The organism is Enterobacter sp., from assembly GCF_977039595.1.
On the sequence record NZ_CDRQYH010000003.1, the window covers coordinates 1 to 115,343 of the forward strand.

Consider the following 115,343-nt stretch of genomic DNA (forward strand, 5'->3'; position numbering starts at 1 on the left):
AACTTCGAAGATGCGAAGGTGTTAGCAGAGCAGGCTCTTGCTCAACCGACAACGGACGAGTTAATGACGCTGGTTAACAAGTTCATTGAAGAAAAAACAATCTGCTAATCCACGAGATGCGGCCCAAATTACTGCTTAGGAGAAGATCATGGGTTTGTTCGATAAACTGAAATCTCTGGTTTCTGATGATAAGAAAGACTCCGGAACTATTGAGATTGTTGCTCCGCTCTCCGGCGAGATCGTCAACATCGAAGACGTGCCGGATGTAGTGTTTGCTGAGAAAATCGTTGGTGATGGCATTGCTATCAAACCAACTGGCAACAAAATGGTTGCTCCAGTTGACGGCACCATCGGTAAAATTTTTGAAACCAACCATGCGTTCTCTATCGAATCTGATAGCGGTATCGAACTGTTCGTTCACTTCGGTATCGACACCGTTGAACTGAAAGGCGAAGGCTTCAAACGTATCGCGGAAGAAGGCCAGCGTGTTAAAGTTGGCGACCCGGTGATTGAATTCGATCTGCCACTGCTGGAAGAAAAAGCCAAGTCTACCCTGACGCCGGTTGTTATCTCCAACATGGACGAAATCAAAGAACTGATCAAACTGTCTGGCAGCGTCACCGTGGGTGAAACCCCGGTTATCCGCATCAAGAAGTAATTCTTGCCCGCACAGAAAAATGGCGCCTTCGGGCGCCATTTTTGTTTATGCGGGGAGGATAAGCTCGTTGTAGCCTTTCGACTGGGTATAAAGCATGACGTCAGTCACCCGATCGCCGGCCATGCGAATGGCATCGGCAACGGTTTTTCCCTCAACAATGCCGCTCACCAGCTCTGAACAAAACAGGTCTCCCGTCCCTTTCAGATCGGTTTCTACCCGTGGATGCGCGCTGACGGTCACGCCCTCATTCGTCACCAGCACCACGTGGATATTCTGCGGATCATCGGCCACCGGCGCGCTGGTGATCGCCACCCATTTCAGGCTGTCTGAGAGCAGTCCCTGTGCCGCCGCGATGGCGCTTTCCGGCGTGCGGCACGGCTTGCCGCTTAACACTTCCAGCTCGTAGACGTTTGGCGTAATCCCCTGCGCCAGCGGCAGCAGGTGCTCCCGATACGCCTGCGGGATATCCGGCTTCACGTACATCCCGCTGTCGATATCGCCAATAACCGGGTCAACCAGCACCAGCAGATCAGGATGCTGTGCCTTGACCGCTTTCAGCCACTGCGCCAGCAGGACTATTTGGCTGGCACTGCCCATATAGCCTGTGGTAACCGCCTTAAGCTCGCGCAGAATCTCTCGCTCTTCCAGCGCATTCAGGTAGCCGCTGAACCACTCATCGGGGATCACGCCACCATAGAAGGTGTCATAGTGTGGCGTGTTGCTGAACAGTACCGTTGGCACGGCGGTGACGTTCAGCCTGTGGGTTCGAATATTCGGCACCGCAATGCTGTTACCCACGCTCCCGTACACCACCTGCGACTGTACCGCGACAATATCAGTTTGCTGCGCCCGGGTATTATCCCGGAATAGAATCATCTCCATGACGCTTAAATCCCCGCCCCCTGCGAATAACTCTCTTCACCAAAGACGCCGGTAGACAGATAGCGATCGCCTCGATCGCAAATAATCGCCACCACCACAGCGCCCGGGTTTGCCTGCGCTACCCGAATCGCGCCCGCTACCGCGCCGCCCGAGCTGACGCCGCAGAAGATACCTTCGCGCACGGCCAGCTCACGCATGGTATTTTCCGCCTCGCGCTGGTGAAGATCCAGCACCTGGTCCACAAGCTGCGCATTAAAGATGCCGGGCATATACTCCGCCGGCCAGCGGCGAATGCCCGGAATGCTGCTCCCCTCTTCCGGCTGCAGGCCCACAATGGTGACGGCTTTGTCCTGCTCGCGCAGAAAACGCGATACGCCGGTAATGGTGCCGGTGGTGCCCATGCTGGAGACAAAATGGGTGATTCGCCCGTCGGTTTGCTGCCAGATTTCCGGGCCGGTTGTGGTGTAGTGCGCGTACGGGTTGTCCGGGTTATTAAACTGATCGAGCAGTTTACCTTCGCCGCGCTCGGCCATTTCTAACGCCAGGTCGCGCGCGCCTTCCATCCCCTGCTCTTTGCTCACCAGAATCAGCTCGGCCCCGTAGGCACGCATCGCGGCGCGGCGCTCCTGGCTCATGTTGTCAGGCATCAGCAGCTTCATGCGGTAGCCTTTCAGCGCCGCAATCATCGCCAGGGCGATACCGGTGTTACCGCTGGTGGCTTCAATCAGCACGTCTCCCGGCTTAATTTCTCCGCGCTTTTCAGCCTGGACAATCATCGACAGCGCGGCACGATCTTTTACCGACCCCGCCGGGTTATTGCCTTCGAGTTTGACCCAGATTTCGCTGCCGTTAGCCGGCCCCATGCGCTGAAGTTTGACCAGAGGGGTGTTGCCGATGGTGTGTTCGAGTGTATTCACGTTTTTTACTCAATAAAAAAGCCGGGTGGCGTTTCGCTTACCCGGCCTACAAGACGCAGTGATAACTGTAGGCCCGGTAAGCGCAGCGCCACCGGGCGATAAACATCCTAATAACCTATCAGGCTGACTCCGCCAGAGCAATATCCTCGCGCGTCTCGATGCGCTCCTTCCCGTGATAAATCCGGGCATGCTGCAGCCCGACAAACAGGCGCTCCCCCCGGTGCGGCGGGACGTCGTCGCGCATGACCACGGTCAGGGGCTCGGTATACCAGCCCAGCGGCTGTACCACCAGTTGGGTGTAGTGACCTTTAGGGCTCGCTTCCAGCACCTGCACCGGCAGCGGTGAATCCAGGCTGGTTCGGCGGCTCACGTCCACTTCCCACGGACGCAGGAACAGATCGACCGGGCCCTGGTGCGCGGAGGTATAGCCCAGCGGCCAGCGGTGCGCGCCCACGTGGAACTGACCGCCGCGAATAGTGCCCTGCAGACGGTTCACCTCGCCCATAAACTCCAGCACGAAGCGGGTCGCCGGTTCACGCCAGAGCTGCTCCGGTTCGTCAACCTGCTCAATGTTGCCCTGGCTCATGACCACCACGCGATCCGCGACTTCCATCGCCTCTTCCTGATCGTGGGTCACGAAGACGCTGGTGAATTTCAGCTCTTCATGGAGCTGACGCAGCCAGCGGCGCAGCTCTTTACGCACCTGCGCATCCAGCGCGCCGAAGGGCTCATCCAGCAGCAGAATTTGCGGTTCAACGGCCAGCGCGCGAGCCAGCGCCACGCGCTGTTTCTGCCCGCCGGACAGCTGGGCCGGAAAACGATCCGCCAGGTGAGCCAGCTGCACCATCTCCAGCAGTTTGGTCACCTTCGCCTTAATGGTTGCCGCATCCGGGCGCTCGCGACGCGGCAGCACGGTAAGCCCAAACGCGATGTTGTCAAACACGGTCATGTGGCGGAACAGCGCGTAATGCTGGAACACAAAACCCACTTTACGATCGCGGGCGTGCAGGCGGCTCACGTCGGTACCGTGGAAGCGGATGTGCCCGCTGGTCTGATGCTCAAGCCCGGCGATAATGCGCAGCAGCGTGGTTTTGCCCGAGCCGGACGGCCCCAGCAGCGCCACCATTTGTCCGGAAGGGATATCCAGCGAGATATCATTCAGCACCTGGGTGCGACCAAAAGACTTCTTAATATTGGCAATCTCAATGCTCATGATTTCCCTCCTGATGCTGACGTTTTTCCTGATTTTCTAAACGCCACTGCACCACACTCTTCAAAAACAGGGTCAAAATGGCCATCAGCGTCAGCAACGCTGCGGCAGTAAACGAGCCGATGGTGTTGTAGTCCTGCTGCAGCAGTTCAATCTGCAGCGGCAGCGACAGGGTTTCACCGCGAATGGAGCCGGAAACAACGGAAACGGCACCGAACTCGCCAATCGCGCGGGCGTTGGTCAGCACCACGCCGTAAAGCAACGCCCAGCGGATGTTCGGCAGCGTCACGCGGCGGAACATTTGCCAGCCCGAAGCCCCCAGCAGCACCGCCGCTTCGTCTTCGTTGCTCCCCTGGCTTAACATCACCGGCACCAGCTCGCGCACCACAAACGGGCAGGTCACGAAGATGGTGACCAGCACCATGCCCGGCCAGGCGAACATGATCTGCAGGTTATGCGCATCCAGCCAGCCGCCCAGTGGGCCGTTGGAGCCGTAAAAGAGCAGGTACACCAGGCCCGCCACCACCGGCGACACGGCAAACGGAATATCCAGCAGGGTCAGCAGCAGCTGACGTCCGGGGAAGTTAAAGCGCGTCACCAGCCACGCCAGCAGGGTCCCGAACACCAGGTTCACCGGGACGGTGATCAGGGCAATCAGCACGGTGAGCCAGATGGCATGGAGCATATCCGGGTTCGCCAGGTTTTCCAGCGCGGGCATCAGACCTCTGCTGAACGCCTGAACGAAAATATAAATCGTCGGCACGACGAGAATGAGGGCGGAAACCAGCACGCCCGCCCCAATCAGAAACCATTTACCCCAGTTGATGCGGGGCGCATCGTATTGCTTCAATTGCGTAACTTCCGCCATCAGTGACCTACCACACGTCGACCAAAGCGACTTTGCAGAGTGTTAATCGAGTACAGCAGCAGCAGCGAGGCGGCGAGGATCACCGAAGCAATCGCGCTCGCCGCCGGATAATCAAACTCCTGCAGGCGGATGAAAATCATCAGCGAGGTCACTTCCGTTTTCCAGGCGATGTTCCCGGCGATAAAAATCACCGCGCCGAACTCACCGAGGCTGCGGGTAAACGACAGCGCAACACCTGCCATCAGCGCTGGAGAGAGCTCCGGCAGCACCACCTTGCGGAAGCTCTGCCAGCGCGTGGCGCCCAGTGTTTCCGCCGCTTCTTCGTATTCCGGACCCAACTCTTCCAGCACCGGCTGCACGGTACGTACCACAAACGGGATGCTGGTGAAGGCCATCGCCACCGCGATACCGAGCCAGGTGTAGGTTACTTTGATATCAAATTTCGCCAGCCACTCGCCGTACAGCCCGTTTACAGAGAAGAGCGACGCGAGGGTCAAACCCGCCACCGCCGTCGGCAGCGCAAACGGCAGATCCATCAGGGCGTCAAGCAGCGTGCGGCCCGGGAAGCGATAGCGGGTCAGGATCCACGCCATCAGCAGGCCAAACACGCCGTTAAAAATGGAGGCGACAAACGCCGACAGCAGCGTCACCTTATAGGCCGCCACCACCTGCGGGTTGGTGACCACGTCCCAGTACTGCGCCCAGCTCATCTGAGCAAGCTGCATCACCAGCGCGCTGAGCGGCAACAGCAGGATCAGGCAGACGAACAGCAGGCTGGTCCCGAGGCTTAAGGTAAAGCCCGGCAGGACGCGTTTTGTCGAAACTGCAAACATTACTTATGCCCCGCCGCCAGCAGTTTGTCTAACTCACCGCCGCTGGCAAAATGCGTTTTCATCACATCAGGCCAGGAGCCGAAATGATCTTCGACGCGGAACAAATCGGTCTGCGGGAACTTATCTTTCAGCTTGTTCATTACGTCCGGGTTGTTTACGCGGTAGTAGTAATCGGTAATGATGGTCTGCGCCTGAGGGCTGTACAGGTAATTGAGATAGGCTTTTGCCGCTTTCTCGGTACCGTTTGCCTGCACGTTTTTATCCACCCATGCGACCGGGAACTCGGCCAGAATGTTGGTTTTCGGGATAACCACCTCAAAGCCCTGCGCTTCATACTGCTTACGGATGTTGTTCACTTCCGACTCAAAGCTTATCAGCACATCGCCCAGACCGCGTTCTGCGAAGGTCGTGGTCGCTCCGCGGCCGCCGGTATCAAACACTTCGACGTTTTTCAGGAACTGGGTCATGAACTGCTCGGTTTTGGCTTTATCGTTACCGTCAGCCTTATCCGCCGCGCCCCACGCCGCTAAATAGGTATAACGCGCGTTACCGGAGGTTTTTGGGTTCGGGAAAATCAGCTTCACGTCGGAACGCACCAGGTCGCTCCAGTCGTGGATATTCTTCGGGTTGCCCTTACGCACCAGGAAGCCCATGGTGGAGTAGAACGGCGAGCTGTTGTTCGGCAGACGGCTCTGCCAGTCCGCCGGGATGAGGTTGCCTTTGTCGTGCAGGATCTGCACGTCAGTCACCTGGTTGTAGGTCACCACATCCGCTTTCAGGCCCTGCAAAATCGCCAGCGCCTGCTTGGACGAGCCGGCGTGGGACTGCTTGATGGTCAGCTTGTCGCCGTTATTGTCTTTCGCCCACTGCTGTTCAAACGGTGGATTAAGGGCGGCAAACAGCTCGCGGGAGACGTCATACGAACTGTTCAACAGTTCAGTCGCCTGCGCCTGTGCCACCAGCAGTAAACCTGCCAGCGCCAGAGTTCCTTTTTTCAGTACAGTAACGGCCATTGCGCACCCTTATAAATGTGATGACTATCTTATAGTCATAATATTTATAACGGGGATGAAAGGAGTAACGGTTTTATATACCGTTTGGTGATTTAGAAGCAGAAAAGGGAATAAGGGTGAGGCCTGGTGCCCTCACTCCGGCCCTCTCCCGCAGGGAGAGGGAGAAATGCCATTACAGCGCTAGCAAACGCTCAACGGACGGCGCAAAGTAGTAGCCGCCGGTCACCGGTTTGGTGAAGCGCAGCATGGCGTCGCGCTTGCCGTCGGTATCGCCGAACATGCTCAGCAGCTGCTGCTCGATGTTATACAGGCGCGCGCAGTAGGCGCAGAAGTAAAGTCCGTGCGTTCCGCTTGCCGTACCGTACGGCAGGCTCTGGCGGACAATCTTCAGCCCTTTGCCGTCTTCTTTGAGGTCAACGCGGGTCAGGTGCGAGGTAACGGGACGGTCGTCGCCGTCGATCTCTTCGTTAGCCTCTTTCGTACGGCCAATCATCATCTCCTGGTCGTGCACGCTCATGCGGTTAAGCTGCTTGAGGTTGTGCTCCCAGCGCTGCACGAACACGTAGCTGCCGCCCGCATCCACGCCGTCTTTAATCACCGCCACTTCACGACGCGTCTCTTCGCCCGCCGGGTTTTCGGTACCGTCGACGAAGCCGCTCAGATCGCGCTCTTCGACCCAGCGGAAGCCGTGAACCTCTTCCTGCACATCAATGCTGTCGCCAAAAGCCGCTACCGCCGCCTGGGCAACGGAAAAGTTCACATCGTGGCGCAGGGAGAGAATGTGGATCAGCACGTCGTATTGGGTTGCCGGAGCCAGACCTTTGCCGTATGGGATGAAGTCTTTCAGCTCTTCCGCCCCTTCGCCACCGCTCAGCTGACGCCAGACGTTATTGCCAAAGGCGACAACGGCGCCGAGGTGTGCTTCCGGGAATTTGGCCTGGAAGGTCGCCAGTTTATCAATAAACGCTTTGCTGACCGCACGCAGGGCATCAACATCCCCTTTAACATTGGCTTCAATCCAAATCGCCGCGCGGCAATGTTCTGGCAAAATGCCACTCTGAACCTGAGACATCGCTCCTCCTGAAATAAAGATGCCACGTCAGCGTGGCATTGATAGCGGGTATTATACCCGGATTTCAGCGAGGCGGTTTGCTCAGGCGCAAATTACTGCTTCCAGAGTATTTTGCTCACTTTCCAGCTCTTAAGCGTGTCGTCAGACGGCATCAGTCCTTCCGGGCCGCTCCAGGTGCCGGTGAAGACATAGCTGATGTGCTGGCTGCCTTCAGCCTTACATTCCACCGCAACCTTGTCGTCAGACGGCACGCTGGCGCAGTTGCCAAAGGCCTGCTTATAAAGATCGCTAAACGGGGTCCCCACCTTCACACCGCTCGCCGTCGGAATATCTTCATCCATCACCGCAATTCGGTTGACCGTGCCTTTGTCACCGTTGATCACCAGCGCCAGCTTGTCGCCCTTCAGCGCCTCGTAGTAGCGAACAATATTGCCATTCTCCGTTTTCATGCCGCTGCGCAGGCGGTAATCACTGCTGAGCGCATCCTGGATAGCATTCTGATCCAGCGCCGTCGCGGCGGTAATTTTCCCCACGCCCTGCTCGGTTACTTCCGTTGATGAGCCAAACCAGTTCCACGGATACGCAGCGGACCAGTTAATGGAGGAGAGCGTCGAACAGCCGGTCAATGCCAGCGGGAGAGCGCATAAGAGTAAACGCAGCGATTTCATTAAAACGTCCTTACTTGTTAAATCAACGCTTGTTGGAGTGCGACATCGGCAAAAAGTGCCGGATTAATCATCCTGAGGCGCAAAACAGGCACGAAGACGCGGGTTGGTCATCAGCCACAGCAGCGCCACAATATCGGCAACCACCAGCGCAACGCCGGTGCCCGTCAGCGGTTCACCGTACCACCAGAGAACCGGCTGCCATAAGAGCAGCGCAGTCTGGGCAAGGATTAGCAGCCAGCGAAGCGTGCGCCAAAAACGAGGGATCAGGTGCCGTCGTCCGCTGCACAAAAAAGCCACAACCGCCGGTACGCCCGGCAGTAAGCCGAGCCAGAAAGCATCGTGATCGGGATAAAAAAGATTCAGCAGCGTATCGCCCTGCCCCCGCGACGCGGCGGCCATCACAAACAGAACCCAGGTTCTGGCCTGAAGCAGCAGAACGCACCAGAATAAAAAGGGCAGCCTGACGCGGCCCTGCGCGTCATAGTCTGCCGGATGGATCTCAGTACTCTTCATCTTCGATCAGACGCTTTCCCAGATTCAGCACGTCAGAATGCTCGTAGCCCAGACGCTCATACATGCCCAGCACCACATCGTTATCTTCCCGCACCATAATCTGGATTTTCGGGCAGCCGCGGGCGATCAGCTTCTTCTCGAGCCGGTTAAGCAGCGCATTGGCAATGCCGCGACCACGGTATTCCGGGTGGACGCCCAGATAATAGGCCGAGCCGCGGTGGCCGTCGTAACCGCCCATTACCGTCCCCACAACCTCACCGTTGACTTCCGCGACCAGGAACAGACTGACGTCGTGATTCACCTTACGTTCGATATCCATTTCCGGATCGTTCCACGGACGCAGCAGATCGCAGCGCTCCCAAAGGGTAATCACCTCTTCGAAATCTTCCTGGCGAAAAACGCGTATCTCCATGGTATTAACCGCCTTTTCGGGTTTAAAAACAGTGATTATGGCGCGAAGCTCGCCTTTAGCCAATAACCGGGGAAAATCTCGCCAAAATTTGGCATAATGTCACTTTGTCACGTATTGAAATGAAAAGTAAAACAATTCTCAACATGGACTGTCGTAACGGGAAACACGATACGATATAACACCAGGACCCCATTTTTTAGTATTCAGGCCGCATGAGCACATTCAAACCATTAAAAGCACTCACATCGCGTCGTCAGGTTCTCAAAGCGGGGCTGGCGGCCTTAACGTTAACGGGTATCGCAAAGCAGGCTCAGGCGAAAGACGAGAGCACGCTCAAAACCAGTAACGGACACAGCAAACCGAAAACGAAAAAGCCGGGCGCGAAGCGTCTGGTGATGCTCGACCCGGGCCACGGCGGTATTGATACCGGCGCCATCGGCAAAAACGGGTCAAAAGAAAAACACGTCGTGCTGGCGATTGCAAAAAATGTGCGGGCGATTTTACGCAGTAACGGCATTGACGCCCGTCTGACGCGCTCTGGCGATACCTTTATTCCGCTGTATGACCGCGTAGAGATCGCCCACCAGCACGGTGCGGATCTGTTTATGTCGATTCACGCGGACGGCTTTACCAACCCTTCTGCGGCAGGTGCCTCGGTGTTTGCGCTTTCCAACCGCGGCGCCAGTAGCGCCATGGCGAAATACCTCTCCGACCGCGAAAACCGGGCGGATGAAGTCGCCGGGAAAAAAGCCACCGACAAAGACCACCTGCTACAGCAGGTGCTGTTCGACCTCGTGCAGACGGATACGATCAAAAACAGCCTGACGCTTGGCTCGCACATCCTGAAGAAGATTAAGCCGGTGCATCGCCTGCACAGCAAAGGCACCGAGCAGGCGGCGTTCGTGGTCCTGAAATCACCGTCCATCCCTTCTGTGCTGGTGGAAACCTCCTTCATCACCAACCCGGAAGAGGAGCGACTCCTTGGCACCACGGCATTTCGTCAGAAGATCGCCAACGCTATCGCCTCCGGCATTATCAGTTATTTCAACTGGTTCGATAACCAAAAAGCGCACTCCAGGAAACGTTGATGAAACCCGATGCACAACTGGTCAAAACTTTCCTGCTGCAGCTGCAGGATGAGATTTGCCAGAAACTGGCCGCCGCAGACGGCGGAGAATTTCAGGAAGATACCTGGCAGCGCGAGGCCGGCGGCGGTGGGCGCAGCCGCGTGCTGCGTAACGGCGGTATCTTCGAACAGGCCGGCGTGAATTTTTCCCACGTTCACGGCGACGCCATGCCCGCGTCTGCGACGGCACATCGTCCTGAGCTGGCGGGCCGCAGCTTCGAAGCGATGGGCGTCTCGCTGGTGGTGCACCCGCACAACCCGTTCGTGCCAACCAGCCACGCCAACGTGCGCTTTTTCATTGCGGAAAAGCCGGGGGCCGATCCGGTCTGGTGGTTTGGCGGCGGTTTCGACATGACGCCCTACTACGGCTTCGAAGAGGATGCCGTGCACTGGCACACCACCGCGCGGGACCTTTGCCTGCCGTTTGGCGAAGACATTTACCCGAAATATAAAAAGTGGTGCGACGACTACTTTTACCTGAAGCATCGCGACGAGCAGCGCGGCATCGGCGGACTGTTCTTTGACGATCTCAACACGCCTGATTTTGATACCGCGTTCAGCTTTATGCGCGCGGTGGGTGAAGGCTATACCGACGCCTATCTGCCCATCGTCGAACGCCGTAAAAACACCGACTACGGCGTGCGCGAGCGCGAGTTCCAGCTCTACCGCCGCGGGCGCTACGTGGAGTTCAACCTGGTGTGGGATCGCGGGACGCTGTTCGGCCTGCAGACCGGCGGGCGCACGGAGTCGATTCTGATGTCGATGCCGCCGCTGGTGCGCTGGGAGTACTGCTACGAGCCAAAAGAAGGCAGCCCGGAGGCTGCCTTAAAAGAGTTTATTCAGGTTCGGGACTGGGTGTAACCCTCCCCTCACCCCGGCCCTCTCCCAAAGGGAGAGGGTTAGGGTGAGGGTAAAAATTACAGCGGCTGCGTCTGCGCCTCAACTACCGCCAGCGCGACCATATTCACGATACGACGCACGGAGGCAATCGGCGTTAACACGTGCACCGGTTTCGCCACGCCCATCAGCACCGGTCCTACGGTCACCCCTTCAGAGCTGGAGACGCGCAGAAGGTTATAGCTGATACGCGCCGCTTCCACGTTCGGCATAATCAGGATATTTGCCGATCCTTTCAGCGGGCTGTCCGGCATACGTTCATTACGGATGCTCTCCACCAGCGCGGCATCGCCGTGCATTTCTCCGTCAATCATCAGCTCCGGCGCGCGCTCGCGCACCAGCGCCAGCGTCTCACGCATTTTGCACGCCGCCGCAGATTTGGAAGATCCGAAGTTTGAGTGCGACAGCAGCGCCACCTTCGGCTCGATACCAAAGCGACGCACGGTCTCGGCGGCCATCATGGTGATCTCTGCCAGCTCGTCCGGGCTCGGATCGTCGTTAACGTAGGTGTCAGCGATAAAGGTGTTGCCGCTCGGCAGCAGCAGGGCGTTCATCGCACCGGCGGTATGCACGCCGTCGCGATAGCCGAAGATCTCCTGCACCACGCTAAAGTGCTCGTGGTAATCGCCGATGGTGCCGCAGATCAGCGCATCCGCCTCGCCGCGATGGACCATGATCGCGCCGATCACCGTCGTGTTGCTGATGACGGCTTTCTGCGCCTGCTCCTGGGTGATCCCCCGACGCTTCATGATCGCGTAGTATTCGCTCCAGTACTCTTTGAAGCGCGGATCGGATTCGTTGTTTACGATCTCGAAGTCGACGCCCGGCTTAATCTGCAGGCCCAGCTTCTGGATACGCATTTCAATCACGCTCGGACGACCAATCAGGATCGGCTTCGCCAGACCTAAGGTGATCAGCTCCTGGGTGGCGTGCAGCACGCGCGCCTCTTCCCCTTCCGCCAGCACCACGCGCTTCGCGTCGGCGCGCGCCTGAGAGAAGATCGGCTTCATGAACAGGTTGGTTTTATAGACAAACTCGGTGAGCTTATCGACGTAAGCGTCGAAGTCTTCAATCGGACGCGTCGCCACGCCGGAGTCCATTGCCGCTTTGGCCACCGCAGGGGCAATTTTGACAATCAGACGCGGGTCGAACGGTTTTGGAATGATGTAGTCCGGGCCGAAGCTCAGATCCTGATCGCCATAGGCTGAGGCAACCACTTCGCTCTGCTCGGCGTGGGCCAGCTCCGCGATGGCGTGAACGGCTGCAAGCTTCATCTCTTCGTTGATCGCCGTTGCGCCGACGTCCAGCGCGCCGCGGAAGATGAACGGGAAGCAGAGCACGTTGTTGACCTGGTTCGGGTAGTCCGAACGGCCGGTACAGATGATGGCGTCTTCACGCACCGCTTTCGCCAGCGGCGGCAGAATTTCCGGTTCCGGGTTGGCCAGGGCCAGGATCATTGGCGCACGCGCCATCTTCTTCACCATCTCCTGGGTCAGCACCTTCGGACCCGAGCAGCCGAGGAAGATATCCGCGCCGTCAATGACGTCCTCAAGCGTGCGCTTGCCGTCGTCTTCTACCGCATACGCCGCTTTGGTTTCCGCCATGTTCGGCTCGCGGTCTTTATAAATAACGCCCTTGGAGTCGCAGACCACAATGTTGTGTTTCTGCATACCCAGCGCCACCAGCAGGTTCATACAGGCGATGGCCGCGGCGCCGGCGCCGGAGACCACCATGCGCACGTCTGAGAGGTTTTTCTCTACCACGCGCAGGCCGTTCAGAATCGCAGCGGTGCTGATAATGGCCGTACCGTGCTGGTCATCATGGAACACGGGAATATTCATACGCTCGCGCAGCTTCTGCTCGATATAGAAACATTCCGGCGCTTTGATGTCTTCCAGGTTGATCCCGCCGAAGGTAGGCTCCAGCGCGGCCACTACGTTGATGAACTTGTCAGGATCGAGTTCATCCACCTCGATATCGAACACGTCGATACCGGCGAATTTCTTGAACAGCACCCCCTTGCCTTCCATCACCGGCTTACCGGCCAGCGCGCCGATGTTGCCCAGCCCCAGCACCGCCGTGCCGTTAGAGATCACGGCGACAAGATTGCCGCGCGCGGTGTATTTGTAGGCCGCCAGCGGGTCTTTTTCGATTTCCAGACACGGGGCAGCTACGCCCGGGGAATAGGCCAGTGCCAGATCGCGCTGAGTTGCCAGCGGCTTGGTTGGGGAGACCTGGATTTTGCCCGGGACAGGGAACTCGTGAAAATCGAGGGCACTCTGTTTCAACTGCTCATCCATCTTATTTTTCCTTTCACGTATCGGTCAAAAGGGTGACGTAAGCGATCCTGATGCACACCCTGGTGTGCCGCCTAGTATCGCCTCAGGCCGCCTCCTAAACTTTGAAGGCAGCCAAACTCTCACCATCACACATTAAAAATTGTTATCAATTTATAACAGCCATGTTACCCGTCTCAAAAGCAATGCCTCCCCCGTCTGCTATGCTTTTTTGTTAAGTCCATCATGATTTTTTCAGAAGTGTGAACTAACGCACTCATCTAACTCTTTTATTTCCAAGGAGTAATCATTTATGAACCAGCTAGACGGCATCAAACAATTCACCACGGTGGTGGCAGACAGCGGCGATATTGAGTCGATTCGCCACTATCAGCCGGAGGACGCGACCACCAACCCTTCGCTACTGCTCAAGGCAGCCGGGCTTACCCATTTTAGTCATCTGATTGATGACGCCATTGCCTACGGTAAACAGCGCGGGAAGACGCAGGAGCAGCAGGTCGCCGAAGCCAGCGACAAGCTGGCAGTTAATTTTGGTGCGGAAATTCTTAAAAGCATCCCGGGCCGCGTCTCGACCGAAGTCGACGCCCGCCTCTCTTTCGATAAAGAAAAGAGCATCAATAAGGCGCGTCGCCTCGTGGAACTGTACGAGGAACAGGGGATCGATAAATCACGCATTCTGATCAAGCTCGCCTCCACTTGGGAAGGCATCCGCGCGGCAGAGGTACTGGAAAAAGAGGGCATCCACTGCAACCTGACGCTGCTGTTCTCGTTTGCCCAGGCGCGCGCCTGTGCCGAAGCGGGCGTGTTCCTGGTGTCACCGTTTGTCGGGCGCATCTACGACTGGTACCAGGCGAAACAGCCGATGGATCTGTACGTGGTGGATGAGGATCCGGGCGTGAAATCGGTCCGTAATATCTACGACTACTACAAGCAGCACCGCTACGAAACCATCGTGATGGGTGCCAGCTTCCGCCGTACCGAGCAGATCCTCGCCCTGGCAGGCTGCGACCGCCTGACAATTTCACCCAATCTGCTCCAGGAGCTACAGGACAAAGAAGAAACGGTGATCCGCAAGCTGGTGCCGACCTCCACCGTTCTGCCAAAACCGAAAGCCATGACCGAAGCGGAGTTCCGCTGGGAGCACAACCAGGACGCCATGGCCGTGGAAAAACTGGCGGACGGTATCCGCCAGTTCGCCGTCGACCAGCGCAAACTAGAAGATCTTCTCGCCGCCAAACTTTAACCTTGCCACGGAGTGAACTATGTCCCGTAAAGAGCTAGCCAATGCCATCCGCGCCCTCAGCATGGATGCCGTGCAGAAAGCCAATTCCGGCCACCCCGGCGCGCCGATGGGCATGGCTGATATTGCCGAAGTACTGTGGAACGACTTTCTGAAGCACAACCCCAATGACCCCACCTGGTACGATCGCGACCGCTTTATTCTCTCCAACGGTCACGCCTCAATGCTGCTCTACAGCCTGTTGCACCTTTCCGGCTACGATCTGCCGCTTGAGGAGCTGAAAAACTTCCGCCAGCTGCACTCCAAAACCCCGGGGCACCCGGAGATCGGCTATACGCCAGGCGTGGAGACCACCACCGGGCCGCTCGGCCAGGGGCTGGCAAATGCGGTCGGGCTGGCGATTGCCGAACGCACGCTGGCGGCACAGTTCAATCAACCGGACCACGAGATTGTCGATCACTACACCTACGTGTTTATGGGTGACGGCTGTCTGATGGAGGGGATCTCCCATGAGGTCTGCTCCCTGGCGGGCACCCTGGGGCTCGGCAAGCTGATCGGGTTCTACGATCACAACGGCATCTCCATCGACGGGGAAACCGAAGGCTGGTTTACCGACGACACGGCAAAACGCTTCGAAGCCTACCACTGGCACGTGGTGCATGAGATCGATGGCCACGACCCGGAGGCGGTGAAAAAAGCGATTCAGGAAGCGCAAAGCGTGAAGGACAAACCGTCCCTGATTATCTGCCGCACCACGATCGGCTTCGGCTCGCCGAACAAGGCGGGTAAAGAAGAGGCGCACGGCGCGGCGCTGGGCGAGGAGGAAGTGGCGCTGACCCGGCAGAAGCTGGGCTGGAAACATCCGCCGTTTGAGATCCCGAAAGAGATCTACCGGGCATGGGATGCACGCGAAGAGGGTGAGAAAGCGCAGCACGCATGGAACGATAAATTTGCCGCCTACAAAAAAGCGCATCCTGAACTTGCGGCCGAGTTTTCCCGCCGCATGAGCGGCGGTCTGCCGGAAGACTGGGACGATAAAACCCAGGCGCTGATTGAAAATCTGCAGTCCAACCCGGCGAAAATCGCCACCCGTAAGGCGTCGCAAAATACCCTGAATGCAATCGGCCCTCTTCTGCCCGAACTGCTCGGCGGATCGGCGGATCTGGCGCCGAGTAACCTGACTATCTGGTCGGGTTCGAAATCGCTGAAAGAGGATATCGCCGGGAACTATATCCACTACGGCGTGCGCGAGTTCGGGATGACCGCGATTGCCAACGGCATCGCCCATCACGGCGGCTTCGTGCCCTACACCGCCACCTTCCTGATGTTCGTCGAGTACGCCCGTAACGCGGCGCGCATGGCAGCGCTGATGAAGGCGCGGCAGATTATGGTCTATACCCACGACTCCATCGGTCTGGGAGAAGACGGCCCCACCCACCAGGCGGTTGAACAGCTGGCGAGCCTGCGCCTGACGCCGAACTTCAGCACGTGGCGTCCCTGCGATCAGGTCGAAGCTGCGGTGGGCTGGAAGCTGGCGGTAGAACGCCACAATGGCCCAACGGCACTGATTCTGTCACGACAGAACCTGGCGCAGATCGAGCGTACTCCGGAGCAGGTGAAAAACATCGCCCGCGGCGGCTACATCCTCAAGGACAGCGGCGGCAAGCCGGACGTGATCCTGATTGCCACCGGCTCCGAGGTGGAAATCACGGTGAAAGCGGCGGAGAAACTGACCGCCGAAGGCCACGCGGTGCGCGTGGTGTCCCTGCCTTCTACGGATATTTTCGATGCCCAGGATGAGGCGTACCGCGAATCGGTACTGCCCTCAAACGTCGCAGCGCGCGTGGCGGTGGAAGCCGGTATTGCCGACTACTGGTACAAATATGTGGGTCTGAAAGGGGCGATTGTCGGCATGAGGGGCTACGGTGAGTCCGCCCCTGCCGACAAGCTGTTCCCGTACTTCGGCTTTACCGTTGAGAACGTGGTTGAGAAGGCGTTAAGCGTGCTGTAGCGCGGTCTGCGTGCCCGGTGGCGCTACGCTTACCGGGCAAAACTAGCGCGTGATCCAGAGCGTGGGCCAGGCATCTGGCCCGTTCCAGTTATCACAGCTGGGCTCCTCGGCGTAGCGCACCAGGCGGAATCGCTGTCCGTCAAAACGCCAGCGCGTCTGGACTCCGCAATCGCCCAAACCGCGCCCCAGCGCCAGCGTTGTCAGCTCGCGCGTCTTTTCATCGAAGCTGGCATTCATCAACTCCATTCCGCTCCCGTCGCCTGACGGCGTAAACGGCAGACGAAGCCTGACGCTGCGTGCGGTGAACGGTTTTTTACGTGATACCAGCCACGCCAGATCGACCGTGTTATAGGCCCCCGCCTCGCAGCTGACGATCAGCAGCGCTTTCTCATCGGTTAACGCGGTGACGCGCACTTCCCGGCGGTTAGGATCCAGCGAGCACTGGCTGCTGTTCATCCGTCCGGTACCATAGTCCAGCAGGTCGTTCAGTTCGGCGTGGGAGAGTGGCGTCGGGGTCGGATTGACGACCGCCACCTTTTTTAAGGCGGGTGCAGGCGGAACGCTTAACGGCGGATCGTCACCTTTCTTGATCCACGCGGTTTCGCTGCCGACGCGCTTTTGCTGCGCATCAATGAACAGTAGTGCGGCCTTAAGCCCGGTCAGTGAAATGACCTGCTTACCGCCGCGCAGAGTCAGGGCCTTCCCTTCCTGGATATTTTTCAGAAAGGCGGTGATGGTGGCCGCATCGTCCGTTTTCAGATGCCATGGCGTGAGCTGCCAGCGCTGTTTGTCCAGCTTCAGAGGAACGCTATCCAGCAGCAGCCGGGGGGCAATCTCTGGCTCTTTGATCGAGGGAGTATCAAGACCGCCAAGATCGATACGCAGAGTGGCATCCGTTTTCGCCCCGGCGCTACGGGTGAGCGTCATGACCAGACCACGGTGTTCACCCGTGTTGCGTGCAAGGCAAAAATTCTGGTTATTGCAGGTTACCTGCCAGTCAGAGAAGGCTTGCTGCGCAGGTGCAGCCCGCACCTGCGGCGCGAGGAGCACACAAAACAGGTAAAACAAAAAGACGCTGTAGCGCATGAATGACACAATCCCGGAACGAAAACGCTTAACTGGGCAGTATCTTCGTGTTCCCGGCGGGGTTGCTCAATCGGATTTATCAGATATACCCGAAAAATGCACTACATCCGCTCGAAAGCAGCGTTCATCAACCCGGTCGTCTGTAAATACTGCAGTAATATCACTGCCTTACCATCCCTGATTTCGCCTGAACGCATCATCTCCAGCGCCCGGGTAAAAGGAAGCTCCAGCACTTCAATATCTTCATCCTCTACGCCACCGCCCCGGTGCGTGCGCTGGGCGTCGCTGTATTCGGCAATGAAGAAATGCACAATTTCCGTTACGCCGCCCGGAGACATAAACAGCTCGAAGACCTTTTTGACCTCACCCACTTCGAAGCCGGTTTCTTCCACGGCCTCTTTGCGGATACAAACTTCCGGCTCATCGTCATCGAGCAGGCCCGCGCAGGTTTCAATCAAACGTCCATCAGGGTTGCCATTAACCCATGTCGCCACCCTGAACTGACGGATTAGCACTACGCTCTGCTTGTCACGGTTATAGAGCAGAATGGTCGCTCCGTTGCCGCGGTCGTAGACCTCGCGTTTGTGGCGGATAACCTCACCGTTGCTACGTGTAAGATCATAGGTGATGTTACGCAGGACAAAGTAGTTTTCAGAAAGAATTTTGTCTTTGATAACGTCAATTTTCAGGGTCATACGGGCTCCACAACACAATGAGTCGTCCTATACTACGCCGTGAATCCTGCTTTGTCGCCCGCCGGTTTAATGATGTTTTGGCGCGTTAACCCCAAACCAGTCGAGGATCCCTTGCGCGGCATGGCGTCCTTCCGCCATTGCGGTCACCACCAGATCCGCGCCGCGTACCGCATCGCCCCCGGCGAAGATCTGCGGGTTGGTCGTCTGGTAACGGTAACGGCTCTCGACCGAGGCCACGATCCGCCCCCTGTCATCCGTTTCGACACCCTGCGCCTGCAGCCACGGCATCGCGTGCGGGTTAAAACCAAACGCCATGATGACCGCATCCGCGGCCATCACAAACTCGCTGCCCGCCACCGGAACCGGTCGCCGCCGTCCCTGCGCATCCGACTCTCCGAGCTCGGTACGCAGCATCCGGATACCGTTGACCTTTCCGTTCGGATCCAGCGTTAGCTCAACCGGCTGGACGTTAAATTCAAACGCCGCCCCCTCTTCTCTGGCGTTCTTCACCTCTTTCTTCGAGCCCGGCATGTTGGCCTCATCCCGACGATAGGCGCAGGTCACCTTCGCCGCACCGTGGCGTAACGCGGTTCGGACGCAGTCCATCGCGGTATCGCCCCCACCAAGCACCACCACGTTTAAACCATGGGTGTCGATGTATGGTTCGCTGGCCGTTGCCTCCAGCCCCATAACATGGCGCGTGTTGCCCACCAGGAAAGGCAGCGCGTCGTAGACCCCTGGCGCGTTTTCATGTGGGATACCTGCCTTCATCGAGCGATAGGTTCCCACGCCAATAAACAGGGCGTCGTAATCGTGCTTTAACTGCGACATCGACACGTCCTGGCCCACCTCGCAGTTAAGCTCGAAGCGGATCCCCATCGCGGTAAATATCTCTCTGCGCCGCGCGAGCAGCGATTTGTCCAGCTTGAACGCCGGGATGCCGAAGGTCAGCAATCCGCCAATTTCCGGGTGCCGGTCATAGATCGTCACGCTCACGCCGCGGCGCGCCAGCACGTCAGCGCACGCCAGCCCGGCAGGCCCCGCGCCGACGATCGCGACTCGTTTACCTGACGGCGTGACGGCGGACATATCCGGCCGCCAGCCCATCGCCAGCGCCCGATCGGAGATATAGCGCTCGATGTTGCCGATGGTCACGGATCCTGCCTCTTCACGTATTGTGCAGGCACCCTCGCATAATCGATCCTGCGGGCAGACGCGGCCGGTAATTTCAGGTAAACAGTTGGTCTGATGAGAAAGCTCGGCCGCGCCGGCGATATCTCCCGCGTTGAGGCGCTCGATCCACTGCGGAATGTGGTTGTGCAGCGGGCAGGTCCACTCGCAAAGGCTGTGCTCTCCGCATTTCAGGCAGCGCGACGCCTCGCGAACGGCCTGTTCGGCCCGAAACGGCAGGTAAATTTCGTTAAAATGGCCCACGCGTTCTGCGGCAGCTAGCTTGTCGGGCTCGCCGCGTGGCGCCGTCGCCTGCATCTGCTGCAGTTTGGTACGCGGCGCGTCCACGCCGACGGCCTCCGAATCATGCCAGGGCTGCGCCTCCAGGCAGGCCGTGCGCTGTCGGCGTGATTTCACCAGCTTATCCAGCACGGCAGGCGTCGCCAGGGTGAGGACATCCGCCGGGCAATTTTCGATACAGGCCGGGCCGTGTGGACGCGTCAGACAAAGATCGCATTTATTCGCCGAAGCCTTCACGCTGCCGTTGTCTAGCGGGGTGACGATAATCTCCATCGTGCCAAACGGGCAGGCCACCACGCAGGCCTTACAGCCGATGCATTTTTGTTGATTCACCTGTACGCTGTCATCGCATTTGCTGATGGCGCCGTTCGGGCAGCTTTGCGCGCAGGGCGCGTTTTCGCAATGATGACAGGTCACGGGGCGGCTTTTCTCGCCAGCTCTCAGGACCGTGATACGCGGATGAAAATGGCGCTCGCTCAGGACATGCTGCTCATCGTTGTGCGCCATCACGCAGGCCACTTCGCAGGCGTGACACCCAATGCACTGCTGGCTGTTAGCCATAATAAAACGATTCATAACCACACCTGTTTTTGGTTCAATAACCTTTCTCTTTATAAGAGTATGGTATTTACGCATCACGGTGCGATCGGGCAACGTTCAAATGCCTGAAGCGCCCAATTATTTCCAGTGAACCTGTGGCAGATCAATTTTATTCAGAGAGCCGTTCTGTGACCGTTAAACGACCCGTTTCCGGAAGCCTTGCCTGGGCTTTCTTTTCGATCATAGCCCTGTCCGTGCTGACCAGCACCGTCGCGCTGCTGACGCTGGCAAGCAGCCAGCGTGATGCCGAAGCCATCAATATCGCCGGTTCGCTGCGCATGCAGAGCTATCGCATGGGTTACGAGATGCAGCGCAACAGCCCTTCTCTTGCGGCACATCGCGAGAGCTGGCAACAGACGCTCGGCGCGCCTGCCCTGCAAAAGCTGAACCGCTGGTACGTCCCCGACAATGTTAAAGCACGATATCAGCAGCTTCATGTGGCCTGGCAGGAGATGGATGCGCGCATCGCCCGCGGCGACAGCGCGTGGTATCAACGCAATATTGAAGATTTTGTCGGCCGCATTGATGCCTTTGTGCTCGCCCTGCAGCACTACACTGAACATAAAATTCAGACGGTCACCCTGCTCTCGCTGGCTGGCGCACTCGGGATCCTGCTGCTGACGCTGTTTACCCTGCGACGCATCCGCCGCCAGGTGGTGCTACCGCTGAATAACCTGGTGGCGGCCAGCGAACGCATTGAGCGCGGCGAGTTTGCCACGCCTGCGCCGGATAGCGCCCTGCCGAACGAGCTGGGCCAGCTTTCGCGCGCCTTTAACCACATGTCAGCCGAGCTGGATACGCTCTACCGTTCTCTCGAAGCCTCGGTCGCTGAAAAGACGCGACATTTGCATGAAGCCCACCAGCAGCTCGACATGTTGTTCAAGTGCTCTCAGGCGCTGAATACCGGCCAGATAGACAGCCACTGCTTCCGGCATATCCTGCAGATTGTCCATGACTATACGCAGATGAATTATCTGGAACTGCGCACCAGCGACGACTGGCGGCTGTGTGAAGGGACGGAGGCACATGGCACTCCTCTGCAAAACCTGCCGGTACTGATGCAGGATACCCTTTACGGCGAGCTGCGCTGGCAAAGCGAGACGGACAGCGTCCCCCTTCCGCTGATGAGAAGCGTGGCGACCATGCTCGGGCGCGGGCTGTACTTTAACCAGGCGCAAAAGCACTACCAGCAGCTGCTCCTGATGGAAGAGCGCGCCACCATTGCCCGCGAACTGCACGATTCGCTGGCGCAGGTGCTGTCGTATCTACGCATTCAGCTTGCGCTGCTCAAACGCGCCGTGCCCGAGGAAAATACCCCGGCGCAGACCATTATCACCGACTTCTCCCGCGAGCTGAACAATGCCTGGCAGCAGCTGCGCGAGTTGCTGACCACCTTCCGCCTGACGCTGAACCACGCGAACTTACCCGCGGCGCTGCAGGAGTCCCTCGACGTGCTGCAGAGCCAGACGCAGGCGAAACTGCATCTCGACTGCCGCCTCTCCTCGCTGGCGCTCGACGCGCAAAAGCAGGTGCACCTGTTACAGATCGTGCGTGAGGCGGTGTTGAATGCCATTAAGCACGCGCAGGCCAGCGAGATCACCGTAAGCTGCGTGACCTCAGTGGACGGGACGCACAGCGTCAGCATTCGTGACAACGGCATTGGGATTGGCGAGGCCAGCGAGCCGCCGGGACATTACGGCCTGAATATTATGCGCGAACGCGCGCAACGGCTCGGCGGGATGCTGCACTTCTCGCAGCCGCAAAACGGCGGCACGCTGGTCAGCGTGACGTTTCCGGCGCCCACGCCGTTAACGGGTAAATAACGGTAAAGAGGGAAGCGCAGGGAAAAGCGCATGATAATTTACATTATCTCCTTTATTTCTCCACGTTTGACCTGGGCCTTACCGCTAAAGTTATGCGGGCAATAAACAATAATGACGTGCAGCAAAACGAGGTCACACTTTCATGGCGAATTTTTTTATCGATCGCCCCATTTTTGCCTGGGTGCTTGCCATCCTGTTGTGTCTGACAGGCGTCCTGGCGATTACTTCACTTCCCGTTGAGCAATACCCCGACCTGGCTCCGCCGAACGTGCGCGTCACCGCAAACTACCCCGGCGCGTCGGCACAGACGCTGGAAAATACCGTCACGCAGGTTATCGAGCAGAACATGACGGGTCTGGATAACCTGATGTACATGTCCTCGCAGAGTAGCGCCACGGGACAGGCGACGGTGACCCTGAGCTTCAAGGCGGGCACCGACCCGGACGAAGCGGTGCAGCAGGTCCAAAACCAGCTGCAGTCGGCCATGCGCAAGCTGCCCCAGGCGGTGCAGAACCAGGGCGTAACCGTGCGTAAAACCGGTGATACCAACATATTGACCATCGCGTTTGTCTCGACAGATGGCTCAATGGATAAACAGGACATCGCGGACTACGTCGCCAGTAATATTCAGGATCCCATCAGCCGGATTAACGGCGTCGGGGATATTGACGCCTACGGCTCACAATACTCCATGCGCATCTGGCTCGATCCCAACAAGCTCAACAGCTATCAGATGACGGCGACCGACGTAACGAATGCCATCAAAGCCCAGAACGCCCAGATTGCGGTGGGACAGCTGGGGGGAACGCCTTCCGTTGATAAGCAAGCCCTGAACGCCACCATCAATTCGCAATCCCTGCTGCAGACGCCGGACCAGTTCCGCAATATCACCCTGCGCGTGAATCAGGACGGGTCGGAAGTGCGTCTGGGCGATGTCGCCACGGTGGAAATGGGGGCGGAAAAATACGACTACCTGAGCCGCTTTAACGGCAATCAGGCCTCCGGTCTGGGGATAAAGCTTGCCTCGGGCGCAAACGAAATGGCCACGGCGAAACTGGTGCTGGACCGTCTGGATGAGCTGTCACAGTATTTCCCGCACGGGCTGGAGTACAAAGTCGCCTATGAAACCACCTCCTTCGTTAAAGCGTCGATCGAGGACGTGGTGAAGACCCTGCTGGAAGCCATCGCGCTGGTGTTCCTGTTCATGTACCTGTTCCTGCAAAACTTCCGCGCGACGCTGATCCCCACCATTGCAGTCCCCGTGGTGCTGCTTGGGACCTTTGCGGTGCTTTACGCGTTCGGGTACAGCATTAATACCCTGACGATGTTTGCGATGGTGCTGGCAATCGGCCTGCTGGTGGATGATGCCATCGTAGTGGTTGAAAACGTCGAGCGCATCATGAGCGAAGAAGGGCTCTCTCCGCGCCAGGCAACGCGTAAATCCATGGGTCAAATTCAGGGGGCGCTAGTCGGTATCGCGATGGTACTGTCGGCTGTCTTTATCCCGATGGCCTTCTTTGGCGGCACCACCGGGGCGATTTATCGCCAGTTCTCGATCACCATCGTCTCGGCGATGGTGCTCTCCGTGCTGGTCGCGCTGATCCTCACCCCCGCGCTGTGCGCCACCCTGCTGAAACCGCTGCATAAAGGGGAGCATCACGGGCAGAAAGGGTTCTTCGGCTGGTTTAACCGCATGTTCGACCGCAACGCCGCGCGGTATGAATCTGCCGTTGGGCGTGTACTCCACCGCAGCCTGCGCTGGATGATGGTTTACGTCGTGCTGCTGGGCGGGATGGTGTGGCTGTTCCTGCACCTGCCCACCTCGTTCCTGCCGATGGAAGACCGGGGGATGTTCACCACCTCGGTGCAGCTGCCGAGCGGCGCAACGCAGCAGCAGACGCTGAAAGTGGTCCAGAAAGTGGAGCAGTATTTCTTTACTAAAGAGAAAGATAACGTCGTATCCGTCTTCTCTACCGTCGGTTCCGGGCCGGGCGGGAACGGGCAGAACGTCGCCCGCATGTTCGTCCGCCTGAAGGACTGGGACGAGCGCGATACCAGAACGGGAACATCATTTGCCATCATTGAACGCGCGACCAAAGCCTTCGCGCACATCAAAGAGGCGCGCGTCTTTGCCAGCAGCCCGCCGGCAATCAGCGGCCTTGGCAGTTCCGCCGGGTTTGACATGGAGCTGCAGGATCACGCCGGTGCGGGACACACGGCGCTGATGGCGGCACGCGATAAGCTGTTAGCGCTGGCGGGCAACGATCCCGGCCTGACCCGCGTTCGCCATAACGGTCTGGATGACAGCCCGCAGCTTCAGGTGGATATCGATCAGCGTAAGGCGCAGGCGCTGGGCGTGTCGATCAACGATATCAACGATACCCTGCAAACGGCGTGGGGCTCGAGCTATGTGAATGACTTTATGGATCGCGGCCGCGTGAAAAAAGTCTATGTCCAGTCCGCCGCGCCGTTCCGCATGCTGCCGGATGATATAAACCGCTGGTTTGTCAGGAATAACGCTGGCGGCATGGTGCCGTTCTCTGCCTTTGCGACTTCGCACTGGGAGAGCGGATCGCCACGCCTGGAGCGCTATAACGGCTACTCTGCGGTTGAAATCGTCGGGGAAGCCGCGCCGGGCGTCAGCACCGGTACCGCCATGGACACTATGGAAAAACTGGTGCAACAGCTGCCCGCCGGTTTTGGTCTGGAGTGGACGGCCATGTCTTACCAGGAGCGCCTCTCCGGGGCACAGGCTCCCGCGCTTTACGCACTCTCTCTGCTGGTGGTCTTCCTCTGCCTCGCCGCCCTGTATGAAAGCTGGTCGGTCCCGTTCTCCGTCATGCTGGTCGTGCCCCTTGGCGTCATTGGTGCCCTGCTCGCGACCTGGATGCGCGGTCTGGAGAACGATGTTTACTTCCAGGTGGGTCTGCTCACCGTGATTGGGCTGTCGGCGAAAAACGCCATTCTGATCGTTGAGTTTGCCAACGAGATGAATGCCAAAGGCCACGAGCTGATGGCGGCCACGCTGCACGCCTGCCGTCAGCGCTTACGCCCGATCCTGATGACGTCACTGGCGTTTGTCTTTGGCGTACTGCCGATGGCAACCAGTACGGGAGCAGGCTCCAGCAGCCAGCATGCCGTCGGGACGGGGGTCATGGGCGGCATGATTTCGGCCACCATCCTGGCCATTTATTTCGTTCCGCTATTCTTTGTGCTGGTGCGTCGTCGCTTCCCGCTAAAGGAACGTGCTGAGTAAGTGATTGAAATAAAAAAGGCGGCTTTATCGGCCGCCTTTTTATTGTGTGATTAATTCACACTATGGTTATTTTACTTATTTTAGTGCTCTTGCAATTCTTACTGAATGTCATTTACGAAGCATGCCTTCGATAAAATCTTTCCAGTTCCCCAGTTCACGTTCAATCATAACTACCTCTCTTATTATTATGCGCATTCTACAAAAACGGGCCATCATTGTGAAGACTATTTAACCAATTGCTGTGATTGTACCCCACGTCCTGCGGGGATTTATGATAAATATGAACGGTGAGACCTCAATTTTTTGTGACGGCCAGCAATATTTTGAAATAACCCTACGGATGGGTGAGATTTATTTTATTTGCTGAGTTTATTGGGTTTTTAAATTTTATGGACATCTATGCTTAAATGGTGAAAGAATATTCAGCGTACAGATGTGAGTTGAATTAATATAAAGTGTAAATCCAGACGATTCCTGAATGTGTTATATTCCACTTAAGGATATATCTTCGAATTTACTGAACATTTAATCATCATAAGGTCAAAAGGATTCACCATGGTTGTGATGTACGGCATTAAAAATTGCGACACCATCAAAAAAGCCCGTCGATGGCTGGAAGCTAACAGCGTGGAGTACCGCTTCCACGATTACCGCGCCGATGGGCTTGATGCAGAATTTCTGCATAGCGCTATCCGCGAACTGGGCTGGGAAGCTCTGCTGAACACCCGTGGCACCACCTGGCGTAAACTGGACGAATCTCTGCGCGCCAGCATCACCGATGCCGACAGCGCGGCAAAACTGATGCTCGAGATGCCGGCAATTATCAAACGCCCATTGCTCTGCGCGCCAGGGCAGCCTATGCTGCTGGGTTTCAGTGAAACCCTTTATTCCGACTTTTTTCGTTGAGGTGTAGTTTATGTCATGCCCGGTCATTGAGCTGACTCAGCAGCTTATTCGCCGTCCTTCCCTTAGCCCGGACGACGCAGGTTGTCAGGCTCTTATGATTGAACGCCTGCGTGCCATCGGTTTTACCGTTGAACGCATGGATTTTGGCGATACCCAGAACTTTTGGGCGTGGCGCGGACAGGGCGAAACGCTGGCCTTCGCCGGGCATACTGACGTCGTTCCCGCCGGTGACGCGGACCGCTGGATTAACCCACCGTTTGAACCGACCATTCGCGACGGCATGCTGTTTGGTCGCGGCGCGGCAGACATGAAAGGTTCTCTGGCGGCGATGGTCGTGGCGGCAGAGCGCTTTGTGGCGCAGCATCCGAACCACAAAAACCGTCTCGCGTTTTTGGTAACCTCCGACGAAGAAGCCAGCGCGCACAACGGTACCGTGAAGGTTGTTGAAGCGCTGATGGCACGCAACGAGCGTCTCGACTACTGCCTGGTCGGTGAGCCGTCCAGCACCGAAGTGGTGGGTGACGTCGTCAAAAACGGACGCCGTGGCTCGCTGACCTGTAACCTGACCATTCACGGCGTTCAGGGGCACGTTGCGTATCCGCATCTGGCCGATAACCCGGTCCACCGCGCCGCGCCAATGCTGAGCGAGCTGGTGGCGATTGAGTGGGATAAGGGCAACGAGTTCTTCCCGCCGACCAGCATGCAGATTGCGAACGTCAAGGCCGGGACCGGAAGCAATAACGTGATCCCGGGGGATTACTTCGTCCAGTTCAACTTCCGCTTCAGCACGGAACTGACCGATGAGATGATCAAGGCGCGCGTTGTCGCCCTGCTGGAAAAATATCAACTGCGCTACACCGTGGAGTGGTGGCTTTCCGGCCAGCCGTTCCTGACGCAGCGCGGCAAACTGGTGGATGCGGTGGTGAACGCCATCGAGCACTATAATGAAATTAAGCCACAGCTGCTGACAACGGGTGGCACCTCAGACGGACGCTTTATCGCCCGTATGGGTGCACAGGTTGTCGAACTGGGGCCAGTGAACGCAACCATTCATAAAATAAATGAGTGTGTCAATGCGGCAGATTTGCAACTGCTGGCCCGTATGTATCAACGTATTATGGAGCAAATCGTCGCCTGACGAACGCTCTGAGAGGAATAGCGAATGGATTGGCTTTCAAAGTACTGGTGGGTTCTGGTGTTGGTTTTTCTGGTCGGCGTACTGCTTAACGTGATTAAAGACCTTAAGCGCGTGGACCATAAAAAATTTCTCGCCAACAAACCGGATCTTCCCCCGCACCGTGATTTCAACGACAAGTGGGACGATGATGACGACTGGCCGAAGAAAGACCAGAAGAAGTAACCGGTCTGTATCCCCTCTCCTGTGGAGAGGGGATAACCTCACATAAACTCAACAATATCATCATTATCCGGCTTACCGCCGCTGAGCGCTTCATCAAAGTAGTGCTTCGGTACGGTATAGCGCAAACGATCGAGCGCAAACTGCATGCTGCGGTCGTCAATCGCGTGGCCCAGATCGTCAACGATATCCAGCGTCACATCTCCGCCTTCGCGAATCAACGCTTCCTGCGCGTCAACCGCATACGAGAGCTCAATCACCCGGTCTTCACCGCCGTGGATTAAGTGGATCGTGGTTTGCGTGGTCGCGCTCGTCGGTAACGTCGCAAAACGGCCGTTAAACGCAATCACCCGTGACACCAGACCCGGGTGCGCCTTTACGCTTTCCAGCGACATGATTGACCCCTGCGAGAAGCCAATCAGCGCGGTGGCATCGGCTCCTACACCGCTCTGCTGCTGCCAGTAGCGGACGACCTCGATAAAGGTCGGCATGATGGCGTCAATGCGCGCCTGACGGTTCTCTTCCGTCACGCCCTGAACCGAGAACCACTGGCGCCCGTTCGGGCCGCATGGCTCTACGCCACCGATGCTGACAATCAGCGCTTCGGGGAAAACGGGCGCAAACCAGCTGCCAATCTGCCCCATATTGACGGCATTATCGCCAACCCCATGAAACAGAAGCAGTAACTGTTTAGCCGGTTTGTCAGGGCTTTGAACAACAAAATGATCGTGTTTCATGGTGGTCTCCTTAATAGATGACCTGGATTCTACGCCTCCCGACGTGAATGACCATGCCACTTTACTGAAGAAGTCATTGAAAAAATTGCCATTGCAAAATGTCATCTTTCAACTGCTGGCAGCGGGGATAATCAAGGCTTTCAAGCGCTTGCGCGGTTTCACTGCGCAGCTTTGCCAGCAACGCTTTTCGCCCGACGTCTTCCGTTTTTCCTGCCATTTTCCCACGCAGGGCCGGAAGAGGCATGTCCACGGCTAACAACAGCCGCGTCAGCGCGGCAACCGAGGTTGAAAACGCCCGATGTGCAAAAGCAAACCCCGCCAGCTCCAGCCAGTCGTCACTATTAAGGGTAGCTTCCCATCGGTCTTCCACGGGGATCTTTTCACCGTTCCAGGCAGACAGGACGCGCATATCCCGGCACAAACGCTGATGTTCCTGCGCGCACAGCCGACGCCCTGCCTCGCTAAGCGGCAGCAGCGCCATCGCCGTGTAGCAGCCGCTGCTGGCTTCACGATGGCTGCCCATCCGCACCAGCACAAAGCCGCACTGCTGCCAGAAATGCCAAAGTTCATCGGTGTAACCAAAGCTCACCGACAGATAATCTTCGCCGCAGGCGCTGCGAACAAGCGCCTGGCCAATCCCTTCCCGCTGACGGCGAGGGTGCACGGCAATGCGGGTCACCCGCCGTCCTCTGAGCGTCGCCGCCAGCGGAGAGCCGCCGTGTGCCGCCAGAGACTGCGCCACCAGGTTCCCGCGCGGACGCCGGAACCCCGCCCACACGGCGCGGCTAAGCTCAGGGGACAGCCCGCCCTCCTCCACCAGCCATAGCGCCCCGGCGATAACCGGGTTCGTTTCGGCAACGGCAAACTGCTGCCCGGGCGCGTCCATCATGCGGCGCAAATCGAGCGGCGAGGTGCGGTAATGCGCCGCACAGAGGAGCTCATACACGCTCGCGGCAAGCGCCGGGCGGCTTTCCCATGCCGTCGGCGCCAGAGACGTTAAATGCACCTCTCCTTCAGGGCGACGGTCGATCAGCGTATCGTCAAACAGCAGCGCGCTGGCGACGATACGCTCAAGCGGGCAGCCCGCCGCCCAGCGTACAGGTGTAGATAAGCTGTAGCGCTGCAGCCCGGCAAACCGACCGCAGAATTTAAGCAAAAATCCGCGGCCCGTCCCTTCATAGCCCTGCACCGTGGTGGTCAACAGCACGCGGGGGAAACGGGCAACTAACTTTTCCAGCAGAGGTCCGGGGATCGCAGCGGCTTCATCAACAATCAGCCAGTCTGCCTGGCGCGAAGAGGCAAGCAGCGCGTCCGGGGCCATAAAATGAAAACGCTCTCCGGCAAAGCGGGCGATGATATCCGTTGCCCCCTTCGACGGCGCGGTAACCACGGCGCTGCCAGCAATGCGGCTCAGCAACATTCCTGCCAGGGCTGATTTTCCGCGCCCGCGCGCGGCGGTGACGGCCACGATGCCACCCGACATCCCCTGCAGCACATCCAGGATCTCAGCCTGCTCGCGCTGCGGGGCGCCGCTGGCAGGCTGCCAGTCTGGCGCGCCGGGTAAAGGCGGAAGGGATAACGCGCGGCCCTGAAGCCAGACAATCGCGTCGGGATCGGCTGCAATCGTCCGGGAGAAATGGTGGACAAAATGCGGCGTGGCTATTGCTTCCGCGCTGTCGCTCCAGCGCAGTGAATCGCTGTCTGGCAACCCGGCCCACGCGTCGAGTGGCGGAACTCGTAGCACCAGAAGGCTTCCGGCACTCAGCGTTCCGCTCAGGGCGGCAAACGCGGCGACATCAAACCCGGCGCTGGCGTCAAAAACAGCATGCCGGAACTCGCGTCCCAGCAGGCCGCTGATGGCTTTTGAAGGGTGTTCGTCAAGCCTTACCCAGTCTCCGGGCAAGGCAGCACGCAGGGCAAGCGCCTGGGTTAACGTCCACTGCGCCTCGCCGCTGAGCACCACCAGCCGACGATGGCCGGTGCGCTCAAGCTCGCGTATCAGCTGTTCAAACGCCAGCATTACATCGCTTTGCCGAAGGTATTACACTGCGCCGGGTCGCCGCTATCGAAGCCGCGTTTGAACCAGCTGTAGCGCTGCTGTGAGGTACCGTGAGTAAAGCTGTCCGGTACGACGCGCCCCTGGCTCTGCTGCTGAAGACGGTCGTCACCGATAGCCTGAGCGGCGTTTAACGCCTCTTCAAGATCGCCGGATTCCAGAACGCCCTGCTGCTGCATGCTGTGGCCCCAGACGCCCGCGAAGCAGTCCGCCTGCAGCTCCATTTTGACGGACAGTCGGTTAACTTCTGCCTGCGAGGCATTTTGCTGCAGCTGGCGCACCTTAGGCTCAATCCCCAGCAGCTTTTGCACGTGATGGCCGACTTCATGCGCGATAACGTAGCCCTGGGCAAAATCACCGTCAGCGCCAAGCTTGCGTTTCATGTCATCGTAAAAGGAGAGATCGATATAGACGGTGCCGTCTGCCGGGCAGTAGAACGGACCCATCACGGACTGTCCGGTGCCGCATCCGGTGCGGGTTGCGCCCCGGTACATCACCAGCTTCGGCTGCTGGTAGGTACGCCCCATCTTCTCAAACAGCTGACCCCAGGTGTCTTCCGTTGTGGCGAGGATAACGGAGGTAAATTTGGCCGCTTCATCTTCATTCGGGCTGATGGAGTGCTGAGATTGCTGCTGTTGCAGCGGCTGACCGGTCATCAACCCTGTGAGGTCAACGCCGTAATAACCCGCGACTAAAACCACAATCAGCAGGATGATGCCGCCCTTACCGCTGGGTAACCGGAAGCCGGGTCCACCCATTGAAGGACCGCCGCCGCCATCACTGCGTCTGTCTTCTACATTGTCACTTTCACGACGCCCTTGCCAGCGCATAACCACCTCTAACTATTCCATTTATAATAGCTATGATCGTAGGCGGTTAACGGCAAGATTACCATAGGAAACAAAGGTAAGACGCCAAAGGATGCGAACATCCTTTGGCAAGTGAGGGAGTTAGTCGAGCTTAACGCCTAAACGGTGAGCAACCGCTTCGTACGCTTCAATCAGGCCACCCAGGCTCTGGCGAAAACGGTCTTTGTCCATTTTATCCAGCGTTTCTTTATCCCACAGGCGGCTACCGTCTGGTGAGAACTCATCGCCCAGCACCACTTCGCCTTTGAACAGACCAAACTCCAGCTTGAAGTCGACGAGGATCAGGCCCGCGTCATCAAACAGTTTTTTCAGCACGTCGTTGGCTTTGTAGGTCAGCTCTTTCATGCGCGCCAGGTTCTCTTTGTTCACCCAGCCGAAGGTTTCGCAGTAGGAATCATTGACCATCGGATCGTGCATGGCATCGTTTTTCAGGAACAGGTCGAACAGCGGTGGATTCAGTTCGATACCTTCTTCAATGCCGAGACGCTTCACCAGGGAGCCCGCCGCACGGTTACGAATAACGCACTCAACCGGAACCATATCCAGTTTTTTCACCAGACATTCCGTATCGGACAGCAACGCTTCCATCTGGGTCGGGATACCCGCTTCGGCCAGTTTGGTCATAATGAAGTGGTTGAACTTGTTGTTCACCATGCCTTTACGATCGAACTGCTCAATGCGTGCGCCATCCCCTGCTGACGTATCATTGCGGAACTCGAGCACCAACAGATCCGGGTTTTCCGTGCTGTATACGGTCTTCGCTTTGCCACGATACAACTCAGCTTGCTTCTGCATCTTCATTACTCCTGGTGTGATGATTTGTGTTCAAAACTGGGGATATTATGCCACGCACACGTTTGCGTGGCACTAAAATAAAAAGGGCTGGATTCACCAGCCCTCGTATTTATTTGCTGAATGCGGCCTGGAAGACAGCGACCAGCGCATCGTTCTGCGACTGGGTCAGCGTGTGACCTTTTGGATCGATAAACTGCAGACTGCTGCGGTTATCTAGGTCACCTACCTGAATCTTATAGTCACCGGAGGCAAGCTGTGGATCTTTCGCGCCCAGTTCCTGCCACGCGCTGTCGGAGAGCGGCTTATAGGTTGCCGTCATGCTGCCGGTTGAACGCGTGCTGTCGGTCACTTTCATGCCCACTTTTTCCAGCGTCGCTGGCAGACGTTGCCAGGTCTGGTTAAACGGTGCACGCACCACCAGCATTGGCAGGCCGGTATCATCCGCGCCGCTCTGAACATCGAAGGTCACACCGTTACGGCTCTGCGCAGCGTTGGCGGCATCGGTAGCGGTCTTATCCAGACCTGCGGCAATCACGTTCAACATTTCGGTACTGTAACGCTGCAGGGACGCGGCATCCGCAACCGGTTTACCCGCCTGCTCCAGGTTCAACAGCTTAACGTTGACCGCCTGCTGATAACCCTGTGGTTTAACGGAGACTTGATAGCGACCACGGTACTGCTGGTCTTCATCCAGACGGTTCCATTCGATCCAGTCGGTGGTTAACGTCTGGCTGGCGTCATCGCGTTTATCGATGGTGTAGTTCTTCGACTGAATGACGCTGACAACCTGCGGCCACAGATTGCTACCGCGCGCGCTCTCAACCATCAGAGACGCCGTATCACCGGTGAACTGGGTACGCGCCCCGCTAACCAGCGCCAGAGGCTGTGCTGGCGGACGAATATCAAGCGCTTTACCGACCAGGCCGCTGCCGTTGGTCACGGGAATATTATAATCGCCGTTCTGAATCGGCAGGATCATACCAGCCGGTGCGTGAAGTTCAGCAAGCGGGGTCGCATCCAGATAGGATTCATCACCGCTCACCTGGCGCTTGTAGCGCGAGTCTGAACTACAGGCAGCGAGCAGCATAACAAGCGAAACACTCGCAACCTTCGCCAGGCGCGACTTCTGTACTGAATAAGCCATCAAATCTCCCTAAACTTTACAGCAAACCGGCATGCTTCAGCGCAGCCCTGACGATATCACGACCGTGGTCGGTGATCGGTGTCATTGGCAGACGCAGCGTATCGGTTGCTACAAGACCCAACTCCTTGCATGCCCATTTCACTGGGATCGGATTGGGTTCGACAAATAATTTATTGTGCAGCGGCATCAGACGCTGATTAATGACGCGCGCTTCATCAAAATGACCTGCTGCGGCCAGTTTGCACATTTCAGCCATGTCGCGCGCCGCAACGTTTGCCGTTACGGAGATCACGCCATGGCCACCGAGCTGCATAAAGTCCAGCGCGGTCGCATCATCACCACTCAACAGGATAAAGTCGTCTGAAACCAGCTCTTTGATCTGATGAACGCGGCTTAAGTTCCCTGTCGCCTCTTTAATACCGATAATATTTTTTACTTCCGAGAGACGACCAACGGTTTCCGGCAGCATATCGCAACCGGTACGGGACGGCACATTATACAGAATTTGTGGCAAGTCAGTATGTTCAGCGATGGCTTTGAAGTGCTGGAACAAACCTTCCTGAGTAGGACGGTTGTAGTAAGGAGTCACCGTCAGACAGCCAACGATGCCGCTGTCGTTAAAACGTTTGGTCAGGCTGATAGCTTCTGCTGTTGCATTAGCCCCTGTGCCCGCGATGACCGGAATACGTCCGTCAGCCAGTTCCAGGGTCAGCATCACCACATCGCCGTGCTCGTCGTGGCTCAGCGTTGCGGATTCACCGGTAGTCCCTACCGAAACGATCGCCGAGGTTCCGTTGGCGACATGGTAATCAATGAGCTTCTTCATGCTTGACCGGCAGACATTACCTTTTTCATCCATCGGTGTAACAAGCGCGACAATACTTCCCGTGAACATGAGCCATCCTCTGTGCGAACAAGAGCCTCAATGTTACGTTTGGAACTGTAATAAAAGCAAGCGACCTGAGGCTCTCAGGCGGTTGTATGCATGTTTTTTTTATGCTTTCCTTAGGAAGACTTAACCATGCAAAGGAAGAACAGGTTTGACAACCTCATCACAACATTACCTGGTTATCACTGCGCTGGGTGCCGACAGGCCGGGTATCGTGAACACCATCACCCGCCACGTAAGCAGCTGCGGCTGTAATATCGAAGACAGCCGTCTGGCGATGCTCGGCGAAGAGTTCACATTTATTATGTTACTTTCCGGGACATGGAACGCCATCACGTTGATTGAATCGACCCTGCCGCTGAAAGGGGCCGAACTGGATTTGCTGATTGTCATGAAGCGCACCACTGCGCGTCCGCGTCCGGCACTGCCTTCTACCGTCTGGGTACAGGTTGAAGTGCCTGATTCTCCGCATCTGATTGAGCGTTTCACGGCGCTTTTTGACAGTCATCAGATGAATATTGCCGAACTGGTTTCCCGTACGCAGACAAGCGATGACCATGGTCTTCCGGTGCTGTTTATTCAAATTACCGCGCACAGCCCTGCCTCACAGGATGCGTCAAATATCGAGCAAGCGTTCAAAGCCCTCTGTACAGAATTAAACGCGCAGGGCAGTATAAGCGTCGTCAATTATTCGCAGCACGAACAGGATGGAGTTGAGTAATGAACCCACTGAAAGCCGGTGACATCGCACCGAAATTTAGCTTACCGGATCAAGACGGCGAGCAAGTAAATTTGACCGACTTCCAGGGACAGCGTGTTCTGGTCTATTTCTACCCGAAAGCCATGACCCCCGGCTGCACCGTACAGGCCTGCGGCTTACGCGACAACATGGACGAGTTGAAAAAAGTCGGCGTGGAAGTGCTGGGTATCAGCACCGATAAACCAGAAAAGCTGTCACGATTTGCTGAAAAAGAGCTGCTGAACTTCACGCTGCTTTCTGATGAAGATCATCAGGTATGCGAGCAGTTCGGCGTCTGGGGCGAGAAGACGTTTATGGGTAAAACCTACGACGGCATCCACCGCATCAGCTTCCTGATTGACGCTGACGGTAAAGTTGAACACGTGTTTGACGACTTCAAAACCAGCAACCACCACGACGTGGTGTTGAACTGGCTGAAACAAAGCGCCTGATAAACAGCAAAACGGCAACCCAGGTTGCCGTTTTTCGTGTTTCCTCCCTCTCCCCGTGGGAAGGGGTCGGGGTGAGGACATCAGGCCGCTCAAAACTACTTCTCTTCCACCGCCGGTACATCCGGCCACGCGTGGACCACGGCTTTAATCAGCGTTGCCAGCGGAATGGCGAAGAACACGCCCCAGAATCCCCACAGCCCGCCGAAAATCACCACGGATAAGATAATCACCAGCGGATGCAGGTTCACCGCTTCGGAGAACAGCACCGGCACCAGCAGGTTACCGTCCAGGCCCTGAATAATCAGGTACACCGCGAAGCAGCTCCAGAACTCTGTCCCCAGCCCAAACTGGAACAGCGCGACCCCAACAACCGGAATGGTCACCACAAACGCGCCTATGTACGGGATCAGAACCGACAGTCCCACCAGCACCGCCAGCAGCAGCGAGTAGTTCAGGCCGAAAATCAGGAAGCCAATCCAGGTCGCTACCCCCACGACAATCATCTCCAGCACCTTGCCGCGAATGTAGTTGGTGATCTGCTGGTTCATCTCTTCCCAGACCTGCCCCGCCAGCCCGCGGTTGCGCGGCAGAATACGGCGCACGGCGTTGAGCATTTGATCTTTATCTTTCACCAGGAAGAAGACCATCAGCGGCACGAGCACAAGGTAAACCGCCAGCGTCAGCAGTCCGACCAGGGACGCCAGAGAGTACTTCACCACCGAATCACCCATCGTCATGATGCGAGCGCGCATATTTTCGGCCATCGCGTCGATAATTCCGGCATCCATCAGAGCCGGATAACGGCGCGGCAGCGTGGCGGCAAAATCAGACAGCTTGTTCAGCATGCCGGGCATGTCGCGGATCAGGTTAATTCCCTGCTGCCAGGCGACCGGCATCACCACAAAAGCCATTAACAGCAGGATGCCGACAAACAGCACCAGCACGATGCTGGTCGCCCAGCGGCGGGAACAGCCGATATGTTCCAGACGCGCCGTGGGCCACTCCAGCAGGTATGCCAGCACAATCGCCACCAGCAGAGGGGCGAGCAGGCCGCTGAAGAAGAACAGAATACCGAACCCGGCAACCAGAATAACCAACAAAGCAATGGCCTCCGGGTCGCTGAACCGACGCCGGTACCACTGCATTAACATTTCGAGCATACAACCCTTCCCTGAATCGAATGGCGGGAGTGAGACGGTGAATTGTATCTAACTGTCACAAAAAAGACTTTCGCTTTTTGTATCCCGATCGCAATCCGCAAAACCCTGATGAATGGGATTTTCTTCATGCTACAACACGGCTACACTCGCAGGGCAGCAGAGATGAACGATATGCCGGTTCATCGGTCAAATTAGCACATCCAACATACAGGACAGTGGTTATGTTCAGGCAATTGAGAAAAACACTGGTTGCAACACTGATTGCCGCGGTGACGGTCGGTCAGGTGTTGCCCGCTTTTGCTGACTCGTCCGATTCATTGCCGGACATGGGCACCACAGCAGGAAGCACGCTCTCTATTGGGCAAGAGATGCAAATGGGGGATTACTATGTTCGCCAACTGCGCGGCAGCGCCCCGCTGATCAACGACCCTTTGCTGGTGCAGTACATAAACGGGCTGGGGATGCGTCTGGTAGCGCACGCCGACTCGGTAAAGACCCCCTTCCATTTCTATTTAATCAATAATGACGAAATCAACGCCTTCGCCTTCTTTGGCGGTAACGTGGTGCTGCATTCAGCGTTATTCCGTTATTCAGACAACGAAAGCCAGCTGGCCTCGGTAATGGCGCACGAAATTTCGCACGTCACACAGCGTCACCTGGCGCGTGCGATGGAAGACCAGAAACGTAACGCTCCCCTCACCTGGGTGGGTGCACTGGGCTCTATTCTGCTGGCGATGGCCAGCCCGCAGGCCGGGATGGCGGCCCTGACCGGTACGCTGGCGGGAACGCGTCAGGGGATGATCAGCTTCACCCAACAAAACGAGCAGGAAGCGGACCGCATCGGGATTCAGGTGCTGCAGCGCTCGGGCTTTGACCCGCAGGCCATGCCGAGCTTCCTGGAAAAACTGCTCGATCAGGCGCGTTACTCTTCCCGTCCGCCGGAAATCCTGCTGACGCACCCGCTGCCTGAAAGCCGACTATCGGACGCGCGTAACCGTGCAAACCAGATGCGTCCTGTGGTGGTCCAGTCTTCGCAGGATTTCTACATGGCGAAAGTGAGAACGCTTGGAATGTACAATTCCGGGCGTAACCAGCTCACCAGTGACCTGCTGGATACCCTGGCGAAAGGCAACGTGCGTGAGAAAAACGCCGCGCAGTATGGTCAGGCGCTTCAGGCGATGGAAGCCAGCAAATACGACGAGGCGCGTAAAGCGCTGCAACCGCTTCTGGCTGCCGACCCGAACAACCCGTGGTATCTCGATCTTTCGACGGATATCGATCTGGGGCAGAAGAAAACCGCCGATGCGATTAACCGTCTGAAAGGGGCGAAAGATGTCCGTACCAACCCGGTGCTGCAGCTTAACCTGGCGAATGCTTACCTGCAGGGCGGCCAGCCGGGTGAAGCGGCGACTATCCTGAACCGCTACACCTTTAATAATAAAGACGATCAAAACGGCTGGGATCTGCTCGCTCAGGCGGAAGCCCAGCTCGGCAACCGCGATCAGGAGCTTGCGGCGCGTGCCGAAGGCTTTGCCCTGGTGGGCCGCCTCAATCAGGCGATTTCCGCGCTCAGCAGCGCCAGCTCGCAGGTCAAGCTTGGTAGCCTACAGCAGGCCCGTTACGACGCGCGTATCGATCAGCTTCGCGGCCTGCAGCAGCGCTTTAAGCCGTACGAGAAGATGTAATAAAGGAGAATTCACGTCATGACAGACGCCGTAAAAATCTATCACAACCCTCGCTGCTCCAAGAGCCGCGATACCCTGAGCCTGCTGAAGTCTAACGGCGTTGAGCCGGAAGTGGTGCTTTACCTTGATACACCACCTGACGCGCAAACCCTCCGCCAGCTGCTGCGCATGCTGGGAATGGGCAGCGCTAGAGAGCTGATGCGTCAGAAAGAAGATCTGTATAAGTCGCTCGACCTGGATGACAGCCGTCTCACCGAGGCTGAGCTGATCCAGGCGATGGTTCAAAATCCAAAGCTGATTGAGCGCCCGATTGTGGTGGCGAACGGCCAGGCGCGCATTGGACGTCCGCCGGAAGACGTGCTCGAGATCCTATGATGGTTTAGCCCGGTGGCGCTGCGCTTACCGGGCCTACAAACCCCGCCCGCCTCCCGGCAAAAAACTCAAAGCTTGAGAATATCTTTCACAAATGGAATGGTCAGCTTGCGCTGGGCGGTAATGGAGGCGCGATCGAGCTGATCGAGCGTGTCAAACAGCGTGCGCATTTCGCGATCCAGACGCTTGAGCAGGAAACGTCCCACGTCCTCCGGCAGCTCAAATCCGCGCTGTTTTGCGCGCAGCTGTAGCGCCTGAAGCTTATCTTCATCCGACAGCGGCTGGAGCTTGTAGATTTGCCCCCAGTCCAGACGAGACGCCAGATCCGGCAGCCCCAGATTCAGCTGTCGCGGTGGACGATCGCCGGTGATCAGCAGCCGGGTTTTGCCCGACTCCAGGATGCGGTTGTAGAGGTTGAAGATCGCCATTTCCCACGGCTCGTCCCCCGCCACGCACTCGATATTATCAATGCAGACCAGCGAGAGATGTTCCATTCCCTCCAGCACCTCAGGCACGAACCACGTACGTTTATCCAGCGGCACGTAGCCTACTGCATCACCGCGCGCTGAAAGCTCCGCGCAGGCGGCATGCAGCAGATGGCTGCGCCCCGCGCCTTCGCGTGACCAGATATAGATGTATCCGCTGTGATCCTGGCGCAGCACGTTTTGCAGTGCAGCCAGTAAAGAGGGGTTATCACCCGGCCAGAAACTCGCGAAAGTTTCGTCGTCAGGGAGATAAAGTGGCAGAGAGAGCTGTGCCGGTCCGTTCAGAAATACCTCAACCAGAGATCCTACGTAAAATCGGAAAGGAGTTTAACACGGAACCTGCAAGGAGAGAACCGGGCGATCCCTCGCCCGACTTTTCGATCAATGTGACGCTTTTTCGCTTTCGTCAGCGTCCAGTACCACCTCTTCTGGGCGGATCACCGAGATCAGCTTGAAGATCAGGCTCAGGCCAACGCCGACGATGGTCGCGAGCGCCATGCCCTTCAGCTCGGCCGCACCGATGTGCACCTTCGCGCCGCTCACGCCGATAATCAGGATTACTGAGGTCAGGATCAGGTTCTGCGCCTTGCTGTAATCCACTTTGGATTCAATCAGCACGCGAATACCGGAGGCACCAATTACCCCGTACAGCAGCAGAGACACGCCGCCCATCACCGGCACCGGGATGATCTGAATCGCTGCCGCCAGCTTGCCGACGCAGGAGAGCAGAATGGCGATGATCGCCGCGCCGCCGATAACCCAGGTACTGTAGACGCGGGTAATCGCCATCACGCCGATGTTCTCACCGTAGGTGGTGTTTGGCGTTGAGCCAAAGAAACCGGAGATAATGGTGGAGAAACCGTTCGCAAACATGGAACGGTGCAGACCCGGGTCGCGGATTAAATCGCGCTTAACGATGTTCGCCGTCACCACCAGGTGGCCGACGTGCTCCGCAATCACCACCAGCGCCGCAGGCAGAATGGTGAAAATCGCAAACCATTCGAAGCGAGGGGTGTAGAAGGTTGGCAGCGCGAACCAGTGCGCCTCGGCAATCGGAGTGGTGTCCACCACGCCCATCGCGAAGGAGAGCGCGTAGCCCGCCAGCACGCCGATCAGGATCGGGATGATCGCCATAAAGCCGCGGAACAGGACGGAACCAAACACCGTTACGCCAAGCGTTACCAGCGAGATGATAATGGTTTTGGAATCCGGTGACTGGCCGTCAGCAGGCAGCAGACCGGCCATATTCGCCGCGACGCCCGCCAGCTCCAGACCGATGACCGCAACGATGGCGCCCATCGCCGCAGGCGGGAACATCACGTCCAGCCAGCCGGTACCGGCTTTCTTCACAATGAAGGACACCACGCAGAACAGGACGCCACACATGATAAAGCCGCCCAGCGCGACTTCATAACCCAACGGCAGCAGCAGCAGAACCGGCGAGATAAAGGCGAAGCTTGACCCCAGATACGCCGGGATTTTGCCTTTACAGATAAAGAGGTACAACAACGTACCGATGCCGTTGAACAACAGCACGGTTGCCGGGTTAATGTGGAACAGGATTGGCACCAGCACGGTTGCGCCAAACATGGCGAACAGGTGCTGCAAACTAAGCGGGATAGTCTGTAAAAGCGGCGGTCTTTCACTCACCCCGATAGCACGGCGCGTCATAGTGTTTTCCTCTGAGTAGTATTGTTGTTGGTGTTTTATTCAAAAAAAAGCCGACTATCAAAGTCGGCTTATTTATCGTTATTCGATTATTTCGTACCAAAGATCTTATCGCCGGCATCGCCGAGCCCCGGAATGATGTATCCGTGCTCGTTCAGGCCCTGGTCGATAGAGGCGGTATACAGCTCAACGTCCGGGTGCGCTTTTTCCAGCGCCGCGATCCCTTCCGGAGCCGCAACCAGCACCAGCACCTTAATGCTGTTACAGCCTGCATTTTTCAGCAGGTCGATGGTGGCGATCATCGAACCACCGGTCGCCAGCATCGGGTCAACCACCAGTGCCATACGCTCGTCGATGTTAGACACCAGCTTCTGGAAGTAAGGAACCGGCTCAAGGGTTTCTTCGTTACGGTAGATCCCGACCACGCTGATGCGCGCGCTTGGCACGTGCTCCAGCACGCCTTCCATCATGCCGAGACCGGCACGCAGGATTGGCACCACGGTAATTTTCTTACCTTTGATCTGCTCAACCTGCACCGGGCCGTTCCAGCCTTCGATGGTGACTTTTTCTGTTTCCAGATCGGAGGTCGCTTCGTATGTCAGCAGGCTGCCGACTTCAGATGCCAGTTCGCGAAAACGCTTCGTGCTGATGTCATGCTCACGCATCAGGCCCAACTTGTGTTTAACGAGTGGGTGTTTCACTTCCACAATCTTCATTCTCTTTCTCCTCTGAGGCGGCGTCCGCAAAAAAATCGCGGGATTATACCGCTTTTTTCGGATTAGGCCATACCCATCTTGCTTGACGTATATCAAGCAAAGTGATTTAGAGACAAAAAAAACCGGAGGCAAGACTCCGGCTTGGGTGCGGGTTCTGCCCGGTGGCGCTGCGCTTACGCGGACCTACGTGTAGTGTAGGTCGGGTAAGCGTTAGCGCCACCCGGCAATTACAGGCTATCGCCGTTGCTCGCAATTACCTGCTTATACCAGTCGAACGATTTCTTCTTGCTGCGGTTCAGCGTGCCGTTGCCTTCATTGTCTTTGTCGACAAAGATAAAGCCGTAGCGTTTTTTCATTTCGCCCGTACCGGCAGAAACGAGGTCGATACAGCCCCACGGGGTATAGCCCATCAGATCCACGCCATCTTCCTCCACCGCTTTTTTCATCTCGCGGATGTGGGCGGACAGGTAGTCAATGCGGTACTGGTCGTTCACCGTGCCGTCGCTCTCCTGCACGTCGATCGCGCCAAAGCCGTTCTCAACGATAAACAGCGGCAGCTGATAGTGATCCCAGAACCAGTTGAGGGAGTAGCGCAGCCCCACCGGGTCAATCTGCCAGCCCCAGTCCGATTTCTGCACGTACGGGTTAGTGACCAGGCTCTTGCTCTCGTCGTAATCCAGCTGCGGGTTATCCGACGTCGCCTTGGTGGCGAAGGACATATAGTAGCTGAAGCCGATGTAGTCCACGCAGCCCTGCGTCAGCGCGGCTTTATCTTCTTCGGTAATATCCAGCGTAAAGCCGCGACGCGCAAAGTAGTTGAGCAGATGCTGCGGGTACCTGCCGCGCACGTGCACGTCGGTGAACCAGTAGCGGCGGTGCATGGCGTTCATCGCCATCATCATATCGTCCGGCGCGCAGGTGAGCGGGTAGATAGGACACATGGCAATCATGCAGCCAATCTGCAGCGACGGGTTAATCTCACGCCCCGCCTTCACCGCCAGGGCGCTGGCCACCAGCTCATAGTGCGCCGCCTGGAACATCACCGGCTCACGGTCTTCACCCGGCGCGTACTTCAGCCCGGAGTTAGTGAACGGCGCAAAGTCTTCGTGGAAGTTGGCCTGGTTGTTGATCTCGTTGAAGGTCATCCAGTACTTCACTTTATGCTGATAGCGCTGGAATACCACTTTTGCAAAACGAACGAAGAAGTCGATCAGCTTACGGTTGCGCCAGCCGCCGTATTCAGTGACCAGATGGAAAGGCATCTCGAAGTGAGACAGGGTGATAACCGGTTCGATGCCGTACTTCAGGCATTCGTCGAACAGGTCGTCATAGAATTTCAGGCCAGCCTCGTTAGGCTCAAGCTCGTCGCCTTTCGGGAAGATCCGCGTCCAGGCAATAGAGGTGCGGAAGCATTTGAACCCCATCTCGGCAAAGAGTTTGATGTCTTCTTTATAGCGGTGGTAGAAATCGATGGCTTCATGGTTAGGGTAATTTTTCCCTTCCAGCACGCCGTTGGTGATTTCACGCGGCACGCCGTGCGCGCCCGCGGTCATGACATCGGCCACGCTCACGCCTTTGCCACCCTCTTTCCAGCCGCCTTCCAGCTGGTGCGCCGCAACGGCCCCACCCCACAGAAAATCTGCTTTAAATCCTGACATTCGCTTTCCCTCATTCTGCGTTATTTTCTGCAAAAACAATTACAGAAACCGGTTTCAGTTCGATGATGTGCAAAGGGAATAACCGTTGCAAGCAGTTCTCAGAAACCGGTTTCATTTTCGTGAACAGAGTCAAGTTTGGCTGCATTCACGGGGTGCACAGAAAAAAAGATCTCCACGTCCAGAATAGGCTCGCAAACGTTTGCCTGGACTGTTAGAATTGCGCCGATTTTTCTTACTAGCTATGCAATCGCGTGGGGATTTAAGCCGTGACCAACAAAACTTCTCTCAGCTACAAAGATGCCGGTGTTGATATTGACGCAGGTAATGCGCTGGTTGACCGAATCAAAGGTGTGGTGAAAAAAACCCGCCGCCCGGAAGTGATGGGTGGTCTGGGTGGATTCGGCGCACTGTGCGCGCTGCCGCAAAAATATCGTGAACCTGTTCTGGTCTCGGGTACTGACGGTGTAGGCACCAAGCTGCGCCTGGCGATGGATTTAAAACGTCACGACACGATCGGTATCGATCTGGTCGCGATGTGCGTGAATGACCTGGTGGTACAGGGCGCAGAGCCGCTGTTCTTCCTCGATTACTACGCGACTGGCAAACTGGACGTAGATACCGCGGCAAGCGTGATTAACGGTATCGCCGAAGGCTGTCTGCAGTCTGGCTGCGCGCTGGTCGGTGGTGAAACCGCAGAAATGCCGGGCATGTATCACGGCGAAGATTATGACGTCGCGGGCTTCTGCGTCGGCGTAGTAGAAAAATCAGAAATTATCGACGGCAGCAAAGTGGCCGATGGCGATGTGCTGATCGCGCTGGCCTCCAGCGGCCCGCACTCTAACGGCTACTCCCTGGTGCGTAAAATCCTCGAAGTGAGCGGCTGTGATCCGCTGACCACCGAGCTTGACGGTAAACCACTGGCTGACCATCTGCTTGCGCCAACACGTATCTACGTGAAGAACGTGCTCGAGCTTATCGAGAACGTCGACGTTCACGCCATTGCCCACCTGACCGGCGGCGGCTTCTGGGAAAATATTCCGCGCGTTCTGCCGGACAACACCCAGGCGGTGATCGACGAATCCTCATGGCAGTGGCCAGCCGTGTTTAACTGGCTGCAGACCGCGGGCAACGTGAGCTCTCACGAAATGTACCGTACCTTTAACTGCGGCGTGGGCATGGTTATCGCCCTGCCGGCAAGCGAAGCGGATAAAGCAGTGAAGCTGCTGACGGAGAAAGGTGAAAACGCGTGGAAAATCGGTACGATTAAAGCCTCCGATTCCGAACAGCGTGTGGTCATTGAATGAAAAACATCGTGGTGCTCATTTCCGGCAACGGAAGCAATTTGCAGGCCATCATAGACGCCTGCAAGCAGAAGAAAATCAACGGCACCATTCGGGCAGTATTCAGCAACAAGGCCGACGCGTTCGGCCTTGAGCGCGCGCGGGAAGCGAACATTCCCGCGCACGCGCTGGAAGCCAGCCAGTTTGCCGGGCGTGAAGCCTTTGACCGCGAGCTGGTGCATGAGATTGATGCCTACGCGCCGGACGTAGTCGTGCTGGCGGGCTATATGCGCATTCTGAGCCCGGCTTTTGTAGAACACTTCGCCGGACGTCTGCTGAATATTCACCCTTCTCTTCTGCCGAAATATCCCGGCCTGCATACCCATCGTCAGGTTCTGGAAAATGGCGATGAGGAGCATGGCACCTCCGTGCATTTCGTTACCGACGAGCTGGACGGCGGTCCGGTTATCCTGCAGGCGAAAGTCCCGGTCTTTGACGGCGATAGCGAAGAAGACGTGACCGAACGCGTGCAGACCCAGGAACACGCCATTTACCCGCTGGTGGTAAGCTGGTTTGTCGACGGACGTCTCGAGATGCGCGACGGCGCTGCCTGGCTGGACGGCGTTAAGTTACCTCCGCAGGGTCATGCGGCGGAAGAGTAGTTTATTATGTCGGGTGGCGCTTCTGCGCTTACCCGACCTGCCTGATGCATTACCCGAATGTCCCCTCCCCAACCCTCTAAATTCCCCAACAAAAAAAATAACTGTCATACTTTTCTGGCACTGTTGGACATATCGTGGAAATGCTCGCCATAATAAGGACGAGACGGATTTACCACGTCCTGTGATTGAACTGGAGTGTGAGCTGTAATGGGTCAGGAAAAGTTATATATCGAGAAAGAGCTAAGCTGGTTAGCATTCAACGAACGTGTACTCCAGGAAGCGGCAGACAAAAGTAACCCGCTGATCGAGCGCATGCGTTTTTTGGGTATTTATTCGAACAACCTGGATGAGTTCTACAAGGTTCGCTTTGCCGAGCTGAAAAGACGCATCATTATCAGCGAAGAACAGGGCTTAAACTCGCACTCGCGGCATCTGCTGGGCAAAATCCAGTCCCGCGTGCTGAAAGCCGATCAGGAATTTGACGGCCTGTATAACGAACTGCTGCTGGAGATGGCGCGCAATCAAATCTTCCTGATTAACGAACGCCAGCTTTCCGTTAACCAACAAAACTGGCTGCGCCACTACTTCAAACACTATCTGCGCCAGCACATTACCCCCATTCTGATCAACCGCGAAACCGATCTGGTGCAGTTTTTGAAAGATGACTACACCTACCTGGCGGTGGAAATTATTCGCGGTGAATCTATCCGTTACGCGCTGCTGGAGATCCCATCCGACAAGGTGCCGCGCTTTGTGAATCTGCCGCCGGAAACCCCGCGCAGACGCAAACCAATGATCCTGCTGGATAACATCCTGCGCTACTGTCTGGACGACATCTTCAAAGGCTTCTTCGATTACGATGCGTTAAACGCCTACTCGATGAAAATGACTCGTGACGCCGAATATGACCTGGTGCACGAGATGGAAGCCAGCCTGATGGAGCTGATGTCATCCAGCCTGAAACAGCGCCTGACGGCTGAACCGGTGCGCTTCGTCTATCAGCGCGATATGCCGGACGCCATGGTGGAGATGCTGCGTGAGAAACTGACCATTTCGCGCTATGACTCCATCGTTCCGGGTGGTCGTTACCACAACTTTAAAGATTTTATTGGCTTCCCGAACGTCGGCAAAGCCAACCTGGTGAACAAGCCGCTGCCGCGCCTGCGCCATCTCTGGTTCGATAAATTCCGCAACGGATTCGACGCCATCCGCGAACGCGATGTCCTGCTCTACTATCCGTACCACACCTTCGAGCACGTGCTGGAACTGCTGCGTCAGGCCTCGTTCGACCCGAGCGTGCTGGCGATCAAAATCAACATCTACCGCGTGGCAAAAGATTCTCGCATCATCGATGCGATGATCCACGCGGCGCACAACGCCAAAAAAGTCACCGTGGTGGTTGAGCTGCAGGCGCGCTTCGACGAAGAGGCGAACATTCACTGGGCGCGTCGTCTGACGGAAGCCGGTGTGCACGTCATTTTCTCCGCGCCAGGGCTGAAAATTCACGCCAAGCTGTTCCTCATCTCTCGTAAAGAGGGCGATGAGGTGGTGCGTTATGCCCACATCGGTACCGGGAACTTTAACGAGAAAACCGCGCGAATTTATACCGACTACTCGCTCTTAACTGCCGATGCCCGCATCACTAACGAAGTGCGCCGGGTCTTTAACTTTATCGAAAACCCGTACCGTCCGGTGAGCTTCGACTATCTGCTGGTCTCGCCGCAGAACTCGCGCCGTCTGCTGTACGATATGATCGATAAAGAGATCGCCAATGCCCAGAAAGGGCTGTCGTCCGGCATCACGCTGAAGCTTAACAACCTTGTCGATAAAGGGCTGGTGGACAGGCTCTATGCGGCGTCCAGCTCCGGCGTACCGGTTAATCTTCTGATCCGCGGCATGTGCTCGCTGATCCCGGAACTGGAAGGCATCAGCGACAATATTCGCGTGATCAGCATTGTTGACCGCTACCTGGAGCACGATCGGGTCTATATTTTCGATAATGCGGGTGATAAACAGGTCTATCTCTCTTCGGCAGACTGGATGACGCGCAATATTGACTACCGAATTGAAGTCGCGGCACCGCTGCTGGATCCGCGCCTGAAGCAGCAGATCCTCGACATCATCGAGATTCTGTTTAGCGATACCGTGAAAGCACGCTATATCGACAAAGAACTCAGTAACCGCTATGTACCGCGCGGCAACCGCCGTAAAGTGCGGTCGCAACTGGCGATTTACGACTATATCAAATCACTCGAGCAACCCGATTAACCTATGCCGATAAATGATAAGACCCCACGCCCGCAGGAATTCGCCGCGGTCGATCTTGGCTCTAATAGTTTCCACATGGTCATCGCCCGTGAGGTAGATGGCGCGTTGCAGATCATCGGTCGTCTGAAGCAGCGCGTACACCTGGCGGATGGTCTTGATGAACGCAGCATGCTCAGCGAAGAGGCGATGGAGCGCGGGTTAAACTGCCTGTCGCTGTTTGCTGAACGCCTGCAGGGCTTCTCGCCCTCCAGCGTTTGCATCGTGGGCACCCACACCCTACGCCAGGCCCTGAACGCACCTGAGTTTCTCAAGCGGGCCGAAAAGGTGATCCCCTACCCGATTGAGATCATCTCCGGCAACGAGGAAGCGCGTCTGATCTTCATGGGCGTCGAGCACACCCAGCCGGAAAAAGGGCGCAAGCTGGTGATCGACATCGGCGGCGGTTCTACGGAGCTTGTGATCGGCGAAGACTTTGAGCCGCGCCTGGTGGAAAGCCGCCGTATGGGATGCGTCAGCTTCGCACAGATGTATTTCCCGGGCGGTTGCATCACCCGCGAGAACTTCCAGCGTGCGCGGATGGCGGCCGTCCAGAAGCTGGAAAACCTGGCCTGGCAGTACCGTATCCAGGGCTGGAACGTGGCGCTGGGCGCGTCGGGTACCATCAAAGCGGCGCATGAAGTGCTGCTGGCGATGGGTGAAAAAGACGGGTTTATCACGCCCGAACGCCTGACATTGCTGACCGAAGAGGTGCTGAAGCATAAAAGTTTTGACGCCTTAAGCCTGCCGGGGCTTTCCGACGAGCGTAAGGTGGTCTTCGTTCCGGGGCTGGCCATCCTCTGCGGCGTGTTTGATGCCCTCGCCATTAAAGAGCTGCGCCTTTCCGACGGCGCGCTGCGCGAAGGTGTGCTGTATGAGATGGAAGGCCGCTTCCGCCATCAGGATATTCGCAGCCGCACCGCACAAAGCCTGGCTAACCAGTACAATATCGACCGCGAGCAGGCGAAGCGCGTGCTGGACACCACGGTGCAGATGTACGAGCAGTGGGAAGAGCAGAATCCGAAGCTCGCGCACCCGCAGCTTGCCGCGCTGTTAAAATGGGCCGCAATGCTCCACGAGGTGGGGCTCAACATCAACCACAGCGGGATGCATCGCCATTCGGCCTACATTCTGCAAAATAGCGATCTGCCTGGCTTCAACCAGGAGCAGCAAACCATGATGGCGACCCTGGTGCGTTATCACCGCAAAGCCATCAAGCTCGACGACCTGCCGCGCTTCACGCTGTTCAAGAAAAAACAGTTCCTGCCGCTTATACAGCTGCTGCGTCTGGGCGTACTGCTCAATAACCAGCGCCAGGCCACCACCACGCCGCCCACGCTGAAGCTTAAAACCGACGACCATCACTGGACGCTGAGCTTCCCGCACGACTGGTTCAGCCAGAACGCGCTGGTCCTGCTGGACCTGGAAAAAGAACAGCAGTACTGGGAAGCGGTCACCGGCTGGCTGCTCAAAATCGAAGAAGAGAGCGCCGACGTCGCCGCGTAACGGTTCAGGCGTCCGCGCAGGACGCCTCAGCTTCCAGCAGCGACTCAAGCGGCGCCGGTCTGCCAATCAGATAGCCCTGCACATAATCGATGCCTAGCGCGTGAACCGCGCTACGTATCTCTTCGGTTTCGACGTACTCCGCCACCACCAGCATCTTCTTCATGCGCGCCAGATGGCAGATAGACGCCACAATCTGATAATCCAGGCTGTTGTTGACGATATTGCGGATAAAGCTGCCGTCGATCTTGAGAATATCCGCATCCACGCTTTTCAGCCGCGCATAGCTCGCATAGCCGGTGCCAAAATCATCAATCGCAATACGTACCCCCATTTTCTGCAGCTGCCGGAGGATGTGTAGCGCCTGCTCCGCATTGCAAAAGGTGCTGCACTCCGTCACTTCAAAAATTAGCTGCCACGGCTCAATGGCGTATTTCGCCAGCAGGCGACTGACCTCAAGCGGAAACTGCACCCGACATACGGTTGAGGGGGCCAGATTAATGGCGAAACGCTGGCCCGGCAGCCTTTCGCGATGCGCGGCCAGGAAGCGCAGAGTATACTCCAGCACCCACAAATCCACCCGCGAGGAGAGGCCAAACTCCTGCGCGACGGGCAGGAACCGATCGGGAGAGATCAATAGCCCGCTGGCATCCGGCATCCGGAGCAGGACTTCGTGATAGCAATCGCCACGCAGGCCGCGAACGGGTTGAACCAGCAGGGTGAATTCGTCGTTATCAAGCGCCTTTTGCAGGCGGCTCATCATCGCAACTTTATCCTTCAGGTTACGCTGCAAATGGACGGCCCCACGCTGCTGAAGATTTTCCGGATGGTTAGAGGCGAGCGACAGGTCGGCAACCACGCCCAGTTCACCCAGCACCAGATACAGATGGTTAACCGGGGACCGGACATAGCAATAGCTCACTCCCACCTGCGGCTGAAGCGGCATGCCGTCCCAGACAAAGCGGAATTGTTTGATATGCTCGTCCAGGGTTTCAATCCGCTGCTGGTGCGATTCCGCGTTGAGGCGTACCGCCATGTCGCACCCGGTCAGGTGGTACACCTGCTCGCTGGGCTGGAGAGTACCGTTCACCCACTGCGCCAGCTGCTGCTTGTACTGAATCCGCAGCAACACGCCGTAATTTCGGCCCAGAATTTCCAGCTCCGGAATACGCAGCAGGCAGAGCGCCGACCACGGGTTTTTCGCCAGATCGCGCGACAGCGCCCGCAGGTTAGGCATATGGACGACCGGATCGAGCAGCGCCAGCCTGCGCGAGCGTTTGTTCACCGCGCGCTGCCGGGTTGCCAGCATCGACATAAAAACCACCACGAACGAGAAGACCAGGTAACTGGAAGAGGTGATCGCCAGCTGAATGTCATACCCCGGGTTGACCGGGATATAGCGGTAAAAATAGTGGATAGATACCAGCAGTATCGGCGTCCATATAAGCGAAATCAGCTTATAGCCAAAACGCATCGCGCCCCAGAGCATCACCGGCATGAGCAGCGACAGGGTGTAGTTCGTGGTGAAAATGGAGCTGTTTTCATTCATCGGGAGCAGCAGCAGCGTAAGCAGCCCGCCTAGCGCAATCGCCCACATCAGAAACTCAATGACCGTCACCTTTTTATCTATCTGGGCACGGATCTGCGAGAGAAGGCTTTTGAGATAGCGCGGATGGCGAATCAGGCGGATCAGCAGATAGCTCAGCGGCACGCCCGTCAGCCCGCTGACCAGCAGCGTCTGATAGTTGATGAGCGTGCGAATATTAAGAGGGTTTAATCCCGCAAGGCTCTGCCGGCTCTCATACACGCCTAAATACACCGCAAACTGAAACAGCACCAGAAATAGCGTCGCGGGGCAGAAGACCTGCCAGAAGATGCGCTGCGCCATCAGCCGGATGTCGCCGTATGCGGTCATATTCCGTCTGGGCGCAAACACCCGGTAGCCGCCCCAGCTCAGCACTAAAGGGACGACAAAATGGAGCATACCAGCGACCGTTTCGAACATGCCGACCGAGGGGTAATAGCGGATAAACAGCGACAATACGATCCCAGGCAGCGCTTCCAGCCCAAAGAACATCATCAGCGAAAGCAAAAATGAGAGGGGTAAATAATAGAGTGCCGCAATGCCGTCTCCCAGCTGCGTGAAGGTATTCGCGATGCTCAGCACGGGAAGTAAAACCACAGGCAAAATAAGCGGCAATGCCCACCAGCGGTTTTCATTTTTTTTCAGGAAAGCGAGAATGTTCATAGATGCCCGGTTAAACCCCTTTCGCTCCAGAGGGAAAATAAAGACAGGCATCCAACCTGACGTACGCGCCGCCCGGCGGCGTGCGGGGCGAACTGTGTGGAGGAAGGATTTTAAATATCAGGGCCGGGAATCCGTTGACTTAAATCAAACTACTTTACGCAAATTACTCTTTGTGGTGTTTTTTTTGAAATAATTTTCTTCATATTATCAATATGGTAAATGCATTAATTAAATTCAATAACATTAATTAATGTATACATTGACGGTTATTTACACACTGCAGAATTGACCCCTTCTTCCCGCTGTGCCTTAATATCCCTATCGCCCAAAAGGGCTTACCCAGGATAAACAGAGTGAGTCAGGTCACGCGTATGCGCAAACGACATCGATTTAACACCCGAATGACCCGCATCATACTGCTCATCAGCTTTCTGTTTTTCTTTGGCCGCTTCGTTTACTCCTCGATTGGCGCCTGGTACCACCATCAGGACAAAACCCAGTCGCAGCAATCCAGCCTCACCGTCGACACCGCTGACCGCTAAACCGCCGAAGGATGCTGCACGAGCCGAATAATGGCCGCTATCCCTTTGCTGAGGATTTTATCCTGTCGCATCACCACCGCCAGCTGCCGCTGCAGCATGGGCGTAAGCGACATCACGCATAGCCCTTCGCGATCGCCATCCTGTTCTACCGCCATTCGAGGCACGATGCTGTAGCCCAGCCCCGCGCGAACCATGCGTTTGATCGCCTCGATGCTGCCAAGCTGCATCACCGGTGCGATCGCTAATCCATTAGCCGCAAACCAGCCATCGATCAGCGTCCGGGTTCCACTACCTGATTCAAAGGCAATCAGCGGCTGAGCGTGCAGCGCCTCCGGGGTAAAGTCTCTGAAAACATCCTTCAGCTCCGGCGAGGCGATAAAAACAAACTCTTCGTCCATCACCGGCATGACGTCCAACGCTTTGCCACTCACGGGCAGCGTGACCAGCCCCATATCGAGACGGTTCTCTTCGATGGCCCTGACGATATCGCGGGTGTTGCCCGTCGTCACCCCCACGTTCAGGAGCGGATAGTCGCGGCGTAGCTGCTCCAGCAGAGGCGGCAGAAAATGAATGCAGGCCGTTGCCCCCGTGCCAAGCGTAATAGTGCCGCTCACATCGTGGCTGAATGCGCTCACCGACCGAATGGCGTCATCCACCACCTGCTGAATACGCTCCCCATGCGCCAGCAATGCCTCTCCGGCTGCCGTCGCCTTTATCCCTCGCCCGGTACGCTCCACCAGCCGCGTTTGCAGAAACTGCTCCAGCTGGCGTATTTGCAGGCTGACGGCGGGCTGGGAGATACCCAGCACATCCGCTGCCGCTGAAAAGCTGCCGCGCTGGATCACCAGACGGAAGGTGGCGAGATAGCCCAGATTAAGCGTCGTCATTCAAAGTTTCTCTTATACCGCGCATAAGGTTGCAGCCCTGCCAGCACAATACCGCGCCCGTTATGCTCAGGACAACTGCATAGCGGAATGAAAAATAATGGAAACACCTGCCCTGCCACGCCGCCTCGCCCTCACTGCCGGATGTAATCAACTCATCAACTGGGGGATCTCGTTTTATATGCCGGGCACCTTTGCGCTGGCCATTTCAGCCGACCGTGGATGGTCTTCACCGCAGATTTACCTCGGCCTGACGCTGGCGATGCTGGTGATGGCGGCGGTATCCCCTTTTGTCGCCCGCCTGCTGGCACGCTTTGGCGGTCAGACGGTGGTGATGAGCGGAACGTTGCTGATCGCCGCAAGCTGCGCAGGGATGGCGTATACCCAGACGCTTTTTGGCTGGTACTGTGCCTGGCTGGTCGCCGGCACAGGCATGCGCCTGTCGCTTTACGATGCGCTGTTCGCCGCGCTGGTGAACCTCTACGGGCAGCAGGCGCGCAGAATAATCTCACGCGTCACGCTGGCGGGCGGACTGGCCTCCGCCGTCTTCTGGCCGCTGGGCGATGCTCTGCTTCAGGTTATGCGCTGGCAGGACGCGCTGCGCGTCTATGCTCTGCTCGGTCTGCTGAGCGCGGCGCTGATAAGAACGCTTCCCCGTCAGCGGCTAACGGTGACGACAAAGGTCACCGCGCCGCCTTTGAACAACGAGCGGCGTAACGGCTGGCTTTATGCCATCTTCATTGCCCTCATTACCTTTGTTTCGAACGGCACGTCCACCCATCTGCCGGAGTTTATTGCCCACTTCGGCCTGCCTGTCGCCATCGGCATGCTGTGGGGGATCGGCCAGACGGGTGCCCGCTCGCTGGAAGTGCTGGCGGGCGCCCGCTTAACACCCTTCAAACTCACGCTTTTTACCGCGCTCGCCATGCCGCTCTGCTTTCTGGTTGGGCTAAGCAGTTCCAAGTTTGTCTGGTGCGCAGCCGGGTTTGTGCTGGGCTATGGCGCCATCAACGGACTGGTCACCATCGTGAAAGCCACGCTGCCGCTGGAACTGTTTAGCACCGAAAGCTATGCCCGCCGCACGGGCATGCTGCTTATCCCCGGCCAGCTGATGGCCGCAGCCTCACCGTTTGCCTATGCGTGGCTGAACAAAACGCTGGGGATCGCTGGCGCAATGGGGGTGTCGACGGGGCTGACGCTGGTGATTGCCGGGCTGGCAATAGCGATCGTGCGCTGTCCCGGGAAGCAAACTGTATCGCACTGTATCCAGAGCGCCACGCTGACAAACGGGTACAAAACGCCGCCTCCGGCAAATATCTCCGATACATAAAAATGGTTTTCTTTCCCTGTCGCCATTCAGAACCGATGAGGAGAGAGATCGATGACCCGTCGTTATGCACTTATCCCCCTGCTTGTCCTGGCATCTGTAGCCCATGCCCAGGCCACGCCGCTGGACAACCTGAGCGCCGGGGACGTTAACGGCCCCGCCGCCGTTGCCCCGCTGGCGCAGCCGCAGCCGCCCGCAAAGCTGATCGTCGATCCCCCGCTTGCCGGGCCGCTGAGCAAAGGCGCGGTGTTTATACAGTACCGTGCCGAAAACCTGCGCATCGAGCCGGTATTCGGACCTGAAGCGCTCAAGGTCACTCCGCGCATCGGACACATTCACGTGGTGGTGGATGACGAGCCGTGGCACTGGGCTGACGCCAGCGGAGAGCCGGTGATTCTGGTGGGGCTGCCCGCCGGTAAACACGAGGTGACGATTATTCTGGCCGACCCGACGCACAAACCGCTCGACCACAAAACCATTGAATTCACCGTACCGCCCCACGCGGCGGTCCACCACTTTTAAGGAATCTCAAGATGAAAGCACTGACTGTACTAACGGCAGGCCTGCTGGCGCTTTCCGCCAGCGCCTTTGCACAGGGTAAAACCAGCGTCGTGCTGGTTCACGGCGCGTTTGCTGACGGCAGCAGCTGGAATAAGGTGATTACCCTGTTGCAGAAACAGCACGCCGAGGTCATTGCCGTGCAGCTGCCGCTCACGTCGCTCAACGATGACGTTGCCGCCACAAAGCGGGCCATCGCCCGCGCCAAGGGTGACGTAGTGCTGGTGGGCCACTCCTGGGGCGGCACCGTGATTAGCGAGGCGGGAAACGATGCGCGGGTAAAATCGCTGGTGTACGTGGCGGCGTTCGCCCCGGATTCCGGCCAGTCGACGGCGGACCTGGCAGGAAGCTACCCTGCGCCGCCGGGTAGCGCGAGCATTGCCAAAACGGCCGACGGTTATTTATACCTGCCAGCGGACGCCGTCAGGAAGGATTTCGCGCCTGACGTGAAGCCAGACACTCAAAACACGATTGCAGCCACGCAGGGGCCAATTAAGGCTGAGGCTTTTGGTGAAAAAGTCGTCCACGCGGCGTGGCATGACAAACCGAGCTGGTATGTGGTTAGCAAGAATGACCGAATGATCAACCCCGATCTTGAACGGGCGATGGCGAAGACGATCCACGCGAAAACCACCGAGGTGGCGGCAAGCCACGTGTCTATGGTCAGCCAGCCGCAGATCGTTGCCCGGACGATTGAGCAGGCGATTGAAGCAAAATAATATTTTGTAAATTGTAGGCCGGGTAAGCGCAGCGCCACCCGGCAAATAATAGCCTCAGTGCCCGCCATCCGCGGGATAATCGCGATTAATCCACGCGTGGTCCTCCTCCCAGGTGAACATCCATTTGCGCACCGGCCCGGCCATCACGTTGAGGTAGTAGCTGTCATACCCGGCCATCGTCGCCACCGGGTGGTAGCCCTTCGGCACCATGACCACGTCACGGTTATAGACCGCCATACACTCATCCAGCGTTCTGTCGTCGGTGTAGACGCGCTGCATGCAGAACCCCTGCTCCGGGTTGAGGCGATGGTAGTAGGTCTCCTCCAAATACGTCTCCTGCGGCGGGTTATCCGTGTCGTGCTTGTGGCTCGGGTACGAGCTGGTGCAGCCCTCGTTAGTCCAGACCTCCACCACCAGCAGGCTGTCGGCGGGCTTGTCTTCCGGCAGAATATTGTGCACGTAGCGCTGGTTGTGGCCCTTACCGCGCGCTTCGCCGTCGATATCCTGCGGCGCAATCAGCCGCGTCGGATACGTGCCCTTGCCAGGCGCGGCGCAGACCGCCAGCTCAAGCTTCGTCAGCGCCTTCACCTGCACCGTCTCCTGCGGGGTGACGTATACCGCCCACGGCTTGATGCGTTCGAACGGGCTCATCCGCCCGCCAATATCATTAAACTGCGCGGAAGGCGTGGTGATGGAGGCACGCCCGGCGACCAGCACCAGGCAGCGCTCTTCGCGGACGGCGGGCAGCGTCAGCGTCTGCCCCTCCTGCAGCTCATACGCCTCAAAGCCGACGTACCCCCACCCTGCGCTTTCCGGCGTGACGGACTGGGTGCGCCCCTCCGCGTTCGGCTGTTGCCAGCGTGATAACAGACGTGACATGTCACCTCCTCAAATCAGTCCGGCGTCGCGCGCCAGACGGCTCAGGTTGTTATACCCCAGACGGGCGTAGGTCAGCGGATGGGCAATCGCCGGGTCCTGCTCGGCCTCCACCACCAGCCAGCCGTGATAATCCTGCGCCTTCAGCAGCCGCATGATCGGCGGGTAATCGACGCAGCCGTCGCCCGGCACGGTAAACACGCCGCTCAGCACCGCGTCGAGGAAGCTGGTTTTACGGTTTTTCACGTCCGCCAGCACGTCGGCACGCACGTCTTTGCAGTGGACGTGGTTGATGCGCGACGCCCAGCGCTGCGCCACCGCCAGCGGATCGGCCCCGGCAAAGGTCAGATGGCCGGTATCGAGCAGTAGCCCCACCGCGTCGCCGGTGTGGGTCATCAGGTTGTCCACGTCGTCGGCGGACTCAATCACCGTGCCCATATGGTGATGGTAGGCAATCTGCACGCCCTGCTGCTGGGTGTAGCGGGCAAATTCGGTAAGCTTCTCACCGTACTCCTTCCAGCGTGACTGCGGGAAGCGCGGGCGCAGATGCACCGGGGTCTGCTGCTCGCCGTGAATGCAGCCGCTCACTTCCGCAAAGACCAGCACCTTCGCCCCCAGCTCGCGCAGCAGCGCCAGGTGGGACTGCACGGCGGCGATCTCCTCCTCCACGCTGCGATCCAGCAGGCGGCCGGAGTACCAGCCGGAGACCAGCTGCAGGTCATGGCGCTGAAGGATGGGGCCGAGCAGGCGCGCTTCGCGCGGGAACTTATTGCCCAGCTCGAAGCCGGCGAAACCGGCCTCTTTACCTTCGCTCAGGCAGGTTTCCAGCGACGTCTCCGCGCCGAGTGAAGGCAGATCGTCGTTCGTCCACGTCAGCGGGTTAATGCCCAGTTGTACACTCATTGTCTTCTCCATTATGCGTGTCCGCGCTCGCGCCACCAGGCGATAAGCTGCAGGTAGTTGTCCCGGATGCGTGCCACCAGCTGCGCATCGTCAATATCGTGCTTCAGCCACGCGCGGGAGGCATCGCCAAACAGCGTGCGCCCCACGGCGAAGCCTTTTACTACCGTCTGCCCTGCTGCGGCCCTGAAGTCGGCGCGCAGCTGTTCCGCCGGGGCATCCAGGCCGAGGATCACCACCCCGCGGCAGTGCGGGTCCCGGCGTTCGATAATCTCGTTCAGCGCCGTCCAGCCCTCGGCGGAAAGCGGCGGCAGCTTCCACCAGTCGGGGTAAATGCCGAGGTTGTAGAAGCGGGAGATGGCGCGCAGGTAGAGCTCGTCGCTGCGCGCCATGGTCGCAGGCAGGATCACCTCCAGCAGCAGCTCATGCCCGGACCGGCAGCAGGCGTGGTACACCTCGGCAATTTTCTGCTCCTGCTCCAGGCGCAGGCCGTGGGCGTCTTCCGGATGGAAAAAGACCAGGCACTTCACCACGTGTTCCTGCGGCCAGCTGATGAGCTGGGTGCCGATGTTGCCATGCTCCATCTCCAGCGGACGCGAGCCCGGCAGCTCAATGGGACGGCCAATCCACCACCCCTCGCCGGTGATGGCGTTCAGCGCGTCCTGACCAAAGGTGCCGTCGCACAGCAGGCCGGCTTTGCCCTCCAGCCCGGCGCGGCTTGCCGCCTCGCGACTGGCCTGCAGGATCAGCTGCTTTAGCGCCGGAATGCGCCCGATCGACGCGCCGCACTGCATCGCCATATCCTCAAGCTGGCTGCGGTGGTCGAAGGCCATCACGCACAGCTCCGGCCACTCGCGGCGGCGGGTGGTCACCCGGTGGAGATGGTTAAGACGTGGGTCGAGATCCGGGCGCGGCACATCTGCAGCGCGTGAAAGATAGTCATCCAGCTCGATTTTGCTCGGCATCGCCGGGGCGCAGCCGTGGCGCGAGACCACCAGCGCGCCGCAGGCGTTGGCATAGCGGCACGCCTGCTCCCAGCCCTCGTCGTTCAGGTAACCGCGCAGCAGGCCAGACATAAACGCGTCCCCTGCGCCGAGGACGTTCAGCACCTCCACGCGCACGCCGGTCACCGTCAGGCCGTCGTCCAGCCGGGGCGGAATGGCGTCGGTATAGACCGAGCAGCCGAGCGCGCCGCGTTTGCAGACCAGCGCTGCGTCACTGACTGCACGCACCTGCCCCAGCGCCTGCAGGGTATCCGTGCTGCCGCCAGCAATGTGAAACTCCTCCTCGGTGCCGACAATGACGTCGAAGAGGTGCAGCACCTCCTGCAGCTCGCGGGTGACCTTATCGGCGGCGATAAAGCGCGTTTCACCGTCGCCTAAGGCGGTGAGCCCCCACAGCACCGGACGGTAGTCGATGTCCAGCACCGTGCGCACGCCGTGACGGCGGGCATAGCCCAGCGCCGTCAGCACCGCCTCGCGGGTCTGAGGATGAGAAAGGTGAGTCCCGGTGATGGCAAGACACCGTGCGGAGGCAATGTAGCTTTCGTCCACATCGCTGGCCGTAATGGCCATATCCGCGCAGTTATCGCGATAAAAAATCAGAGGAAAGGTGTCCCGGTCTTTAATGCCGAGTAGCACCAGCGCCGTGAGGCGTTGTTTATCTGTAATCAGATGGCTGGTATCGCAGCCCACCTGGTTGAGCTCTTCCCGCAGGAAGCGGCCCATATGTTCATCGCCGACGCGTGCCAGCATCGACGAGCGCAGCCCCTGGCGCGCGGTGCCGTACGCCACGTTGCCGGACGAGCCGCCGAGGTATTTGGCGAAGCTCGACACATCCTCCAGACGGGCACCAATCTGCTGACTGTAGAGGTCTACCGCCACGCGACCCATGCATATCACATCAAACTGCTTTTCCACGTTGATACCTCATCAGACAATGTCGTTCACGTTCAGCCAGCGGCCTTCCCGGTGCGAGAGCGCGATTGCATCCAGCACGCGCGATACCTTCCAGCCCTCTTCAAAGTCCGGCCACATCGGCGCGTCGGCGGCAATCCCGTCCACCAGATCGCGCACCTCCACCGTTTTTTGATCGTTAAAGCCAATCCCGTGGCCCGCGCCCATGCAGAACGCGGCGTAGTCCGGGTGCGCCGGGCCGACGAGCAGGGTGCGGAACCCCTGACGGTTAACCGGATCGTCATGCAGATAGAGCTTCAGCTCCGCCATGCGCTCCTGGGTGAAGCTGATAGCGCCTTTCGTTCCGGTTATCACATATGACAACCCCATTTTGCGGCCGCAGGCGACACGGGAGGTTTCAATCACCGCCTGCGCCCCGCCCGCGAAGCGCACCATTGCGTGGGCCTGATCCTCGTTTTCGACGGCAATCATCTCCGACGATCCGGCCTTCGCCGGGCGCTCCGGGACCACGATCTTCAGATCGCCGCAGACCTGCTCGATCTCCCCCACCAGGTACTGGGCCATGTTGACAATATGCGCCGCGAGGTCGCCCAGCGCCCCCAGCCCGGCGGTCTCTTTAAAGCAGTGCCAGTGAATGGGCGACAGCGGGTCGGCCATATAGTCTTCGTTGTGGGTGCCGTAGAAGTGGATCACCTCGCCTATCTCACCGCGGGCGATAATCTCTTTCGCCAGCTGCGCCGTCGGGTTCTTCATGTAGTTGAACCCCACCAGCGTTTTCACCCCGGCCCGCTTCGCGGCGTCAACCATCTCCCGCGCGTCGTGGGCGTTCAGCGCCAGCGGCTTCTCCGAGTAGACGTGCTTGCCGTGGCGGATCGCCTCCAGCGCCATCTCTTTATGCAGATGGTTGGGTGAGCAAATATCCACCACATCAATAGCCGGGTCGGCCACCAGCGCCCGCCAGTCGCCGGTGGAGCGGTTGAAGCCAAACGCCCGCGCGCGCGCTGCCGCCAGCTCCGGCGTGACTTCCGCCACCATCTCGCGCACCAGCCTGCCGCGCAGGTTGAACACCGTTGGGGCCTGGGCATACGCGATAGCGTGCGCCTTGCCGATATACCCGGTGCCAATTAATCCAATACGAACCTCTTTCATCGTGATCCTCACAGTGCGCCGCGACGGCTCTTGGCGTAGGTGTCAAACGCCACCGCCAGAACGATAATTAATCCGGTGATAATCTGCTGGTAGTAGGCCGAGACGTTCATCAGCACAAGGCCGTTAATCAGAATCCCCATGATGATGGAGCCGATAATGGTGCCGCCGATGCGCCCGTAGCCGCCCATCAGCGAGGTACCGCCGATCACCACCGAGGCGATGACGCGCAGCTCAAAAGAGATCCCGGCCACCGCCTCGGCGCTCCCCAGACGCGCGCTCAGGATGAAGCCCGCCAGTCCCGCCAGACAGCCGATCAGCACATAGACGCTGACCAGCACGCGCTTGACGTTCACCCCCGCCAGGCGCGCCGCCTCCGGGTTACCGCCGATGGCGTAGACGAATCGGCCCCAGCGGGTTTTATGCAGCGCCAGATAGCCGCCGAGGGCGACGATGGCGAAGATCCAGATCGGAATGGAGATGCCGAGCAGCTCCCCGCGCCCCCACCAGCGGTAGCCCTGATCGAAACCGGCAATCGGCGCGCCGTCGTTGATCACCAGCGTCAGGCCGCGCCAGATGGTCATCCCGCCGAGGGTCACGATGAACGGCGGCAGGCGCAGACGGGTTACGCCCAGACCGTGCAGGAAGCCAATCGCCGTGCCCATCGCCAGACAAATCCCCAGCCCAATCAGCCAGCTCATGCCGCCCCAGGCGTTCGGGTCGACGGTGGTGAAGTTGTCGCCCTTAATCACGTACGCCGCGGTCATGGCGCAGACCGCCAGAATTGAGCCGACGGACAGGTCAATCCCGGCGGTCAGGATGACAAAGGTCATCCCCACGGCCATGATCCCGTAGATGGAGACTTCGGTCAGGATGTTGAAAATATTGCGTTCAGAGAAAAAATTGCTGTTCTGCGACTGAAAGAAGATCAGCAGCAGGATCATGAAAATCAGCACCCCGAAGCGCTCGAAGAAGGCGATGGGATCGATGCGTCCGGCGCGTTTGACCGGGGCCTGCGTTTTAGAAATCATCTGCGTCATGAGAAACTCCGTTATGCCGCGTTCAGGGCGTTGTGGTTGATGGCCATCATCGTCATCAGCCGTTCTTCGTTAGCGTCGTCACCGTGGATCTCGCCGGTCACTCGCCCTTCGCTCAGGGTAATGATCCGGTCTGACACCGCCATCACTTCAGGCAGATCGGAGGAGATCACGATCACCGCCACGCCCTTTTTCGCCATGTCAAACAGCACCTGGTGCACTTCTGATTTGGTCCCCACGTCAATGCCGCGCGTCGGCTCATCTACGATCAGCACCCGCGGGTTGAGCGCCATGCAGCGCGCGAGGATCACCTTTTGCTGGTTACCACCGGAGAGCTTGCGCACCTCCTGCGCGCTGTTGACCATTTTGATCTGCAGCGCCTTGCGGTAGGACTCGATCAGATCGTCCTCTTTGCGGGTGTTCACGAACCAGCGCCACTGCAGCAGCGAAGAGAGGCAGGAGAGCGACAGGTTGTCGCGAATCGACAGCCCCAGCACCGCCCCCTCTTTTTTGCGGTCTTCCGGCACCAGCGCCACGCCCTGATCGAGCGCATAAAGCGGGTCGCGCGGCTGGTACGGCACGCCGTCCAGTTCAAAGCTGCCCGAGGTAAACGCGTCCGCGCCAAACAGGCAGCGGGCCACTTCGGTGCGCCCGGCGCCCACCAGTCCGGCAATGCCTAAGACCTCCCCGGCGTGAACGTGGAAGCTGATGTCATGCAGGGCTATGCCGTGCGGATCCAGCGGCGGCTTTTCGCGGCTCAGCCCCTTCACCGCCAGGCGGACGGGTTTATCCTCATGATGCGTTTCGCTGGCAGGGCGACGGTTAAAGGCCACGTCGCGACCGACCATCAGGCGGATCAGCTGTTCGACGTTGGTCTCCGCCACCGCGCCGGTGCCGGTGAAGCGGCCGTCCTGGAAAACGGTGAAGCGATCGCAGAGCTGGAAAACTTCGTGCAGACGGTGGGTAACATAAATAATGCTTACGCCGCGGTTTTTAAGCTCCCGCACCACGCGATGCAGGCTTTCCACCTCGCTATCGCTCAGCGCGGCGGAAGGTTCGTCCATAATGATTAGCCTGGCGTTGAGGGTCAGCGCCCGGGCGATCTCCACCATCTGCTGCTGGGCAACGCTCAGACGGGCGACCGGCGTGGTCGGCGCAACGTTCAGCTGCAGATAGTCGAGAATGACCTGCGCTTCCTGATTTACCGCCTTTTCGTCGACGATCAGATTGCGTTTACGCGGCTCGCGCCCGAGAAACATGTTTTCCGCGACGGTCATGTTGGGCAGCAGATTAAATTCCTGGTAGATGGTGATAATGCCCTTGTTCTGCCGTTCCACCGGGGAGTCGTCCACCGGCAGCGTTTCGCCGTTGAACCAGATATCCCCGCGGGTTTGCGGCTGCGCCCCCGCGAGCGCCTTCAGCAGCGTGGATTTACCCGCCCCGTTTTCCCCCAGCAGGGCGTGGATCTCGCCCGCGCCGACGGTCAGCTGGGCGCTGCTTAACGCCCAGACGCCGGAAAAGCTTTTTGCCAGGTCGGTCACTTTCAGTAAGGGTTGCGACATCGGTCTGCTCCTCCTTTAGAGTGAGCCGCCGCGCCAGCGGCGGCTGCGGATAAATCAGTTACCGGCCTCACCGATACGCTCAGCCTGCTGCAGGTTCTCTTTAGTGATCAGCGTCGGCGGGTAGTCGGCCCCGGTGATGGCTTTCTTCTCGCGCACGTTGGCCACCAGCTGGCTCATCGCCGTCTGCACCGCAAAGCCCGGACGCTGGTCCGCCGTCACCGCCAGCCAGCCGTCGCGCACGCGGGCCAGCGCTTCCGGTACCGCGTCAAAGCCTGTGACCAGAATTTCGCCCGGCTTCACGCCCTGGCTCTGCAGCGCTTCGATCGCCCCCAGCGCCATGTCGTCGTTAGCGGAGAGGATCACCTGAGGACGTTTCGGCAGCGAGGGCAGCACGCTTTCCACGATGCGCATCCCTTCAGAACGCATCCAGTTGCCGGTCTGATCGGCGACAATCTTGTACTTATCCCCGCCAGCCTTCAGGCTGTCGCGGATCCCTTTGGTGCGTTCGATGTTGGAGGAGGAGCCCGGCTGGCCGGTCAGCAGAATGATCTCCGCCCCGTCGGGGAATTTGGTTTTAACGAAGTCGCCAATCGCCTGGCCGCCCTTGTAGTTGTTGGCGCCAAAGTGCGGCACCTTCTTCTGGCTGTCGACGGAGCGGTCAAGGGTGACCACCGGCAGCTTCGCATCCTGAATTTCATCCACCGCGCTGGAGACCGCGTTCACATCGTTCGGGGAAACGATAAAGCCCTGCGCCCCGCGGGTGATGGCATTTTCCAGGTCAGCAACCTGCTTCGGCGAGCTGCCCTGCCCGTCCAGTACCTGAAGCTTCACGCCCATCTCTTTTGCGGCTTTCACCGCCGTGCGCTGCATGTGAACTTCAAACGGCATGGCCAGGTTTGGCGTACTGAAAACGATTTGCTCGTTTTCGGCGAGGGCGGCCCCGGACGTCATGGCGATGAGGGCGGCTACGATCAGTTTTTTCATTATTATGTCTCTCTGTGTAGGGTAGTTGTGTTTAGAGGACGATCTCGCGCTGGCTGCGGAGTGACTCCAGCGCTTTATCCGCGAGGTACAGCGCACGTTCACCATCATCGCCGCTGCAGTCAGGCACCGCTTCGCCGCGCAGGACCGCGACAAAGTGTTCCCATTCCGCGGCGTAAGCGGATTTGTAGCGCTGCAGGAAGAAGTGTTCCGGCAGCGCGCTGGTGCAGCCCTGTTTGCCGTAGTGCTGCACCTGGTTTTCCAGAATGTTGCCCGCGCACAGCAGCCCTTCGGAGCCGTGCAGCTCCAGGCGCTGGTCGTAGCCGTAAGATGAGCGGCGGCTGTTGACGATGGTCGCCATCGCGCCGGAAGCGTATTTCAGAACGATAAACGCGGTATCGATGTCCCCCGCCTCGCCAATCGCCGGATCGACCAGGTTACTGCCCTGGGCATACACCGACACCGGCTCTTCGCCCATGATGAAGCGGGCCATGTCAAAGTCGTGAATGGTCATATCGCGGAACATGCCGCCGGAAACGCGCACGTACTCCGCAGGCGGCGGAGACGGGTCGCGGGAGATAATGAGCAACGATTCCAGTTTGCCGATGCACCCGGCCTGCGCGTCGGTTTTCACGCGGCGGAACTGCGGGTCAAAGCGGCGATTAAAGCCAATGAACAGCGGCACGTCATACTCTTTGACCACCTTCAGGCAGTCGCGCACGCGGGCGAGGTCGAGGTGTACCGGCTTTTCACAGAAGATGGCCTTGCCGTGGCGGGCGGCCATTTCAATCAGGTCCGCGTGGGTATCGGTGGCAGAGGCGATCAGCACGGCGTGAACGTTAGGGTCGGTCATCGCTTCATCCAGGCTCTGCTGGCGGGCCTGATACTGCGTGGCGAGGCGGGTGGCAAATTCCTGATTCGGGTCAACCACGGACCAGAGCGTGGTCGCGCCGTGGCTGGCGATGTTAGCTGCATGTACCTGGCCAATTCGGCCAGCGCCCAGTAAAGCAATGTTAAACATAACGGCTCCCGGTGTTGGTGAATGCTGTGAACTAACGACCCTATAAATAAAACATTTATTTCATTTTTATAAATAGTGAAAATTATGTTTTTGAGTGCGGGTTAACACTTTTGAGATGAATGAGATAAATTTTGTTATCAATCTCACAACATCGCGGGAGATGTGCCCCTCACCATAACTCTCTCCCCAAAGGGGAGAGGGGACGGTACGGCGCGGTCTTTTCTCCCTCTCCCCTTTGGGGAGAGGGCTGGGGTGAGGGGAAAATAAAAATGAAATGAAAATTTCGTTACGGCGGAAAAACTTAATACTGACGGGCTTTTTTCACCTGCGCCTGCGTTTGCTCCGCGGCTTCACGCACGGCAGACGATTCCGCCACCTGCGCATCACCGGTTCGCCACCAGGAGGCGTAGTCGTGGGTCATGGTCTTCGGTAGCACCTTGATGTCCAGCAGCGTCGGGCCCGGATGGGCGCGTGACGCCTCCAGCGCCGCCAGCAGGCTTTGCTCGTCGTGCACCCGCCACGCGCGGCAGCCGTAGCTCTCCGCGTTTTGCGCAAAATCGACCTTCACCAGCGGACCGTCAAGGCGTCCGGTTTCCGGGTTGCGATGGCGGTTTTCCGTGCCAAAGCTGCCCATACCGTGCCCCATCTGCAGGTTGTTAATGCAGCCGAAGCTGGCATTATCAAACAGCAGAACGGTGACCTTAATGCCCTCCTGCACCGCGGTTTGCAGCTCGGAGTGCAGCATCATGTAGGAGCCATCCCCCACCATGGCGTATACCGGCTGCTCGGGTCGGGCAAGCTTCGCGCCGATGGCTGCCGCAATCTCGTACCCCATGCAGGAGTAGCCGTACTCCAGGTGATAGCTGTCCGGCGTTTTGACCTGCCAGAGGCGCTGTAAATCGCCCGGCAGCGAACCGGCCGCGCCCACCACGATGGCGTTATCTTCCACATGCTGGTTGATCAGCCCCAGCACCCGCGTCTGGGTCAGGCGGGTGTTGAGCGTCTTGCCGTACTCCGCCAGCTGCGTATCCAGGTGCCCCGCCACTTCGGGTGCGTCGTCCGGACGCCACTGGCGATCCCACAGGCGACGGCACTCGTCGCGCCAGGCGGATTTCGCCTCAGCGATCGCCTCTCCCCAGCCGCTGCGGTAATCACCGAGCGCGTGGGTCAATGCCTGGAGTCCGGTTTGAGCGTCGGCAATCAGCGCCGTAGCGTCCAGCTTCAGAGCGTCAAACTCGGCCACGTTCAGTAGCAGAAATTCGACGTCCGGATGGGAAAAGAGTGCCTTGGAGCCGGTGGTAAAGTCGGTCAGGCGCGTGCCGATGCCAATCACCAGGTCAGCCTGCGGCGCGAGCTGGTTGGCCGCCATTCCGCCCGTCACCCCTACGCCACCGAGGTTAAGTGGGTGGTCACTTACCAGCGCCCCCTTTCCGGCCTGAGTTTCGGCAAACGGCAGCTGCAGCGTCTCGACAAAGTCGCGAAACGCCTCATGCGCGCCGGAATAACGCACCCCGCCGCCGCACACCACCAGAGGGCGACGCTTGCGGGCGATCAGCGCCCGCGCCTGCGCCAGACGCTGCGGATCGGGTGGACGACGCTCGATGTGGTGCACGCGACGCGCAAAGAAGCTTAGCGGGTAATCCCACGCTTCCCCCTGCACGTCCTGCGGCAGGCAAATCGTAACCGCACCGGTATCTGCCGGGTCAGTAAGCGTTCGCATCGCGCTAAGCATTGCGCTCATCAACTGCTCGGGACGGTAGATGCGGTCCCAGTAGCGGGAGACCGGACGGAAGCAGTCGTTGGTGCTGATGCTGAGATCGTGATACTGCTCGATCTGCTGCAGTACCGGGTCCGGCTGGCGGCTGGCGTAGATATCGCCCGGGAGCAGCAGCAGCGGGATGCGGTTCGCCGTGGCGGTTGCCGCCGCCGTGACCATATTGGCGGCACCCGGCCCGACGGAGGAGGTGACGGCAAAAATGCGCTGACGGCGGTGCTGTTTGGCGAATCCCGTCGCCATATGGGCGATGCCCTGCTCGTTGCAGCCCTGCATCACCTGCAGATGGCCGGGATCCTGCTCCAGCGCCTGGCCAATGCCCAGCACGTTGCCGTGCCCAAAGATGGTGGCGACGCCCTCCACGAAGGGAGTTTCATCGCCATCCACGCTAACGTACTGTTGATTAAGGAACCGGACCAGCGCCTGGGCCATGGTCATACGTTCGGTTTGCATAACGCCTCCTGTCAGCCCAGCGTCGGCATGGAGAACGCAGCGCCTGTCTCCTGCTGCATTTCCGGCCAGCGCGCGGTGATGGTTTTCATTCGGGTGTAGAAACGCACGCCGTCGCTGCCGTGAACGTTGAGCGCACCGAAGATGGAACGCTTCCAGCCGCCGAAGCTGTGGAATGCCATCGGCACCGGAATCGGCACGTTGACCCCCACCATGCCCGCCTGCACCTCTTCGCAGAAGCGGCGCGCGCAGCCGCCGTCGCGGGTGAAGATCGCCGAACCATTACCATATTCATGGCGGTTAATCAGATCCACCGCGCTGGCGTAATCTGCTACGCGCACCACAGAAAGCACCGGGCCAAAAATCTCTTCTTTATAGATGGTCATCTCAGGAGTGACGTTATCGAACAGCGTCGGCCCAACGAAGTAGCCCTGCTCATGGCCCTTCACGCTGAAGCCGCGACCGTCCACGCGCAGTTTTGCTCCCTGCGCTTCCCCGCTGTCGATATAGCCCAGCACCTTGCTGCGGTGCGCGGAGGAGATGAGCGGCCCCATTTCGTTTTCCGGCGACTGGTCCAGGCCCGGCCCGACGCGCAGCGCGGCAATCTGTTTCTCCAGCCGAGTACAGAGGTCATCGGCGGTTTTATCCCCTACCGCCAGCACTACCGAGAGCGCCATGCAGCGTTCCCCCGCCGCGCCGTAGGCCGCGCCCATGATGGCGTTGGTCGCCATCTCCATGTCGGCATCCGGCATCAAAATGCAGTGGTTTTTCGCGCCCCCCAGCGCCTGACAGCGCTTGCCGTGGGCGGACGCGGTCTGGTAAATGTATTCCGCAATCGGCGTGGAGCCGACAAAGCTCACCGCCTGCACGCGCGGGTCGGTCAGGAGCACGTCAACGGACTCTTTATCGCCCTGCACCACGTTGAAGACGCCGTCCGGCAGGCCGGCCTCTTTCAGCAGCTGCGCCAGCGCGAGCGCCAGAGAAGGATCTTTTTCCGACGGTTTCAGCACGAAGGTATTCCCGGTCGCCAGCGCAATCGGGAACATCCACATCGGCACCATCGCCGGGAAGTTAAACGGCGTGATCCCGGCGCAGACGCCGAGCGGCTGCATGAGCGAGTGGCTGTCGACGCCCGTGCCGACGTTCGCCGAGTGTTCACCCTTTTGCAGATGCGGAATACCGCAGGCAAACTCCACCACTTCCAGACCGCGGGTCAGTTCGCCCACCGCGTCGGAGAAGACCTTGCCGTGCTCTTCGCTGATGAGGCGGGCCAGCCGATCCATGTTCTCTTCAAGCAGCGCTTTGAAGCGGAACATCATGCGCGCGCGCTTAAGCGGAGCATGACGCGCCCACGCCGGAAACGCCTGCTGCGCGGCGGCAATCGCCTGCTCCGTTTCCTGTGCCGTACTCATCACCACCTGGCGGATCTGCTCGCCGGTGGCCGGGTTGAAGATCGCCTGAACGCGCTGGCCTGAACCGGTGACACATTCGCCGTGAATAAAATTCGCTACCGTCTCCATCCTTAACCTCTCGCTGTTGATTCGTGACTGTTACCTGAACGCTGTGTACTGAACACTATACATGAAACAAATATTCCATTTTAAGTTGAAATAAAATAAATGATGATTATTGTGATCAAGGATGGATTTTTATGTTAACAGCCAGCACCACTGACGCCACGTGCGCTATTAAGGGATCTCGGGCGAGGAAATGACTGAATCTTCTGTTTCATTTTTGCTGCCAGATGGATGGCCGATATTTAAAAGACGCGGTTTTGCGTTTAGAATCATAAGACTGTATTTGGGGGATAAGATGACGACAGCAACCAGCCTGAACGAACTGCAGCAGCAAATCCGCGATCGCTACGATAGCCTGAGCAAGAGGCTGCAGCAGGTCTCCCGCTACGTGCTGGACAACACCAACAGCGTGGCCTTTGATACGGTTGCCGTCATTGCAGAACGCGCCGACGTGCCGCCCTCGACGCTAATCCGCTTTGCTAACGCCTTTGACTTCACCGGCTTCAACGAAATGAAACAGCTGTTTCGCATGAACCTGGTAGAGGAGACCGCCAGCTACAGCGACCGCGCCCGGCTGTTCCGCGAGATGGAGAGCGAGGCCGTGCCGGAAACGCCGCTCGATATCCTGCAGGAGTTTGCCCGCTCGAACGCGCAGGCGCTGCAGCAGCTGGCCGCCCGCGCCGAGCCGGAGATGCTGGAGCGCGCGGTACAGCTGCTGGCCGACGCCGACACCATCTACATCGCCGGACTGCGCCGCTCCTTTAGCGTCGCCGCGTACCTCACCTATGCCCTGAGCCATCTGGAGTGCCGCCCTATCCTGCTCGACGGCATGGGCGGGATGCTGCGCGAACAGATCAGCCGCATTAAGGCGCGCGACATCGTGGTGTCGATCAGCTTCTCGCCGTACGCGGAAGAGACGGTGATGGTCAGCGAAACCGCCGCCAGCGTCGGCGCGCGGCAGATCGTGATTACGGACAGCCAGATAAGCCCCCTGGCGACGTTCAGCGACCTCTGCTTTGTGGTGAAAGAGGCGCAGGTGGATGCGTTCCGGTCACAGTCAGCAACGCTGTGCCTGACGCAGTCGCTGGTGGTGGCGCTGGCGTATCGGCTGGGTGAAGGGAAATAGGAAAATAAAAAACCCCCTGCACGGGCAGAGGGTTTTGGGTTAATTCAGAGGGAAATTATTCCCACTCAATCGTAGCCGGTGGCTTACCGCTGATGTCATACACCACGCGGGAAATACCATTCACTTCGTTGATGATGCGGTTAGACACACGTCCCAGGAAGTCATACGGCAGGTGCGCCCAGTGCGCAGTCATGAAGTCGATGGTTTCCACTGCACGCAGGGAAACAACCCAGTCGTACTTACGGCCATCGCCCATGACGCCGACGGAGCGAACCGGCAGGAACACGGTGAACGCCTGGCTTACCTTGTTGTACAGGTCAGCTTTGTGCAGCTCTTCGATGAAGATCGCGTCCGCGCGACGCAGCAGATCGCAGTACTCTTTCTTCACTTCACCCAGCACGCGCACGCCAAGACCCGGGCCCGGGAACGGGTGACGGTAGAGCATGTCGTACGGCAGACCCAGTTCCAGACCGATCTTACGCACTTCGTCTTTGAACAGCTCGCGCAGCGGTTCAACCAGGCCCATCTTCATCTCTTTCGGCAGGCCGCCCACGTTGTGGTGAGATTTGATAACGTGCGCTTTACCGGTAGCGGAAGCCGCAGACTCGATCACGTCCGGATAGATGGTGCCCTGCGCCAGCCACTTCACGTCTTCCAGCTTGAGCGCTTCTTCGTCGAACACTTCCACGAACACGCGGCCGATGATCTTACGTTTTGCTTCCGGATCGTTCTCGCCTTTCAGCGCGTCCAGGAAGCGCTGCTCGCCTTCCACGTGAACGATGTTCAGACCGAAGTGGTCGCCAAACATGTCCATAACCTGCTGGGCTTCGTTCAGACGCAGCAGACCGTTGTCCACGAAGACGCAGGTCAGGTTTTTGCCGATGGCGCGGTGCAGCAGCATCGCGGTCACGGAGGAGTCTACGCCGCCGGAGAGGCCGAGGATCACTTTGTCATCGCCAACCTGCTGGCGGATACGCTCAACGGCGTCGTCGATGATTTTTGCCGGGGTCCACAGGGCTTCACACTGGCAGATGTCGCGCACGAAGCGCTCCAGCATACGCATACCCTGACGGGTGTGGGTCACTTCCGGGTGGAACTGCACGCCGTAGAAGCGTTTTTCTTCGTTCGCCATGATGGCAAACGGGCAGCTTTCGGTGCTGGCAACGGTAACGAAGTCGGACGGGATGGCGGTAACTTTGTCGCCGTGGCTCATCCACACGTCCAGCAGCGGTTTGCCGTCTGCGGTCAGGGAGTCTTCGATACCGCGCACCAGCGCGCTGTCGTTAACCACTTCAACCTGCGCATAGCCGAACTCGCGCTCGCTGGAGCCTTCTACGTGGCCGCCCAGCTGCATTGCCATGGTCTGCATACCGTAGCAAACGCCAAATACCGGCACGCCAGCTTCGAACACGTACTGCGGCGCACGCGGGCTGTTCTCTTCGGTGGTACTTTCCGGGCCGCCGGACAGGATGATGCCGCTTGGATTGAATTCGCGAATCTGTGCTTCCGTGACATCCCACGCCCACAGTTCACAGTAAACGCCCAGTTCACGTACGCGACGCGCCACCAGCTGAGTGTACTGAGAACCAAAGTCCAGGATGAGAATGCGATGTTTATGAATGTTTTCCGTCATTGACGCTAATTCCGAGGCAAGTGAAACAAAAACAGAGCGCCCGGCAGAAGCCGGGCGCGGAAATTAATCAGGAGCCCAGACGGTAGTTCGGGGACTCTTTGGTGATCGTCACGTCGTGAACGTGGCTCTCCTGGATACCCGCACCGCTGATGCGTACGAATTCCGCTTTAGTACGCAGCAGGTCAATGGTACCACAGCCGGTCAGACCCATACAGGAGCGCAGGCCGCCCATCTGCTGGTGAATGATCTCTTTCAGACGGCCTTTATAGGCAACGCGACCTTCGATACCTTCCGGCACCAGTTTGTCTGCGGCGTTATCGGTCTGGAAGTAACGGTCAGAGGAGCCTTTGGACATCGCGCCCAGGGAGCCCATCCCGCGGTAAGATTTGTAAGAACGGCCCTGGTAGAGTTCGATTTCACCCGGGGATTCTTCGGTACCGGCCAGCATGGAGCCTACCATTACGGCAGCTGCGCCCGCTGCGATCGCTTTCGCGATGTCGCCAGAGAAGCGGATACCGCCGTCAGCGATAACCGGAATACCGGTGCCTTCCAGCGCTTCAACCGCGTCAGAGACCGCGGTGATCTGCGGAACGCCCACGCCGGTCACGATACGCGTGGTACAGATAGAGCCAGGGCCGATACCCACTTTCACCGCGCTGCAGCCGGCGTCAGCCAGCGCACGAGCGCCTGCGCCCGTCGCCACGTTACCGCCGATGATCTGCAGGTCAGGGTATTTGGCACGGGTGTCACGGATACGCTGCAGAACGCCTTCGGAGTGGCCGTGAGAGGAGTCAATCAGCAGGACGTCAACGCCCGCAGCAACCAGCGCGTCAACGCGCTCTTCGTTACCGGCACCTGCGCCAACCGCAGCGCCGACGCGCAGACGGCCATGCTCGTCTTTACAGGCGTTAGGCTTACGTTCTGCTTTCTGGAAATCTTTAACGGTGATCATGCCGCGCAGGTGGAAGTTGCTGTCAACAACCAGCGCTTTTTCAACACGTTTTTCGTGCATTTTTGCCAGCACCACGTCGCGGGTTTCACCTTCGCGAACGGTAACCAGACGCTCTTTTGGCGTCATGTACACGCTAACAGGCTGGTTCAGGTCAGTCACGAAACGCACGTCACGACCGGTAATAATACCAACCAGTTCGTTCTCTTCGGTCACCACCGGGTAACCGGCGAAGCCGTTACGCTCGGTCAGGGCTTTCACTTCGTGCAGGGTGGTGGTTGGCAGAACGGTCTGTGGGTCAGACACGATGCCGGATTCATGCTTCTTCACGCGGCGAACTTCTTCTGCCTGACGTTCGATGGACATGTTTTTGTGGATAAAGCCAATGCCGCCTTCCTGTGCCAGGGCAATAGCCAGGCGCGCTTCAGTCACGGTGTCCATTGCCGCAGAGAGCATAGGAATGTTCAGGCGAATGGTTTTCGTCAACTGCGTGCTGAGGTCGGCAGTATTCGGCAGAACGGTGGAGTGAGCGGGAACGAGGAGGACGTCGTCAAACGTCAGTGCTTCTTTAGCGATACGTAGCATGGGCAATATCTCTGACCTGGGTGGTTAAATATTGCCGTGGCATTATACAGAGCGTAACCGATTGCATCTACACTTTTTTATAAAAAAGCTTGCGATTGCCTCTCAGCAGGTTACTATCGACTGAATAACTTGCTGATTTAGAATTTGATCCCGCTCACATGTTATCCTCTCAATCCCCCTCAATTTATACCGTCAGCCGCCTGAATCAGACGGTGCGTTTGCTGCTTGAACAGGAAATGGGGCAGGTCTGGATCAGCGGTGAGATCTCTAACTTCACGCAGCCGTCCTCCGGTCACTGGTACTTTACCTTAAAAGACGACACCGCCCAGGTGCGCTGCGCAATGTTCCGCAATAGCAACCGTCGCGTGACGTTTCGCCCTCAGCACGGCCAGCAGGTTCTGGTTCGCGCCAATATCACCCTGTATGAGCCGCGCGGCGACTATCAGATTATCGTCGAGAGCATGCAGCCTGCGGGCGAAGGCCTGCTGCAGCAGAAGTATGAACAGTTAAAAACACGGCTTTCTGCCGAGGGGCTGTTCGACCAGCAGTACAAAAAGACGCTGCCCTCCCCCGCCCACTGCGTTGGGGTCATCACCTCGAAAACCGGTGCTGCACTGCACGATATTTTGCACGTCCTGAAGCGTCGCGACCCTTCCCTGCCCGTCATCATCTACCCGACCGCCGTGCAGGGTGAAGATGCGCCGGGCCAGATTGTGCGCGCCATTGAGCTGGCGAACGCGCGTCAGGAGTGCGACGTCTTAATCGTCGGACGCGGCGGCGGCTCGCTGGAAGACTTGTGGAGCTTTAACGACGAGCGCGTGGCGCGGGCAATCTTTGCAAGTCAGATCCCCGTGGTGAGCGCCGTCGGCCACGAAACGGACGTAACGATCGCCGATTTTGTCGCGGATCTCCGCGCGCCGACGCCGTCCGCGGCGGCGGAAGTGGTCAGCCGCAACCAGCGGGAGCTGCTGCGTCAGATTCAGAACGGCCAGCAGCGTCTTGAGATGGCGATGGACTACTACCTCGCCAACCGGACCCGGCGCTTTACCCAGCTTCACCACCGTCTACAGCAGCAGCACCCGCAGCTGCGTCTGGCGCGTCAGCAGACCGTTCTGGAACGTCTGCGTCAGCGCATGAACGTTGCGGTGGACGCGCAGCTTAAGCGCGCGATATCGCGCCAGCAGCGCGCGACCCAGCGCCTGAACCAGCAGAACCCGCAGCCGAAAATTTATCGCGCGCAAACGCGAATTCAGCAGCTGGAGTATCGTCTGGCGGAAACTATCCGTGCGCGACTGAGCACCACCCGCGAACGCTTTGGCAATGCGGTGACCCACCTTGAAGCGGTTAGCCCCCTCTCCACGCTGGCGCGCGGCTATAGCGTGACGACGGCGACGGACGGCAAAGTGCTGAAGCAAACCAAACAGGTGAGTACAGGCGATGTGCTGACGACGCGCCTGTCAGACGGCTGGGTAGAAAGCGAAGTGAAATCAATTAAACCGGTGAAAAAAACGCGTCAGCGTAAAACCGGATAATTCTTCGCCGGTTACTTACTATACTGCTGCTATTCCCTTTTTTAATAAGGAGAGCAGCATGACCCATCTTAATAGCGTTATTCCGCCGTATATTCTTCGTCGTATTATCGAAAGCGGTTCCGAACCGCAGCAGCGCTGTGCCCGCCAGACCTTAACCCATGTCCAGACGCTGATGGCACATATGCCCGGCAAACCCGCTGCGCCGCACGTGAATAAAGCCGGGCAGCTTGAGCGTGATATTTACGACGCGAAGCAGACTCAGGAACTACCAGGTACGCAGGTGCGTTACGAAGGCCAGCCGTCGAACGGCGATATAGCGGTGGATGAGGCCTACGAGTATTTAGGTATTACCCATGATTTCTTCTGGAAAGAATATCAGCGCGATTCGCTCGATAATAAAGGGCTTATTTTAACCGGCACCGTTCACTATGGCCGGGAATATCAGAACGCCTTCTGGAACGGACAGCAGATGGTATTCGGCGACGGTGACGGGGAAATATTTAACCGCTTTACCATCGCCATAGACGTCGTGGCGCACGAGCTGAGCCACGGCGTGACCGAGACCGAAGCCGGGCTTATCTACTTTGAGCAGTCCGGCGCGCTGAACGAGTCGCTGTCGGACGTGTTTGGCTCACTGGTGAAGCAATACCATCTGAAGCAAACCGCCGATAAAGCGGACTGGCTGATTGGTGAGGGATTACTGGCAAAAGGCATCAACGGCAAAGGGCTGCGCTCGATGTCTGAACCGGGCACCGCCTACAACGATCCGCTGCTCGGCAAAGACCCGCAGCCTGCACACATGAAAGATTTCATCAAAACGCGTGAGGATAACGGCGGCGTGCATCTGAACTCCGGCATCCCCAACCGGGCATTTTATCTGGCGGCAACGGCGATCGGCGGCTACGCCTGGGAAAAAGCGGGTTATGCCTGGTACGACACGGTTTGCGATCGCAATCTGGCGCAGGATGCGGATTTTGAGGCCTTCGCAAAACTGACGATCGCGCACGGAGAGAAACGTTCCGGCGGAGACGTGGGGGCGGCCATTAAACAAGCCTGGGAACAGGTGGGAGTGTTGTAAATGCAGGTTCCGGAACTGACGGATGACGCCGTTGTTGAGCTGGCCCGGGAAGGCGGCGTCGCTTTTATTCCCAAGCTGAGCGGACAGCGCACCATCGCGCTCTCCTCGCTCAATGAGGCCCAGCGCCAGCGCCTGGTAAGCATCCTGGAGCAGGCCTTTCCGCGCGGTCAGCCGCCGGGACAGGCCTCGTCACCCGGCAGCGGCGACCAGCGCTATTTCCGCATCCAGATTATCTGGACCGGGCAAAATCAGGCGCACTACGCCGATATCATCGTGTTGGTACCGGAGCAGGAAGCGCCCGAGTCGCTGGTCGAGCTGTGGCAGAAAGGCGAAGGATGCGTGTGCGATTAACCTTCGGCCCGAACGAACTCCACGCGTTTTTTAGAGATAAGGCCGTGGCCGTTCTGGCAGAAATAATCCACCGCCCCGCAGGCTTTTAAGACCTGGAGTGGCTGATGGCACTCCGGGCAGCGGGCTTCAAGCACAATATCTTTATTACAGCTTTCGCAGTGTGCCACCCCGTTCAGGGGCTCAAGCGGTGCCCGGCAATCCGGGCAGGTAATCGTCATATTCTCTCCTGTTGGGTTTTATCGGGGCAAGATAACTGCCCCGCCAGGGTGAATTTTATCAGGCTTCAGTTGCCGGTTTAGTCTGCGCATTTTCCAGCATGCGGCGTACCGGAACAATGAGGACGATCAGTACCGCAGCACAAATCAGCAGCGCGATGGAGCAACGCGCAAAGAGATCCGGCAGCATATCAAGCTGGTCGGCCTTCACGTGGCCGCCAATCAGACCCGCCGCCAGGTTACCCAGCGCGCTCGCACAGAACCACAGCCCCATCATCTGGCCGCGCATTCTTTCGGGCGCAAGCAGCGTCATGGTCGCCAGGCCAATCGGGCTTAGACACAGTTCGCCGAGCGTCAACATCAGGATGCTGCCCACCAGCCAGAACGGCGATACGCCCGCCCCACCGCTGCTCAGCACGTTCTGTGCCGCCAGCATCATCAGGCCAAAGCCCGCTGCGGCACACAGAATACCGATAACAAACTTGGTGATGCTGCTCGGACGAATGTTCATGCTCGCCAGCTTCGGCCACGCCCAGCTGAACACCGGTGCCAGCAGGATGATGAACAGGGCGTTGATTGACTGGAACCACACCGCCGGGATTTCGAAATCGCCGATCATGCGGTTAGTGTAGTCGTTGGCAAACAGGTTGAACGAGGTTGGCTTCTGTTCAAACGCGGACCAGAAGAACGCCGCGGAGATCAGCAGAATAAAGCAGACCAGCAGCCTGGCGCGCTCTTTACGGTTCAGGCCTGCAAAAACAAACAGATAAATAAAGTAGAGGGCAACGGATGCCGCAATCACGTAGACCAGCACGCTGGCTACCGCGACCGGGTTAATCACAATCACGCCCTGCGCAATCAGCGTCACGAGCGTTGCCACGCCTGCCGCCTGCCGCCAGCGCCAGTAGCCAAACGCCCACGCCGTTACGCTTCACCACCGGGCTGTTCCAGGTAGAGTCGAGGCCAACTTCTCCGTCATAGCGTTTCATGGCCGGAACGGCAAACACGCGGAAGATAATCAGCGCTACCAGCATCCCGATACCGCCAATGCCAAAGCCCCAGTGCCAGCCGTGGGTTTTAATCAGCCAGCCGGAAATCAGCGGCGCGATGAACGAGCCCATGTTGATGCCCATGTAGAACAGCGAGAAACCGCCGTCACGACGCGCGTCGCCTTTTTTATACAGGGTACCGACCATTACCGAGATACAGGTCTTAAACAGCCCGGAGCCGAGCACGATGAACATCAGGCCGATAAAGAACAGGTTGTTCCCCATCACCGCCGAGAGCGCAATCGACAGGTGACCGAGCGCAATCAGAATCGAACCGTACCAGACGGCTCTCTGCTGACCGAGCCAGTTATCCGCCAGCCAGCCGCCCGGCAGCGCGGCCAGGTACATGGTACCGGCAAAGATACCGACAATCGCCGAGGCGTTTTCACGCGCCAGGCCCATCCCGCCGTCATAGACGGTGGCGGCCATAAACAGGATCAGTAACGGACGAATGCCGTAAAACGAGAAACGCTCCCACATCTCGGTGAAGAACAACGAACCGAGCGGATACGGGTGGCCAAAGAACGTTCGGCTCTCTTTTTGATTAACAGTGGATTGCATAATTCTCCCGAAAGGTATGTCGTCGTGCTTGTAAACACCAGCAGGTACGCCGGCCAGTTACGTATCTGGCCGATTTTTTACATGCGGCGAAAAGTTAGTTAACCATTTGATAACCAGGCGCTAGTTTTGTCTAGTACCGGACCCTGGACTTTAAGATGAAAATTCGACGATTGTCTACTTTCTTAGATTTAAACATGGTTAAAAGTGAATAGTGATTGACTTCACACAGAGAAAACCGGCGGTATGATTGGGTAAAAAAAAGCCCGCGATATTCGCGGGCTTTCGTGAGAGCAGCAAAGCTTATTTGCTTTTCTTAATGTGTTTGATCAGGCGCTTACGCTTACGCATCTGGTTTGGCGTCAGGGTGTTGCGCTTGTTGGCGAACGGGTTTTCCCCTTCCTTAAACTGGATACGGATAGGCGTGCCCATCACGTCCAGCGATTTACGGAAGTAGTTCATCAGGTAGCGCTTGTAGGAGTCCGGCAGGTCTTTCACCTGGTTGCCGTGGATCACCACGATTGGCGGGTTATAACCACCGGCGTGGGCGTATTTCAGCTTCACGCGACGACCGCGCACCAGCGGCGGCTGATGGTCTTCCGCAGCCATATTCATGATACGGGTCAGCATGGCGGTGCTCTGACGACGGGTGGAGCTGTCGTACGCTTCGCGCACGGATTCGAACAGGTTACCCACACCGCTGCCGTGCAGCGCAGAGATAAAGTGCACGCGGGCAAAGTCGATAAAGCCCAGACGGAAGTCGAGGGTCTCTTTCACCTGCTCGCGCACTTCGTTGCTCAGGCCATCCCACTTGTTGACCACTATAACCAGTGAGCGCCCACTATTGAGGATAAAGCCGAGCAGAGAGAGGTCCTGATCGGAGATCCCTTCGCGTGCGTCGATGACGAGCAGCACTACGTTAGCATCTTCGATCGCCTGCAGGGTTTTGATAACGGAGAATTTCTCCACCACATCGGTGATTTTCCCGCGCTTACGCACCCCGGCGGTGTCGATGAGAACATATTCACGCTCATCGCGCTGCATCGGGATGTAGATGCTGTCGCGGGTGGTGCCCGGCATGTCATAAACGACCACGCGCTCTTCGCCCAGAATACGGTTAGTAAGCGTAGACTTACCTACGTTTGGACGACCGACGATAGCCAGCTTGATCGGCAGATCCTGCGGGTTGAAGTCGTCTTCAGGCTCTTCTTCTTCGCCCTCTTCTGCGTCTTCAAACTGCGCCCAGTATTCAGCGTCTTCGTCCACCTCTTCCGGCGGGTTCACTTCGTCAACCCACGGCAGCAGAACGGTTTCCAGCAGGCTGGTAACGCCACGGCCATGCGATGCCGCAATCGGGTAGATTTCACCCAGGCCCAGAGACCAGAAATCCGCGACGGCCTGATCGGCATCGATGCCGTCGGTTTTGTTAGCCACCAGGAAGGTTGGTTTTTCGCGTGAACGCAGGTGTTTAGCGATAGCGGAGTCCGCCGGCATCAGGCCAGCGCGCGCATCCACCATGAACAGCACCACGTCCGCTTCTTCAATCGCCAGCAGCGACTGTTCCGCCATGCGGGTTTCCACGCCGTCTTCTGTTCCGTCAATACCACCGGTATCAATACAGATGAACTCGCGTCCTTCCACCTCTGCACGACCGTACTTACGGTCACGCGTCAGCCCCGGGAAATCCGCAACCAGCGCATCACGGGTGCGTGTTAAACGGTTAAAAAGAGTGGATTTTCCAACGTTAGGGCGCCCGACAAGCGCGACCACAGGTACCATGTTTGAAGCCTCATAAAATTCAAAATAACGTCGCTTTCGCGGCGTTTTTAAAAATGTCAAAACGGCTCCTGAGTGAACAGGAGCCGTTTAGTATACTACAACCGCCGGGTAATTAACGCGTGATCGCGTACAGCGTGCCGTCTTTTGCCTGAATCAGCAGTTTGCCGTCGGCCACAACCGGATCGGTCAGGAAACCAGAGCTGTCGACTTTTTGCTGCGCAACAAAGCGGCCGTTATCCGGATCGATCCAGTGCATATACCCTTCGCTGTCGCCGACAACCAGGCTACCGTTGTACAGCGCCGGTGCGGTCAGGAGACGGTGCAGCAGGTCGCTTTGCGTCCACAGCGTTACGCCGCCTTCGGTGCTCAGGGCCAGCAGACGGTCGTTCTGGTCAACCATATAAATACGGTTACCCTCAACGATGAAATCGTTCACCGAGCCCAGCTCACGTTTCCACATGATCTGGCCGCTGCGCAGATCCAGCGCGGTCAGGTTGCCGTTATAGGCCAGGGCGTAAACCACACCGTTAACGATAACAGGCGTTGTATCCACGTCGCTCAGACGGTCAATTTCCGTTGAGCCAGTGGCCTGAGAGATACGCTGCTGCCAGATCATCTGGCCCTGCTGCATCAGCACTGCACTCACGCGACCGTTATCACCGCCCACAATGGCAGCACCAAATGCGGTAGCCGGGGCAGATTCGCCGCGCAGAGAGAGCGCAGGCATATCCAGGTTAACGGTCCATTTCACCAGGCCGTCCGCTTCGTTCAGCGCCTGCAGCTGGCCGTTGCTGGTATGAATCAGCACCAGGCCGTCGCTCACCACCGGACGAGACAGGGATTCACCCGCCACGGTTGTTTGCCAGGCAATGGAGCCGTCGCTGCTGTTCAGCGCATAAACCTGCGCTTTTTCGCTACCCACGTAGACGTGGCCACCGGCAACGGTCAGACCGCCAGAGAGCAGTGCAGGTTTACGGGAGAACCAGCCGTCTTTTTCCGCCAGGTTAACGGACCATACTTCCTTCCCGTCATCGGCGTTCACCGCTTTCACGGTACCTTTGCGGTCAGCGGCATAGACAACGCTGTCTGCATACGCAGGATGAAGGTTGGAATAGAAATCACCAATCCCATTGCCCACGGAGACATCCCACGCGGTGGATGGGGTAAACTGGTTTTCAACCGTCGGCAGTGGGGACATTTTCACAACGTCTTCTTCGCCACTGAACAGTGAACAACCACTCAATAACGTAACAGAAAGCAGTCCTGGCAGAAGTAATTTACGCAATTGCATCGGGTCCCTCTCAGACGGACAAATTATTTATTTTCATCTGCATCATTTCGCTCAGCGCAGGTGAAGCATTGCTCTCTACGCCAGCTTGCCACGCTTTACGCGCGCCCGCTTTGTCACCTTTGCTCAGCAGTGCTTCACCGCGCAGATCGGCAACGATGGCAGCAAAGCCTTCGCCTTTGATGGTATCGAGCGTTTTCAGCGCATCGTCAGCTTTCTTCTGCTGAACCTGAATACGTGCCAGGCGCAGATTGATCACCGCTTTCAGGTTTTCATCACTGGCGGCAGCAAGGCCCTGAGACAGCTGTGCAGCGGCTTTATCCAGTTCGTTCTTATCAACGTACTGCTGAGCCACTTCCAGCGCAGCCAGTGCACCGTAGGTGTTTTTGTTGTCAGCCGCAAATTTTTCTGCCGCCGTCAGCGTTTGCGGCTGATCGGCACGAATTGCGCTCACGGTGTTTTCATAGGACAGGGACGCGCCGCGCGCGGAATCCGCCTGATGATTGTTCCAGTAACGCCAGCCCACCAGCGCACCGACACCTAAAATAACCCCAACAACCAGCGCTTTGCCGTTTTCAGCAAAGAAGCGTTTAATCGCGTCGACCTGATCGTGTTCGTTCTCGTAAATTTCCACGCAGTCCTTCTCCTTAGCCCAATAGAGTGCGCAAGTGCGCCGCAACGCCGTCCTGCGTTACCGTTGTCTGCTCACCAGAGCGCAGGTCTTTCACCACCACTTCGCCGTTGGCCACTTCGGACTCACCCAGCACCAGTGCAATACTTGCGCCCCACTTATCGGCACGAGCAAACTGTTTTTTAAAGTTGCCGCCGCCATGGTTGGTCATCAGCTTAACGCCCGGCAGCGCATCGCGCACGCGTTCGGCAAGCTGCATCGCCGCAGACTGCGTTTCCGCGCCTGAGGCCACCAGGTATATATCGACAACGGAATCTGCTTTAAATTCCGGATTAACTGCCTGAACCAGCAAAACAAGTCGCTCAAGACCCATCGCGAAGCCAACAGCAGGTGCTGCGCGACCGCCAAGTTGCTCTACCAGACCGTCATAACGACCGCCCGCGCACACGGTGCCCTGAGAGCCGAGGCTCGTGGTCACCCACTCAAACACGGTACGGTTGTAGTAGTCCAGACCGCGTACCAAACGCTGGTTTACGGTGTAGGCGATGCCAGCCGCTTCAAGCAGCTTGCACAGGCCCGCGAAGTGTTCGCGAGATTCTTCATCCAGATAGTCACCCAGCGCAGGCGCATCGTTCAGCAGAGCCTGAACATCGGCGTTTTTGGAATCCAGAACGCGCAGCGGGTTGCTGTACATGCGACGTTTGCAGTCTTCGTCCAGCTTCTCTTTATGCTGTTCCAGGAACGCCACCAGCGCATCGCGGTAGTTAGCGCGGGCTTCCAGAGAACCGATAGAGTTCAGCTCAAGGGAAACGTGATCGGCGATACCGAGGGCGCGCCACCAGCGGGCGGTCAGCATAATCAGTTCGGCGTCGATGTCCGGGCCCTGCAGACCAAAGACTTCCACACCCAGCTGATTGAACTGGCGATAACGACCTTTCTGAGGACGTTCGTGGCGGAACATCGGGCCGATATACCACAGGCGCTGCTCCTGATTGTACAGAAGACCATGTTCGATGCCGGCGCGTACGCAGCCCGCCGTACCTTCCGGACGCAGGGTCAGGCTGTCGCCGTTGCGGTCCTCAAAGGTGTACATCTCTTTTTCAACCACGTCGGTGACTTCACCGATCGCGCGTTTGAATAACGGGGTCTGCTCTACAATCGGCAAACGGATTTCGCTGTAACCGTAGCTGCCGAGCACCTGCTTCAGCGTGCCTTCAATGCGCTGCCAGATGGCGGTTTCGCCAGGCAGATAATCGTTCATGCCGCGGATGGCTTGAATGTTTTTTGCCACGTTTATTCTCTTTCTATATACAAAAAAAACCCAAAGAATGGGTTCAATCATACATGGGAAGCGGCACGCTTCCCATCACGTTATTTTTCAACCTGCTGGATGCTGATACGCTGTGTCTCGTCCATCATGGCGGCTTTGGCGCGGATGCGGGCTTCAAGCTGGTCGATCATGTCGCTATTATCCAGACGATCTTTACGAACGCCATCTTCATAGAGACCACTTTTCTTGTTACCGCCGGTCACGCCCAGGGTTGACACCAGCGCTTCACCCGGGCCGTTTACCACACAGCCGATGATGGAGACGTCCATCGGGGTGATAATGTCTTCCAGGCGTTGCTCCAGGGCATTCACCGTCCCGATCACATCAAACTCCTGACGTGAGCAGGTTGGGCAGGCAATGAAGTTGATCCCACGCGCGCGAATACGCAGCGACTTCAGGATATCGAAACCGACCTTGATCTCTTCGACCGGATCGGCCGCCAGCGAGACGCGTAGCGTGTCACCGATCCCTTCAGAGAGCAGCAGTCCAAGACCGATCGCGGATTTTACAGAGCCGCTGCGCAGGCCGCCCGCTTCGGTGATCCCGAGGTGCAGAGGCTGGTCGATCTGCTTTGCAAGCAGGCGATAAGACTCTACCGCCAGGAACACGTCGGACGCTTTTACGCTGACTTTGAATTGATCGAAGTTAAGACGATCGAGATGATCGACATGACGCATGGCGGATTCGAGCAGCGCCTGTGGCGTAGGCTCGCCGTATTTTTCCTGCAGGTCTTTTTCCAGGGAACCGGCGTTAACGCCAATACGGATAGGGATATTTTTATCGCGGGCGCAGTCCACGACCATGCGGATACGCTCTTCGTTACCGATGTTGCCCGGGTTAATACGCAGGCAATCGACGCCGTATTCGGCCACTTTCAGTGCGATGCGGTAGTCGAAGTGGATATCAGCCACCAGCGGAACGCTGACCTGCTGTTTGATCAGTTTGAACGCCTCTGCGGCATCCATGGTCGGGACGGAGACGCGAACAATGTCCGCACCTACACGCTCTAATGCTTTGATTTGGTTGACCGTCGCTTCCACATCGGTGGTGCGCGTGTTGGTCATCGACTGAACGGCGATAGGTGCCCCATCGCCGATTGGCACATTCCCAACGTAAATCCGTTTCGATTTTCTACGTTGAATCGGAGCCTGGTTATGCATGAAAAATCTCCCGCGTTGCCCGTCTGTTACTGTGCTGCTGATTGTTCGGCATTAACGGTAAGACGTGCAACCTGGTTAGTTCTGATAAAGCGGCTCAGGTCGACAGGTTTTCCTTGATACTGGATCTGTACCGCTGCCGGAGCGCCGATTTTAAGTTTATAAGGAGCCTGGCCGATTAGATTTAACGTGCCATCTTTACGCTGCAGGCCGCTGAACAGTTTTTTACCTGTCGCGTCAGTAACTTCCAGCCAGCAGTCGGCGCTGAAATTCATCACCAGTGCGTTAGGATCGGCTGCTGTCGCAGTATCCGCCGGGCTGGTTGGCAAAGACGCTGCGGTATTGTCTGCAGGCTGAGTAGCCGCAGGCGCGTTCGCCGCCGTATCAACATTTGCCTGAGAAGGGGCAACAACCGCGTTTTGATCCTGAGCCTGCGGCGCAGTGGTATCAGCCGTTGCTGCAGGAGCCTGTGCCGCACCGGTTGCAGACGCGTCTGGCGCTGCGGTCTGTGGTTCGCTGGAGGACGCCGCACCGTCGGTATTCAGCGGCACGCTCTGGGCGTTATCATTTCCGGCCTGGTTGAGTTCAGCAGACGATTGATCGGCCATGGTGGTGATCTCTTCCTGCTGCGCCTTGTGGTTTTGCCACCACCATGCACCGGTCAGACCGATCACCACAAACAGCACCAGCCAGGTAAAGCTCATCAGCCAGCCATCACGTTTTTTACGACGTTTCCCCAGAGAGAAGGTCTGCATCGGCGCAACTTTTGCTGCACGGACCGGCGCCTGCTTCTCCATCATTGGCAGTAATTCGTTTTCGGGGATATGCACCAGTTTTGCGTAAGAGCGGATATAACCGCGCAAGAACGTTGAAGCCAGATCGGCAGGTGCCTTATCTTCTTCAATATCGCGAACCGTGGAAACCTTCAGGCACAAGCGTTCCGCAACGGCTTGCTGGCTGAGTCCGAGTTGTTCACGGGCGTTGCGAAGACGAACGCCAGTGGAGAGTGCTTCATGTTGGTCGTGAGTGGCTTCAGTATTCATTCGCTACAACTACTGGTACGTGAAAAATAAGGGTTCAGGTGCCGGTGAGTCACAATGCTACCCGCACCGCGAAACTTCTGGTCAGTTAACCTTGAACAGAGAGTATAAGACTGTCAGCCCGGAGATGACAGTACAGCCCTGCCCGTACGGCTAAACTGTTGTTACGTCGTTACATACTGCCCGAAACTCGGATGAAACGCACCGTAATTATTGTTCAGTCATCACGAATCTGACTGATTATTCATAAGACTATGCCTCACGGCGCAGATAATGCGCCGTGAGTGCATAATAATCAAACAGCTTTAACCGCGATCGTCTCGCCCTGCATGCGTTTACGCAGGGTACGTTTGGTACGGTCAATAACATCGCCCGCCAGCTGTCCGCATGCGGCATCAATGTCATCACCACGGGTTTTACGCACGATGGTGGTGAAACCATATTCCATCAGCACCTTGGAGAAACGGTCGATACGGCTGTTCGAGCTACGGCCATACGGCGCGCCCGGGAACGGGTTCCATGGGATCAGGTTGATTTTGCATGGCGTATCTTTCAGCAATTCAGCCAGCTGATGCGCATGTTCAGTACCGTCGTTGACGTGGTCAAGCATCACGTACTCGATAGTGACGCGGCCCTGGTTGGCGTTGGATTTCTCCAGGTAGCGACGCACCGCAGCGAGGAAGGTTTCGATATTGTACTTTTTGTTGATCGGCACAATTTCGTCACGAATTTCATCGTTTGGCGCGTGCAGGGAGATCGCCAGCGCGACGTCAATCATGTCGCCGAGCTTGTCCAGCGCAGGCACAACGCCAGAAGTAGACAGCGTGACGCGACGCTTGGACAGACCAAAACCGAAGTCATCCAGCATGATTTCCATCGCCGGAACGACGTTGGTCAGGTTCAGCAGCGGCTCACCCATCCCCATCATCACCACGTTGGTGATAGGGCGCGTACCGGTTACTTTTGCCGCGCCCACGATTTTCGCGGCACGCCAGACCTGGCCGATAATTTCTGAAACGCGCAGGTTACGGTTAAAGCCTTGCTGCGCGGTTGAGCAGAATTTGCACTCCAGCGCGCAGCCAACCTGGGAGGAGACGCACAGCGTGGCGCGGTCTTCTTCCGGGATGTAGACGGTTTCAACACGCTGATCGCCAACCGCAATCGCCCATTTGATGGTGCCATCCGCGGAGCGCTGCTCTTCCACCACTTCCGGCGCGCGGATTTCAGCCACTTCTTTGAGCTTGTTGCGCAGGACCTTGTTGATGTCAGTCATGTCATCAAAATTGTCGCTGCAGTAATGGTACATCCACTTCATGACCTGATCGGCACGAAACGGCTTTTCGCCCATCTCTTTAAAGAACTCGCGCATCTGCTGACGGTTCAGATCCAGCAGGTTGATTTTTCCATTTTTATTGGGAACCGCAGGAATGGCGACTTCGGAGGTATTCACTAATTCAGACATAATATTTACCGGCCTCGTTGTTACACGTTATGGCCCATAGAGGGTTGAATAGAAACGCCCCGGAAAGCGGTCTGCTCGTCCGGGGCGTTGCATTGTACAAAGTCTGGCGCAGGGATGCCACGTCTGGACGCGGCATTTACGAAAATAATGTGTAAACGAAACCGTTAAATTAACGGGTACGTGGACACACTTCGCCTTCAGCGAAGAAGAAAGCGATTTCGCGTGCAGCAGATTCAACAGAGTCAGAACCGTGGGTACCGTTCTCGGTGAAGCTGTCTGCATAATCAGCGCGCAGAGTACCAGCCAGCGCGTTGTCCGGGTTGGTTGCGCCCAGCAGGTCGCGGTGACGCTGCACTGCGTTTTCGCCTTCCAGCACGGAGACCACGATTGGACCGGAGGTCATGAACTCAACCAGGCCGTCAAAGAATGGGCGACCTTCGTGCTCAGCGTAGAAGCCGCGAGCCTGCTCAACGGTCAGGTGCAGCATTTTGGTGCCAACAATTTTGAACCCTGCAGATTCAAAGCGAGCGAAGATGCTGCCAATAACGTTTTTTGCCACCGCGTTTGGTTTGATGATGGAAAAAGTACGTTCAATAGCCATGATAACCTCTGTCAATGTTCTGTTGTTTTGCATACCTGAGTATGGTGTGGCGCGGATTATAATGAGCAATGGCGCCATTGCCTATGGATTCAGGTAACATTTTTTTAAAATAAGACGAGTTTTAGCAACAGCTCACATCAGAAAGCTATTTTCAGGTCACTGCAGCGTAAAATTCACCGTCGCAACCTGCCCGGTCTCATCCATAACGAGTAACTGATAATCACCCGGTTTATCAAGCTGTAATGTGTAAACTCTTCCCTTCACATTCAACGGTTCACCGTTCAAAAACCACCAGCGCTCACCGCTATTGCCGGTCGCCTGAAGCGGCAGCGAAACGCGGGGTTCCCCCGGCAGACGTTTGATGACGGCCCCTTCGCGCACGCCTGTCAGAATGAGTGGCGCAGGTGCGTCCTGCGACAGCGGAGGACAGGTTGTTGATGAAGGAGGGACCCGTACCGCACGACGCTCGGTTGCGGGTAGCCACGGCTCCAGCGGCAGTGGCCAGACATCCAGGACTTTCTCTGTAGCATCCGGGCAATCTGCCGCCACGCGTTTACCTGATTTATCCAGCCAGACCGGGAAACGGATCCCGCGTATGCCTTCCTGTTCGGGCAAGAGCAGCGTGGGCGGTTCACTCCCATCCAGCAGCCAGGTCGACAGGCGACGTCGACAGTTTTCACTGCCTTCCGGCAGCGACTGGCCGCCCGGCCAGCAGATTACGCCCCTCCCGACGCTCTCCGGACGCGGATCGCGCGGCAGGCGGGCTTCGTCTACCGTTGAGCGCGACTGAAGCAGGTTATTGACCTGGTTTAATAGCGGCACCGCGCTGGCAAACCCAAACTGTCCCGCCACGGGCGTACCGTCCGGTCGCCCGGTCCAGATGCCTATCACGTAACGGGCATTCAGACCGATGGCCCAGGCATCACGGTAGCCGTAGCTGGTGCCGGTTTTCCACGCCAGCGGCGCAACCTGCGGTAGCGCATTATCCGGCAGCGGCTGCGCTTCATTGGCCAGAATACGGCGAATAATCCACGCCGAGCCTGGCGATAATAAAGGGCGTTCATTGAGCGGATCGCCCGGCTGCAGGCGCAGCCTTCCCGCCTTACCGTGTCGGGCAAAGGCGCTGTAGGCAGCGGCGATATCTGCCAGCCGCGCGCCTGCCCCGCCGAGGATCAGAGACAGATTCGGCTGCGCCCCCGCAGGCAGGATCAGCGGCAAGCCTGCGTTGCTCAGCATCCCGGCAAATCGTTTTGGTCCGTAGGCTTCCAGCACCTGAACGGCAGGCAGGTTGAGGGAGCGTACCAGCGCTTCACTCATGCTGACCGGTCCATGAAACCCGCTGTCAAAATTCCCGGGACGATAATCACCGGTTTTTCTGGGAACGTCCTGAAGCAGCGAGGCGGGATGGATCAGGCCATCATCCAGCGCCATGCCGTAGATAAAGGGCTTTAACACCGATCCCGGAGATCGGATCGCATTGACCATATCCACGTGGCTGAAACGCGTGTCATCGTTGATATCCACCGACCCAACCCAGCCGCGCACTTTCATATCGGTATGATCGACCACGACCATCGCCAGCGAGCTGCGTGCCGGCAGACGAGATTTCCAGTTCATCGCCAGCTCTTCCAGCTGCCGCTGCAGTCCGGCATCCAGCGTGGTGACTATTTTCGTGGCGCGACTTTTGCCGAGCATCATGCGCGCAAAGAGCGGCGCCAGCTGCGGCATCTGTCGGGGTGCCAGCCATACCGATTCTTCACGGGATTCTTTGACCTGCTTTGCGGACCAGACGCCCTGCGTCGCCATGCGGTCGAGCACTTTATTGCGCGCCGCTTCGGCCCGTTCAGGCCAGCGGTCCGGGCGTAAACGACTCGGTGCCTGCGGCAGCACCGCCAGCAGCGCCGCGTCGGAATAGCTGAGCTGCGACGGCGGCTTGCCCAGATACGTCCAGCTTGCAGCCCCCACACCCTGCAGCGTACCGCCAAACGGGGCGCGGTTGAGATAGAGCGTGAGGATCTCACGCTTGGAAAGATGCCACTCCAGCTGCATCGCCCGCCAGAGCTGGCGAATTTTGCCGCCAACGGTGCGCGGATGCGGGTCCAGCAGTCGCGCGACCTGCATGGTGAGCGTGCTGCCGCCAGAAACCACTCTTCCGGAAGTGAGATCCTGCCAGGCAGCGCGCAGAACAGAAAGCGGGTTTACGCCGGGGTGATCCCAGAACCAGCGATCTTCATACTGAATCAGCGCCTCAAGATAACGGGGAGATACCTCTTCGATCGTCACCGGATAGCGCCAGATCCCATCGCTATCGGCAAAACGCCAGAGCGGCGTGCCCTTCTCATCCACCACCACCCGGGCAGGGTTAACCTCTTTCAGAGGCAACGGCCACAGGCGGTCGGCGGCGACAATTAGCCCCCATAAAACGAGAAGCGCTCCCGCCAGCCAGAGCCAGCGGGAGCGTGTCAAACGTGCCATTCGCATATTACGGAACAACAATCAGCGGGCCACTGGCCGCCCCCGTTGCCCGCCACTGCGGCACATACATGGACTCGACCATCGGAACCGGCACCTGGTAGGTTCCCGGCGTCACGGCGCGCGCCAGATAGACCAGCGTGACCGGCTGACCTTCATTTACCGGCACGGCGGCCACAAAGCGGTCGTCGCGGAATTCCATATGCTGAATGTCCGCCTGCTGCATCTGGCTGAGCAGGTTCTGTACTTCACTACCGCTGTCCTGCAGGCTGGCGCTGCTGCTTGCCAGGTTCTGGTTTTCCAGCTCCAGACCCGCAGGGAGGAGATCCACCACCAGCGCATCCGGCACGTTCTGGCTGGCGTTAACTTCCAGCCACACCAGCACCAGCTCACCGCTCTTCAGGGAAGAGAGTGATTTAGTACTGCCGTCGGTTGCCAGGATATGACGTTCAACCTGCAGCACGTTCGCGCTCGGCTGAGGGGCGTATTCCGGATAGCCGGTGCTGTCCAGACGCACCCACAGCGGAGTCGTGCCGGTATTGGTCACCTGCAGCGCGCCAAGCTGGTCGCCGCTCACGTTTTGTACCAGTGACTTATCGCCGCCTGATGCGGTCTCAGACAGAGAGGTTTTCGCCTGCCATGTACCGGACAAGGTTTGCAGCGAACGTCCGGCCAGGAACAGCGCGTTGCTCTCCTGCGTTGACAGCCAGCGCTGGCTGAAGGCCTGTTCAGACAGAGCATTCAGCAGCGTATTCTGCGCATCCGGCAGCAGCTTGTACTCCTCAAGCAGGGAGAGCATCAGCGCGTTATCGCGAAGCTGGCTGCCGTAATCGGCCATCCAGGTTTTGCTGTCGTTACGCGGTGTTTTGAGCGCCAGATCCAGCGCCTGCTGGCTGCGCGGCGCATCGCCCATCAGCTTGAGCGCCATGCCCAGCTGCATCAGCGGTAGCCCGGACGCCGCCTGAGCGTGACGTTCCCAGATTTCACGCAGCGCGCCCAGCGGTGCTTTTTGCTGACGTGCCAGCACCAGAGCGGCATAGGCCTGCACGGCAAATTTACTGGCCTGAGTATCGTCGCTGTAGCGAATGGACATCATGCCCGGATCCTGCAGGTAGCGCAGCAGGCGGCTATTGGCGTTATTCACCGCATCGGCAGGTACGCTGTAACCCTGCTCGCCCGCGCGCACCAGGAAGTCGGTCACGTAGGCCGTCAGCCAGTACTCTTCCGGACCGTTTTTATCCCACAGCGCGAACCCGCCGTCTTCACGCTGCATCTGCAGCAGACGGGAAATACCGATATCAATGGCGGCACGGCGCTTGTCATCGGTGTCGCCCTTGATGCCAAGTGCAGTAAGCTGCGCCGCGTTGGTGTAGAGCGACGGGAACAGGCCGCTGGCGGTCTGCTCCAGGCAGCCATACGGATAGGCCTGCAGCTCACGAATGTAGCGCGCCAGGTTGAGCGGTGGTTTTCCGCTCAGCAGCAGTTGCCCCTGCAGGGTGGCAGGAGAGAAACCGTTACTGTGCTGCGCCGGTGCGGTCCAGGATTCGCCAGGGTTCAGCATGGCACCGGTATTGACCGTCTGCGCCGGGAACGCCGGACGCACGCCGATTTTCCAGCTCTTCTGCTGTGGCGCAAAGGTCTCGCCCGGAAGCTGCAGGCCGGTAACCTGTGCTGTCACCTCACCGTCACCATAGCCTTCCAGCGCACGCACCGGAATAAAGAGGGTGGTTCGTGCCCCCGGAGGCAGTTGCACCGGCTGCGGCTGCCCGCCTTCCAGCGATAATTTGCCTGTTGCGGTCAGGGCAACGTTCAGCGTTTGCGGCTGGTCGGTCAGGTTGGTTAGATCCAGCGTCAGGCGTGAGGTGTCCCCACTTGCCAGGAAGCGTGGGGTATTAAGCTCGGTAATAACCGGCGCGGCCACAATAATCTTGCTTTCACTGCTACCGAAATCGTCCTCCGTCCAGGCCTGCGCCATCAGACGCAGCTCACCGTTAAAGTCTCCAATCGGCAGCGTAATCGTGCCTTCCTCGTTGGCATCCAGCGTGACCGGCTGTGCCTGCTGGGCAATGATGGTGACGTGGTTCACCGGCGGTTTGCCGCCGCGCTTCAGTTCATCCCCATCGCCACCGAAGCGCAGCGCGGCCAGGCGGCCCTGCCCTTCAATGACCTGGCCATAAATGTCGTAGATATCCGCGCCGTAGCGCTTCTGACCAAAGAAAGCCTGCCAGGGATCAGGCGTCACGTAATCGGTAATGTTCAGCACGCCGCTGTCCACCGCCGATACCAGGACGTTCACCTTCTGCGGCACGGCCCCCTCTTTCACGCTGGCTTTCACCTTCACCGAGAGCGTCTGGTTTGGACGCATTTTCTGTGGGTTATCGAGCGCAATATTCAGGCGACGGTTTTCGTCGCCCATCGGCAGATGCAGCAGGCCGACCGCGCGTTTCGGCGTAGCGGATTTGGATTTATCCCCAGGACGTACCACCAGCGTACTCAGATAAAGATCGTGACGTCTCCAGGCTTTGTCGACCGGGATAGCGAGATCAAGCCCGTTTGCCGGTACGTCGATCTCCTTCCACCACAGCGGCCCTTCGCTGGATTCGATCATCGCATAGCCCTTGCCTGCGGCCGGCGCTGCAATGTGCAGATTAATGGTGTCGCCTGGCTGATAGGCTGGCTTATCCAGCTTCAGCGTCACGCGATCAGGGCGCGCTGCCCCAGTGCCGTCGCTGTTATCCTGCCAGCTATACCCCGCCCAAAAACGCACGCTGCTGACCATCTCATCAGGCGCTTTCACCTCCAGACGATAAGAACCCCACTCCACCGGGAAGGTGACTTTACCCGTCTCATCGGCCTTGAGAGTCAGCTCCTGCTCGCCTTCGACCAGGTCTTTCTGATCGAACTGAGACTGCCAGCCTTCGCTCTCAGACCAGTTCCAGAAGTAGTCGCGGCGCTCGCGGATCAGACGAACCTGTAACCCGGAAACCGCTTTTTTCGCTCCGCTGGCATTGGCATACACGATGTCGAAGCTGGCGTTGCCGTTCTCGTCAACAATCGGTTGGTTGACGGTGGTATCGGTGCGGTAGTCATAAACGGCTTTACTGGCGAACTGAGGGCGAATCCCCGGCAACTCAGCCGCCGGCCAGATAGCCTGCTCAGCACGACGCGTTACCGGACGGCCACCGGACTCCAGCAGGCTGGCCTGCAATATCAGCTGCAGCGGAGAATGCACCTCTTTCCACTGGCTTTCGGTAGAAACCTGCCCACGCCCCTGCTCATCAAGCGTAAGCTGCACTTCATCAAGACTGCGGCTCAGGTTCTCTTCGGCGATATCGCCAAACTGGAAGCCCGGCAGCGCAGACACCGCGTCTCGCAGCGGACGCAGGAAAAGCTGGCCCTGCAGAGAATTACCGTTGGCCGGTGCGCCATAAAGGTAATAGCCCACCACGTTAAAGTCGACGTTATCCTGCGGTGATACCGGCGTTTTTTGTCCGCTCAGGTTGAGCGCCATGCGCTCTGGCATGAAGTCTTCGACATGGAAGTCCCACAGACGCTGCAGGTTATCGCCCGTGTTGGCGCGGATATGCCACATGCCGGTCTGCGCTCCACTGTCCAGCGTATAGTTAAAGCGATAGAGCCCGTTCTCTGGCTTGACGACAATGGTACGCGCGACCTGTCCATCCGGACGCAGCACGTCAAGCTTCACGGGCTGATCCGGAAGTGGCTTACCGTCACTATCGCGCAGCAGGCCGTTGAGGATCACCGTTTCACCCGGGCGGTAGAGATCGCGCGGGCCAAACATAAAGAACTGCTTGCTGTAGCCGGGGCTACCGGCAATATCGAACTCCGCCAGATCGAGCGCCGGTAGCTTGAGGTCAAGCAGCGTGGTCTGGCCGTCTTTACTGGCCAGGATCAGCGCGGCCTCTTTGTTGGTTTCAAGCTTCGCATGGCCGTCGGCATCGCTGTTTGCTTCGGCAAGGGTCTGCCCTTTGTCATTCAGCAGGGTAACGGTAACCCCGGACTGCGCCGCCCCGTTTTCCAGGCTCTGGGTGAAGATGTCCAGGCGGTTATGATAACGGTGAGCGGACAGTCCAATATCGCTTAAGGTAAAGAGCGTCGCGGCGTTGCTGTAGTTGTAGTGCCCGGCCTGGTTCATGACCGCGATATAAACGCCAGACTGCTGGAGCGGTTTAATATCCTTCAGAGGCAATAGCAATTTTTCGCGCGTGTTGCGCGCCGGATTAAGATCGAATCGACCGGTGTAAACCAGTTCCGCCATCTTCAGCAGGTTGTCGGATTCCCAGTTGGTCAGCGAGTTACGGTACTCCCACTGACTAACAAGGGAGGCCAACGATTCAGGCTTCACGCGGTAAAAGTTGACATCGACATTGTTGACGTTGAGCGCCATCACCGGCAGACCTTCCACCACTTTACCCGGCAGCAGCGAGCCGCGGCTGGCAAAACCGACGGTGGGTTCAATGTCCCGGGTGGTCAGGGCTTTCTCATAATTAGTACCAAACGTCGCTTTGTTCAGCGCCTGCAGGCCAGGTTCAACGGTGACGACCAGGTTGCGGTTAGGCTCCAGATGGCGCAGGCGAAGCTCTTTCAGGTTAGGCGCAAGTTCCCACGCCCCGTCAACCTTGCCGCTTTTCTTATCCACGACATGCACTGTTTTCGCGAAATCCTGTTCGGGATTCAGCGGAACAGAAAAGGTCAGCACCAGCGTGGCAGCACCGTCTAGCTGGACTTCAGAGGCATCCAGCAAGGTCAGCGCTTTTCCCTGACTCTGGGCGGCCAGTTTAGCCAGCGTTTCAGCATTGGGCTTTTCCGCGGCTTTTGGTGTGGATGCGGTGGATGCCGCGGGAGCCGCAGCCTGAGATTTATCGTCGCTGTTATCACAGCCGACAAGCGTAAACGTGGTAAGCAGCGCAAGAGAGAGCGCGGCTAAGCGAAACGGTTTCATCCTTTGTCCCTGGCCCAGGGGGCCTGTTGGTCGTCGTCCGGATAAGTATTATCCGCAAGTTTCATTAATTCAAAAAGTCCAATTTTAGAGTCTGGAAAGCGCCTCGCAGAATGGCATCACGCCGCTACGCCGTGATGGAACCGCGATCACAAGACATAACGTCACATGTTACTTTCCAAGTCATTTGTTTTTAAAACAATAAGATAGCTGGATAAACGTGCCTGAAGACTGCTAGTTTTATGACCATGACGCACCCCGAGTGCGCGGTTCAATAAGAGAGAAAGCCATGAAACGAGCCGTGAACGCCCTACAAAATTTCGGAAAATCATTGTACGGACCGGTACTTATCTTACCGATCGTCGGTCTGTTTATCGCCTTTGGTAACGTGCTGGGTAACGGTAATCTCGCGGAGTACCTGCCGTTTCTTGGACATCCTCTGATTCAGCATACTGGTCAGCTTATCGCGAAATCTGCCGTGTCGGTGCTGGTTAACCTGGCACTGGTGTTTGCCGTCGGTATTCCGATTGGCCTGGCGACGCGTGATAAAGGCTATGCCGCACTGATTGGCCTGGTCACCTTTATCGTGTTCATCAACGCCATGAACGTCACGCTGCAGCTGCAGGGCGCGCTGGCGCCAGTTGCCCAGATGAAAGCGGCCGGACAGACAATGGTGCTGGGCGTGCAGGTGCTGGAGATGGGGGTCTTTGCCGGGATCCTGACCGGAGCGCTCTCCGGATATCTATACAATAAATACTCCGGCGTACAGTTTAACGGCGCGATGGCGATTTACTCCGGCCACTGTTTTGTCGCCATTGTAATGCTTCCGGTCTCCATGCTGCTCGGCGTGGTGATGAGTGAACTGTGGCCGTTTGCCCAGCACGGCATCAGCGCCCTGGCGCTGGCCATCAAAGGTTCCGGACCGTTTGGCGTGGCCATCTACGGCTTCCTGGAACGCATTCTGGTTCCCACTGGCCTGCACCATCTGGTTTATACGCCGTTTCTCTATACCGAGCTGGGTGGTACGCAGGAGGTGTGCGGCGCAACCTATCAGGGCGCGCGCAATATCTACTTCGCCGAGATGGCTTGCCCGAACGTGAAGCAGCTCAGCAGCACGGTGGTGTGGGACGCGCGCGGCATCAGCAAAATGTTCGGCCTGCCTGCCGCCGCGCTGGCGATGTATATGACCGCAAAGCCGGAGCGTAAAGTCATTGCGAAAGCCATTCTTATCCCCGCGGCGCTGACCTCGCTGCTGGTCGGCGTGACCGAGCCGATTGAGTTTTCATTCCTCTTCGTCGCCCCGCTGCTGTTCGTGGTGCACGCGGTGCTGACCGGCATCGGCATGATGCTGTTCTCGCTGCTGGGCGTTCACGCCATCGGCGCCAACGGGATTATCGACTTCATCCTTTACAACCTGCCGCTCGGCACGGAGAAGTCCAACTGGCCGATGTACATCGTGGTGGGGCTGATCGTGTTTGCCCTCTACTTCGTGGTGTTCCGCTTCCTGATCCTGCACTTCAACATGAAAACGCCGGGCCGTGAGGATGACGACAAGGAAACGCGCCTTTACAGCAAGCAGGAATACCAGGCGAAGGGGAATAACGACGGGCTGGGTGAATCCATCGTGGTAGGTCTAGGAGGCCGGGAAAATATTCAGGTCGTGGATAACTGCTACACCCGCTTACGCGTCACGGTGAAGGACGTCGCCATTATCGACGAGCCGCGGCTGAAGGCGACCGGCGCGAAAGGGATTATCAAACAAGGTAACAACGTTCAGGTGGTCTACGGGCTGCACGTCAAAAAAATGCGAGAAGCCGTTGAGACGTTTCTCTGAAAGGAGCTAAAGATGTTTACACCCCCATTCATTCTGTCGATTGCCGGCGGCGGCAGCACCTACACGCCGGGTATTGTGAAAAGCCTGATGGTGCGCCTGCAGGATTTCCCTCTGGCCGAAATCCGCCTTTATGACATCGACGAGGCGCGTCAAAACACCATTGCGCCCGTCGTCGAGAAGGTGATTCGCGACCACAGTCAGAGCATCAAATTTACCGTCACCAGCGATCCGGAAGTGGCCTTCAGCGGCGCGCATTTCGTCTTCGCCCAGATGCGCGTCGGCCAGTATAAAATGCGCGAGCAGGATGAGAAGATCCCGCTGCGTCACGGCGTGGTGGGCCAGGAAACGTGCGGACCCGGCGGGCTTGCCTACGGCCTGCGCACGATCCTGCCGATGGTGGAGCTTATCGATCTGGTCGATCGCTACGCGCATGAAAAAGCCTGGATCGTGAACTATTCCAACCCGGCGGCGATCGTCGCGGAGGGCGTGCGGCGTCTGCGCCCGAACGCGAGGGTGCTGAATATCTGCGATATGCCGGTGGCCGCGATGCGCAATATGGGGGCAATTCTGGGTGTCGATCGCCACAAGCTGGAGGTCGACTACTTCGGCCTGAACCACTTCGGCTGGTTTACCCGCGTGCTGGTGGACGGCGAAGACAAGCTGCCCGAGTTGCGTAAGCATATCGCAAAGTTTGGCCTGCTGACGGAAGACGCGGCTAAAACCGATCCGCAGCATTCCGATCCTTCATGGGTGAAGACCTGGCGCAATATCAAGCCGATCATGGACAACTTCCCGGAGTATCTGCCAAACCCGTATCTGCAGTACTACCTGATGCCGAACCAGATTGTGGAGCATCAGAACCCGGACTATACCCGCGCCAATGAAGTGATGGACGGACGTGAGAAAAAGCTGTTCGCCGCTGCCGAAGAATATAAGCGAACCGGGATCCTGCCGGATGCCTTCCACGTGGGCGTCCACGGCGAGTTTATTGTTGATGTCGCCTGCTCGCTGGCCTTTAACCTGCGCAGCCGACATCTGGTAATGGTGGAAAACCGCGGGGCGATCGCCAACCTGCCGTACGATGCCGTGGTGGAAGTGCCCGCTTATATCACCTCCGAAGGCCCGGAACCGATTCGCGTCGGTCAGGTGCCGCTGTTCCATCAGACCCTGCTGCAACAGCAGCTCGCCTCGGAACAGCTTCTGGTGGAGGCGACCATCGAGGGCAGCTATGAGAAAGCCCTGCAGGCGTTCACCCTCAACCGCACCGTGCCGACCATGGAACATGCGAAAGCGATTCTTGACGAGATGATCGAGGCCAACCGCGACTACTGGCCTGCGCTGCAAAAAGCCTGGCAGGACGGCGAACCGATGAAAAAATAGGGGCTTGCTCGCGAGTTGAACGTGGTTTGCTTGTCGGTGTCAGAAAAAACACCGACAATCCTTTTTTACGGAAAAGAATGGAGGCAACCCATGTCCACCTCATATTTTGTCGCTGCCGACTGGCTGATTGAGCACGGCGACGATCCGGAAGTTCAGATTATTGACGCGCGTATGGCCCCTCCGGGACAAGAGCATCGTGACGTGCCCGGTGAATACCGTGCCGGGCATTTGCCTGGCGCGGTATTTTTTGATATCGAAGCCCTTTCCGATCACAACTCTCCCCTGCCGCACATGCTGCCGCGCCCGGAAGCGTTTTCCGTGGCGATGCGCGAGCTGGGCATCAGCAAAGATAAGCACCTCGTTGTGTATGATGAAGGTAACCTCTTCTCCGCACCGCGCGCGTGGTGGATGCTGAAAAACTTCGGCGTAGAAAAAGTCTCGATTCTGGCGGGCGGGCTGGCGGGCTGGAAGCGCGACGAGCTGCCCCTTCAGCAGGGTGACGTAACGCTGCCGGAAGGCGAATTCGATGCGACCTTTGACACCCACGTGGTGAAACGCCTGACCGACGTGCTGGTCGTGAGCCATGAAAAAACGGCGCAAATCGTTGATGCCCGCCCTGCTCCGCGCTTCAATGCCCAAGCGGATGAACCGCGTCCGGGGCTGAAGCGCGGACATATTCCGGGCGCGCTGAACGTGCCGTGGGGCGATCTGGTGTTTGAGGGCGAGCTGAAAACCACCGACGAGCTGCGCGCTATTTTTGACCAGTCAGGGGTTGATTTACATCGTCCGATTATTGCCAGCTGCGGTTCCGGCGTGACGGCCTGCGTAGTGATTCTGGCGCTCGCCACGCTCGGCGTAAGCGACGTCACGCTCTACGACGGCGCCTGGAGCGAATGGGGTGCGCGAGACGATCTGCCTGTCGAACCCGCGAAATAATGGATAACCGCCTGGCCACGCTTTTAACGCGCGGGGCGTCGCTGACCCGCGCGGAGTATCGCGTCCTCGCCCACCTCACGGAGCATCCGCTGCTGGTGGGCAACATCACGGTTCGCGAGCTGGCGCAGGCGACGTTCGTTTCTACCGCCACTATTATGCGGCTGTGCCAGAAGCTGGGGTTCAGCGGCTTTAGCGAGTTTATCTGGCACTGCAAGCAGCTGCTCTCCGACACGCCGCATATTGCCGCTCAGGCGCAGTCGCGTCCTGAACTCCCGGTGCTGTTTAATCAGTTTATCGCCAACTATCAGCATACCTTTCAGTGGGTTACCCAGGTGAAACGCCAGCAGTTTGCTAACCTGCTGCGCCAGAAAGAGAGTTTCTTTCTCTACGGCGCCGGGTTTTCTTATCTGTTTGCGGAGTACCTGACCAAGAAGCTGCAGGTACTGGGCAAAACGGCGTTTATTTCCGGGCCGGGAGACAGCCGGAATATTTTCCTCAGCAACGCCGCCCGCTATCAGGTGTTTATTGCCGTCTCGCGCAGCGGCGAAACGGAACAGGTGCTGGATAAAGCGCGGATAGCCAAAAACGTCGGTATGACGATCGTCGCGTTTACCCGCGCCTCCGCCAATACGCTGGCGGGAATGGCGGACGTGCATTTTGCTCTCTATGACGAAGCGGTACACTTCGCCGCCGAAGCGGCAGGGGTGACGTCGTTTGAGTCGAATCTGGTGCTGCTGATGGATTTACTGCTGCTGGAAGCAACGGGGTGATATTCACCCCGCCGTAATCAGATGATGCGGTTAGTTTTGAGATCGCGCAGGAAACCGCCCCAGCGACGCTCGTAGAACGGGGTGATGTGCTCGGTTATAAAGTGGCTGATACCCTTCTCACCGTTTTTCACCTGGCAGATATCAATCGGCTCATCGCCTGGCAGCGTGTCGGTTGCCACGCTGCCCGTCGCCTGAATGATTTCGTCGATATCGCCATCGGCTTCAATACCGATCAACAGCACCGGCTGTTCGTCCGCACGCTCTTTAATGGAGCAGAGAAACGCGCGCCGGACGGGCTTGAGCGTTTTGAACAGCGTCGTCAGGGAATCAATCATCTGCGCGGGTGGCTCGGCCACCTCAGAGAGCAGCAGCGTTTCGCCCCCTTCCAGCACTTCCTGCGTGCTGAGCGGGTTGCCCTCTTCGCCAATCAGGTGGCTGATTTCACGCGGCGTAAACTCTTTCCCGGTCGGCAGCTTCGCGTTGAGGAATAGCGTCTGGCCGAGCGTCATTTCAAACAGGGTACGCACCGGCATCACCACGAACGCCTGTTCGTCTTCTACCGCTTTCTGAAGCGCTTCCAGCGAGGTGAAGAACGGGATCACCGACGTGCCGTCGTCTTTCTCCCAGTGCAGCAGATCCAGCGCGCTGTCTTCTACGACCTGCTCACCTTCCGCGGCGATACCCGGCACCCAGACGGTGGATTCCAGCAGGGTGCGGAAAAATGCCGGACGGTGGGCGGGCTCGGTCGCCGCCTGCTCCAGCAGGGTTTCTAATTCGTTTTTGGTTTCGGACATAGCAATTCCAGATGATGCATTTCCCCCTCCCCCCGGCCCTCTCCCCGTGGGAGAGGGTTAGGGTGAGGGCAATGAAGATTACTCAGCCGTCAGCAGGTTCGCCACGGTACGCACGCCCAGACCGGTCGCGCCCGCGGACCACTGCTCAACCGCCGCTTTACGGTAGGTTGCGGAGCAGTCAATGTGCAGCCAGCCTTCGTGATAATTCTCAACGAAGTGGGACAGGAATCCTGCTGCGGTGCTTGCACCCGCCGGGTACGCCGCGCTGGCGGTATTGTTCAGCTCGGCAAAGTTGGACGGCAGCTGGCTGCGGTGGAACTCGGCGAGCGGCAGACGCCAGAACGGTTCGTTTTCCGCAGCGGCGCTTGCCAGCAGGCGAGCAGCCAGCTTGTCGTCAAAGCTGAACAGCGCATGGTAATCGTTGCCCAGGGCGGTTTTCGCCGCGCCGGTCAGGGTCGCCATGTCGATGATCAGCTCAGGCTTCTGGGCAGACGCGTCGATCAGGCCATCGGCCAGCACCAGACGGCCTTCGGCGTCGGTGTTCATCACCTCAACGTTTTTACCGTTGCGGTAGCGAATGATGTCGCCCAGCTTGAAGGCGTTACCGCTCACCATGTTGTCCGCGCAGCACAGATACAGCTTCACGCGCTTTTTAAGACCGCGGGTGATGGCAAACGCCAGCGCGCCGGTGATGGTTGCCGCACCGCCCATGTCGGACTTCATGGAGTCCATGAACGCGCTCTGCTTCAGGCTGTAGCCGCCGGTGTCGAAGGTGATGCCTTTACCTACCAGGCAGGCAAAGACTGGCGCTGCTTTATCGCCGGTTGGGTTGTAATCCAGCGCCAGCAGGACCGGAGGACGCTCGGAGCCGCGGCCCACGGTGTGGATACCCATGTAGTTCTGCTCGCGCAGGTCTTCACCCTTGGTGATGCGGTAGGACATTTTGTCGCCCGCCACGCCGCACAGCAGGTCAACCGCGCGCTGCGCCAGCTGCTCAGGGCCTAACTCTTCCGCCGGAGCGTTAATGGTGTCGCGCACCCAGTCGATGATTTGCAGGCGGCTTTCCAGCTCTTTTTGACCGGCTTCGTCGAGGTTCGCCCACTCAATTTTGCGGCTGCCTTTCGGCCCTTTGTAACCCGCCCAGAATGCCCAGCTGCGGTCGGTGTCCCAGCCTTCACCTTCCAGCGAGACATGCTTAATGCCCAGACCGTCGATTTTGCGGGCAGCACGCTGGATCAGACCCAAATCGTCGTTGCCCGTCAGGTGCAGGGTAATACCGTCGTTGTTGATGCTGTAGCTGGCTTTCTCGCCCCAGCGCGCGTCGGCGGGCTGCGTAGAGAGCGTAATCTTCATCGCTTCGGTCATTTTATTTTTCCTTATTAGCAACTAGCAAACGGGCCGCCTGAAGGCAGCCCGTTTTGTTATTTATTCTGCTTCATCTAACCAGACTAACAGAATCGCCTCCAGAATTTTTTCATTGGATGCGTTTGGATCGTCGTCGAAATCCTCTAAATCGCAGATCCACTGATGCATATCGGTGAATCGTACGGTCTTCGGATCGAGATCCGGGTTCGCGTCGTAGAGCGCTTCGCCGATTTCACGGCTGTCTGTCCACTTCAGTCCCATATTAATGCTCGCGTGCGTGGTTGATGGTGTAGCGTGGGAATTCCACGACCAGATCTTCATCGGTCACCGCGGCCTGGCAGCTCAAGCGGCTGTCTGGCTCCAGACCCCATGCTTTATCCAGCATGTCGTCTTCATCTTCGGTGCTCTCGGCGAGAGAGTCAAAACCTTCACGCACGATGCAGTGGCAGGTGGTGCAGGCACAGGATTTTTCACAGGCGTGTTCCACTTCGATACCTGCACGCAGGGCTACATCGAGAATGGTTTCACCGGTCTTCGCTTCCAGAACAGCGCCATCCGGACAGAGGTCCGCATGAGGCAAAATAACAATCTTTGGCATATTAAACCTCGTCCACGGACTGGCCTTTCAGCGCGACGCGGACAGATTTGTCCATGCGGCGAGCAGCGAAGTCCTGGGTTTGTTTATCAACGTTTTTAATGGCTTCTTCTATTGCGTCAGCGTCATTGCCTTCGGCCACGGCGCTTAAGCGCGCGGCAGCGTCGTCAATCACCTGGCGCTCAGCGGCGCTTAACAGCGCGGCGTCGGCAGCGAGCGCGCCGTTCAGGCTCTCCAGCACGCGTGCGGCTTCCACTTTTTGTTCCGCCAGCATACGCGCCTTCACATCCTGCTCGGCGTAGCTCATTGAGTCCTGAATCATGGAGGCGATTTCGCCATCGGTCAGGCCGTAGGATGGCTTGACCTGAATGGACGATTCCACGCCGGTGGATTTTTCCATCGCCGTGACGCTCAGCAGACCGTCGGCGTCCACCTGGAAGGTGACGCGAATGTGCGCCCCGCCCGCAGGCAGCGCTGGAATTCCGCGCAGCGCAAAGCGCGCCAGAGAGCGGCAGTCCTGCACCAGCTCGCGCTCGCCCTGCATTACGTGGATGGACATCGCGGTCTGGCCGTCTTTGAAGGTGGTAAACTCCTGCGCGCGCGCCACCGGAATGGTGGTGTTACGCGGGATCACTTTCTCCACCAGGCCGCCCATGGTTTCTAAGCCCAGCGACAGCGGGATGACGTCCAGCAGCAGCATTTCGCTGTCCGGCTTGTTGCCAACCAGAATATCGGCCTGGATCGCGGCGCCCACGGCAACCACTTTGTCCGGGTCGATGGAGGTTAGCGGCGTGCGGCCAAAGAATTCGCCCACGCGCTCACGCACCAGCGGCACGCGGGTCGAACCGCCCACCATGACCACTTCCAGCACCTCGTTCGCCTCAACGCCCGCATCTTTCAGTGCGCGACGGCAGGCCAGCAGGGTGCGTTTAACTAAAGGCGCAATAAGTTCGTTGAACTGGTCGCGGGTGATCTCTCCCTGCCAGCCCGCAACGTTCACACTTACGGACTGCGCATCGCTCAGGGCGATTTTGGCGTCAATGGCCGCATCCAGCAGTTCACGCTGTACGCGCGCATCGCTGCGATCGCTGATGCCCGCCTGCTCGCGGATGTAGTCCGCCAGCAGGTGGTCGAAGTCATCGCCGCCCAGCGCGGAATCCCCGCCGGTCGCCAGTACTTCAAACACCCCGCGGCTCAGGCGCAGGATAGAGATATCAAACGTCCCGCCGCCGAGATCGTAAACCGCGATCACCCCTTCCTGACCGGAATCGAGGCCGTAGGCAATCGCCGCCGCCGTCGGTTCGTTCAGCAGACGCAGCACGTGCAGGCCCGCCAGACGCGCGGCGTCTTTGGTGCCCTGGCGCTGTGCGTCGTCAAAATAGGCCGGAACGGTAATGACTACGCCGTCCAGATCGCCGCCGAGCGTCGCCGTAGCGCGCGCCGCCAGCGCTTTGAGGATGTCGGAGGAAACGCGAATCGGGTTCAGCAGACCGGCCGCGGTCGCAATCATCGGCAGGCCGTTTTCACTGGCCTGCAGCTGATACGGCAGATGCGGGTAGCGGGTCTGAATATCGGCCAGCGAGCGGCCCATCATGCGCTTGACGGAGCTGATGGTGTTGGCCGGATCGCGCGCGGCGTTAGCGCGGGCGTCATAGCCTACCGCGTGACCCTGCTGCTGGTAGTGGACCACGGAAGGCAGCAGATGGCGCCCCTGCTCGTCGGCCAGCGTTTCCGCCTGGCCGCTGCGCACGGTCGCCACGAGGGAATTGGTGGTGCCCAGATCGATACCCACCGCCAGACGACGCTGGTGCGGTGCGGCACTTAAGCCAGGCTCACTAATTTGTAATAAGGCCATAATTGCTTCCGAAATTAAAAATCGAGCAGCTTTTCTTCGAGTTGTTCAGCACTGCTTCGCAGTTTATCGAGAAAACGGAGTTTGCGCACAGTGTCTGCCGCCACATCCCAGGTCTCGTTGTTCAGTTGCTCCACCATCTGCTGATGACGGGTATCGAACATGCCCTTCACGCGCGTGATAAAGCTTTCCAGACGCGCTTCGTCTTTGGCCTGTTCAATCTCATCGAGCTCTTCGCGAAGCTCCAGCTGCTCCATCAGAAACGCCGTGTCGCGCACGGTGTGCTGTTCGCTCGCCAGATCAAAACCGTGGAGCGAGAGCAGATATTCAGCGCGCGCCAGCGGGTGGCGCAGCGTCTGCCAGGCCTGGTTGATGGTGGCAGAGTGGGAAACCGCAGCCAGCTGCTCTGCCTGAGTACCGCTCGCGAATTTGTCCGGATGGTACTGACGCTGCAGATCCTGAAAACGGATCGTCAACGCCTGGAGATCGATCGGGTATTGAGCGGGTAGTCCGAAGAGAGTGAAGTAATCCATAACAATCTCAGGGGTAGCCTGTTAGAACAAACCCCACGCGCAGCGGGTAACGCCACGGTGGGGTTTCGGATGACGCGCGGTTAAACGTGGAAGCTTTCGCCGCAACCACACTCGTCTTTGACGTTCGGGTTCGTGAACTTGAACCCTTCGTTCAGGCCTTCTTTAACGAAGTCCAGCTGAGTGCCGTTGAGGAATTGCAGGCTTTTGCCATCGACCACCACCTTCACGCCCTTGTCTTCAAACACGGTGTCGTCAGACGCCGGTTCGTCAACAAACTCCAGTACGTAAGCCATACCAGAACAGCCGGAGGTACGTACGCCCAGTCGCAGGCCAAAGCCTTTACCACGGTTCGCCAGAAAAGAGCTTACTCGCGCGGCAGCGCTGTCGCTAAGGGTAATCGACATACTCAAACCTCAATTATTTTGCTTCACGTTTGCTTTTGTAATCCGCAATGGCGGCTTTGATCGCGTCTTCTGCCAGAATTGAACAGTGAATTTTCACCGGTGGCAGTTCGAGTTCTTCAGCAATATCCGTGTTCTTAATTGCCTGTGCTTCGTCCAGAGACTTGCCCTTAACCCATTCGGTAACCAGGGAGCTGGACGCAATTGCAGAACCGCAGCCGTAGGTCTTGAAGCGCGCGTCTTCAATGATACCTTCATTGTTGACTTTAATCTGCAACTTCATCACGTCGCCACACGCTGGCGCACCGACCATGCCGCTTCCAACAGATTCGTCGCTGTTGTCAAAAGAGCCAACGTTGCGTGGGTTTTCGTAATGATCGATGACTTTTTCGCTGTATGCCATGATTGAATTCTCCTTATGTACCGATTAGTGATGTGACCATTCAATGCTGTTCAGATCCACGCCCTGCTTGAACATTTCCCACAGTGGAGAAAGGTCGCGCAGACGGCCAATGGAGTTGCGAACCAGCTTGATGGTGTAGTCAATCTCTTCTTCGGTAGTGAAACGACCTAAAGAGAAACGGATAGAACTGTGTGCCAGCTCGTCAGTCATACCCAGCGCACGCAGCACGTAGGATGGCTCAAGGCTTGCAGAGGTACAGGCAGAACCGGAAGAAACCGCCAGGTCTTTCAGCGCCATGATCAGCGATTCGCCTTCAACATAGTTGAAGCTGACGTTGAGGATGTTCGGTGCGCCCTGCTCGAGATCGCCGTTCAGATACACTTCTTCCATATCTTTCACGCCATCCCACAGACGGTTACGCAGCGTGCGCAGGTGTGCCATCTCGGTTTCCATCTCTTCTTTTGCAATGCGGTAGGCTTCGCCCATGCCCACGATCTGATGAACAGGCAGCGTACCGGAACGCATGCCGCGCTCGTGACCGCCGCCGTGCATCTGTGCTTCGATGCGGATACGTGGTTTACGACGAACGTACAGCGCGCCGATCCCTTTCGGACCATAGATTTTGTGGCCGGAGAAGGACATCAGGTCCACTTTCAGCTGGCTCAGGTCGATAGGCAGTTTGCCCACGCTCTGAGTCGCGTCCACATGATAGATGATACCGCGCGCGCGGCACATTTCGCCGATGGTCGCGATGTCCTGCACGACGCCGATTTCGTTGTTAACGTGCATGATGGAGACCAGAATGGTGTCATCACGCATGGCCGCTTCGAGCTCTTTCAGATCGATAATGCCGTTGCTCTGTGGCGCCAGATAGGTGACTTCGTACCCTTCACGCTCCAGCTGACGACAGGTGTCCAGCACGGCTTTGTGTTCGGTTTTGCTGGTGATGATGTGCTTGCCTTTTTTCTGATAAAAGTTGGCTGCACCTTTGATCGCCAGGTTGTCGGATTCGGTCGCGCCGGAGGTGAAAACAATTTCACGCGGGTCGGCACCGACCAGGTCAGCAATCTGATTACGGGCGATATCAACCGCCTCTTCAGCATGCCAGCCAAAACGGTGTGAACGGGAAGCTGGGTTACCAAAGTTTCCGTCCAGGGTCAGACACTGCATCATTTTCTCGGCAACACGCGGGTCCACCGGCGTGGTTGCGGAGTAGTCGAGATAAATCGGTAATTTCATTGCTCTATAAACTCCGTACATCGCTTCAATGCAAGGAATCAGGCAACCGGCTGGATGTACGACCGAGTACACGGGGCGAGTCTTCGCCCCGGCCTGATTCTGAAATACTTATCGTTTTATTACGCGCGCAGTTTGACGTCGATAGCGTCCTGCGCGCGGGTGCTGCGTTGGGAATCATGGCCGTGCTGACGGCCCGATACGTCCAGAACTTCCTGGTTATTCACCAGCTCACCGAGGGTGATGTTGTTGAGGAAGCCGGTCAAACGGTCGCTCAGATCGCGCCACAGCGCGTGGGTCAGGCACTTATCGCCGCCCTGGCAGCCGCCTTTACCCTGGCAACGGGTCGCGTCAACGGATTCGTCAACTGCGCTGATCACTTCGCCAACTGCAATACTGCCCGCGTCTTTACCCAGCAGATAACCGCCGCCTGGGCCACGAACGCTGGAAACCAGTCCATTTTTACGCAGTCTGGAGAACAGCTGTTCCAGGTAAGAGAGGGAGATCCCTTGTCGTTCAGAAATATCAGCCAACGGAACCGGGCCCGCTTCGGAGTTGAGCGCAACGTCCAGCATCGCGGTCACGGCATAACGCCCTTTAGATGTCAGTCTCATGTCTTACTTAACCTCAAACTCGCCCCTGCCCGGGGTTTTTTATTGTAAAATGGGGGTATTGCATAGCAGGGCCAAGTCTGACATTCCTGACTAAAATGGTCAACTATTTACTTGACTGTTTTAGTCAGGTATTTAACCTTCTGTGCCTTCATAACCCAGGTGCGGGCTGATGCCCTCACCCCGCCCTTCTCCCACAGGGAGAGGAGGAAATCGACACTACTCTTTATTCTTCTGCTCAATCGACGCAAGAATCCCGCGCAGGATGTTCAGCTCCTGACTTTCCGGACGCGCGCGGGTAAACAGACGGCGCAGCTTGTTCATCACCTGCCCCGGGTGGCCTTCGCGAATAAAGCCGGTTGAGAGCAGCGTCTGCTCCAGATGACCGTAGAAGCGCTCAAGGTCATCCACCAGCGGGTAAGCCGTCTCTTCTTTTGGCTCGACCTCTTTCTCCTGCGTCGCCAGCCACGCCATTCGTACTTCGTAAGCGATAACCTGCACCGCCATCGCCAGGTTTAGCGAGCTGTACTCCGGGTTTGCCGCAATCGCGACGTGATAATGACACTTCTGCAGCTCGTCGTTAGTCAAGCCTACGCGCTCGCGGCCAAACACCAGCGCAACCGGTGCCTGTGCTGCTTCCGAGACACTTTTCAGGCCGCATTCACGCGGATCGAGCATTGGCCACGGCAGCGTGCGTGAACGCGCGCTGGTACCGACAACGAGGCTGCAGCCGGCCAGCGCTTCGTCAAGGGTATCGACGATCTGGGCATTGCCGATTACGTCGCTGGCACCGGCCGCCAGAGCAATCGCCTGAGAGTCAGGCTTCACCAGCGGGTTAACCAGCCACAGGTTCGTTAAGCCCATGGTTTTCATAGCGCGGGCAACGGAGCCCATGTTGCCGGTATGCGATGTTTCGACCAGCACAATTCGAATGTTTTGCAGCATAATTTTTAATGTCTGAATTCAGTGTCTGAAGAATATTCGGGCATATTATCATAAACGGGAGACATAATCCGATCCCGCTGCTATACTCTGCGCCGATTTTCCTGTTCTTTAACATCCAGTGAGAGAGACCGATGCATCCGATGCTGACCATCGCCGTGCGCGCAGCGCGCAAGGCGGGTAATGTAATTGCCAAACACTACGAAACGCCAGACTCCGTAGAAACCAGCCAGAAAGGCAGCAATGATTTCGTGACTAACGTCGATAAAGCCGCAGAAGCGATTATTATCGAAACGATCCGCAAATCTTACCCACAGCACACCATCATCACCGAAGAAAGCGGTGAACATGAAGGTACCGATCAGGATGTTCAATGGGTTATCGATCCACTGGATGGCACCACCAACTTCGTTAAACGCCTGCCACACTTCTCTGTGTCTATCGCAGTACGCATTAAAGGCCGTACTGAAGTCGCCGTTGTGTATGATCCAATGCGTAACGAACTGTTCACCGCGACCCGCGGTCAGGGCGCACAGCTGAACGGCTACCGTCTGCGCTGCAGCAACGCACGCGATCTGGACGGCACCATTCTGGCGACCGGTTTCCCGTTCAAGGCGAAACAGCACGCGACCACCTACATGAATATCCTGGGCAAACTGTTCACCGAATGCGCGGACTTCCGTCGCACCGGTTCTGCTGCGCTGGATCTGGCCTACGTGGCAACCGGCCGCGTTGACGGTTACTTCGAACTCTCACTGAAGCCATGGGATTTTGCTGCGGGCGAGCTGATCGCGCGTGAAGCAGGCGCCATTGTGTGCGACTTCACCGGCGGCCATAACTATATGTCTACCGGCAACATCGTTGCGGGTAACCCACGCGTTGTTAAAGCCATGCTGGCCAACATGCGTGATGAACTGAGCGATGCGCTGAAGCGTTAATCCCGGTAATCCCCTCTCCCTGTGGGAGAGGGGATCCCAACTAAAACGGCCGTAATCCCCTTCCCACCGGCACCGCACTCATCCACATGGTTACCGCCGCCACCAACAGAATGACCCCGCCCGCCAGCGCAAGCGTGGTCCACCCTACCTGTCGCCACAGCACCGGCGTTTTATTGCCGCTGAGTTTGACCGCCAGCTGACGGAAGCTGTGTACCAGCAGCGCTAAAGACGAAATAGTGAGAGAGGTTCCTGCCGCCATCGCCAGCGCGGACAGCATGCCCCAGCCGAACACGCCAATCACCTTACTGAAAAGCAGCACCATGATGGCACCCGAGCACGGGCGCATACCCATCGAGAGAACAATCATCAGCCGCGCACGCCAGTCGTCGCCGTTCTGCAACTGTTCTTGCGTGGGCAAATGCTGATGCCCGCAGCCGCAGTGTTCATCATGAACGTGGTGCGGCGTAAAGGATTTGAACGTTGGCTTTCGCAGCAGCGCGCGCAGCTTTTTCAGCGCCCGCCAGCACAGGATCAGCCCCAGCACGCCCACCAGCGCGTAGCTCCCCTTCTCCAGCCAGAAGCTGCTCATGTGCAGCTGGCGCGCGGGAAGCTGTAACAGCGAAAGGACGACCACGACCAGCGCAATCGCCACGCCGCCCTGAAGCAGCGAGGAGGCCAGCGTCAGGCCGATACTTGATTTCAGCTTTGACGGATGCGTGGCGAGCCAGGTTGTGATGACAATTTTGCCGTGCCCCGCCCCCAGCGCGTGCAGCACGCCATAGATAAAGCTGAACGCCAGCAGGGAACCGCCCGCCTTTGTCGGATTCTCCGCCACCGCCTTCAGCAGACCGCTCATCTGCTGGTTGACCTCACGCTGCCAGATAATGCTTTTCATCATGACCTGCGGCCAGGCCTGCCAAAGCCACATCGCACCGCAAACGGCGAACAGCAAAAAGATCGCCAGCGGCCAGAGGTGCAGCCAGCGGCGCTGTTTTCGAACCGGAGAAGAGATCACTGACATTGTAACGTCACCTCCTGCGCGAACTGTTTACCCAATTCCATGTCCTCAGGCGGGGCATCTTCCTTGTCGAGAGAGACCGCAAAGTTCAGCGTCTCTTCGCTGGGCTTCGGGGTATGAACGCCGATTTTGCAGCTTTTTTGCAGCGCGTCCGGCAGCCGCACGTCGCTGTCTTTGTCATAGCGCATGTCGACATAATAGGTAGGGTCAAAGGTGGAAAAGCGATACGTTTGCCCCGCCAGCGGCTGAGGGTGCGCCAGCGGGAGCACGAACGTCAGCACCGCCTGGTGCCCTTCGCGCGTCATCCCGTATTCCGTGGGTCGGTTCAGAAATTTGACCTTTTGCCCGTTATGCCAGAACTCGGTGAAATAGTGCTGGCCGAGCACGTTGGCCATCACTTCTGCCGCCAGCTTTTTCCAGATTTCATCACCGGGCTTCGCATTTCCCGCATCATAGAGCAGATCGGCCGAGGTGATTTCATCCATCGTCCAGCGCATTTTCAGGCCGCTGAGCTGCGTGCCGTCGGTGACTAGCTCGGTCTGGAGGTCAATAAAACTGTGAGGGTGTGCGCTGGCGGTGAAGCTGATAACCGCCAAAAATAACGCCATCGCACTTTGTTTAACTGTTTGCATCAATTCCTCACGTCAAAAATTCTGTGATGTTCCCCAGCAATCCTGAATGAAAGGCCTGCCGGCGCGCTTTTCAGCGTTCATCCTTTAGCTATTCTTATCAAACATTCACACTGGATACCCGACAGATGATGACGACGCTTGAAATTCCATCTGTGCTTTCCAGTTCGCAGCGCCGCTGCCAGGTGCTTTTGATGCTTTACCTGCCCGATGCTGCCGTCACCGCACAGAGCATAATTGCTGCCAACGGCGTGGACGACGCGATGGCACGGCAAGATATAGCCGAGACGCGCGATGAAATCCAGCGCTATCACCGGCTGGATATCGTCACGCACCACGACGGCAGCTACCGGATTGAAGGTACAGCCCTGAATCAGCGTTTATGCCTGCTGCACTGGCTGCGCCGGGCGCTGCGGATTTGCCCGCAGTTTGTCTCGCACCAGTTTACCCCCGCATTAAAAACCGCGCTTAAACAACACGGCATCGCGCGTCCGCTTTATGACGATGCGAACCTGCAGGCGCTGATCGGCTTCTGCTCTCGCAAGCTGCAGCGCCAGTTTGAATGCCGCGACGTCCAGTTTTTACAGCTCTATCTGCAATACTGCCTTATTCAGCACCAGCTCGGGAATACGCCGCAGTTTTCTCACGTTCAGCGCAGCTGGACCCAGTCAAGAGGGGAGTATTTTACAGCGCAGGAGATCGTGCGCCACTGGAGACGGCGCGTCCCGCAGGGTGCCCACGGGGATGAACAGCTGTTTCTGGCGCTGCTGTTTATGATGCTCCGCACGCCCGACCCGGTGCTCGATAAACACCAGCAGGATCAGCGTTTGCGCCGGGCCATCGTACGCATGGTCGCCCGCTTTCGCTCGCAGACCGGGATGAACTTCAGCGATGAGCAAGGGCTCACCGATCAGCTGTATATCCACCTTGCTCAGGCGCTGGACCGCTCGCTGTTTGAGATCGGCATCGACAATAGCCTGCCGGAGGAGATCCACCGTCTCTATCCCCGGCTGTTACGCACCACGAAGGAAGCGCTGTTTGAGCTGGAAGCGGAGTTTGGGCTGCGTTTTTCCGATGAAGAGATGAGTCTGGTGGCTGTGATTTTCGGTGCCTGGCTGATGCAGGAGACCGATCTGCACGAAAAACAGGTGATCCTGCTGACGGGAGACGATAAAGCCAGTGAGGACCTGATTGAACAGCAGCTTCGCGAGCTGACGCTGCTGCCGCTCAACATTCGCTATCTGACGCTACAGGCTTTCCAGAAAGAGGGGGCACCGCGCGAAGCCGCGCTGGTTATCACCCCCTACCCTACGGCCCTGCCGCTGTTCTCGCCACCGCTGATTCATGCCGTTGAGACATTAAACGCGCAGCAGCAAGAACATATTCGCGCCATGCTGGAATCGTAGTTACGCGCGTGCGGCCACTTTCGGTCGAACAAACATTGCCGGTAGCGCCACCAGCGCCATTACCCAGAACACGCCATGCCCCAGGTGCTGGTAAAGGAACCCCGCAAAGACCGTCATGATCGCGATACTGCCCCCCATGGCTACCGCAGAATAGACGGCCTGCAGACGAATAACGTCTCCGCCCTCGCGCGCTGCGATATAGCGCATGGCCGCCAGATGGCACACGGTAAAGGTACCGCAGTGAAGAATTTGCGCCACAATCAGCCACGGCAGATCGGTCGTCCAGCCCATAATCCCCCAGCGCGCCACGCCGCACACGGCGGAAAGCAGCAGCAGGTCACGCGCGCCAAAGCGACGGAACAGTTTTTTGCTCAGGGCAAAGATAATGACTTCAGCCACTACGCCCAGCGACCACAGATAGCCCACTGCAGAAGCAGAATATCCCGCTCCCTGCCAGTAGATGGCGCTGAAGCCATAGTACGCCGCATGTGCCCCCTGAAGCAGACAGACACACGCCAGAAAACGCCAGCTCTGTGCAACCAGGCTCTGCCACGCGGGCCAGCCCGCGCTCTCCTGATGGCGACTTTCCCCTTGCGGCATCACCGACGGTCGCAGCAGCATGCCCAGCAGCATCGAGGCAATACCGATACTCAGCAGGGCAAGAATGGCGCGGTAATCGTAAAGGCTGACCAGTTTCCCCACCAGCGCAGAGCCAATCACAAAGGCGATAGAGCCCCACAGGCGCACGCGTCCATAGTCCATGGTGATCTGCTTTTGCCAGGTGTTCGCCAGGGCATCCGTCAGCGGTACCAGCGGCGAGAAGAACAGGTTAAAGCCGACCATCACCACCATCAGCCAGGCAAACTGGTGGCTGACCCAGAAGCAGGCAACAAAGACCAGCGTCAGCAGAGCAAGAATGCGCACGGCCTTGATCAGTAAGGAGGGATCGCTGACGCGCGGGGCGATAAGCAGGCTGCCGAGGAAACGCGCCACCAGCCCGGCCCCGAGCAGGACACCGATGGTCTCGGGCGTCAGGCCGATACCCTTAAGCCAGACGCTCCAGAAAGGCAGAAAAATGCCGTAGCTAAAGAAATAGGTGAAATAACTGAGCGCCAGCCAGCGCGTGGAATGCAAGACCATGAATCCCTCCCGAAATCGAGGCCATAGTCTGGCGAGAATATAAGAATTAAGCAAGTAGATAGCCTGCTATAAATTAACGAAAATTTAACATCTTGTGTAATCGTCTGGCTTATGGCAGGGAATGAAAATATGTATTACGTTTAAATTACTCCACTTGCAGAGGTTTTTCTGCCATGAACTCACTACGTTATCTCGATTTCGGCCAGTCACGTCACCTGCTGCTGCTCATTGGCCGCATCGCACTTGTCGTGCTGTTTATTATCTTTGGTTATCCAAAACTGACGGGGTTTAGCGGCACCGTACAATACATGACCTCGCTGGGAACGCCGATGCCCATGCTGGCGGCCATTATTGCGGTAGTGATGGAAGTGCCTGCCGCCATTCTGATCGTACTGGGCTTTTTCACCCGTCCTCTCGCGGTACTGTTTGTGTTCTATACCCTGGGCACGGCGATTATCGGTCACCATTACTGGGATATGACCGGTGATGCGGTCGTGTCGAATATGATTAACTTCTATAAGAACGTCAGTATTGCTGGCGCCTTTATTTTGCTGGCCATTGTTGGGCCGGGGGCTATTTCCCTGGACCGGCGTTAAGCCATAAAAAAAGGCCGCAAGCGCGGCCTTTTTTATTTCTGCAGGGCAGAGGAATTATGCGTAGACCGGGAAGCGTGCGCAGATATCCAGAACTTTACCTTTGACGCGCTCGATAACCGCTTCGTCATTGATGTTGTCCAGAACGTCACACATCCAGCCAGCCAGCTCTTTCACTTCCGCTTCTTTAAAGCCGCGGCGAGTTACGGCCGGAGAACCGATACGAATACCGGAGGTCACGAACGGGCTCTTCGGATCGTTTGGCACGCTGTTTTTGTTCACGGTGATGTTGGCGCGGCCCAGGGCAGCGTCAGCTTCTTTACCGGTCAGGTTCTTATCAACCAGATCCAGCAGGAACAGGTGGTTTTCAGTCCCGCCGGATACCACTTTGTAGCCACGGTTCAGGAACACTTCCACCATCGCTTTGGCGTTCTTAGCAACCTGCTGCTGGTAAACCTTGAACTCTGGCTCCATCGCTTCTTTCAGCGCAACCGCTTTTGCCGCGATAACGTGCATCAATGGGCCACCCTGCGCGCTTGGGAACACCGCGGAGTTCAGTTTTTTGTACAGCTCTTCGTCACCGCCTTTCGCCAGGATCAGGCCACCGCGTGGACCCGCCAGGGTTTTGTGGGTGGTGGTGGTCACAACGTGAGCGTGTGGAACCGGGTTCGGGTAAACGCCTGCGGCGATCAGACCCGCAACGTGCGCCATGTCAACGAACAGGTAAGCACCGATGCTGTCTGCGATTTCACGCATTTTTGCCCAGTCAACGATACCGGAGTAAGCAGAGAAGCCACCGATGATCATCTTCGGCTTGTGCTCTTTAGCCTGCTTCGCCATGTCTTCGTAGTCAATTTTACCGGACTCATCAATACCGTAAGGGATGATGTTGTACAGTTTGCCGGAGAAGTTAACCGGGGAGCCGTGAGTCAGGTGGCCGCCCTGCGCCAGGTTCATACCCAGAACGGTATCGCCCGGCTGCAGCAGCGCAGTGTAGACCGCGAAGTTAGCCTGAGAGCCAGAGTGCGGCTGCACGTTTGCGTAGTCAGCGCCAAAAAGTTCTTTCGCACGGTCGATAGCCAGCTGCTCAACGATATCAACATACTCGCAACCGCCGTAATAGCGTTTGCCCGGGTAACCTTCAGCGTATTTGTTGGTCAGCTGAGAACCCTGCGCCTGCATAACGCGCGGGCTGGTGTAGTTTTCGGAGGCGATCAGTTCGATGTGCTCTTCCTGACGTACTTTTTCCTGCTCCATAGCCTGCCACAGTTCGGCATCATAATCGGCAATGTTCATTTCACGCTTTAACATCCGCATCTCCTGACTCAGCTAACAAGTAAATTTTGGCCTGAAAAGGCAGTCCTGTTGGACGACGGGCAACAGTATAACTGATTAGTTCTGTGATAACAGGTCTTGACAAACGATTTTACGCAAACGTTTTCCTACCCGCCACGCAAGGGTTTGAGGAATAAAGCTCTCGCCCTTTCCAGCGGATTTCTTTTCAGGTTTGTGATGCATATTTTTCATCTTGCAAAGAACCATTTACAACGCAGGGGTATTTTTATAAGATGCATTTAAAATACATCATTAAAGTCACATCGGAAGGAAGCAGCTATGCTCGACGCTCAAACCATCGCTACCGTAAAGGCCACCATTCCCCTGCTGGTGGAAACCGGCCCTAAACTCACCGCCCATTTCTACGATCGCATGTTCACGCACAACCCGGAGC

General features: G+C 57.8%; 100 protein-coding genes and 2 pseudogenes (1 of these 102 running past the window's edge). 35 read left to right on the forward strand and 67 right to left on the reverse strand.

What is annotated here, in order from left to right; genetic code table 11:
• Positions 1-108: hypothetical protein (locus ACWYRJ_RS01520; protein ID WP_276854686.1), on the forward strand; the 108-nt coding region annotated here is incomplete at its 5' end.
• 40 nt (positions 109-148) lie between these two features.
• Positions 149-658, forward strand: coding sequence for a PTS glucose transporter subunit IIA (crr, locus tag ACWYRJ_RS01525; RefSeq protein ID WP_003861316.1), 510 nt, complete (start codon positions 149-151; stop codon positions 656-658).
• Between the two features lie 45 nt (positions 659-703).
• Here the strand turns inward: crr and pdxK are convergent, their stop codons facing one another.
• The 10 genes from pdxK to ACWYRJ_RS01575 form a co-directional block, all read right to left on the reverse strand.
• Complete coding sequence (gene pdxK, locus ACWYRJ_RS01530) at positions 704-1,540, reverse strand: pyridoxine/pyridoxal/pyridoxamine kinase (RefSeq protein WP_455507293.1); 837 nt, start codon at positions 1,538-1,540, stop codon at positions 704-706.
• 5 nt (positions 1,541-1,545) lie between these two features.
• Positions 1,546-2,457 (reverse strand): cysteine synthase CysM, encoded by a 912-nt coding sequence (cysM, locus tag ACWYRJ_RS01535; protein WP_149366411.1) that lies wholly within the window; start codon positions 2,455-2,457, stop codon positions 1,546-1,548.
• 118 nt (positions 2,458-2,575) lie between these two features.
• Positions 2,576-3,670 carry a sulfate/thiosulfate ABC transporter ATP-binding protein CysA gene (cysA, locus tag ACWYRJ_RS01540; RefSeq protein ID WP_008501607.1) on the reverse strand — a complete coding sequence of 365 codons (1,095 nt, stop codon included), beginning with the start codon at positions 3,668-3,670 and terminating at the stop codon, positions 2,576-2,578.
• The gene (gene cysW, locus ACWYRJ_RS01545; RefSeq protein WP_455507294.1) at positions 3,660-4,535 is read right to left on the reverse strand and encodes a sulfate/thiosulfate ABC transporter permease CysW; all 876 of its coding nucleotides are present in this window, start codon (positions 4,533-4,535) and stop codon (positions 3,660-3,662) included. The genes cysA and cysW overlap by 11 nt, the downstream gene beginning before the upstream one ends.
• Positions 4,535-5,368 (reverse strand): sulfate/thiosulfate ABC transporter permease CysT, encoded by an 834-nt coding sequence (gene cysT / locus ACWYRJ_RS01550; protein ID WP_004123378.1) that lies wholly within the window; start codon positions 5,366-5,368, stop codon positions 4,535-4,537. Before cysT ends, cysW begins: the two co-directional genes overlap by 1 nt.
• Positions 5,368-6,381: a sulfate ABC transporter substrate-binding protein gene (locus tag ACWYRJ_RS01555; protein WP_127731888.1), complete on the reverse strand. Its 1,014-nt coding sequence runs from the start codon at positions 6,379-6,381 to the stop codon at positions 5,368-5,370. The genes cysT and ACWYRJ_RS01555 overlap by 1 nt, the downstream gene beginning before the upstream one ends.
• Positions 6,382-6,553: 172 nt before the next feature.
• Positions 6,554-7,453: a Dyp-type peroxidase gene (locus ACWYRJ_RS01560; RefSeq protein WP_223580135.1), complete on the reverse strand. Its 900-nt coding sequence runs from the start codon at positions 7,451-7,453 to the stop codon at positions 6,554-6,556.
• Positions 7,454-7,545: 92 nt separating this feature from the next.
• Positions 7,546-8,121 (reverse strand): RpoE-regulated lipoprotein, encoded by a 576-nt coding sequence (locus ACWYRJ_RS01565; protein ID WP_111965198.1) that lies wholly within the window; start codon positions 8,119-8,121, stop codon positions 7,546-7,548.
• 63 nt (positions 8,122-8,184) lie between these two features.
• Positions 8,185-8,634, reverse strand: a complete 450-nt coding sequence (locus tag ACWYRJ_RS01570) for a DUF2919 domain-containing protein (RefSeq protein WP_111965197.1) — start codon at positions 8,632-8,634, stop codon at positions 8,185-8,187.
• Positions 8,621-9,046 carry a GNAT family acetyltransferase gene (locus ACWYRJ_RS01575; protein WP_014884750.1) on the reverse strand — a complete coding sequence of 142 codons (426 nt, stop codon included), beginning with the start codon at positions 9,044-9,046 and terminating at the stop codon, positions 8,621-8,623. Before ACWYRJ_RS01575 ends, ACWYRJ_RS01570 begins: the two co-directional genes overlap by 14 nt.
• Positions 9,047-9,258: 212 nt before the next feature.
• Here ACWYRJ_RS01575 and amiA point away from each other — a divergent pair, with 212 nt between their 5' ends.
• Both amiA and hemF read left to right on the forward strand, forming a co-directional pair.
• The gene (gene amiA, locus ACWYRJ_RS01580; RefSeq protein WP_023308739.1) at positions 9,259-10,134 is read left to right on the forward strand and encodes an N-acetylmuramoyl-L-alanine amidase AmiA; all 876 of its coding nucleotides are present in this window, start codon (positions 9,259-9,261) and stop codon (positions 10,132-10,134) included.
• A complete protein-coding gene (gene hemF / locus ACWYRJ_RS01585) occupies positions 10,134-11,033 on the forward strand; it encodes an oxygen-dependent coproporphyrinogen oxidase (protein ID WP_249576244.1) in 900 nt (299 codons plus the stop codon). The genes amiA and hemF overlap by 1 nt, the downstream gene beginning before the upstream one ends.
• 56 nt (positions 11,034-11,089) lie before the next feature.
• Here the strand turns inward: hemF and maeB are convergent, their stop codons facing one another.
• A complete protein-coding gene (gene maeB, locus ACWYRJ_RS01590) occupies positions 11,090-13,369 on the reverse strand; it encodes an NADP-dependent oxaloacetate-decarboxylating malate dehydrogenase (protein ID WP_249576245.1) in 2,280 nt (759 codons plus the stop codon).
• Between the two features lie 289 nt (positions 13,370-13,658).
• On the opposite strand from maeB, the gene tal reads away from it, so the two are divergent.
• Both tal and tkt read left to right on the forward strand, forming a co-directional pair.
• Entirely contained in the window at positions 13,659-14,609 is a 951-nt protein-coding gene (tal, locus tag ACWYRJ_RS01595) for a transaldolase (RefSeq protein WP_455507295.1), read from the forward strand.
• 19 nt (positions 14,610-14,628) lie between these two features.
• The gene (gene tkt / locus ACWYRJ_RS01600) at positions 14,629-16,617 is read left to right on the forward strand and encodes a transketolase (RefSeq protein ID WP_111965193.1); all 1,989 of its coding nucleotides are present in this window, start codon (positions 14,629-14,631) and stop codon (positions 16,615-16,617) included.
• 42 nt (positions 16,618-16,659) lie between these two features.
• On the opposite strand, the gene ACWYRJ_RS01605 is transcribed toward tkt, so the two are convergent.
• The 3 genes from ACWYRJ_RS01605 to aegA all read right to left on the reverse strand — a co-directional run bounded on the left by ACWYRJ_RS01605 (position 16,660) and on the right by aegA (position 20,444).
• Positions 16,660-17,703, reverse strand: a complete 1,044-nt coding sequence (locus tag ACWYRJ_RS01605) for a DUF1176 domain-containing protein (protein ID WP_249576246.1) — start codon at positions 17,701-17,703, stop codon at positions 16,660-16,662.
• A 101-nt stretch (positions 17,704-17,804) separates the two neighbouring features.
• Positions 17,805-18,398 carry a GDP-mannose pyrophosphatase NudK gene (nudK, locus tag ACWYRJ_RS01610; RefSeq protein ID WP_111965191.1) on the reverse strand — a complete coding sequence of 198 codons (594 nt, stop codon included), beginning with the start codon at positions 18,396-18,398 and terminating at the stop codon, positions 17,805-17,807.
• A gap of 66 nt (positions 18,399-18,464) precedes the next feature.
• Complete coding sequence (gene aegA / locus ACWYRJ_RS01615; RefSeq protein ID WP_455507296.1) at positions 18,465-20,444, reverse strand: formate-dependent uric acid utilization protein AegA; 1,980 nt, start codon at positions 20,442-20,444, stop codon at positions 18,465-18,467.
• A gap of 152 nt (positions 20,445-20,596) precedes the next feature.
• Between aegA and narQ the strand changes: the two genes are divergently transcribed.
• A complete protein-coding gene (gene narQ, locus ACWYRJ_RS01620) occupies positions 20,597-22,291 on the forward strand; it encodes a nitrate/nitrite two-component system sensor histidine kinase NarQ (protein ID WP_149366404.1) in 1,695 nt (564 codons plus the stop codon).
• 142 nt (positions 22,292-22,433) lie between these two features.
• On the forward strand, positions 22,434-25,547 hold the full coding sequence (acrD, locus tag ACWYRJ_RS01625) for a multidrug efflux RND transporter permease AcrD (protein WP_455507297.1): 3,114 nt from the start codon (positions 22,434-22,436) through the stop codon (positions 25,545-25,547).
• A 108-nt stretch (positions 25,548-25,655) separates the two neighbouring features.
• Here acrD and ypfM read toward each other — a convergent pair whose 3' ends face one another.
• Complete coding sequence (ypfM, locus tag ACWYRJ_RS01630) at positions 25,656-25,715, reverse strand: protein YpfM (RefSeq protein ID WP_015572204.1); 60 nt, start codon at positions 25,713-25,715, stop codon at positions 25,656-25,658.
• Positions 25,716-26,102: 387 nt separating this feature from the next.
• On the opposite strand from ypfM, the gene ACWYRJ_RS01635 reads away from it, so the two are divergent.
• From ACWYRJ_RS01635 to ACWYRJ_RS01645, 3 genes are read left to right on the forward strand one after another with little or no spacing between them, the layout of a single operon-like run.
• Complete coding sequence (locus ACWYRJ_RS01635) at positions 26,103-26,453, forward strand: ArsC family reductase (protein ID WP_149366402.1); 351 nt, start codon at positions 26,103-26,105, stop codon at positions 26,451-26,453.
• A gap of 10 nt (positions 26,454-26,463) precedes the next feature.
• The gene (gene dapE, locus ACWYRJ_RS01640) at positions 26,464-27,591 is read left to right on the forward strand and encodes a succinyl-diaminopimelate desuccinylase (protein ID WP_136195540.1); all 1,128 of its coding nucleotides are present in this window, start codon (positions 26,464-26,466) and stop codon (positions 27,589-27,591) included.
• Positions 27,592-27,615: 24 nt separating this feature from the next.
• Complete coding sequence (locus ACWYRJ_RS01645) at positions 27,616-27,813, forward strand: YpfN family protein (RefSeq protein ID WP_008501627.1); 198 nt, start codon at positions 27,616-27,618, stop codon at positions 27,811-27,813.
• A gap of 38 nt (positions 27,814-27,851) precedes the next feature.
• On the opposite strand, the gene ypfH is transcribed toward ACWYRJ_RS01645, so the two are convergent.
• From ypfH to dapA, 6 genes are all read right to left on the reverse strand, one after another.
• Positions 27,852-28,547, reverse strand: coding sequence for an esterase (gene ypfH / locus ACWYRJ_RS01650; protein ID WP_149366401.1), 696 nt, complete (start codon positions 28,545-28,547; stop codon positions 27,852-27,854).
• Positions 28,548-28,620: 73 nt separating this feature from the next.
• Positions 28,621-30,567 (reverse strand): tRNA(Met) cytidine acetyltransferase TmcA, encoded by a 1,947-nt coding sequence (locus tag ACWYRJ_RS01655; RefSeq protein WP_455507298.1) that lies wholly within the window; start codon positions 30,565-30,567, stop codon positions 28,621-28,623.
• Positions 30,567-31,433 carry a KPN_02809 family neutral zinc metallopeptidase gene (ypfJ, locus tag ACWYRJ_RS01660; RefSeq protein ID WP_111965183.1) on the reverse strand — a complete coding sequence of 289 codons (867 nt, stop codon included), beginning with the start codon at positions 31,431-31,433 and terminating at the stop codon, positions 30,567-30,569. Before ypfJ ends, ACWYRJ_RS01655 begins: the two co-directional genes overlap by 1 nt.
• A gap of 120 nt (positions 31,434-31,553) precedes the next feature.
• Positions 31,554-32,267: a phosphoribosylaminoimidazolesuccinocarboxamide synthase gene (purC, locus tag ACWYRJ_RS01665; protein WP_008501631.1), complete on the reverse strand. Its 714-nt coding sequence runs from the start codon at positions 32,265-32,267 to the stop codon at positions 31,554-31,556.
• 109 nt (positions 32,268-32,376) lie between these two features.
• Positions 32,377-33,411 (reverse strand): outer membrane protein assembly factor BamC, encoded by a 1,035-nt coding sequence (gene bamC / locus ACWYRJ_RS01670; protein ID WP_111965182.1) that lies wholly within the window; start codon positions 33,409-33,411, stop codon positions 32,377-32,379.
• A 16-nt stretch (positions 33,412-33,427) separates the two neighbouring features.
• Positions 33,428-34,306, reverse strand: a complete 879-nt coding sequence (dapA, locus tag ACWYRJ_RS01675) for a 4-hydroxy-tetrahydrodipicolinate synthase (RefSeq protein ID WP_008501633.1) — start codon at positions 34,304-34,306, stop codon at positions 33,428-33,430.
• Positions 34,307-34,451: 145 nt separating this feature from the next.
• Here dapA and ACWYRJ_RS01680 point away from each other — a divergent pair, with 145 nt between their 5' ends.
• On the forward strand, positions 34,452-35,021 hold the full coding sequence (locus ACWYRJ_RS01680) for a glycine cleavage system transcriptional repressor (RefSeq protein ID WP_023308758.1): 570 nt from the start codon (positions 34,452-34,454) through the stop codon (positions 35,019-35,021).
• Positions 35,021-35,491 carry a thioredoxin-dependent thiol peroxidase gene (gene bcp / locus ACWYRJ_RS01685; protein WP_014171119.1) on the forward strand — a complete coding sequence of 157 codons (471 nt, stop codon included), beginning with the start codon at positions 35,021-35,023 and terminating at the stop codon, positions 35,489-35,491. The genes ACWYRJ_RS01680 and bcp overlap by 1 nt, the downstream gene beginning before the upstream one ends.
• Before the next feature lie 95 nt (positions 35,492-35,586).
• Here the strand turns inward: bcp and ACWYRJ_RS01690 are convergent, their stop codons facing one another.
• Positions 35,587-36,651 carry an AI-2E family transporter gene (locus ACWYRJ_RS01690; protein ID WP_033146172.1) on the reverse strand — a complete coding sequence of 355 codons (1,065 nt, stop codon included), beginning with the start codon at positions 36,649-36,651 and terminating at the stop codon, positions 35,587-35,589.
• 221 nt (positions 36,652-36,872) lie between these two features.
• Between ACWYRJ_RS01690 and bepA the strand changes: the two genes are divergently transcribed.
• On the forward strand, positions 36,873-38,336 hold the full coding sequence (gene bepA, locus ACWYRJ_RS01695; RefSeq protein WP_455507299.1) for a beta-barrel assembly-enhancing protease: 1,464 nt from the start codon (positions 36,873-36,875) through the stop codon (positions 38,334-38,336).
• 18 nt (positions 38,337-38,354) lie between these two features.
• Positions 38,355-38,711, forward strand: coding sequence for an arsenate reductase (glutaredoxin) (gene arsC / locus ACWYRJ_RS01700; protein ID WP_455507300.1), 357 nt, complete (start codon positions 38,355-38,357; stop codon positions 38,709-38,711).
• A 65-nt stretch (positions 38,712-38,776) separates the two neighbouring features.
• Here the strand turns inward: arsC and ACWYRJ_RS01705 are convergent, their stop codons facing one another.
• The 4 genes from ACWYRJ_RS01705 to ACWYRJ_RS01720 all read right to left on the reverse strand — a co-directional run bounded on the left by ACWYRJ_RS01705 (position 38,777) and on the right by ACWYRJ_RS01720 (position 43,235).
• The gene (locus ACWYRJ_RS01705; RefSeq protein WP_211438414.1) at positions 38,777-39,478 is read right to left on the reverse strand and encodes a DnaA inactivator Hda; all 702 of its coding nucleotides are present in this window, start codon (positions 39,476-39,478) and stop codon (positions 38,777-38,779) included.
• A gap of 96 nt (positions 39,479-39,574) precedes the next feature.
• The gene (uraA, locus tag ACWYRJ_RS01710) at positions 39,575-40,864 is read right to left on the reverse strand and encodes a uracil permease (RefSeq protein ID WP_045399708.1); all 1,290 of its coding nucleotides are present in this window, start codon (positions 40,862-40,864) and stop codon (positions 39,575-39,577) included.
• Between the two features lie 86 nt (positions 40,865-40,950).
• Entirely contained in the window at positions 40,951-41,577 is a 627-nt protein-coding gene (upp, locus tag ACWYRJ_RS01715; RefSeq protein WP_023308769.1) for a uracil phosphoribosyltransferase, read from the reverse strand.
• 227 nt (positions 41,578-41,804) lie between these two features.
• Complete coding sequence (locus tag ACWYRJ_RS01720; RefSeq protein WP_149366398.1) at positions 41,805-43,235, reverse strand: 6-phospho-beta-glucosidase; 1,431 nt, start codon at positions 43,233-43,235, stop codon at positions 41,805-41,807.
• 266 nt (positions 43,236-43,501) lie between these two features.
• On the opposite strand from ACWYRJ_RS01720, the gene purM reads away from it, so the two are divergent.
• From purM to ppx, 4 genes are all read left to right on the forward strand, one after another.
• Positions 43,502-44,539 (forward strand): phosphoribosylformylglycinamidine cyclo-ligase, encoded by a 1,038-nt coding sequence (gene purM, locus ACWYRJ_RS01725; RefSeq protein ID WP_008501643.1) that lies wholly within the window; start codon positions 43,502-43,504, stop codon positions 44,537-44,539.
• Entirely contained in the window at positions 44,536-45,177 is a 642-nt protein-coding gene (gene purN, locus ACWYRJ_RS01730; protein ID WP_032646794.1) for a phosphoribosylglycinamide formyltransferase, read from the forward strand. The genes purM and purN overlap by 4 nt, the downstream gene beginning before the upstream one ends.
• Positions 45,178-45,384: 207 nt before the next feature.
• Positions 45,385-47,445, forward strand: coding sequence for a polyphosphate kinase 1 (ppk1, locus tag ACWYRJ_RS01735; RefSeq protein WP_111965176.1), 2,061 nt, complete (start codon positions 45,385-45,387; stop codon positions 47,443-47,445).
• A 3-nt stretch (positions 47,446-47,448) separates the two neighbouring features.
• On the forward strand, positions 47,449-48,987 hold the full coding sequence (gene ppx, locus ACWYRJ_RS01740) for an exopolyphosphatase (protein ID WP_455507301.1): 1,539 nt from the start codon (positions 47,449-47,451) through the stop codon (positions 48,985-48,987).
• Between the two features lie 4 nt (positions 48,988-48,991).
• Here ppx and ACWYRJ_RS01745 read toward each other — a convergent pair whose 3' ends face one another.
• Positions 48,992-51,232, reverse strand: a complete 2,241-nt coding sequence (locus tag ACWYRJ_RS01745) for an EAL domain-containing protein (RefSeq protein ID WP_455507302.1) — start codon at positions 51,230-51,232, stop codon at positions 48,992-48,994.
• A gap of 353 nt (positions 51,233-51,585) precedes the next feature.
• Between ACWYRJ_RS01745 and ACWYRJ_RS01750 the strand changes: the two genes are divergently transcribed.
• On the forward strand, positions 51,586-51,774 hold the full coding sequence (locus ACWYRJ_RS01750) for a YfgG family protein (RefSeq protein ID WP_021241815.1): 189 nt from the start codon (positions 51,586-51,588) through the stop codon (positions 51,772-51,774).
• Here ACWYRJ_RS01750 and ACWYRJ_RS01755 read toward each other — a convergent pair.
• On the reverse strand, positions 51,771-52,661 hold the full coding sequence (locus tag ACWYRJ_RS01755) for a LysR family transcriptional regulator (RefSeq protein ID WP_455507303.1): 891 nt from the start codon (positions 52,659-52,661) through the stop codon (positions 51,771-51,773). The two genes, ACWYRJ_RS01750 and ACWYRJ_RS01755, sit on opposite strands and share 4 nt — an antisense overlap.
• A 97-nt stretch (positions 52,662-52,758) precedes the next feature.
• On the opposite strand from ACWYRJ_RS01755, the gene ACWYRJ_RS01760 reads away from it, so the two are divergent.
• From ACWYRJ_RS01760 to ACWYRJ_RS01770, 3 genes are read left to right on the forward strand one after another with little or no spacing between them, the layout of a single operon-like run.
• Positions 52,759-53,988 carry an MFS transporter gene (locus tag ACWYRJ_RS01760; RefSeq protein ID WP_455507304.1) on the forward strand — a complete coding sequence of 410 codons (1,230 nt, stop codon included), beginning with the start codon at positions 52,759-52,761 and terminating at the stop codon, positions 53,986-53,988.
• Between the two features lie 51 nt (positions 53,989-54,039).
• Positions 54,040-54,507: a DUF6130 family protein gene (locus tag ACWYRJ_RS01765; RefSeq protein WP_455507305.1), complete on the forward strand. Its 468-nt coding sequence runs from the start codon at positions 54,040-54,042 to the stop codon at positions 54,505-54,507.
• 11 nt (positions 54,508-54,518) lie between these two features.
• Positions 54,519-55,262: an alpha/beta fold hydrolase gene (locus ACWYRJ_RS01770; protein ID WP_455507306.1), complete on the forward strand. Its 744-nt coding sequence runs from the start codon at positions 54,519-54,521 to the stop codon at positions 55,260-55,262.
• Positions 55,263-55,316: 54 nt separating this feature from the next.
• Here the strand turns inward: ACWYRJ_RS01770 and iolB are convergent, their stop codons facing one another.
• The 10 genes from iolB to ACWYRJ_RS01820 form a co-directional block, all read right to left on the reverse strand.
• Positions 55,317-56,141, reverse strand: coding sequence for a 5-deoxy-glucuronate isomerase (gene iolB / locus ACWYRJ_RS01775; RefSeq protein WP_455507307.1), 825 nt, complete (start codon positions 56,139-56,141; stop codon positions 55,317-55,319).
• A gap of 9 nt (positions 56,142-56,150) precedes the next feature.
• Positions 56,151-57,041 (reverse strand): myo-inosose-2 dehydratase, encoded by an 891-nt coding sequence (gene iolE, locus ACWYRJ_RS01780; protein WP_455507308.1) that lies wholly within the window; start codon positions 57,039-57,041, stop codon positions 56,151-56,153.
• An 11-nt stretch (positions 57,042-57,052) separates the two neighbouring features.
• Positions 57,053-58,957 carry a bifunctional 5-dehydro-2-deoxygluconokinase/5-dehydro-2-deoxyphosphogluconate aldolase gene (locus ACWYRJ_RS01785; protein ID WP_223580167.1) on the reverse strand — a complete coding sequence of 635 codons (1,905 nt, stop codon included), beginning with the start codon at positions 58,955-58,957 and terminating at the stop codon, positions 57,053-57,055.
• A gap of 12 nt (positions 58,958-58,969) precedes the next feature.
• Complete coding sequence (locus ACWYRJ_RS01790; RefSeq protein WP_455507309.1) at positions 58,970-60,103, reverse strand: Gfo/Idh/MocA family protein; 1,134 nt, start codon at positions 60,101-60,103, stop codon at positions 58,970-58,972.
• A gap of 8 nt (positions 60,104-60,111) precedes the next feature.
• Positions 60,112-61,140 (reverse strand): ABC transporter permease, encoded by a 1,029-nt coding sequence (locus tag ACWYRJ_RS01795; RefSeq protein ID WP_008502116.1) that lies wholly within the window; start codon positions 61,138-61,140, stop codon positions 60,112-60,114.
• Between the two features lie 11 nt (positions 61,141-61,151).
• Positions 61,152-62,699 (reverse strand): sugar ABC transporter ATP-binding protein, encoded by a 1,548-nt coding sequence (locus ACWYRJ_RS01800; protein WP_025912800.1) that lies wholly within the window; start codon positions 62,697-62,699, stop codon positions 61,152-61,154.
• A gap of 54 nt (positions 62,700-62,753) precedes the next feature.
• Positions 62,754-63,683, reverse strand: a complete 930-nt coding sequence (locus tag ACWYRJ_RS01805) for a sugar ABC transporter substrate-binding protein (protein ID WP_008502118.1) — start codon at positions 63,681-63,683, stop codon at positions 62,754-62,756.
• Positions 63,684-63,714: 31 nt separating this feature from the next.
• The gene (iolG, locus tag ACWYRJ_RS01810; RefSeq protein WP_115875988.1) at positions 63,715-64,701 is read right to left on the reverse strand and encodes an inositol 2-dehydrogenase; all 987 of its coding nucleotides are present in this window, start codon (positions 64,699-64,701) and stop codon (positions 63,715-63,717) included.
• 301 nt (positions 64,702-65,002) lie between these two features.
• Complete coding sequence (gene iolD / locus ACWYRJ_RS01815) at positions 65,003-66,928, reverse strand: 3D-(3,5/4)-trihydroxycyclohexane-1,2-dione acylhydrolase (decyclizing) (protein ID WP_455507310.1); 1,926 nt, start codon at positions 66,926-66,928, stop codon at positions 65,003-65,005.
• Between the two features lie 11 nt (positions 66,929-66,939).
• Entirely contained in the window at positions 66,940-68,445 is a 1,506-nt protein-coding gene (locus tag ACWYRJ_RS01820) for a CoA-acylating methylmalonate-semialdehyde dehydrogenase (RefSeq protein WP_455507311.1), read from the reverse strand.
• Positions 68,446-68,737: 292 nt separating this feature from the next.
• Between ACWYRJ_RS01820 and ACWYRJ_RS01825 the strand changes: the two genes are divergently transcribed.
• Positions 68,738-69,568, forward strand: coding sequence for a MurR/RpiR family transcriptional regulator (locus tag ACWYRJ_RS01825; protein ID WP_223580173.1), 831 nt, complete (start codon positions 68,738-68,740; stop codon positions 69,566-69,568).
• A gap of 55 nt (positions 69,569-69,623) precedes the next feature.
• Here the strand turns inward: ACWYRJ_RS01825 and guaA are convergent, their stop codons facing one another.
• Together guaA and guaB are read right to left on the reverse strand one after the other, a co-directional pair.
• A complete protein-coding gene (guaA, locus tag ACWYRJ_RS01830; protein WP_045371072.1) occupies positions 69,624-71,201 on the reverse strand; it encodes a glutamine-hydrolyzing GMP synthase in 1,578 nt (525 codons plus the stop codon).
• A gap of 67 nt (positions 71,202-71,268) precedes the next feature.
• Positions 71,269-72,735: an IMP dehydrogenase gene (gene guaB / locus ACWYRJ_RS01835; RefSeq protein ID WP_008502128.1), complete on the reverse strand. Its 1,467-nt coding sequence runs from the start codon at positions 72,733-72,735 to the stop codon at positions 71,269-71,271.
• A 158-nt stretch (positions 72,736-72,893) separates the two neighbouring features.
• Between guaB and xseA the strand changes: the two genes are divergently transcribed.
• The 3 genes from xseA to ACWYRJ_RS01850 are packed head-to-tail and all read left to right on the forward strand — an operon-like array spanning position 72,894 to position 75,696.
• Entirely contained in the window at positions 72,894-74,267 is a 1,374-nt protein-coding gene (gene xseA, locus ACWYRJ_RS01840; protein WP_455507312.1) for an exodeoxyribonuclease VII large subunit, read from the forward strand.
• A gap of 58 nt (positions 74,268-74,325) precedes the next feature.
• Positions 74,326-75,345 (forward strand): M4 family metallopeptidase, encoded by a 1,020-nt coding sequence (locus tag ACWYRJ_RS01845; RefSeq protein WP_455507313.1) that lies wholly within the window; start codon positions 74,326-74,328, stop codon positions 75,343-75,345.
• Entirely contained in the window at positions 75,346-75,696 is a 351-nt protein-coding gene (locus ACWYRJ_RS01850) for a protealysin inhibitor emfourin (protein WP_006811517.1), read from the forward strand.
• Here the strand turns inward: ACWYRJ_RS01850 and ACWYRJ_RS01855 are convergent.
• The 12 genes and pseudogenes from ACWYRJ_RS01855 to ACWYRJ_RS01910 form a co-directional block, all read right to left on the reverse strand.
• The gene (locus ACWYRJ_RS01855) at positions 75,693-75,914 is read right to left on the reverse strand and encodes a zinc ribbon domain-containing protein (RefSeq protein WP_248174874.1); all 222 of its coding nucleotides are present in this window, start codon (positions 75,912-75,914) and stop codon (positions 75,693-75,695) included. The two genes, ACWYRJ_RS01850 and ACWYRJ_RS01855, sit on opposite strands and share 4 nt — an antisense overlap.
• Before the next feature lie 58 nt (positions 75,915-75,972).
• Positions 75,973-77,521: pseudogene (locus ACWYRJ_RS01860) on the reverse strand (peptide MFS transporter).
• Between the two features lie 300 nt (positions 77,522-77,821).
• Entirely contained in the window at positions 77,822-79,297 is a 1,476-nt protein-coding gene (gene der, locus ACWYRJ_RS01865) for a ribosome biogenesis GTPase Der (protein WP_455507314.1), read from the reverse strand.
• Positions 79,298-79,409: 112 nt separating this feature from the next.
• The gene (gene bamB / locus ACWYRJ_RS01870) at positions 79,410-80,588 is read right to left on the reverse strand and encodes an outer membrane protein assembly factor BamB (protein WP_008502135.1); all 1,179 of its coding nucleotides are present in this window, start codon (positions 80,586-80,588) and stop codon (positions 79,410-79,412) included.
• Between the two features lie 10 nt (positions 80,589-80,598).
• On the reverse strand, positions 80,599-81,219 hold the full coding sequence (locus ACWYRJ_RS01875) for a YfgM family protein (protein ID WP_047173886.1): 621 nt from the start codon (positions 81,217-81,219) through the stop codon (positions 80,599-80,601).
• A gap of 13 nt (positions 81,220-81,232) precedes the next feature.
• Entirely contained in the window at positions 81,233-82,507 is a 1,275-nt protein-coding gene (hisS, locus tag ACWYRJ_RS01880; RefSeq protein WP_032622984.1) for a histidine--tRNA ligase, read from the reverse strand.
• Between the two features lie 80 nt (positions 82,508-82,587).
• Complete coding sequence (gene ispG / locus ACWYRJ_RS01885; protein ID WP_047173885.1) at positions 82,588-83,706, reverse strand: flavodoxin-dependent (E)-4-hydroxy-3-methylbut-2-enyl-diphosphate synthase; 1,119 nt, start codon at positions 83,704-83,706, stop codon at positions 82,588-82,590.
• Positions 83,707-83,732: 26 nt separating this feature from the next.
• Positions 83,733-84,746 carry a cytoskeleton protein RodZ gene (gene rodZ, locus ACWYRJ_RS01890; RefSeq protein WP_111965151.1) on the reverse strand — a complete coding sequence of 338 codons (1,014 nt, stop codon included), beginning with the start codon at positions 84,744-84,746 and terminating at the stop codon, positions 83,733-83,735.
• A gap of 292 nt (positions 84,747-85,038) precedes the next feature.
• The gene (locus tag ACWYRJ_RS01895) at positions 85,039-86,205 is read right to left on the reverse strand and encodes a bifunctional tRNA (adenosine(37)-C2)-methyltransferase TrmG/ribosomal RNA large subunit methyltransferase RlmN (RefSeq protein WP_014171168.1); all 1,167 of its coding nucleotides are present in this window, start codon (positions 86,203-86,205) and stop codon (positions 85,039-85,041) included.
• A gap of 169 nt (positions 86,206-86,374) precedes the next feature.
• The gene (gene ndk, locus ACWYRJ_RS01900; protein ID WP_003860625.1) at positions 86,375-86,806 is read right to left on the reverse strand and encodes a nucleoside-diphosphate kinase; all 432 of its coding nucleotides are present in this window, start codon (positions 86,804-86,806) and stop codon (positions 86,375-86,377) included.
• 156 nt (positions 86,807-86,962) lie between these two features.
• The gene (pbpC, locus tag ACWYRJ_RS01905) at positions 86,963-89,287 is read right to left on the reverse strand and encodes a peptidoglycan glycosyltransferase PbpC (protein ID WP_455507315.1); all 2,325 of its coding nucleotides are present in this window, start codon (positions 89,285-89,287) and stop codon (positions 86,963-86,965) included.
• 1 nt (position 89,288) lies between these two features.
• Complete coding sequence (locus ACWYRJ_RS01910) at positions 89,289-94,241, reverse strand: alpha-2-macroglobulin family protein (RefSeq protein WP_455507316.1); 4,953 nt, start codon at positions 94,239-94,241, stop codon at positions 89,289-89,291.
• A 286-nt stretch (positions 94,242-94,527) separates the two neighbouring features.
• On the opposite strand from ACWYRJ_RS01910, the gene ACWYRJ_RS01915 reads away from it, so the two are divergent.
• The 4 genes from ACWYRJ_RS01915 (at position 94,528) to ACWYRJ_RS01930 (ending at position 99,158) form a co-directional block, all read left to right on the forward strand.
• Complete coding sequence (locus tag ACWYRJ_RS01915) at positions 94,528-96,072, forward strand: PTS transporter subunit EIIC (RefSeq protein WP_115876002.1); 1,545 nt, start codon at positions 94,528-94,530, stop codon at positions 96,070-96,072.
• Positions 96,073-96,084: 12 nt separating this feature from the next.
• Complete coding sequence (locus ACWYRJ_RS01920) at positions 96,085-97,452, forward strand: 6-phospho-alpha-glucosidase (protein WP_455507317.1); 1,368 nt, start codon at positions 96,085-96,087, stop codon at positions 97,450-97,452.
• Positions 97,453-97,542: 90 nt separating this feature from the next.
• A complete protein-coding gene (sseA, locus tag ACWYRJ_RS01925) occupies positions 97,543-98,388 on the forward strand; it encodes a 3-mercaptopyruvate sulfurtransferase (RefSeq protein WP_455507318.1) in 846 nt (281 codons plus the stop codon).
• Positions 98,388-99,158 carry a MurR/RpiR family transcriptional regulator gene (locus ACWYRJ_RS01930; RefSeq protein ID WP_136195563.1) on the forward strand — a complete coding sequence of 257 codons (771 nt, stop codon included), beginning with the start codon at positions 98,388-98,390 and terminating at the stop codon, positions 99,156-99,158. The genes sseA and ACWYRJ_RS01930 overlap by 1 nt, the downstream gene beginning before the upstream one ends.
• Before the next feature lie 17 nt (positions 99,159-99,175).
• Here the strand turns inward: ACWYRJ_RS01930 and sseB are convergent, their stop codons facing one another.
• From sseB to trmJ, 11 genes are all read right to left on the reverse strand, one after another.
• Entirely contained in the window at positions 99,176-99,952 is a 777-nt protein-coding gene (gene sseB, locus ACWYRJ_RS01935; RefSeq protein ID WP_149366376.1) for an enhanced serine sensitivity protein SseB, read from the reverse strand.
• A 78-nt stretch (positions 99,953-100,030) separates the two neighbouring features.
• On the reverse strand, positions 100,031-101,317 hold the full coding sequence (pepB, locus tag ACWYRJ_RS01940; protein ID WP_047173878.1) for an aminopeptidase PepB: 1,287 nt from the start codon (positions 101,315-101,317) through the stop codon (positions 100,031-100,033).
• A gap of 60 nt (positions 101,318-101,377) precedes the next feature.
• Positions 101,378-101,578, reverse strand: a complete 201-nt coding sequence (gene iscX, locus ACWYRJ_RS01945) for a Fe-S cluster assembly protein IscX (protein ID WP_003860650.1) — start codon at positions 101,576-101,578, stop codon at positions 101,378-101,380.
• A 1-nt stretch (position 101,579) separates the two neighbouring features.
• Complete coding sequence (fdx, locus tag ACWYRJ_RS01950) at positions 101,580-101,915, reverse strand: ISC system 2Fe-2S type ferredoxin (RefSeq protein WP_003860652.1); 336 nt, start codon at positions 101,913-101,915, stop codon at positions 101,580-101,582.
• A 1-nt stretch (position 101,916) separates the two neighbouring features.
• Positions 101,917-103,767 (reverse strand): Fe-S protein assembly chaperone HscA, encoded by a 1,851-nt coding sequence (hscA, locus tag ACWYRJ_RS01955; protein WP_249576266.1) that lies wholly within the window; start codon positions 103,765-103,767, stop codon positions 101,917-101,919.
• Between the two features lie 14 nt (positions 103,768-103,781).
• Positions 103,782-104,297: a co-chaperone HscB gene (hscB, locus tag ACWYRJ_RS01960; protein WP_024908642.1), complete on the reverse strand. Its 516-nt coding sequence runs from the start codon at positions 104,295-104,297 to the stop codon at positions 103,782-103,784.
• A gap of 80 nt (positions 104,298-104,377) precedes the next feature.
• On the reverse strand, positions 104,378-104,701 hold the full coding sequence (gene iscA, locus ACWYRJ_RS01965; protein ID WP_003860659.1) for an iron-sulfur cluster assembly protein IscA: 324 nt from the start codon (positions 104,699-104,701) through the stop codon (positions 104,378-104,380).
• A gap of 13 nt (positions 104,702-104,714) precedes the next feature.
• Positions 104,715-105,101, reverse strand: a complete 387-nt coding sequence (iscU, locus tag ACWYRJ_RS01970) for a Fe-S cluster assembly scaffold IscU (RefSeq protein ID WP_003860661.1) — start codon at positions 105,099-105,101, stop codon at positions 104,715-104,717.
• A 24-nt stretch (positions 105,102-105,125) separates the two neighbouring features.
• A complete protein-coding gene (iscS, locus tag ACWYRJ_RS01975) occupies positions 105,126-106,340 on the reverse strand; it encodes a cysteine desulfurase (protein WP_455507319.1) in 1,215 nt (404 codons plus the stop codon).
• Positions 106,341-106,459: 119 nt separating this feature from the next.
• Positions 106,460-106,951 (reverse strand): Fe-S cluster assembly transcriptional regulator IscR, encoded by a 492-nt coding sequence (gene iscR, locus ACWYRJ_RS01980; RefSeq protein ID WP_045399615.1) that lies wholly within the window; start codon positions 106,949-106,951, stop codon positions 106,460-106,462.
• Between the two features lie 216 nt (positions 106,952-107,167).
• Positions 107,168-107,893 (reverse strand): tRNA (cytosine(32)/uridine(32)-2'-O)-methyltransferase TrmJ, encoded by a 726-nt coding sequence (gene trmJ / locus ACWYRJ_RS01985; protein WP_111965142.1) that lies wholly within the window; start codon positions 107,891-107,893, stop codon positions 107,168-107,170.
• 131 nt (positions 107,894-108,024) lie between these two features.
• Here trmJ and suhB point away from each other — a divergent pair, with 131 nt between their 5' ends.
• A complete protein-coding gene (suhB, locus tag ACWYRJ_RS01990; RefSeq protein ID WP_003860668.1) occupies positions 108,025-108,828 on the forward strand; it encodes an inositol-1-monophosphatase in 804 nt (267 codons plus the stop codon).
• Positions 108,829-108,868: 40 nt separating this feature from the next.
• Here the strand turns inward: suhB and ACWYRJ_RS01995 are convergent, their stop codons facing one another.
• Together ACWYRJ_RS01995 and ACWYRJ_RS02000 are read right to left on the reverse strand one after the other, a co-directional pair.
• On the reverse strand, positions 108,869-109,849 hold the full coding sequence (locus tag ACWYRJ_RS01995) for a nickel/cobalt transporter (RefSeq protein ID WP_455507320.1): 981 nt from the start codon (positions 109,847-109,849) through the stop codon (positions 108,869-108,871).
• Complete coding sequence (locus ACWYRJ_RS02000; RefSeq protein ID WP_194400148.1) at positions 109,840-110,478, reverse strand: DUF1007 family protein; 639 nt, start codon at positions 110,476-110,478, stop codon at positions 109,840-109,842. Before ACWYRJ_RS02000 ends, ACWYRJ_RS01995 begins: the two co-directional genes overlap by 10 nt.
• Positions 110,479-110,603: 125 nt before the next feature.
• Here ACWYRJ_RS02000 and csiE point away from each other — a divergent pair, with 125 nt between their 5' ends.
• The gene (csiE, locus tag ACWYRJ_RS02005) at positions 110,604-111,881 is read left to right on the forward strand and encodes a stationary phase inducible protein CsiE (protein ID WP_455507321.1); all 1,278 of its coding nucleotides are present in this window, start codon (positions 110,604-110,606) and stop codon (positions 111,879-111,881) included.
• Here the strand turns inward: csiE and ACWYRJ_RS02010 are convergent, their stop codons facing one another.
• Entirely contained in the window at positions 111,882-113,021 is a 1,140-nt protein-coding gene (locus ACWYRJ_RS02010) for a 3-phenylpropionate MFS transporter (RefSeq protein ID WP_249576270.1), read from the reverse strand.
• A gap of 173 nt (positions 113,022-113,194) precedes the next feature.
• Between ACWYRJ_RS02010 and ACWYRJ_RS02015 the strand changes: the two genes are divergently transcribed.
• Entirely contained in the window at positions 113,195-113,617 is a 423-nt protein-coding gene (locus tag ACWYRJ_RS02015) for a DoxX family protein (protein ID WP_455507322.1), read from the forward strand.
• Between the two features lie 54 nt (positions 113,618-113,671).
• Here ACWYRJ_RS02015 and glyA read toward each other — a convergent pair whose 3' ends face one another.
• Positions 113,672-114,925, reverse strand: a complete 1,254-nt coding sequence (glyA, locus tag ACWYRJ_RS02020; RefSeq protein WP_008502165.1) for a serine hydroxymethyltransferase — start codon at positions 114,923-114,925, stop codon at positions 113,672-113,674.
• A 303-nt stretch (positions 114,926-115,228) separates the two neighbouring features.
• Between glyA and hmpA the strand changes: the two are divergent.
• Positions 115,229-115,343: pseudogene (hmpA, locus tag ACWYRJ_RS02025) on the forward strand (NO-inducible flavohemoprotein); it runs 1,068 nt beyond the window's last position.

Bases quoted from the DNA above. Each gene is read 5' to 3' on its own strand.
- crr (WP_003861316.1), top strand. From the start codon at position 149: ATGGGTTTGTTCGATAAACTGAAATCTCTGGTTTCTGATGATAAGAAA.
- pdxK (WP_455507293.1), bottom strand. From the start codon at position 1,540: ATGGAGATGATTCTATTCCGGGATAATACCCGGGCGCAGCAAACTGAT.
- cysA (WP_008501607.1), bottom strand. From the start codon at position 3,670: ATGAGCATTGAGATTGCCAATATTAAGAAGTCTTTTGGTCGCACCCAG.
- cysW (WP_455507294.1), bottom strand. From the start codon at position 4,535: ATGGCGGAAGTTACGCAATTGAAGCAATACGATGCGCCCCGCATCAAC.
- cysT (WP_004123378.1), bottom strand. From the start codon at position 5,368: ATGTTTGCAGTTTCGACAAAACGCGTCCTGCCGGGCTTTACCTTAAGC.
- ACWYRJ_RS01555 (WP_127731888.1), bottom strand. From the start codon at position 6,381: ATGGCCGTTACTGTACTGAAAAAAGGAACTCTGGCGCTGGCAGGTTTA.
- ACWYRJ_RS01560 (WP_223580135.1), bottom strand. From the start codon at position 7,453: ATGTCTCAGGTTCAGAGTGGCATTTTGCCAGAACATTGCCGCGCGGCG.
- ACWYRJ_RS01565 (WP_111965198.1), bottom strand. From the start codon at position 8,121: ATGAAATCGCTGCGTTTACTCTTATGCGCTCTCCCGCTGGCATTGACC.
- ACWYRJ_RS01570 (WP_111965197.1), bottom strand. From the start codon at position 8,634: ATGAAGAGTACTGAGATCCATCCGGCAGACTATGACGCGCAGGGCCGC.
- ACWYRJ_RS01575 (WP_014884750.1), bottom strand. From the start codon at position 9,046: ATGGAGATACGCGTTTTTCGCCAGGAAGATTTCGAAGAGGTGATTACC.
- amiA (WP_023308739.1), top strand. From the start codon at position 9,259: ATGAGCACATTCAAACCATTAAAAGCACTCACATCGCGTCGTCAGGTT.
- hemF (WP_249576244.1), top strand. From the start codon at position 10,134: ATGAAACCCGATGCACAACTGGTCAAAACTTTCCTGCTGCAGCTGCAG.
- maeB (WP_249576245.1), bottom strand. From the start codon at position 13,369: ATGGATGAGCAGTTGAAACAGAGTGCCCTCGATTTTCACGAGTTCCCT.
- tal (WP_455507295.1), top strand. From the start codon at position 13,659: ATGAACCAGCTAGACGGCATCAAACAATTCACCACGGTGGTGGCAGAC.
- tkt (WP_111965193.1), top strand. From the start codon at position 14,629: ATGTCCCGTAAAGAGCTAGCCAATGCCATCCGCGCCCTCAGCATGGAT.
- ACWYRJ_RS01605 (WP_249576246.1), bottom strand. From the start codon at position 17,703: ATGCGCTACAGCGTCTTTTTGTTTTACCTGTTTTGTGTGCTCCTCGCG.
- nudK (WP_111965191.1), bottom strand. From the start codon at position 18,398: ATGACCCTGAAAATTGACGTTATCAAAGACAAAATTCTTTCTGAAAAC.
- aegA (WP_455507296.1), bottom strand. From the start codon at position 20,444: ATGAATCGTTTTATTATGGCTAACAGCCAGCAGTGCATTGGGTGTCAC.
- acrD (WP_455507297.1), top strand. From the start codon at position 22,434: ATGGCGAATTTTTTTATCGATCGCCCCATTTTTGCCTGGGTGCTTGCC.
- ACWYRJ_RS01635 (WP_149366402.1), top strand. From the start codon at position 26,103: ATGGTTGTGATGTACGGCATTAAAAATTGCGACACCATCAAAAAAGCC.
- dapE (WP_136195540.1), top strand. From the start codon at position 26,464: ATGTCATGCCCGGTCATTGAGCTGACTCAGCAGCTTATTCGCCGTCCT.
- ACWYRJ_RS01645 (WP_008501627.1), top strand. From the start codon at position 27,616: ATGGATTGGCTTTCAAAGTACTGGTGGGTTCTGGTGTTGGTTTTTCTG.
- ypfH (WP_149366401.1), bottom strand. From the start codon at position 28,547: ATGAAACACGATCATTTTGTTGTTCAAAGCCCTGACAAACCGGCTAAA.
- ACWYRJ_RS01655 (WP_455507298.1), bottom strand. From the start codon at position 30,567: ATGCTGGCGTTTGAACAGCTGATACGCGAGCTTGAGCGCACCGGCCAT.
- ypfJ (WP_111965183.1), bottom strand. From the start codon at position 31,433: ATGCGCTGGCAAGGGCGTCGTGAAAGTGACAATGTAGAAGACAGACGC.
- purC (WP_008501631.1), bottom strand. From the start codon at position 32,267: ATGCAGAAGCAAGCTGAGTTGTATCGTGGCAAAGCGAAGACCGTATAC.
- bamC (WP_111965182.1), bottom strand. From the start codon at position 33,411: ATGGCTTATTCAGTACAGAAGTCGCGCCTGGCGAAGGTTGCGAGTGTT.
- dapA (WP_008501633.1), bottom strand. From the start codon at position 34,306: ATGTTCACGGGAAGTATTGTCGCGCTTGTTACACCGATGGATGAAAAA.
- bcp (WP_014171119.1), top strand. From the start codon at position 35,021: ATGAACCCACTGAAAGCCGGTGACATCGCACCGAAATTTAGCTTACCG.
- ACWYRJ_RS01690 (WP_033146172.1), bottom strand. From the start codon at position 36,651: ATGCTCGAAATGTTAATGCAGTGGTACCGGCGTCGGTTCAGCGACCCG.
- bepA (WP_455507299.1), top strand. From the start codon at position 36,873: ATGTTCAGGCAATTGAGAAAAACACTGGTTGCAACACTGATTGCCGCG.
- arsC (WP_455507300.1), top strand. From the start codon at position 38,355: ATGACAGACGCCGTAAAAATCTATCACAACCCTCGCTGCTCCAAGAGC.
- uraA (WP_045399708.1), bottom strand. From the start codon at position 40,864: ATGACGCGCCGTGCTATCGGGGTGAGTGAAAGACCGCCGCTTTTACAG.
- upp (WP_023308769.1), bottom strand. From the start codon at position 41,577: ATGAAGATTGTGGAAGTGAAACACCCACTCGTTAAACACAAGTTGGGC.
- ACWYRJ_RS01720 (WP_149366398.1), bottom strand. From the start codon at position 43,235: ATGTCAGGATTTAAAGCAGATTTTCTGTGGGGTGGGGCCGTTGCGGCG.
- purN (WP_032646794.1), top strand. From the start codon at position 44,536: ATGAAAAACATCGTGGTGCTCATTTCCGGCAACGGAAGCAATTTGCAG.
- ppk1 (WP_111965176.1), top strand. From the start codon at position 45,385: ATGGGTCAGGAAAAGTTATATATCGAGAAAGAGCTAAGCTGGTTAGCA.
- ppx (WP_455507301.1), top strand. From the start codon at position 47,449: ATGCCGATAAATGATAAGACCCCACGCCCGCAGGAATTCGCCGCGGTC.
- ACWYRJ_RS01745 (WP_455507302.1), bottom strand. From the start codon at position 51,232: ATGAACATTCTCGCTTTCCTGAAAAAAAATGAAAACCGCTGGTGGGCA.
- ACWYRJ_RS01755 (WP_455507303.1), bottom strand. From the start codon at position 52,661: ATGACGACGCTTAATCTGGGCTATCTCGCCACCTTCCGTCTGGTGATC.
- ACWYRJ_RS01760 (WP_455507304.1), top strand. From the start codon at position 52,759: ATGGAAACACCTGCCCTGCCACGCCGCCTCGCCCTCACTGCCGGATGT.
- ACWYRJ_RS01765 (WP_455507305.1), top strand. From the start codon at position 54,040: ATGACCCGTCGTTATGCACTTATCCCCCTGCTTGTCCTGGCATCTGTA.
- ACWYRJ_RS01770 (WP_455507306.1), top strand. From the start codon at position 54,519: ATGAAAGCACTGACTGTACTAACGGCAGGCCTGCTGGCGCTTTCCGCC.
- iolB (WP_455507307.1), bottom strand. From the start codon at position 56,141: ATGTCACGTCTGTTATCACGCTGGCAACAGCCGAACGCGGAGGGGCGC.
- iolE (WP_455507308.1), bottom strand. From the start codon at position 57,041: ATGAGTGTACAACTGGGCATTAACCCGCTGACGTGGACGAACGACGAT.
- ACWYRJ_RS01790 (WP_455507309.1), bottom strand. From the start codon at position 60,103: ATGAAAGAGGTTCGTATTGGATTAATTGGCACCGGGTATATCGGCAAG.
- ACWYRJ_RS01795 (WP_008502116.1), bottom strand. From the start codon at position 61,140: ATGACGCAGATGATTTCTAAAACGCAGGCCCCGGTCAAACGCGCCGGA.
- ACWYRJ_RS01800 (WP_025912800.1), bottom strand. From the start codon at position 62,699: ATGTCGCAACCCTTACTGAAAGTGACCGACCTGGCAAAAAGCTTTTCC.
- ACWYRJ_RS01805 (WP_008502118.1), bottom strand. From the start codon at position 63,683: ATGAAAAAACTGATCGTAGCCGCCCTCATCGCCATGACGTCCGGGGCC.
- iolG (WP_115875988.1), bottom strand. From the start codon at position 64,701: ATGTTTAACATTGCTTTACTGGGCGCTGGCCGAATTGGCCAGGTACAT.
- iolD (WP_455507310.1), bottom strand. From the start codon at position 66,928: ATGCAAACCGAACGTATGACCATGGCCCAGGCGCTGGTCCGGTTCCTT.
- ACWYRJ_RS01820 (WP_455507311.1), bottom strand. From the start codon at position 68,445: ATGGAGACGGTAGCGAATTTTATTCACGGCGAATGTGTCACCGGTTCA.
- ACWYRJ_RS01825 (WP_223580173.1), top strand. From the start codon at position 68,738: ATGACGACAGCAACCAGCCTGAACGAACTGCAGCAGCAAATCCGCGAT.
- guaA (WP_045371072.1), bottom strand. From the start codon at position 71,201: ATGACGGAAAACATTCATAAACATCGCATTCTCATCCTGGACTTTGGT.
- guaB (WP_008502128.1), bottom strand. From the start codon at position 72,735: ATGCTACGTATCGCTAAAGAAGCACTGACGTTTGACGACGTCCTCCTC.
- xseA (WP_455507312.1), top strand. From the start codon at position 72,894: ATGTTATCCTCTCAATCCCCCTCAATTTATACCGTCAGCCGCCTGAAT.
- ACWYRJ_RS01845 (WP_455507313.1), top strand. From the start codon at position 74,326: ATGACCCATCTTAATAGCGTTATTCCGCCGTATATTCTTCGTCGTATT.
- ACWYRJ_RS01850 (WP_006811517.1), top strand. From the start codon at position 75,346: ATGCAGGTTCCGGAACTGACGGATGACGCCGTTGTTGAGCTGGCCCGG.
- ACWYRJ_RS01855 (WP_248174874.1), bottom strand. From the start codon at position 75,914: ATGACGATTACCTGCCCGGATTGCCGGGCACCGCTTGAGCCCCTGAAC.
- der (WP_455507314.1), bottom strand. From the start codon at position 79,297: ATGGTACCTGTGGTCGCGCTTGTCGGGCGCCCTAACGTTGGAAAATCC.
- bamB (WP_008502135.1), bottom strand. From the start codon at position 80,588: ATGCAATTGCGTAAATTACTTCTGCCAGGACTGCTTTCTGTTACGTTA.
- ispG (WP_047173885.1), bottom strand. From the start codon at position 83,706: ATGCATAACCAGGCTCCGATTCAACGTAGAAAATCGAAACGGATTTAC.
- rodZ (WP_111965151.1), bottom strand. From the start codon at position 84,746: ATGAATACTGAAGCCACTCACGACCAACATGAAGCACTCTCCACTGGC.
- ACWYRJ_RS01895 (WP_014171168.1), bottom strand. From the start codon at position 86,205: ATGTCTGAATTAGTGAATACCTCCGAAGTCGCCATTCCTGCGGTTCCC.
- ndk (WP_003860625.1), bottom strand. From the start codon at position 86,806: ATGGCTATTGAACGTACTTTTTCCATCATCAAACCAAACGCGGTGGCA.
- pbpC (WP_455507315.1), bottom strand. From the start codon at position 89,287: ATGCGAATGGCACGTTTGACACGCTCCCGCTGGCTCTGGCTGGCGGGA.
- ACWYRJ_RS01910 (WP_455507316.1), bottom strand. From the start codon at position 94,241: ATGAAACCGTTTCGCTTAGCCGCGCTCTCTCTTGCGCTGCTTACCACG.
- ACWYRJ_RS01915 (WP_115876002.1), top strand. From the start codon at position 94,528: ATGAAACGAGCCGTGAACGCCCTACAAAATTTCGGAAAATCATTGTAC.
- ACWYRJ_RS01920 (WP_455507317.1), top strand. From the start codon at position 96,085: ATGTTTACACCCCCATTCATTCTGTCGATTGCCGGCGGCGGCAGCACC.
- sseA (WP_455507318.1), top strand. From the start codon at position 97,543: ATGTCCACCTCATATTTTGTCGCTGCCGACTGGCTGATTGAGCACGGC.
- ACWYRJ_RS01930 (WP_136195563.1), top strand. From the start codon at position 98,388: ATGGATAACCGCCTGGCCACGCTTTTAACGCGCGGGGCGTCGCTGACC.
- sseB (WP_149366376.1), bottom strand. From the start codon at position 99,952: ATGTCCGAAACCAAAAACGAATTAGAAACCCTGCTGGAGCAGGCGGCG.
- pepB (WP_047173878.1), bottom strand. From the start codon at position 101,317: ATGACCGAAGCGATGAAGATTACGCTCTCTACGCAGCCCGCCGACGCG.
- iscX (WP_003860650.1), bottom strand. From the start codon at position 101,578: ATGGGACTGAAGTGGACAGACAGCCGTGAAATCGGCGAAGCGCTCTAC.
- fdx (WP_003860652.1), bottom strand. From the start codon at position 101,915: ATGCCAAAGATTGTTATTTTGCCTCATGCGGACCTCTGTCCGGATGGC.
- hscA (WP_249576266.1), bottom strand. From the start codon at position 103,767: ATGGCCTTATTACAAATTAGTGAGCCTGGCTTAAGTGCCGCACCGCAC.
- hscB (WP_024908642.1), bottom strand. From the start codon at position 104,297: ATGGATTACTTCACTCTCTTCGGACTACCCGCTCAATACCCGATCGAT.
- iscA (WP_003860659.1), bottom strand. From the start codon at position 104,701: ATGTCGATTACCCTTAGCGACAGCGCTGCCGCGCGAGTAAGCTCTTTT.
- iscU (WP_003860661.1), bottom strand. From the start codon at position 105,101: ATGGCATACAGCGAAAAAGTCATCGATCATTACGAAAACCCACGCAAC.
- iscS (WP_455507319.1), bottom strand. From the start codon at position 106,340: ATGAAATTACCGATTTATCTCGACTACTCCGCAACCACGCCGGTGGAC.
- iscR (WP_045399615.1), bottom strand. From the start codon at position 106,951: ATGAGACTGACATCTAAAGGGCGTTATGCCGTGACCGCGATGCTGGAC.
- trmJ (WP_111965142.1), bottom strand. From the start codon at position 107,893: ATGCTGCAAAACATTCGAATTGTGCTGGTCGAAACATCGCATACCGGC.
- suhB (WP_003860668.1), top strand. From the start codon at position 108,025: ATGCATCCGATGCTGACCATCGCCGTGCGCGCAGCGCGCAAGGCGGGT.
- ACWYRJ_RS01995 (WP_455507320.1), bottom strand. From the start codon at position 109,849: ATGTCAGTGATCTCTTCTCCGGTTCGAAAACAGCGCCGCTGGCTGCAC.
- ACWYRJ_RS02000 (WP_194400148.1), bottom strand. From the start codon at position 110,478: ATGCAAACAGTTAAACAAAGTGCGATGGCGTTATTTTTGGCGGTTATC.
- csiE (WP_455507321.1), top strand. From the start codon at position 110,604: ATGATGACGACGCTTGAAATTCCATCTGTGCTTTCCAGTTCGCAGCGC.
- ACWYRJ_RS02010 (WP_249576270.1), bottom strand. From the start codon at position 113,021: ATGGTCTTGCATTCCACGCGCTGGCTGGCGCTCAGTTATTTCACCTAT.
- ACWYRJ_RS02015 (WP_455507322.1), top strand. From the start codon at position 113,195: ATGAACTCACTACGTTATCTCGATTTCGGCCAGTCACGTCACCTGCTG.
- glyA (WP_008502165.1), bottom strand. From the start codon at position 114,925: ATGTTAAAGCGTGAAATGAACATTGCCGATTATGATGCCGAACTGTGG.